This window comes from Bradyrhizobium sp. USDA 3364 (assembly GCF_054056355.1).
Genome location: NZ_JBSRYG010000002.1, coordinates 4,572,747 through 4,684,129, shown reverse-complemented (window position 1 = coordinate 4,684,129; position 111,383 = coordinate 4,572,747). Strand labels below are relative to the sequence as shown.

The window sequence follows — 111,383 nt, the reverse complement described above, 5'->3', positions numbered from 1 at the left end:
GGCGTGCTCTGCGCCTTTGCCAGCATCGCGATGATGCTCGCGATCGCCTTCTCGGAGAAATGTTTCCAGCGCCTCTCGGTCTTTCGCGGCCTGCTGCGTCCGATACTCGGCGGCGCGCTGCTGGGCAGCTTGGCCCTCCTTACCCCGACCGTCCTTGGCGCGGGTCATGGCGCGATGCAGATCCTTCTCGTCAGCAATCCGACCTGGTTGCTGCTGACGACCACGATTCTGTTCAAGATGGCGGCCTCGGCGGTCACACTCGGTTCCGGTTTCCGCGGCGGCCTGTTCTTCGCCTCGCTCCTGCTCGGCGCGCTGCTGGGCCAGCTCTATAGCGTCGTGATGACGGGGCCGCTCGCGGGGATCGCGCTACAGCCTGGCACCGCAGCGATTGCCGCACTCGCCGCGTTCGGAACCGGCGTACTCGGCGCTCCCTTCAGCATGATCTGTCTTGCACTCGAAATCACCGGCGACTTCTCCGTCACCGTGGGCGCGGTTGTCGCCTCCTCCGTATGCGCTCTGATCGTGCGCGAGCTGTTCGGCTACAGCTTCGCGACGTGGCGCTTTCACCTGCGCGGCGAGGTCATTCGCGGGCCGCAAGACGTCGGCTGGGTCCGCCAACTCAGCGCGACGTCGCTGATGCGGACCGAGTTCGAGAGTGCATTGACTACGATGCCGGTCGTGGAGGCCCAGAAGACCTTTTCACCAGCCCTGGTCCGCCAGATCGTGCTGCGCGACCCCAATGGACTCTATGCGGGGATCGTGACCTCGGCCGATCTCCACTCCATCGCGGCCAAGGACGACCAAATACTGAAGACGCTGGCGCGGCAAACCGACGAATTCCTGCTGCCTCACGCGTCGATCCGCGACATCATGAAGAAATTCGAGAGCAGCGAGGCCGATGTTCTGGCCGTGGTCGACCGTAGCAATCATCGCGCCGCCATCGGGATCGTCAGCGAGTCGCACGTCCTGCGAATCTATGGCGAAGAGCTCGAGCGCCGCAACGAAGAGCTGTTCTTCCGCTGAAGCCAGAACGGCCTCTAGGGCCGCAAATCCATGTCGATGCGGACGAAGTCGCCGCGATAGGTTACCTCGCCGAGATAAATCACTGTTCCGTCCGCGCTGGTGAACACGCGGCGGACCTCGGCGACCGGCGAATTGAGCGGCACCTTCAAGAGACGCGCAACCTCGAGGTCGGCAGTGCCGATGGTCATGGTCTGGCGCGCCCGCGCAATCTCGGGATCGCGGAGGTCGTTGAGGATCGGGATCACGGTTTCGTTGCGAAAGCGCTTCGGATGGCGGCGGAAGATCGTCTCGTCGAGATAGATTGAGATCACGCAATACGGCGCTTTCTGACGTGAATGGACGCGGCGCATGAAGACGTATTTCGAGGCGGGTTTGCCGTCGTCGGGGAGTAGCGGCGCGTCGGTGCGGCTTTCGGAAATGTTGATGATTTCCGGCGATGTGTCGCGATACATCTCGGCGAGGTCCGACAACGTCGTCTCTACCTTGAGCCAGCGATCCTGCTTGACCGTTCCGGTCACGAAGGTGCCGCGCCCCTGCTGAGCTTCGATGACACCCTCGCGCGACAGCAGCTCGACGGCCTGTCGAATGGTCACGCGGGAGACGCTGAACTCGGCGGCCAGTTCCTCGTTGGCCGGCAGCCGCAGGCCCTTCGCCCAGATGCCTCGCGCGATGCGCTGCCGGAAGATGTCGGCGATCTGCGCATATTTCGGAACGTGACTATCGGAACTCAGATCCATCGCACGCTCTCCGCATCGGATGTTCAGGACAGGACGAGGGCGGCGCCTCGTTCACCGATCATCAGGCTCGTCGCATTGGTATTGGCAGAGGTAATTTGCGGCATCACCGACGCGTCGATCACGCGCAGCCCCTCGACACCCCTCACCCGCAGCAGCGGGTCGACGACGGACCGCTCGTCGCTGCCCATGCGGCACGTGCCGACGCAATGGAACACGGTGCCGCCGGTGTTGCGGGCGAACTCCCACAGATCATTGTCGCTGCGCGCGACTTCGCCAGGCACCATCTCGACGTCCCACAACGGACGGAAGGCCTTCTGTCGATAGATTTCGCGGAGAATCTTCAGACCGCCGACAATGGTCTTGCGATCGATCTCCTCCGCAAAATAGTTGGGCTCGATGCGCGGCTGGTCGAATGGATCGCTCGAGCGGATCGCCAGCCGTCCGCGCGACTTGCCGTGGCATTGCCACGCCGAGGCGGTAAAGCCGGAATAGCGATGCAGGGGATCGCCGGGCTTGTCGACCGAGAGCGGCATGACATTGAATTGCACATCGGGCCGTCCACCGACCGCATGCTCCGTGCAGGCGGCGCCGCCGACCTGCCCGGCTCCCACCGTGAGCGGACCGCGGCCGCCGAACAGCCATTGCAGGCCCATTCCGGCAAGCGCGACCGGATTGCGGACCTGGTCGTTGAGCGAGATTGGATCCTTCAGGCGAACGATCAGGCGGGCCTGGTAATGGTCCTGCAGGTTGCCGCCCACCTCAGCCAGATCGGCCACGACGGGAATTCCGTGGGCGCGCAGCAGACCGGCCGGTCCGATGCCTGACAATTGCAGCAGCTGCGGCGACTGCAGCGCGCCGGCCGACAGGATGATTTCGCGATCGGCCATTGCAGAGAAGACCTGCCCGTCCTTGACCCACTCGACGCCGCCCGCCTTGCGGCCATTGAACACGACCTTGCCGACCTGCGCACCGGTGACGAGGGTCAGGTTCTTGCGATCCGAGACCGGCCGCAGAAAGGCCGATGCCGAACTGCTGCGCCAGTGCCGGCCGATGCCGAGCTGATAACTGCCGACGCCCAGCGTCGTCTCGCCGTTGAAATCGGGGTTACGTGGCAAGCCATACTCGACGCCGGCCTCGACCCAGGCTGCCGAGGCCGGGTTGTCATTGCGCAACTCGGAGACGTCGAACTCACCGAAGCCACCGTGATACTGGCTTTCACCGCCGCGATAGCGTTCGTAGCGCCGGAAATACGGCAGCAGTTCGCGATAGCTCCATCCGGTGGCGCCGAGGCGCTCCCAGTCGTCGAAATCCTCATGCTGACCGCGGATAAAGATCAGCCCGTTGATCGAGGATGAGCCGCCGACCACGCGACCGCGCGGCCAGACGATCGCCCGGCCGCCGGTGCCGTCGCTCGGCTCGGTATTGAACAGCCGGGAGAAGCGCTCGTTGTAGATGGTCCGGTAGTAACCGACGGGAAGCTTGAGCCAGAAATTCCGATCCGACCCGCCGGCTTCCAGCAGCAGAACGCGACAGGCCGGATCGGCCGAGAGCCGGTTCGCCACCACGCAGCCGGCCGAGCCGGCGCCGACAATGATGTAGTCGTAGCCTTGCGCGGCCATGCTAAGCGGTCCGGTACTGCGCGATGGCGTTCAGGTCGGGCTCGATTCCGAGGCCCGGCTCGTCGCCGAGCGTGATCTTGCCGTCGCGCACGTTGGCAACCGCACCGCAGAAGCGATCGCGCAACGGGTTGTCATTGGCGTCGACCTCGAGCAATCCTTCCCCGCCGACGCCGGCCAAAAGGTGCGCCGATGCCAGCAAGCCGACGCCGCCGCCGAGATAATGCGGGCAGAACGTCTTGCCGGCCTTCATGATGTCGCGAGCTATTCTGCTGCAGACCGAAAGCCCGCCCCATTTCGCAATGTCGGGCTGCACGACGGAAAGCACATCGCCGGTCAGCGCCTGGGCAAATCCGGCGCGGCTCGCGATATTCTCGCCGGCGGCGAGCGGCACGTCGGCCCGGGCGCGAAGCGCCGTCCATTCCGACCAGGGCCGATCCGCGCGGATCGGCTCCTCGAGCCATGCGAGGCCAAATTCCTGCAGTCGCGGTACCATCTCGAGTGACTGCTCGAGCGACCATCCTTGATTGGCGTCCGCGGCCAGCATTCCGCCGCCGACCAGTTGCCGCAACGCGGTCAGGTTAGCGCGATCGGTCTCGGGCGCAAATCCCACCTTCAATTTCAGCGCGCGGTGCCCGCGCGCAAGCGCCGCCTCCGCCATCTCGCGCGAACCAGTCGGATTGATTCCACTCGCATAGACCTTGATCGTATTCCGGGCAGCGCCCAGCAATCGCCAGAGCGACGTCCTGTTACGCCGCGCGAACAGATCCCAGACCGCCAGATCGATGCCGGCGATCGCCTGCGCGAACGGGCCGGCCTCGCCGGATTGCAGCGCGAGGACGGCGGTTCCGCGCGTCAACTTCTCGAACAGCTCCGCCGGCTGATTGATCGCCTGGCCGCAGGCCGCCGGCGCCAGAACCTCATTGACGAGGCGCGCGCGATGCTCTGCACCGGTCGAAGGAAAATTGCACCAGACCTCGCCCCAGCCGACATTTCCATCTTCATCCTCGGCGCGGACAAAGACCGCAGGCCGGTTCAGCATCTTGCCGAATGATGTAACCACCGGCGTTGCCAGCGGATAGCGGTAGCAAAATGCCTGGACGGTTTTGACCGTGAAAGCCTGCATTGTCATGGGATAGACCTGCGCGATGCGCGGCGAAAGCGCCTCTTGTATGGTCATCCTATTTATAATATGACTTTGCATCAACTGAAAATGCAGGGACGGACGCGCTGAATGAATGGACGAGTCGTGAAGCGTTTTCTGCTCGGACTCGCGCCATGGGTCGGCGCCGTGCTGCTGTGGTACGCCGTTCGCTGGACCGGCTTCGTCAAGGCCTCGCTGATCCCCGCGCCGCACCAGGTCGCGGTCAAGTTCTACGACCTGTTGATGCACGAGAACTTGCTGCTTGACATCTACGCGTCGTCGCGCCGCGTGCTGCTTGGCGTCATCCTCGGCATCCTGGTCGCCGTGCCCGTCGGCTTCCTGCTCGGCTGGTATCGTCCGGCACGCACCTTTGCCGATCCGATGATCAACTTCTTCCGCGCGCTGCCGCCGATCGCGCTGATCCCGCTGGTGATCGTCTATTTCGGCGTCGACGAACTCGCCAAGCTCGTCATCCTGTTCTACGCCGCCTTCTTCTCCGGCGTGATCGTAATGTATGAGGGCGTATCGCAGATCACGCCGCTCTATATCCGCGTTGCCAAGACGCTCGGAGCCAACGAGTTCGAGATCTTCCGCAAGGTCATCATTCCGCTGACGGTGCCGCACATCCTGACTGCGTTCCGCGTCGCGCTCGGGGTCGCCTGGGCTACCCTCGTCGCCTCCGAGCTGATCGCCGCCCAGCGCGGGCTCGGCGCGATGATCCAGAACGCCTCGACCTACTTCCTGCTCGACGTCATCTATGTCGGCATCATCTGCATCGGCTTCGTCGCCCTTATCATGGATCTGATCCTGCGCAAGATCAGCGCGCGCCTCCTCGTCTGGCAGGAACGGGCGGTGTCATGAAGAAGCGCGCGCAGTTCGAGCACGTATCGCTGTCGTTCGAGACACCGAAGGGCCGGCTCAACGTCGTCGAGAATGTCAGCTACGACATCAACGATGGTGACTTCATCGCCGTGATCGGCCCGTCCGGCTGCGGCAAGACCACGATGATGAGCATGCTGGCCGGCTTCCAGCAGCCGACCACCGGCAAGGTGCTGTTCGATGGCACGCCGGTCAGCGGTCCCGGCCCCGAGCGTGGCGTGATCTTCCAGGAATACGGCGTATTCCCCTGGCTGACGGTGAAGCAGAACATCGCGTTCGGGCTGAAGCTCAAGGCCAACCGCGAGGCGGATGCCGACCGCGACGCCATCTGCGATCACTATCTCGAGCTGATGGGTCTCGCCGATTTCGCCAGTTCCTACCCGAAGCATCTGTCTGGTGGCATGCGCCAGCGCCTGGCAATCGCCCGCGCTTACGCCGTGAAGCCGCAATTCCTGCTGATGGACGAGCCGTTCGGCGCGCTCGACGCCCAGACCCGCACCAACATGCAGAACTTGCTGCTCAAGGTGCTCGCAGCCGAGGGCAAGACTGTCATGCTGATCACACATTCTGTGGAGGAAGCGATCTATCTCGCCTCACGGATCGTCGTGGTGACGGCGCGGCCTGCGCGGATCAAGGAAATTATCGAGGTTCCATTTCCATATCCGCGCGATGAATCCATCCAGGAGCGCCCTGAATTCAGCGAACTGCGCGGCCATATCAGGCAGCTTGTGATGGACGAGTACCGCGCGCAACAGGCGCAGATGCGTCCGGTTTCATTCTCGGAATAGTCATAACGCGGAGGAGTAACCCGATGGATCGCCGACAATTCCTGACAACGACCGCGGGCCTCGCGCTCGGAACGTTTACCGCGGCAGCACCCGCGATCGCGCAGATGAAGACCAAGGTCCGCGTCGGCTATCTCCACACCGTTGCGGTCGACGGGCAGATCTGGACCGGCATGGATCGCGGCAGTTTCGAAAAGGAAGGTCTCGATCTCGAACTGCGCCAGTTCAACACCGGCCTCGAGATCTTTCAGGCGCTGATCGGCGGCAGCCTCGATGTCCTCGCAACCGGCGCGGTGCTCTCCAACTTCCCCGCCCGCGGCCAGGGCAAGGTGTTCTTGATCAACGATATCGAAGTCGCGACCGCCCAATTGTGGGTGCGGCCGGATCAGGGCATCAAGACTTTCGAGGACTTGAAGGGCAAGCGCATCGCGACCGCGACCGGAACCACCGCGCATGTGTTCCTCGACAAGGCGCTGCGCGCCAACAAGATCGACCCCAAGGAGGTCGAGCTCGTCAACCAGACCATGCCCGCCGCCGTGACCGCCTTCGTCTCCGGCGCCGTTCCCGCCGTCGCGCTCTGGGTGCCCTTCAACGTCACGGTGCGCGACAAGGTTCCGGGTGCGGTCAAGCTTGCCGACGCATCCGCCTATTATCCGCAAGCCGCGATCATCGGCGGCTGGGCGGCGGCCAATGACTTTTACGAGCCGAACAAGGAGACGCTCGCCAAGCTGATCCGTGGCTGGGCCGATGCCAATGACTACATCGTCGCCAACAGCACGGAAGCGATGGAGAAGCTGCAGAAGGGGCACTACAGCCAGACCCCGTTGACAGACATCAACGAGTCCTTCAAGGCCCAAAAGATGTTCACGTCGCGCGAATGGAAGCGCTTCTATTCGGATGGCACCGTGACCAACTGGCTGCAGCAGTCGACCGACTTCTTCATGGCCAATGCCGGGATCAAGGATTTCACGCCGGCGAAGACGTATTTTGATCCGAGCCTGTATCTGAAGACGATCGCCTAGGCACCCGTGCTCCGCCCAGCCGGCGGCTGCTGGAGGATATGATCAAGTTCACGAAGGCGCCGACAGATGCCGGCGGTCGGCGCCTCGCTTGCCTTGTCAATAGGCTCGGGCGAAATCGCCCTCCTGCTTGATGTCGGTAAAAGCCGGGAAACGTGCCTTCCACGGCTTTCCCTTGGCCATGGTCAGCTCGTTCAGGCGCTCCAGCACGCCGAGACCATCCTTGCGCAGGCTGGCCGCAACCGCGGCGCGGTCAGGGAAATTCCTGAGCACGGCATCCAGCCAGATCGTTCGGCCCGCGAGGAATCCGCCGGCGCCCGCGGCATAGGCGAATTCCAGCACGCGCTCGAATTTCTCCGGCGCCGCGCCGCCGGACAGCAACACCCAGGGTACGTTGCGCTCGCGGCAGATGTCGCCGATCGCATCGAACTCGTTCTGCGCCGCCTGCGCGGCCGCGCTGCCATCGCGCGCCGGCAGGCTGTTGGCGGCGAGCGGGCTTTCGAGCTTCATGAGATCGACGCCATATTCCGGCTTGGCGAACTCGCGCACGCTTTCGATCACGAGATCCGGCAGCTTGCCCGGCGACTCCACATAATCGGCGGTGTGGTTGGCGCTGCCGAGGAACGGATAGACCAGGAGTTCGAGAACATAGGGAATGTCGTGCCGCGCGCAGTCTTCCCCGATCTCGCGCACGAAACGCCTCTGATGCGCGTTCACGGCCGGATCGGCATCGGGCCGGTACCAGGCCAGCACCTTGACGGCATCGCCGCCCATGGCGCGGATCTTCTCGACGCTCCAATTGGTGATTGCGCGCGACTTGCGGCCGGCTGCCGTTTCCTCGACGCGGTGCTCCTCCAGCGTCATGATCAGTCCGCAGCGCGGTGGCAACAGATCGATCGCCGCAGGCACCGCAAAATTCGGGTCGAACAGCATCGAGCTGCAATGCGGCGCGAGATTCTCGACCAGGAGGCGCTTCGCCGCCGTCACGTCGGTGTATTCGACCTGATCCCGCGTGATCCCCCTCGCCTGCGCGATGGCATCGAACAGCGGTGGACGCTGGTCCAGCGCCACCATGCGGAAGTGGCCGTCCGCGTCGGCCAGGCGTGCCAGGCCGCGATTCTTTCCAATCGTTCTCATGGATCAGTCCTCATGAATGCAAGGCTATCGTTGATGGAGGGAATTCCGATCCGGCCGCCGGAATGAGTACATTTCAGCGCAGCGGTCGCTGCGGCAAAGGCCATCGCGGCGCGCACATCGAGCCCGGCGCCGAGTGCAAGCGCGTAGGCACCGTGGAAGACATCGCCGGCTCCCGTGGTGTCGACGACATCGACTGGATAGGCCGGTTGCCGATGCAGCCCGCCATCCTGATACCAGCTCACGCCGCTCTCACCGCGCGTGACCGCGATGACGCTGCAGCCAAATCGGGCCAGCGCAGCCAGCGAGTCGTCGCCGGCAGACCCCGCGAGGGACGCAAGTGCGGGCTCGGAGAAAACCGCATGATCGGTGAGCGGTAGCAGCCGCTCGAATACCTCGGCATCGGCGACATCGCCGTCCAACACCGTCGGAATGCCGAACGCGCGGGCCTTGCCGAACAGAACCGCCGCGCCTTCGACCCAGCGCGGATCAGCCAGCACGGCCGAGGCCCGCGGCACCTGGTCCAGCGGCAGCCAGTCGGCGGCTTCCGGATAGAGCCCGCGAAAATTCACAATCTGCCGTTCGCCGGTCCTGTCGACGATGATGCCGGACACCGACGAGCGTCCTTCGGCAAACAATCGAAAATGCTCGACATCAACCCCCGCCGCCACGAAGGCTGCGCGCATTTCATGACCCGCGGCATCCGCGCCACCGCGGCCCCAGAATGAAACCGAGCCACCAAGCCGCGCAACAGTCACTGCGGCGTTCGCGGCCATGCCCCCGCCCAGCGTCGAATAGTCCAGGCTCTTGATCTTCTCGCTCTGTCCGCTGAAGCCCCGATCAACACGCCAGATCTGGTCGAGCGCGGACAGACCCAGGCATATCACCCGCACGCCTCGTGCTCCGGACGCGAAATGCTTCAGGGCATCGGGTTTCGCTGACACGCTCACCGCAGCACCTGCCCGCCGTCGCTGTTGAACAGATGCGTCTTTCCCACTTGCGGGCGGAGGCTCAGCTGGTCACCGACCTTTGGACGCAGTTCCGGATCGACCCGCGCAATGGCGGAGGCGCCCGCGAGATCGAAATGAATCAACGTGTCCGAGCCGAGCGGCTCGACGAGCTTGACATTGATCGCGATGCCGTCCGCCGGGTTGGTGGCGACAGCAAAATGCTCGGGTCGAATGCCGAGCACACCGGCGCCGGCCTCCCGCAAGCGGCTGGTGCCCCTCCCGTCGAGCGGGATGGCCGCTCCGCCCTCGGAAAAGACGACGCGATCGTCGCGCCACTCGACCGGAAAGAAGTTCATCGCGGGCGAGCCGATGAAGCCCGCCACGAACTGGTTCGCCGGCCGTTGGTAGACGGTCTCGGGCGTATCGTATTGCTGCACCACGCCGCTCTGCAGCACTACGATCCGGTCGGCCATCGTCATCGCCTCGATCTGGTCGTGGGTGACGAACACCATGGTGGTCTTGAGCTCCTGCGACAGCGCCTTGATCTCCGCGCGCACCTGCCCGCGCAGCTTGGCGTCGAGGTTCGACAACGGCTCGTCGAACAGGAATGCCTTGGGATTACGTACGATCGCGCGCCCCATCGCCACGCGCTGACGCTGACCGCCGGACAGCTCCTTCGGCTTGCGGTCGAGATAGGGCTCGATGTGCAGCAGCGCCGCCGCACGCTTCACCCGTGCGTCGATCTCCGCCTTCGACACGCCCCGCAACTCCAGCGCAAAGGACATGTTGTCGTAGACGCGCATGTGCGGATAGAGCGCGTAATCCTGAAATACCATGGCAATATCGCGCTGCGCCGCCTGCACGCCGTTGACGCGCCGGTCGCCGATATAGAGTTCGCCGGCCGTGATTGGCTCAAGCCCTGCGATGATCCGAAGCAAGGTCGACTTGCCGCAGCCGGACGGGCCGACGAAGACGACAAACTCGTGATCGGCAATCTCGAGGTTGAGATCCGGGATCACGGTAAAGTTGCCGTAGCGCTTAACGAGGTTGCGGATCGAGATCGAGGCCATGATCGCTAATCCAGCGCCAGCACGGGCTTGATCAGTTCGCCCCGCGCAAAGCGCGCAAAATTCTCCGGTAGCGCCGACAGGCCGAATTCACGGTCAACCAGGACACGGTATTCGTCCTTGTACTGCCGCAGCAGCGCCACGTTCGGCTCGAAGTCGCCGACCGGAAAATAGAAGGTGCGGATCATGTAGAAATCCTTGCGGCGGAATACCTTGCCCTCCTCGATGGTCCAGGGCGCGGCGTTCTCGCCGATCAGCACCAGCGCGCCCCGCGGCAGCACCAGTTCGATTCCAAGATTGCGCGCGGCATGCACCCCGGAGCATTCCATGATCAGCGCAAAGCGCTTCGACGCATCGCCGACCGGATGCGCTTTCGCGCCGAAGGATTGCGCGATCTTCAGGCGCGCTGCGTTCGGGTCCGCGACGTGGATATCGCCATAGCCGAGGCTGCGCAGAGCAAGGACAACGCCAAGCCCGACCGGTCCTGCGCCCATCACCAGCACCGGTCCCACCTCGCCCGGCGGCACGACGCGGCTGACGAACCGCACGGCGTGGCCGGAGGTGCCGATCGTATCCAGCAGCAGCGGCGCGAGGCTGTCCTCGATGTCGTCGGGCACCGGCAGCAGGCAGTTCTCCGGCACCGGAACGTATTCGGCATAGCCGCCCGGCCGGTTCCAGCCGATCAGGCTCGAAACCTCCAGGCACATCTGCGTGTCGCCGCGCCTGCAGGCGGCACAGTGGTCGCAATGCAGGGGAATGTACACCGCGCAGCGCCTGCCGTGCAGACGATGGCCGGGTTGCTCGACGACGCCGAAGATCTCGTGACCGGCAGTGAATTCGGCGCCCTTGTGCCAGAGCTTGAAGTCCGAGCCGCACAGCGCCGTGCGCGACACCCGGACCAGCAGCTCACCGGCCGCAATTTCGGGCATCGCGACGCGCTCGATGGTGATGCGGTCGTTGCCGTGGAACACGGCCGCCTGCATGATCGAATTGGGACGTGGCGATATGTTCATCGAAGACCTAGCCTTTCACCGCACCGAGCGTCAGCCCGGAGACCAGCCAGCGCTGCACCAGCGCGGCGAGAATGAGCGGCGGCAGCGCGATCAATGTCGCGGCCGCCATCAGCGCGCCCCATTGCGTCGAGCCTTCGCCGATGAAATTGAAGGCCGCCGCGATCAGCGTCTTGGTGTCACCGTTCGACAGCACCAGTGCGAACAGGAAATAGTTCCAGGAGAACACGAAGGCGAGGATCGCCGAGACGGCGATGCCGGACGCCACCAGCGGCAACGCGATGCGCCAAAGGATCCGCGTCACGCTGCAGCCGTCGACCTGCGCCGCCTCAAACACGCTGCGCGGGATGCTGTCGAACGACGGCAGCAGCACCCAGATCACGATCGGCAGGGTGATGACCGCGTGGCTGAGAATCAGCGCAGTGTAGGAGCCGATCATTCCGACCTGCCGGAACATCACGTACCAAGGCAACAGGAACAGAGTGCCCGGCGCCATACGCGCGGCAAGCGTCAGGATTGCCGGCCACGAGATCCGCGTCCAGGACACCGCGAAGGCCGCGGGAACGCCGAACAGCAGTCCGAGCGCGGTCGACCCGACGGTCACGATCAGGCTGTTGACAGCGTAGCTCACGAAGGGCGTCGTCTTCGTCAACTGAACGTAATTCTCGATCGTCGGCGTGAACAACACCGTCGGCGGATAGGCGGTCACTTCGAACGACGGCTTGAACGACGAAAGCACCATCCAGACGGTCGGCGTCATGATGATGATGCCGGCCAACACCAGCTGCAGCAGGTTGAGGCGTCGGATCCAACGGTCGGCGGTCGGTGCATCCATCATGAAAATCACCAGGCCACCGCGCCGCGCAGGCGGTTGCAGGCCAGCACCGCGCCGAACACGATCGCGGTCAAGGTCAGCATCAGCGCGCTGGCGTAACCGATGTTGAAGAACTCGAAGCCGACCCGGAAGCCGTAGATATTGAGCGTATTCGATGCGTTGCCCGGCCCGCCCTGGGTGGTGATGTAGATGATGTCGAAGAAACGCAAGAGATCGACGCTGCGCAGGATCGCGGCGGTCACGATGGTCGGCAGCAGCAGCGGCAGCGTGATGCGTTGAAACGTTTTGAATGCCGAGGCGCCGTCGATCTGCGCGGCCTCATAGACGCTCGGCGGAAGCGACTGAAGGCCGCCGAGCACGATCAGCGCGACATAGGGGGTCCACTGCCAGCTGTCGATCAGCGCGACGGTAGGGATGACCCAAGTGGGCGATGCCAGCCAATCCGACGGCGGCAATCCAAGGGATTGCAGGATGTAGTTCGCCGCCCCCAGCGAGGGATCGAGGATCACGAGCCACATCATGCCCGCCACCACGGGCGGCATCATGAAGGGCGAAATGAACAGCGAGCGCACGATGCCGGGCAAGCGCTTGGCATGGAACAGCACCAGCGCCAGCCAGATGCCGAACACGAGCTGCAGCACCAGCGAGAGCACGTAGAGCGCGATCGTCACCCACAGCCCGTGCCAGAACTCGTTGTCGGAGATCAGCTTCGAATAATTCGCGAGGCCGACGAAGGATTGTTTGCCGGTGGTCGAAAAGCTCTGGAAGCCGAGCCAGATCGTATAGACGACCGGAAACGCGATCATGGCGACAGTGAAGATCACCGCCGGCGCAGAGAGTGCCGACAACTCCAGCCTCTGCCGGTCCTGCGTTATGGTCGCAGCCGCGTCCGACATGTCTTCGCTTCCTCTGGATTGAACGATGCGCCGGCCGATCAATCTCGACCAGCGCGCCTTCGCTCTTACTTCTGAGCGATCAACGCATCGAGCGCCTTGTCGGCATCGGCGCAGGCCTGATCGACGGTCTTCTGCTTCAGGATCAGATCCTGCACGGCTTGACCGACGAATTCGCGCGACTCGGGATTGGCGACGATGGGATAGCCCACCTCGGACGAGCCCTTGGTGGCGAGCACGTCGAGCGCGGCCTGCCATTCCTTGCGCACCGGCTCCTCGTCGATCCATTTGCGATACTCGGGATCATTGGCAATCGAGGGCCGCGGCGGCGCGATGCCCTGGAGCGCCATCTTCTTCTGTACCGCCGGGCTCGTCGCCCACTGCACGAAGTACCAGGCCGCATCCGGTTGCTTGCTGTGCGAGGAGACGGCCATGCCCCAGCCGATCACGGTCGGCACCTGCCCGGCCTCGCCGGCCGGGAACGGCAACAGCGCTGTATCCTTGAGGCGCGCGCCACCTTCCATCACGGTGCGCAGCTCGTTGGAGGACTCGAACGACATCGCGGCGCGGCCGCTGCGGTAGAGCGCGGAAATCTGCTGGAAGCTGTAGTTGACGACGCCGGGCGGCCCGAAGTCACGCAGCAGCCGGCTATAGGTGTCGAGCGTTTCCTTGCCCTTGGCCGAGCAGAGGTTCGACTTGCCGTTGGCGATGTAGCTGCCGCCGATATTATGCAGCATGTTGCTGAAGGTATAGGCGACCGCCGGCTTCAGGCCGCGCGACACGAACGGCGTGAGCGAGCTATCGCAGGCCTTGATCTTGGTTGCCGCAGCCTCGACATCCTTGATCGTTGCCGGTTTCTCGATGCCGCATTTCTTGAAGATGTCGGTCCGGTAATAGAAGATCGGACCTTCGATGTTCATGGGCATGCTGGTCAACTTGCCGCCGAAGGTCGCCGCTTTCAGCAGCGCCTGGCTGAGGCCCGCCGGGTCGTACTCCTTCGCAACATCGTCCTTGGCCATCTTGGTGAGATCGGCATACCAGCCGGCCGCCGAGAACTGCTCGCCTTCCCGCGACGGCAACGTCATGAACACGTCGACCTCGTCGCTGTGCGCATTCATCACGGTGACCAGCCGCTGGCGCATCTGCTGCTCCTGGTAGCCGTCGACCTTCAAGGTCATGCCGGTCAGCTTCTCGAAATCGTCCTTGTAGGTGAGCAGCGCCTGCGCGACCGGATTGTTGTTGGCGAGGAAGGTGACGGTCTTGCCCTGAAATCTCTTCCAGTCGAAATCGGCCGCGTGAGCATCGACCGTGATGGCGGCGACCGCGAGAACCGGCAACGCGACGCGAGCCGCAAACATCCTGGCGTTCATTGAAATCCTCCCTAACCCGGCACGGCTCGCCTTCCCGGCGACACCCATTTTTGAAAACGGTTACATCCTATGCCTCAACCATGACCTGTCAAGCGATGGACAATTCGGCTAATATGCGGCAGATAGAGGAAAATACCACTGCACAACCGTCGCGAGCCAATGTAACGTTACATACATGAACCTGTCGCCCGCCCGATCCGCAAAGCAAGGCATCCGCGCCGTCGCCGCACGCGCCGGCGTCTCGACTGCGTCGGTCTCGCGCGCGCTCAACAATCCCGATGCCGTCAGCCCTGCCTTGCGCGAACGCATTACGCAGGCGATCGAGGCCGTCGGATACATCCCGCATGCGCCGGCGCGCATCCTGTCGTCGCGACGGTCGCGCACGCTCGGTGCGATCATCCCGACCATCGACAACACCATGTTCGCGCGGGGTATCGCCTCGCTGCAGAAGTACCTCTCTTCGGTCGGCTACATGCTGTTCCTCACCACGAGCGGCTATGACCTCGAAGTCGAGTTGCAGCAGGCGCGCAACCTGATCAGCCGCGGCGTCGACGGCCTGGTACTGCGCGGCGACTGCCATCACGAAGGACTTCGCAAGCTGCTAACCGACAACGACGTGCCCTTTATCAATGTCGGGATCTATCAGCCGGACAAGCCCTACCCTTGCGTCGGCACCGACAATGAGGCGGCCGCGCATCGCGCGGCCGCGCACGTTATCGAGCTCGGTCATCGCCGGATCGGAATCGTCTCCGCGCTTCAGCGCAACAACGACCGCGCCAGCGCCCGCGTGGCCGGTTTCCGCCGCGCCCTGACCGAGGCCGGCCTCGAACTGCCGACGCCATGGCATGTCGAAGTGCCCTATACGCTCGACGACGCGCGCGAAGCGGCACGTTACCTTCTCAGCCTCGCCGACCGGCCGACGGCCGTGGTCTGCGGCAACGACGTCATTGCCTATGGCGTGCTGCTGGAGGCGGAACGCAGCGGCTTCTCGGTGCCGCGCGACCTCTCGGTCGTCGGGTTCGATGATCTCGACTGGAGCCGCCATCTGCGGCCAAGCCTGACCACGATCTACGTTCCCACCGGCGAGACCTGGCAGCGCGCCGGCGAATATCTGGTCCGCAGCCTTGCCGGCGAGCAGGCCATCATGCACCACGAGGTCGATTATTCGCTGGTGGTTCGGGAATCGACCGCACCCCCGCCCCTCTCCTGAAAGACGATGCCGATGCCTTCCAACTTTTCCCTCGTTCCTGGATTCCACGCCGTCGTGATCGGCGGTGCCGGCGACATCGGCGCAGCGATCAGCAACCAGTTCTACGATCTCGGTGCGACCGTGACTGCGACTGGCGCCAACGACGCCGACCTCGCGCGCACGCTGCTCAAGCCCCGCGACGGCGTTACGCTCGTGACGCTCGACGTGACCGACGATGCGGCAGTGGCGGCCTTTGCGGCACGACACGCGCGCGTCGACGCGCTGGTCAATTGCGCCGGGATCCTCGCACGTGACAAGGAATTCGAGATCGAGACCTTCATGAAGGTGCTCGATGTCAATCTTACCGGCACGTTCCGGACCTGCATGGCGTTCCGACCCCAGCTTGCCGAGAGCAAAGGCTCGATCGTCAACATCGCCTCGATGAACGCGACGCTGGCGCTGCCGCGCATTCCGGCTTATTGCGCCAGCAAGGGCGGCGTCGTGATGCTGACCAAGGCGCTGGCACTTGCCTGGGCCGAACAAGGCATCCGCGTCAACGCCGTGGCACCCGGCTATATCGAAACGACAATCAACGCCGCCGGCCGAACCGACCGCGCGCATTACCAGCGCATCGCCGACCGCACGGCCTTCAAGCGCTGGGGACAGCCTGAGGACATTGCCGGCGCCGTCGCTTTCCTCTGCATGCCAGCCTCGCAATATGCGACAGGAACGGTCGTCGCGGTGGATGGAGGCTTTCTAGCGGGATGATTGGCAACAGGATCTCGCCGTCATTGTCGATCCTTCATACGGTTTGCGCGACGGTGCCCGAGCGGGCCAGCCAAGCGCGTTGAGCCTGGGCGGACGCAGCAACGACGCCGTAGAACGGCCGCGAGCAGGCACGCGAAGGCTGATGATGGCATTTGGCTCGCAAGCTTCATGCACCATGATGTCGGATACTTCGACCCGGAGCAGAAGCCTTGCAACCCCTCGACAACCCGTTCGGCACGAGGCTGTCACCCATGTCTTAGGTACGACCGGTCTTAGGTACGACCTGTGACCTGTATCTCCGGGCCGGATAGGGGAAAGTTGGTAGCGGGAGAGGGACTCGAACCCCCGACCCCAGGATTATGATTCCCGTGCTCTAACCAGCTGAGCTACCCCGCCATAGGTTCGCGATCGGCGGCATGCAGCCGCAGCGGCGAACGCGCGGCATATAAAGAGTGCGATGCGCGCCTGTCAAGCAAAGGCGGACGCAGCTGCAACTTATTGCAGCGAGAGGCTATTTCGGCCTGACCGACGGGTCGCCGCCGGGGCTGCCGGGCGGCGGAATCACCGGTGTGTTGCCGCCCTGCGGGGTCGGCGCCCGCATTTCGGGATCGACGCCCGCCGGCGGGCACAGCACGCCGTCGGATTTGGCGAGCTTGTCGCCCAGCGGCTGGGCGCCTTTCCCAGTGGTGGTTCCCTCCGGCGCCGCAGCACCGGGATGCGAGGGCTGTTGCGGCGCGCAATTCGCGGCGGCGCGCGCCGGAGCCGGCGGCGCGGTCTGTGCCGGCGGCGTGGCGGGCGCCGGCGGCGCCTGCGCCGCTGCAACAGCGGGCGCCAGCATCAGCACACAGGACAAAACGAGTGTTCGATTGATCCTCATGACGGGAAAACCGGAACGGCGCGCCGATGTTCCCGGTCAAAATCGCCACAGCCTCACGATTTGCGGAAACGGATCAGCGAGAAATGCCCCATCGGCGGCATCGGCCGTCGTTCCGCAAGGCTAACGCCGCCATGCTTCGCGGCCCAATTGGTCAGCCGCTCCCATGGAAATTCCGGACGCCAGCCGAGCCGCCGCGCCAGCGGCGCGAAGGCGAGCTCGAAGACGCGGCGCGGGCCGCTCTCGGCACCGATGTGATTGACCAGGATCAACTCGCCGCCGGGCTTCAGCACGCGAATGAAGTCGTCGAGCGTCGCTTCGGGATCGGGCACTGCGGTGATGACGTATTGCGCGACCACCGCATCGAAGAACGAATCCGGAAAGGCGAGATTCTTGGCATCCATCACCGCCAGCGTCTCGACATTGCTGAGGCCCTGCACACGCACGCGCTTGAGTGCCCGCCGCAGCATCGGCTCGGAAATATCGACGCCGCACAGTTTCGTCGTACGCGCATATTCCGACAGCGACAATCCGGTGCCAACGCCGACATCGAGCACGCGGCCGCCGATCCGGTCGGCTTCCGCGATCGTCGACTGCCGGCCCTGATCGAACACCTTGCCGAACACGAGATCGTAGATCGGTGCCCAGCGGCCATACGCCTTTTCGACCCCCTCGCGGTCGATGTCCCCAGCCATCCCCTGCCCCGAACTCACCTTTGTTTGCGCATGATCGCCGCGGAAAACCGGTACCCACTTTTCCGGATCATGCGCTAGCCGCGAACCACTTCCGCGAGCGGCGCCATCGCATCCTGCGTCGCGGCCCGCATGACGCGGCTCGCGCTTGCGCTCCTGATGAAGCCGCCACCAAGCACACGCGCCTGCCCGGACGGCGCATCGTAGAACACGCAGGCCTGGCCGGGCGACACGCCCTCTTCCCCTGCGACGAGCTCGACCTCGTAGCCGCCACCGGCGGCGCGCAACCATGCCGGCTGCGGCGCGCGCGTCGAGCGCACACGCACATAGATCTCGATGCCATCGCCGATCACGCGATCCAGCGCGCCGTCGCCGATCCAGTTGACGTCGCGCAGCGCGATGCGATCCATCCGCAGCGCCTCGCGCGGTCCGACCACGACCCGGCGCGTCGCCGCATCGAGCTTGATCACATAGAGCGGATGGCCGGAGGCGATGCCGAGACCCTTGCGCTGGCCGACGGTGAAATGAACGATGCCCTGATGCTGGCCGATGACGTTGCCTGCGAGATCGACAATGTCGCCCGGCGCGATCGCATTCGGCTTCAGCCGCCCGATGATGTCGGTATAGCGGCCGGTCGGCACGAAGCAGATGTCCTGGCTGTCCTGCTTGTCGGCGACCTCGAGATCGAAGCGCCGCGCCAGCTCGCGGGTCTGCGGCTTGGTCATGTCGCCGAGCGGGAAGCGCAGGAAGTCGAGCTGCTCGCGCGTGGTGGCGAACAGGAAGTAGCTCTGGTCGCGATCGGCATCCGCCGCGCAGACCAGCGAGCGCGATCCGTCGGCAAGCCGGCGCGAGGCGACATAATGTCCGGTGGCCAGCGCCTGCGCGCCGAGCTCGCGCGCGGTCGCGAGCAGATCGCGGAACTTGACCGAACGGTTGCACTCGATGCACGGCACCGGCGTCTCGCCGAGCGCGTAGCTGTCGGCGAAATTGTCGATCACGGACTGCTTGAAGCGGCTTTCGTAATCGAGCACGTAATGCGGGATGCCGATCCGCTCGGCGACATTGCGCGCGTCGTGGATGTCGCGGCCGGCACAGCAGGCGCCCTTGCGATGGGTCGCGGCGCCATGGTCATAGAGCTGCAGCGTGATCCCGACCACGTCATAGCCCTGCGACTTCAACAGCGCAGCCGTCACCGACGAGTCGACGCCGCCGGACATGGCAACGACGATCCGTGTGTCTTCAGGGCGGCCTTCAAGATCCAGACTGTTGAGCATCTCTAAGCGGTCATTGGTCACTGTCGCGGCGAGCTTATGCGCTCCGCGACGAAATTGGAAAAAGTCTTTATCCAGAGAGCCTTAGAACACGTCCAAGGCCGGGTCGGTCGGTTCGGGACGGCTCGAGGCCACCTTTAATATAGGCCGTATTCCGGGGAGGCAATCCGCGCAAGCCGTGCCTTGCGGCGCGTGGAGGGCAATTCTTGCCGCCGGGCAAAAAGGAGACCTGTCGGGAACCGGTTCCTGGTTGCCAGGACAACATGCAACCAATTGAAACAACTAATAATTTTCCATACCGCCTGATTGGCCCGCTCCTTGCTGACAAAACGCCGGAAGTCTCATTTGCGAGGGTTGGCAGTGGTCAGCGTCACGTCGGAAGCATTGGCAGGCCGGTCTTTTCAGGGCGCGACGCAGCGGTCGGCGCGGCCCGATCCCGCCTTGCAGGCGGGGAACGACGGCTTTGCCGCGCTGGTCGACAGCAACGCTGCGTCGAGCAGCGACGGCAGCCGCTACGACTCGCAACCGGCGCCCGCGCGCCGGTCCGACGATTCGCCCTCGACGACCGACGCGCGCTCCCGCGACGACAGCCCGGCCCCCGACCGCACACCGTCGGATGACAAAAAGGTCGATGACGACAGCGACACCGACGCGCCGCGCAAGATCAAGTCGAAATCGAAGTCGGACGACTCGACGTCGAGCACCGATACGCAATCCACCAGCGACAAGTCGGCTACGACGCAAACCGCTGCCCAGACCGACCCGTCCGCTGCGGCAGCAGCCAGTGCGGTGATCGTGCCCCCGGCCGCACCGGCGACTACTCCGGCGCCAACGGCCACCACGCCATCCGATCAACCCGCTGCGCCGCTGGCGATCGCAGCTGCGGCCATCGCGGCAAGCTCGGCCATCGCCGGCACTGCTGCGGCTGCCGGCACCGGTGCGCCGGCCGGCGCCGACACCGCAACCGCCGCGACCACCACGGCGAATGCCGACAAGGTCGCCAAGGCCGCCGGCGTCAAGACCGAGGCGCAGGTCATCACCCCCGATGCAGCAACCGTTTCGGGCGCAGCGACAGCGACCGGCGATGCGACGCTCGCCGCCACGGTTGCCGCCGGAACGCCCGCCACCAAGACGACGCCGCAAACCAAGGCGCAGGTTGCAGCAAAGGACGCGGCTGCGACGGCGCCTGCCGACCAGGACAGCGCCGCCCAGGGCAGCAACAACGCCGCACAGGCTGCCCCGACCAACATCGTTCCCGCGGTCGCGCAATCGGCCGCGGTTGCCGGCAAGGCGAAGGCCGCCGCCGACGGTGCCGCCGATGCCATCAAGTCCGATGCGAAGGGTGACGGCAATGCCGCGCCGACGGTCGGCGGCCAGGCGGCCGCGCAGACCCAGCTCACGGCGCCCGATCCGAGCGCGCAGGCGGCAAATACCTTCCAGGCCCAACTGGCGAGCAGCCAGACGACGCCGTCTGCGACGGCGCAATTGACCGTGACCAACGCTGCGCAAAACGCCGCCGTGCCGCTCAGCGGGCTTGCGATGCAGATCGCAGCTTCCGCCAAGAGCGGCAAGAGCCGCTTCGAGATCCGGCTCGACCCCGCCGAGCTCGGCCGCATCGATGTCCGCATCGATGTCGATCGCAACGGCCAGGTGACCTCGCATCTCACCGTCGAACGCCCCGAGACGCTGTCGATGCTGCGCCAGGACGCCAACCAGCTGCAGCGCGCGCTCGACAACGCGGGCCTGTCGACCGGCAACAGCGGATTGCAGTTCAGCCTGCGCGACCAGTCGCAGTCGGGCCAGAACAACAATGGCCAGTCCAATCCGAACGTCCATCGTTTGATCGTCACCGAGGAAGACAGCGCTTCCGCCGCAGTGGCAGGCCGCTCCTACGGCCGCGCAACCGGCGCCCTCGGCGGCGTCGATATCAGAGTGTAAGGAGTTCACCATGGCAGTCGATGCAACCATGCCGACGCCCGTCGTCTCAGCACCGGGCACCAACAACGGAACGAGCTCCGGAAGCAGCAGCAGCGGCCTGACGACCTCGTCGCAGGGCATTGCCGACAATTTCCAGACCTTCCTGACGCTACTGACCACGCAGTTGCAGAACCAGAACCCGCTCGATCCGCTCGACACCAACCAGTTCACCCAGCAGCTGGTGCAGTTCGCCGGCGTCGAGCAGCAACTGAAATCCAACGACCAGCTGAAGCAGCTGATCGCGATCGAGAAGAGCGCGGAGTCGACCCAGGCGCTGGTCTATGTCGGCAACACGGTGGCCGTCGACGGCAGCAAGACGCAGTTCGACAAATCCGCGACCTGGAATCTGGTGTCCCCGCAAGCCACCAGCGCCACCATCACCATCACGAGCTCGACCGGCCAGACCGCCTATTCCGGCAATTTCAACCTGAAGCAGGGCAACGCCAGCTTCGTCTGGGACGGCAAGGGCAATGACGGCACGCAATGGCCGGCCGGCACCTACACGCTGACCGCCACCGGCAAGGATTCCAAGGGCAACGACCTCGCCATCTCGACCGAGATTCAGGGGGTCGTGGACTCCGTCGACCTCACCGCCTCGCCGCCGCTGCTCTCGATCGGCGGCCAGACCTACACCACCGACAAGATCAAGCGCGTGGTGCGCGGCGCGACGGGCTCGAGCTAAACTCAGGTTTCGCTGCATTCTGCCAATCCGACGTCCGGCTTCGCGGGAATTGCGCGGGCGCTTTGCGCATCGTGGGCATTGGCTGACCAAGAACATGCCGGCCCGAATGCGGCCGGCCCCGATAGGCCCTAAGACCATCCATTCAGAGCGAACAGCGAACGCTCAGATGTCATTCCGTTTCCCTCACTCCGGCAGCCCTGCTTGCCGAAGCGCGCCGTTCATCTTCTCGATGTATTCGGGCGAGAAGCAATACATGCGGTAGAAGCTGTCCGCCTCACGGATGGTAAAGTCGGGCCTAAGCTTTAGCAGCTTTGCTACTTCCGCTTTTGCTTCGTCGATCCGACCGAGAAATGGCAGGGCATACGCCTGATCGAGATGACTGAGCCAAAATCCCTCGAGATAGGCATGCCGAAAATCTTCCACTGATTGTTGGTATTCGCCTCTCCACCAATGGCGCTTGGCCGGCACGTACCACCATGCAAACGAAGCGCCGGGGCCCGTCAAGCGGATGCCCTTTTCGGCCATTGCGGCACCTTCGTCCCAGTCACCCATGAAGGCCAGAGGCATGCCCAGCGTTCCGAGCGACCGAGCGTCGTTCGGATTGAGTGCGAGGGCCTTGCCGGCCTCCTGCCTGAGCAGATCGATTTGACACTTGGTCCCAATCGCGAGGGCGTAGGCTCTCCGCACATATGCATCGTCCGGCGCAAGCTCTGCTGCCCGCGCGGCGGTGCGTACAATCTCCTCATTCAGATAAAGACGCTTCTCGGCGTGAGTGACTTGTTCGGCTGGCAAGCCAGCCGCCAGAAATCTCTGCGTATAAAGAACGTTAGAGCGTGCGGCCCATCCAAGCGCGTTGTTCGGCTGTTGCTCTGTCAGTCGCTTCGAGCATTCCAGCCCCTTGAGAATGTCCGATGACGAGCCGTTCGCGGCTCCCGCGATAGCATAGACGATGCACTCGTATGGGCTGAATTCCGCGACTGCCTTGTTCTGGAGTTTCGTGTAGTCCGCGCTCAGGATTGGCCCAGGGTAGCCCCCGATTTGAGCCGCGGCGGCATCGCCGATCTCGTAGGCATCCGTGTCTGTCTGCACGCCTTCGGAAGTCGCATTGAAAGACTTCGACCACAGTTCGGCGCCTGTGTGCAAATCGGCAACCTGAATGTTGGCGCGGGCGCCATCGCCCATCGGGCGGACCTCACCGGTCACGAGATAGTCGGTCCCGGCCTTGCGAGCCGCCTCGATCGCGTTTCCCTCCTTTGAGAGGTTCGCGGACAGCGCACGAGGGGTAATACGTAGCGTACTGAACTTACCAAGCGACGACGCAACCTGTTGCGTCATGATGTCAGCGAAGGGATCGAGCGGCACCACCTTGGCCGGGTTCGTGAAGGGCAATACCGCAACCGCGGGTCCTTTGGTGACAATCAATGACGGAGACTGTGCAGCTTTCGGCGGCTCTCCGCGTCTATGACTGCTTAGGGCGTCCCATGCGCGCCAATAGCCGGCGAGCCCTCCGACCACGGCACCGACCGCAGCGATTGACGCAATGACTGTCCCGAACTTCTTGAAATAATGTCGAGCACGAGAAACGATTGAGATGATACCCGCGTTCAATTTCGGGGCGTTTGCAGGTTGATCTGCACGGGCCATCGTCCTCCCCCAAATTGCTTGAGGTTACCGACGGCGGATTTAGCTGTCCAGACAGGTGACAATGTAGATCAATGCGCCGCAGTGCAGCACCACCCGTAGGTTTACGGGAAATATTTCAGCCTGAATGCGTTAATGCGCTTCGGCTAACGCTTCTATCACTCTGCTGCGCTTCGGCGCCGCCCTTTGGCGGCGATCGTATTGGTCCCTTGCGTGTGGTCGATATTGGCCATGACGTTGGGGTCCTTCGCAACACTGATGCGTTGCGCACGCAGACGCCGAGATCAAGCTCACTCTGCTTTGCAACCGGCGCACCCGCGACGGCGGCGTGCCCGGGGCCATTTGCAAAGGATGTCTTGCAAGGGAGGTCCTGCCCGAGCGACACTCTCAATACTTCCGCGCGATGAGTACATCGAATGAAGCCGGCTCCGAGCGATCGACGCCCCATCCACCATTCACCGGTTTTCTGGATCGGTATCGCATTGTGCCTCGCAGCGATCGCAATCTACCTGTGGTCCGACGACCTTTCCTGGCGGCCGACACCGGGCCAACGATGAAGAGCGGGCGGCCCGTCGGTCGATAGCGCTCCGCGACCAACGCATCGCCCTTGATGAAAACTTGAATCGTGCCGGACATCGGTCATTTGCCACGATCCGGCGCACGTGCGTCGGCGCGGAAACCATTCCGCGCAAGCTTCGGTTTTTGCTTCCGGTTAGACGCAACACGGAGACAACCACATGAGCGACCCGAATGCGTATGCTGATCAGTATGAAGCCATGGGCGCGCCGCCGTCACAGGCGGCCTCTACCGGAGGCTCCTCGTCCGGATCGGGCGGCTCCGGATCATCTGGACAATCGGCGGGCGGTAGCGGCGCGGATGGCGGTAGCGGTGGCGGCATGACGGGATCATCGGGTTCCGGCGCGTCGGGTAGCGGCTCCGGCGCCTCGGGCGGCGGCAGCTCGGCGGGTGGCGCGGGTGGTGGCACTTCGGGCGGCGGTGGCTCGGGTACCGGCACGTCCGCCGGCGGCGGATCGGATGGCGGCACTTCGGGTGGCGGCTCCTCAGGCGGCGGCACGTCGGGTGGCGGTTCGGGAAACGGCGGATTGCCCGGCCTCGATAACGGCCTGGTGCTCGCCGGACATGACGGGCTGCTCCAGCCCGTGCTCGACCCGGTCAACGCTGTCGCGTCCAACGCGGGCGGTCTTCTCACCACGATCGGACAGCAGGCCGGACTGGACAGCACGGTCCACGACGTCACCGGTCTCGCCGGCACAATCGGGCTCGGACAGCTCGGCGCGACGCCCGCCGCCGACGGACACTCCAATCTCCTGACCGACCTGCTCAACACGCCCGGCGAAGTGCTGGCGGGTCATGCGTCCGACGCTGTGGCTCATCTCGGCGCCGATCTCACCGATACCGTGAATGCGATTGGCGCGGTGCCGGGTAGTCTCGGCCAGGACAGCGGCCTGGTGCTCGCGGGACAGGGCGGACTGCTCCAACCCGTGCTGAACGCGGTCAACGGCGCCGCGTTCGATGCGAGCGGTCTTCTCACCGCGATCGGGCACGAGGCCGGGCTCGACAACGCGGTTCACGACGTCACCAGCCTCGCCGGCGCAATCGGGCTCGGACAACTCGGCGCCGCGCCTGCCGCTGACGGACACTCCAATCTTGTGACCGACCTGCTCAACACGCCTGGAGAAGTCCTCGCAGGTCATACGACCGACGCCGCGACGCATCTCGGCGCCGACCTCACCGATACCGTGCATGCGTTGGATGCCGTGCCGGCGGATCTGTTGACCGGCGTGGTCAACGGCAAGGACGACCCGACCAATCCCGTCGACAATCTGATCAAGGATCTCGGCCACGACCTGCAAAGCCTGCCGCTGGTGACCGCGAATGGCGGCAATAATGCCAGCGATGGCGGATTGCTGGGCGGCATCGTCGGCAGCCTCAGCAACCCGAACAGCGGCCATCTTGTTACTGTCGACGTCGGTCCGACGCAGCCGAACGGCATACCGATCGATATCCTCGCCGCGCCGACCTCGGGCGACCACCACACCGTCGAAGTCAACGCAGTCGATGTCGGTCCGAGCGGTCCGCACCTGCTCGATCTCGGCGTACTGACCGGCACCGGCAGCCCGCTCAGCATTCCATCGCTCGGCGGCATCGGAGCGGATGGGCTGGTCGGCAATCTGCTCGGCGGACTCAATCTCAGTCCTGCGCCGGCCGGCAACATTGCCTCCGGCAATACGACGACTGCGCCGGTCGACGTCGATGCCGTGGTCCATGACCTGATCCCGCTCACGGGCGATCACGGAATACTCAACAGTCACGGCGCGCATATCCTCTGAGAGCATGCGCTAGGCGGCCCCGGGAACGCCTTCACGTTCCCGGGGCCGTTTCGTTATCGACGCATGGGGGAGACGACGCTCACGCCGACCGTCCCGCGGCGTCGAGGATCAGCCGCGCGATCGCGTCGGGCTGCGAGATCAGTGCGAGGTGGCTCGCCTTCACCTCGATCGTGGTGGCGCCCATCCGCTTCGCCATGAAGCGTTCGAGATCGGGATTGATGGTGCGGTCCTCGGTCGAGACGGCGTAGTAGCTCGGCTTGCTGCGCCAGGCCGCGTGGCTGGTCTTGCCCGCCAGCAATTGCTTGTGGAACGGCTGCTGCACCGCATAGAGCACCTTCGCCTTCGCTTCCGGCAGGTCGCCGGCGAAATCGCGCAGGAACGCTTCTTCGCTCAGCCGGCCCTCGTCGCCATCGAACACGATGCCGGCGCTCGCGGGCGGCGTCGGATAGGTTTTTGCAAGCGCCGTGTAGTCCTCGTCGGCATCGGGGGCACGCGCGGCGACATAGACCAGCGCCGAGACATTCGGGTGCACGCCGGCCTCGGTGACGATCATTCCGGAGAAGGAATGGCCGACCAGCACGGTCGGACCATCCTGGCGATCGAGCACCCGCTGCGCCGAGGCGACCGCTTCCGGCAGCGTGGTCAGCGGATTTTGCACCGACGTCACATTGAGCCCGGCCGCCTGCAATCGCGGAATGACCTCGGACCAGCAGGAGCCGTCGGCAAACAGGCCGTGCACCAGCACGACGTTGCGCGCCTTGACCGGTAGCGTGGTCGCGGCCATGCCGCGCGAGGACACCAGTGAAGCAGCGGCGCCGGCAAGCAGGGCGGTCGAGAAAGTGCGTCTGTTCATCATCATGACAAGGGCTCGGATCGGAGGGATTGGACAAGCGCGCCCACCTGCGGTGAGCTGACACCCACTCCTACGCACGCGAGGCCGCGCGGTTACGCGCGGCGCCGAGATCAAGGATAGTTGAACAGACGGGAAGCTCGACGATCGTTCACATTCCGCGGCGTGCAGGCCGTGATGGTGAAAGCGAGCCTCAGATCGATCATCTCGCCCGGGGCTTACCCCTCTCCCCACCCTCCCCCGCAAGGGGGGAGGGAGCCAATCTGCTGTGCTCGCCTCACTCAGGCTGCGCGCAAGAGAACTGCGGGACGCACTGGCCGGAGGGCTCCCTCCCCCCTTGCGGGGGAGGGTTGGGGAGAGGGGTGCCGCTTGCTCAGCGGTCCAACGGAACCTGCGAATACCGCCATCTAGCGAGTCATCGGCCCCCTCGCGCCCCCTGTTCCCGGCCCTTCCAACGAGATTCGTATTGAACGCTTGGGCTTAGGCAAATTTTAAACCGGGAGGCGTAGCTTACCTCTTGCGAGTTCAGTGGTTGAGAGTTTGTGAGTACGCCATGACAGAACCCCATCGCCCGAGGGTGAAATACGTCATCGGGCCTGACGGCAGCCCGTTAACGATTGCGGATTTGCCGGCCCCCGGTACCAAACGGTGGGTCATCCGCCGCAAGGCCGAAGTCGTCGCTGCGGTCCGCGGCGGCCTGCTCTCCCTCGAGGAGGCTTGCAGCCGCTACACGCTGACCGTCGATGAATTCCTTTCCTGGCAGTTCTCGATCGACCAGCATGGTCTGGCCGGACTGCGCACCACCCGTATCCAGCAATATCGGCAGTAAACCCACGCCGATCCTGTGGCATTTGACGAAAACCGGCTTTGCCTTGCGCAGCCGGTTTTTTTCATGTCCGCGTTTTTGCCGCGGTTCTTAACCTTCGTTAACCATATGGAAACCATACCCTAGGCAATATTTGCCCAGTCGGACCCGCTTGGGCCGAATCCCTGGGGGCCGTTGGTGCAAAGTCTGGTTGCTTTCCTGAGAGGTCTAGGTGCGGCCCGCCTCGCGGCCATGGTTGCAGTCACCGCGGCCCTGATCGGCTTCTTCGCCTTCGTCATCATGCGGGTCACCACGCCGCAGATGACCACCCTCTTCACCGACCTTTCGACCGAGGATTCCTCGGCCATCATCAAAGAGCTGGAGCGCCAGACGATCCCGTTCGAGCTGCGCAACGACGGCGCCGCGATCATGGTGCCGAAGGACAAGGTGACGCGGCTGCGGATGAAGCTCGCCGAGGGCGGCATGCCCAAGGGGGGCGGCGTCGGCTACGAGATCTTCGACAAATCGGACGCGCTCGGCACCACGAGCTTCGTCCAGAACATCAATCATCTGCGGGCTCTGGAGGGCGAGCTCGCCCGCACCATCCGTGCCATCGACCGCGTCCAGGCCGCGCGCGTCCACCTCGTGCTGCCGGAAAAGCCGCTGTTCTCGCGCGAGACCCCGGAACCCTCGGCCTCGATCGTGCTGCGGGTCCGCGGCGCGCTGGAGCCGCAGCAGATCCGGGCGATCCGCCACGTCGTCGCCTCCGCCGTCAACGGGCTGAAGCCGCAGCGGGTCTCGATCGTCGACGAGGCCGGCCAGCTGCTCGCCGACGGCGCCCAATCCGATGCCGATGCCCAGGTCGGCGACGAGCGCCGCGCCGCCTTCGAGAAGCGGATGCGCAAGCAGGTCGAGGACATCGTCTCCTCGGTGGTCGGCGCCGGCCGCGCCCGCGTCCAGCTCTCCGCCGACTTCGACTACAACAAGATCACCCAGACCTCGGACAAGTTCGACCCCGAGGGCCGCGTGCTGCGCTCGACCCAGACCCGCGAGGAATCGAGCCTCACCGCCGACAATTCCGGCCAGGTCACCGTCAACAACGAGCTGCCGGGCAACCAGAACCAGGACAACGCCGCTCGCGCCCGCGACCAGAGCAAGAAGAGCGAGGAAACCAACAATTACGAGATTTCCCGCACCACCAAGACCGAGGTGACCGAAGCCGGCCGCGTCAACCGCATCTCGGTCGCGGTGCTGGTCGACGGCAGCTACGCCAAGAACGAGAAGGGCGAACTGGTTTATCAGGACCGCACCAAGGAGCAGCTCGACCGCATCGCCGCTTTGGTCCGTTCGGCGATCGGCTTCGACCAGAAGCGCGGCGACCAGGTCGAGGTCGTCAACCTCCGCTTCGCCGAGCCGCCTGCCGCGCAGCCGATCGCCGAGCCCACCGGCCTGCTCGGCATGCTGCAATTCACCAAGGACGACGTGATGTACGTCATCGAGCTCGGCGTCATGATGATGCTCGGTCTCGTCGTGCTGTTCATGGTGGTCCGCCCGCTGGTCAAGCGCATCGTCGCGGCCGACGTGATTCCGGCGCTGACCGGTGGCGGCGTGCCGGCGCTGGCCGAAGCCCATGCCGAGAGCGCCGGCGCGACCGGCCAGGCGCTGATCCCCGCCGGCGGCGGCGCGGCGCAATTGATCGACGTCGCCCAGATCCAGGGCCAGGTCCATGCCCAGGCCGTGCATCGGGTCGGCGAGCTCGCCGAACGCAATCCGAACGAAACCGTCTCCATCGTCCGTCAATGGCTCAGCGAGCCGGTAGAGAACTGAGATGGCCGCCGTACCGCAGACCACCAACGCCAACGACATCGCCACCGTCCTCTCGACGCTGGCGAGCCGGCAGAGCGGCCGCGCCAAGGGCAAGCCGCTGCCCGGGCCGAAGCGCGCGGCGATCCTGATGCTTGCGCTCGGCGAGCAATATGGCGGCAAGATCTGGTCGATGCTCGACGACGAGGAGGTCCGCGAGCTGTCGGTTCATATGTCGACGCTCGGCACCGTCGAGGCCGACGTGGTCGAGGACCTGATGCTGGAATTCGTCTCGCGGATGTCGGCCTCCGGCGCGCTGATGGGCAATTTCGACGCCACCGAACGGCTGCTGCAGCAATACCTGCCGGCCGAACGCGTCACCGGCATCATGGACGAGATCCGCGGCCCCGCCGGCCGCAACATGTGGGAGAAGCTCTCCAACGTGCAGGAAGAGGTGCTCGCCAACTACCTCAAGAACGAGTACCCGCAGACCATCGCCGTGGTGCTGTCGAAATTGAAGCCGGAGCACGCCGCGCGGGTGCTCGCGATCCTGCCCGAGGACATGGCGCTCGACGTGGTCGGCCGCATGCTGCGGATGGAGGCGGTGCAGAAGGAAGTCATCGAACGCGTCGAGCAGACGCTGCGCAGCGAGTTCATGTCGAACCTGTCGCAGACCCGCCGCCGCGACGCCCATGAGGTGATGGCCGAGATCTTCAACAATTTCGACCGCCAGACCGAGACCCGCTTCATCACCTCGCTGGAAGAGGAGAACCGCGAATCCGCCGAGCGCATCAAGGCGCTGATGTTCACCTTCGACGATCTGATCAAGCTCGATTCCGCCTCGGCCCAGACCCTGATGCGCAACATCGACAAGGACAAGCTCGGCGTCGCGCTGAAGAGCGCCAACGAGGAGGTGCGCGCATTCTTCCTCGGCAACATGTCCTCGCGCGCCGGCAAGATGCTGATGGACGACATGGCCGCGATGGGCCCGGTGCGGCTGCGCGACGTCGACGAGGCGCAGGCGCTCCTGGTCAACCTCGCCAAGGACCTCGCCGCCCGCGGCGAGATCACGCTGACCAAGAACCGCGCCGACGACGAGCTGGTGTACTGATGGCCGCACCCGCAAAATTCCTGTTCGACACCGACTTCTCCGCACCCGACCGCTCGCGCGAGCGCGCGCCGACTCCGGCCGAGGTCGCGCAGAAGGTCGCCGACGCCGAGGCGCGGGCCTATCGCGCCGGCTACGAGGCCGCGCTGCGCGAAGCCAAGGTCGAGAGCGACCGCCGCGCCGCGCAGGCGCTGGAGGAGATCGGCGCCGCGATCAAGGGCATCGCGGCCCGCTTTGCCGGCATCGAGACGCGGATGGAGACCGAGGCGGTCGATGTCGCGGTCGCGGTCGCCCGCAAGCTCTGCGCCGAGCTGATCGCGCGCGAGCCGCTCGGCGAGATCGCCGCGCTGGTCTCCGACTGCTTCTCGCATCTGGTGGCGACGCCGCATCTCGTGGTCCGCATCAACGACGCGCTCTACGAGGCGGCGCATGACGGCATCGAGCGGATGGCGGCGCATTCCGGCTTCCAGGGCCGGCTGGTGATCCTGGCCGAGCCTTCGATCGCGACCGGCGATTGCCGGATCGAATGGGCCGACGGCGGCGTGGTGCTCGAGCGCGCCGCGATCGAAGCGAAGATCAACGAACTCGTCGGGCGCTATCTGGCGTCCCGCGACCAGACCGGTTGAAGGCGATTGAGGGCTGAACCATGAGCGACACCAACGTCCCGCTTCCCGATCTCAAACGCCGCCGACGCGCCCGGGATCGACGAGATCGGCTACAACGAGGACGAACATGCCGCGCGCATCGCGGCCGATCTCGAAGCCGTGTTCGACGTGCCGGTGCAGGTCTCGGCGGTGCTCGGCCGCTCCAAGATGGACGTCGGCGACCTCCTGAAGCTCGGACCGGGCACCGTGCTCGAGCTCGATCGCCGCGTCGGCGAGGCGATCGACATCTACGTCAACAACCGCCTGGTGGCGCGTGGCGAAGTGGTGCTGGTGGAAGACAAGCTCGGCGTGACCATGACCGAAATCATCAAGGCAGAACGCTCTTAACAATCCAGCGGTAGCGCGCGGAATCTGCGCGACCAGACGAACAGGAGATCATCATGCGGCTTCTCATCGTTGGCACCCTGAAGGGGCAGCTCACGACCGCGACCAAGATCGCGATGGACAACGGCGCCTCGGTGACCCACGCCGAGGCCGCCGAACAGGCGATGAACGTGCTGCGCGGCGGCAAGGGCGCCGACCTCCTGCTGGTCGATGTCGGCCTCGACATCCGCGACCTCGTGATGCGGCTCGAAGCCGAGCACATCCACGTGCCGATCGTCGCCTGCGGCATCTCCAACGACGCCCGCGCCGCAGTCGCCGCGATCCATGCCGGCGCCAAGGAATACATCCCGCTGCCGCCCGACCCGGAACTGATCGCAGCCGTGCTCGCCGCTGTCGCCAACGACGCGCGCGACCTGATCTATCGCGACGAGGCGATGGGCCGGGTGATCAAGCTCGCGCAGCAGATCGCGGGCTCCGACGCCTCCGTCATGATCACCGGCGAGTCCGGCACCGGCAAGGAAGTGCTGGCGCGCTACGTGCACTCCCGCTCGGCCCGCGCCAAGCGGCCGTTCATCTCGATCAACTGCGCGGCGATCCCGGAGCACCTGCTGGAATCCGAACTGTTCGGCCATGAGAAGGGCGCCTTCACCGGCGCGGTGGCGCGCCGCATCGGCAAGTTCGAGGAGGCGACCGGCGGCACGCTGCTGCTCGACGAAATCTCCGAGATGGACGTGCGGCTGCAATCAAAATTGTTGCGCGCGATCCAGGAGCGCGTGATCGACCGCGTCGGCGGCACCAGGCCGGTCCCGGTCGACATCCGCATCATCGCGACCTCGAACCGCAACCTCTCGGAAGCGGTGCGCGAGGGGACTTTCCGCGAGGACCTGCTGTTCCGCCTCAACGTGGTCAACCTAAAGATCCCGCCGCTGCGCGATCGTCCGGCCGACATCCTCGAGCTGGCGCAGCATTTCGCCAAGAAATATGCCGAAGCCAACGGCCTGCCGGTCCGCCCGATCTCGACCGATGCCCGCAGGGTCCTGACCGCGAACCGCTGGCAGGGCAACGTCCGCGAGCTCGAGAACACCATCCACCGCTCGGTGCTGATGGCGCAGGGCGACGAGATCGGTTCTGAGGCGATCCTCACCCCCGACGGCGACCGGCTCGACCTCGCCAAGACGGCGCCTGCGGTCGCGCACGCCACCCTCGCCGCCGAGCAGGTCACCCGCGCGCTGGTCGGCCGCACCGTCGCCGACGTCGAACGCGATTTGATCCTGGAAACGCTGAAGCACTGCCTCGGCAACCGCACCCATGCCGCCAACATCCTTGGCATCTCGATCCGCACGCTGCGCAACAAGCTGAACGAATATGCCGACGGCGGCATCCCGATCACCCCGGCCGGCAACGGCGCGCCTGACTATCAGCGCATGGCGAACGCCGGCTGAGATCTGGAAAGCGGCGGAGCAATTCCGCCGCAATGGCCTCGGATCAAGAGTAGCTGGGCGCGTCGGGCTTGCGAAAGATCCGGATCGGATCACCCGGCGTGATGTCGCGGCCGGTGAAGGTCACATAGGCATAGAGCGCAAGGTAAGCGACGGCGATTACGCCGACGATATAGAACAGCCAGGTTCCTACGCGCTTCATCGAACCGTCACGTCTGCGAAATCTCCGGCGCTTTTAATGCGCTTGCCGGGAAAAGCGCCACGGCCAACTTGCCGCGCCAGGCTGCCACAGACCACCCGCCGGCCACATATCGCGACAGGTCCTGGTCAAAGTCTTGGCTGGAAGGTCTTGGCTAAAAGGTCTTGGCTAAAGGTCTTGGCTAAAGGTCTTGTACCGCCGCCGGCCTTTCATCCTTGAATCCTGGCGTCAGTTGCCGTACTCAATCTCTCATTGTTTTCGATTTTTGAACAACTGGAGAGTGATATGGCTCTTTACGCGCAGACCAGCGGCACCATGACCACCAATTCCGCTTCGTTCATCCCGATCAAAGGCCTCTCGATCACCCTCCCTGAGGGCGTCGGCATTACCGCCATCATCATGCTGAACATCCCGTTCCCTTACGCCCAAGGCAACGATACGCCCGGCGGCAGCTTCGGGATCACCGTCAACGGTGTGATGTCCGGGGTGGTCGCAGGCTTCACCTACAACGAGCAGACCCCACAATCCTTCGGTCGTGTCCCGACCACGCTGGTGGCCGGCATCCCGCTCAGCAATACCGCTCAGACCATCCAGGCCGTCTGGTCCAGCGTCCGCGGCAGCACCGTCGTCATCGACACGCCCGCGAGCTTGACCGCAATCATGAGCTAGCGCGGCCCGCGGGCATGGACGTGACGCGACGGCAGGCTGACTTCGGCCAGCCTGACGGCGTCTTCCTCGTGGTCGATCGCGACATATTCGCCGTGCCAATAGGCCAGCGCGGCGGTGCGTTCCGACGCGATCACGTCGAGCACGCGGCCGATGACGATCGCGTGCGAGTGCCGCTCGATGATCTCCTCGACCTCGCAGTCAACCGCGGCAAGCGCGCCGACCAAAAGCGGGACGCCTGACGCGCGCGTCGTCCATTCGGCGCCGGTGAAGCGGTCGGCGCCCTTCAAGCCGCCCTTGCCGGTGAAGCGCTCGGCGATGTCGAGCTGATCGGCGGTCAGGATGTTGACGCCGAAGGCGCCATGGCGCGCGATCAGCGGCCATGAAGAGGCGGCGCGGTTGATGCTGACGATCAGCGACGGCGGATCGACCGAGAGCGACGTCACCGAGGTCACCGTCATTCCCGAAATGCCCTTGCCCCGACCGGCCGTGATCACGCTGACGCCGCCGGTGAGGTGGCGCATCGCACCACGAAACTGCGCGGCGGAGACTGTGGGCTCGATCGAGACATTGCGGACGACGGGGTTCATGGCGACCTCACAGGGTGTCTTCGCTGCCCTCGAGCAGATGCTTCAGGATCTCGCCTTCCAGCGCGGCGAGCTCGGCCGAGCCGCGCCGGCGCGGCCGCGGCAGATCGATCGTGACATCCTCGGCGATCCGGCCGTCCTCGATCACAAGCACGCGGTCGGCGAGCGCGACGGCCTCGGCGACGTCATGCGTCACCAGGATCGCGGTGAAGCCCTGGTCGCGCCAGACCCGTTCCAGCAATTGCTGCATCGAGATCCGCGTCAGCGCGTCGAGCGCGCCCAACGGCTCGTCGAACGCCAACACCCGTGGCTGGCTGACCAGCGCCCGCGCCAGCGCCACGCGCTGCTTCTGGCCGCCCGAGAGCACCGACGGCCACTGGGCGCGCTTGTCGCCGAGGCCGACCTCGACCAGCGCGCGCTCGGCACGCGCCTGCGCGTCGGCGGATGAGCGCTCGCGTCCCAGCCCGACCTCGACATTGGACAGCACCCGCGCCCAGGGCAGCAGGCGCGGCTCCTGGAACATGACGCGGACGTCCTGCGCCCGCGGCTCCTCGCCAAACGCGATGCTGCCCGCGGTCGGCGCGTCGAGACCCGCGATCAGGCGCAGCAGCGTGCTCTTGCCGCAGCCGCTGCGGCCGACGATCGCGACGAACTGGCCGGAGGGAATGTGCAGGTCAATGCCGCGCAGCACCTCATTGTCGCCGAACGTTTTGCGCAAGCCACGGATGGTCAGCGACAGGCCGCGGGCCGCATTTTCCGTCACTCGCCGCAAATGCCGTGGCTTCACGACGATGTCGGCGTCGTCGACCGGTTCGGCGTCAACGGGCTGGAAACGAAGCGCTTCTTGCATTCTCATTCTCACTTCTTCTGGAAGGCGGGGTGCCACGACAGGGTGAGCCGCTCCAGCGCCCGCGAGGCGCTGTCGGCGAGCTTGCCGAGCAGGGCGTAGATCAGGATCGAGAGCACGACGACGTCGATCAGCATGAATTCGCGCGCCTGCATCGCCATGTAGCCGAGGCCCGACGAGGCCGCGATGGTCTCGGCGACGATCAAGGTCAGCCACATGATGCCGAGCGCAAAGCGCAGGCCGACGAAGATCGACGGCAGCGCGCCCGGGAAGATCACCCGGCGGAACAGCTCGCCGTCGGTCATGCCGTAGATGCGGCCCATCTCGATCAGTTGCGGATCGACGGTGCGGATGCCGTGCAGCGTGTTGAGATAGATCGGGAAGAACACGCCGAGCGCGACCAGGAACAGTTTTGCCGACTCGTCGATGCCGAACCACAGGATGACCAGCGGGATCAGCGCCAGATGCGGGATGTTGCGCACCATCTGCAACGTGGTGTCGGTGAGTTTCGCCGACAGCTGCGACAGCCCGTTGGCGAGGCCGAAGGCGAAGCCGATGCCACCACCGATCACAAAGCCGATCGAGGCGCGCCAGAAGCTGACCCAGATGTTGCGGACCAATTCACCCGACAGCAGCAGCTTCCATCCCGCCAGCGCGACATCGGTCGGCGCCGGCAGCACGCGCGAGGGAACAAAGCCGGTGACGCAGGCGAGCTGCCAGATCAGCACGATCGCGAGCGGCACGATCCACGGGATCAGGCCGTCGACCTTGGGGAGTTTTGGCGCACCGACGCGCGGTAGTGAATCGATCAAGCTCATGATTGCGATGCCTGCTTCTGCGGACGGTAATCGTTGCCGATGGTTTCGCCGAACGGCCCGGTGTTGACGCGGATCGGCGTCACGTTGCCGGGCTGCGCCAGCGACAGCAGCGGGAACACCAGCTCGGCGAAGCGATAGGCTTCCTCGAGATGCGGGTAACCCGACATGATGAAGGTATCGACGCCGATGTCCTGATACTCCTTGATCCGTGCCGCGACGGTCTGGGGATCGCCGACCAGCGCGGTGCCGGCGCCGCCGCGTACCAGGCCGACGCCGGCCCAGAGATTCGGACTGATCTCGAGTTGGTCGCGGCGCCCGCCATGCAACTGCGCCATGCGCTGCTGGCCGACCGAGTCCATCCGCGCAAAGATCTTCTGCGCGGCGGCGACGGTGTCGTCCGTGACGTACTGGATCAGCTCGTCGGCGGCGCGCCAGGCCTCGGCATTGGTCTCGCGCACGATGACGTGCAGGCGGATGCCGAACGAGAGCTTGCGGCCGCGTTGCGCCGCCACCGCCTTCACCCTGTCGATCTTCTCGGCGACCTGCGCCGGCGGCTCGCCCCAGGTCAGATATTTGTCGACCGTGTCGACCGCGACGTCGATGCCGGCGTCCGACGAGCCGCCGAAATACAGCGGCGGCCGCGGCGATTGCACCGGATTGAACAGCAGGCGGCCGTCCTCGATCCGGATGTGCTCGCCTTCGACATTGACCGTCTTGCCTGCCAGGAGATCGCTGTAGACGTTCAGGAACTCGCGGGTCACCGCGTAGCGCTGGTCATGGTCGAGGAAGATGCCGTCGCCCTTGTTCTCGACCGGATCGCCGCCGGTGACGACGTTGATCAGCAGACGGCCGTTCGACAGCCGGTCGAGCGTCGCGGTCATGCGGGCGGCGACGCTCGGCGACTGCAAACCGGGCCTGACCGCCACGAGATAGCGCAGGCGCTCGGTCCAGGGCGCGACGGCTGAGGCCACCACCCAGGAGTCTTCGCAGCTTCGGCCGGTCGGCAGCAACACGCCGTAATAGCCGAGCTGGTCGGCGGCCTGCGCGATCTGGCGCAGATAGTTGAAGTTCACCTCGCGGCCGCCGATCGACGTGCCGAGATAGCGGCTGTCGCCGTGGGTCGGCAGAAACCAGAGGATATTGGCGTTGGTTGGGGTGCTCACGTGCCGGGTCTCCATGCGACGTCGGAAATCTTGATTGGTTTGGGGATCAGGCCGAGCGCGAAGAACGTGTCGGCGACCTGCTGCTGATCTGCGATCACCGCATCGGTGACCGGCTTGATGCCGTAGGCCTGCCGCTTCAGCGCGACCTCGACCACCGGCACCGACAGGCCGATGCTCGGCGCGAGCTGTTCGGCGACGGCGTGGATATCGCCCCTGGCCCAATCGTCGACCTCGCTGAGCTGCGCCAGCACGAGCTCGACGATCTTCGGATCGGCCCGCAAAAACTTCTTCGAGGCGAAATAGAACTGATAGTTGGCGACGATGCCGGTGCCATCAGTGACGGTGCGCGCGCCGGTCGCGGCTTCCGCTGCGGCCTGGAACGGATCCCAGATCACCCAGGCATCGACCGCGCCGCGCTCGAACGCCGCGCGCGCGTCGGCCGGCGCCAGGAACACCGGCTCGATCTCGGAATATTTGACGCCGGCTTTCTCCAGCGCCTTCACCAGCAGATAGTGGACGTTGGAGCCTTTGTTCACCGCAACCTTCTTGCCCTTCAGCTCCGCAACCGATCTGATCGGGCTGTCCTTCGGCACCAGGATCGCCTCGCCCTTCGGCGCCGGCGGCTCGTAGGCGACATACTGGATCGGCGCGCCGGCGGCCTGCGCGAAGATCGGCGGCGCCTCGCCGGTGTTGCCGAAATCGATCGCGCCGACGTTCAGCGCTTCGAGCAGCGGCGGCCCGGACGGAAACTCGGTCCACAACACGGTGTAGCCGACCGATTTCAGCTTCTGCTCGAGCGAGCCCTTGCTTTTCAGCAGCACCAGCTTGCCGTATTTCTGGAAGCCGATGCGGACGACTTTCTCCTGGCCGTAGGAGGCGCCGACGGCGGCCGCGACGATGCTGACCGACAGCACCGCGCGGGCAACCCAGCGTCGAAATAAACGCGTCATGGAAATGTCCTCTGCATTGAATTGAGCAAGGCGCGCCGATCAGGTCTGGGTGTTGCGCCAGACGATGTCGCGGATCGCGATCTGCTTCGGAATCAGGCCGAGCTTGAAGAAGCGATCGGCAACGCCCTGCTGGGTCGCGATGATGTCGTCGGTCACGGGCCCGACCGAGAAGCCCGCCCGCTTCGCCGCGATGGTCTGGATATCGAGCGGCACGCCGGTGACCGCGGCCAGTGATTTTGCGACCTCATCGGGATGCGCCTGCGCCCATGCCGCACTCGACGTCGTGACGTCGACGATCTGCTGCAGGAGGGCGCCGTGATTGCGGGCGAAGTCGCGGTTGGCGATGTAGAACGAGTTGGTCTTGGTGATATCGCGGGTCTTGACCAGAATGCGGCCATTCTGCTTGGTCTCGGCGATCGCGAAATACGGATCCCAGATCGCCCAGGCATCGATGCCGCCATTGGCGAAGGCCGGACCGGCGTCCGGCGGCGTCAGATAGACCGGCGTGATGTCGTCGTAGGTGAGCCCCGCCTTCTCCAGCGTCTGGATCACGACGTTATGGGCGCTCGACCCCTTGGTGAAGCCGACGCGTTTGCCCTTGAGATCAGTGATGTCCCTGATTGCGGAATTCTGCGGCACCAGGATGCCCGAGCCGTTGATGATCGGCTGCGCCGCTGCATAGACGATCGCCGCGCCCGCGGCCTGCGCGAAGATCGGCGGGGAATCGCCGACCGCACCGTAATCGACGCTGCCGACATTCATCGCTTCCATCATCGGCGGGCCCGAGGAGAACTCGACCCATTTCACGCTGATGCCCTGCGGCTTGAAATGATTTTCCAGGGCCTCGCGCTGCCGCGTAATGACGAGCACGCCGTTCTTCTGGTAGCCGATACGAATTTCCTTCGCGTCCGCCTGTGCCTCTGCGCGTGGTGACAGCGCAGCGGCTGCGGCTGTGACGAGCGACAGTTGGAGGAACTCACGACGCTTCATTCCAAGACTCTCCTGACGATCAAGTGCGCTACCGCGCTGCACGATCATGCGATGTCAGGATGATGGGGCGCGCGAATGAAGCTGTCGAGCACCGCACAAAAATAGCGATGCCTGCACTTCGGTGCAGGCATCGCGCGTGCCGTTTCTTTTAAAGCGCCGATCGCGTGTAGCGAATTATTTTCCTCACGAGATCGCGAGGTCGCTGCACATCAATTGATCAGCCTGCGGCAGCGGCTTTCGAGCCGACATTGACCGCGAGTTTGCCGTAGCGGTCCGAGAACGCCTGGGTGTCGATCTCCTCGAGCTGGATCGAACCATCGAGCACGCCCTTCTTCCAGGCATCGTGCTCGGGATCGTGCTGGAACTCCGGCATCACTTCCTTGCTGAACAGCTCGAGCGACTCGCAGATGTGCTCATGCGTATTCTTGCCGGCCTGATTGAGCAGGATCACCTGATCGATATGCGAGGAGCGGAAGCGCCGCAGTTTCTTGCGCAACGTCTCCGGCGAGCCGATCAGGCCGCCGCGCAGCGCGGCCTCCTGCGCCTCGGGATTCTCCCGCTTCCACTTGTTGTACTCGTCCCACATGTTGACGGTGCCCGGCGCCGGGCGCTGCCGGTTCTGCGCCTGGCCGTAATAGCGCAGCGCGAACTGGAAGAAGGTCGCGCCGTCTGCACGCTTGCGTGCCTCCTCGTCGGTCTTCGCGCACATGAAGAACGAGACCAGCGCCATGTTGGGATTGATCTCGTAGTCGGCGAGCTTCTTCAGCCGCTTGGTGATCGCGTTGTAATAGGCGTGCACCCAGGCATGCGCCGCCTCGGCGCTGACGAACTGGAAGCCGAGCGCGCCGAAGCCGTTCTGCCCGGCGCGCTCGATCGTCGGCAATTGCGAGCACGCCATCCAGAGCGGCGGATGCGGCTTCTGCACCGGCTTCGGCACGACATTGCGCAAGGGTATGTCGAAATACCTGCCGTGATGCTCGGTGCCGACCTTGGTGAACATCGGGAAGATCGCTTGCACCGCCTCCTCGAACACCTCGCGCTTGGTCTCCATGTCGCGGCCGAACGGCGTCAGCTCGGTGATCGAGGCGCTCTCGCCCATGCCGAACTCGCAGCGGCCGTTAGAGAGCAGGTCGAGCACCGCGACCCGCTCGGCGACGCGCGCGGGATGATTTGTCGTGAGCTGGAAGATGCCATGGCCGAGCCGGATGTTCTTCGTGCGCTGGCTCGCGGCGGCGAGGAAGGATTCCGGCGCCGGCGAGTGCGAATATTCCTCGAGGAAATGGTGCTCGACGACCCAGGCGTAGTCGTACGCGAGCCGGTCGGCCGTCTCCAATTGTGTCAGCGCGTTCTGGTAGAGCCTGAGCTCGTCGCCGTCGTTCCAGGGGCGCGGCAGTTGCAGCTCGTAAAAGATGCCGAACTTCATGGCGTCACTCCCAAGGTCGCGTACCCGACCACTTATTGTGGTCCGACCACATGTTGTGGTCCCGACCGTTTGTTATTGTCGGTCAGTCTAATGGCGTCGCACCCCAAGTCTAGCCTCAGGGGCGAAACCCCAATTCCGCGCAGCGGGAAGCCCGCTTGATCGGAACGCATGAATGGTTAGCTTGTCATGGCCTGAGTCGCGGCGTTATTGATCGCGCGCTCATTCTTCCGAAAGCCTCATGACCACCTTTACGCCGCACCAGGACATTGCGCTGAAAGCCGTTGCCGACTGGCTGAAGGCCAAGCCCGGCCAGAACGGCACGCCGCCGGTGTTCCGCCTGTTCGGGTATGCCGGAACCGGCAAGACCACGCTCGCCCGCCACATCGCCGAAGGCGTCGACGGCGAGGTGAAGTTCGCGGCCTTCACCGGCAAGGCGGCGCTGGTGATGCGCAACAAGGGTTGCGACAGTGCCTCGACGATCCATTCGCTGATCTACCGCGCCCGCGAGTCCGGCGTCGAGCAGCCGAGCTTCGAGCTGTGGGACGACGCGCCGGCATCGAAGGCCAAGCTGATCGTGATCGACGAATGCTCGATGGTCGACGCCGAGCTCGGCCGCGACCTGATGTCGTTCGACTGCCCGCTCTTGGTGCTCGGCGATCCCGCGCAATTGCCGCCGATCCAGGGCGGCGGCTTCTTCACCGACGCCGAACCGGACGCGATGCTGACCGAGGTGCACCGCCAGGCGCAGGACGATCCGATCGTGCGGATGTCGATGGACATCCGCGAGGGCCGCGAGCTCGAGATCGGCCGCCACGGCGAGAGCGAGGTGGTGTCGCGCAAGGAGCTCGATCCGGACCGCGTGATGGGTGCCGACCAGGTGCTGGTCGGCCGCAACAACACCCGCCGCGCCTACAACATGCGGGTGCGGCAGCGGCAGAACATCGAGGATCCCCTGCCGGTCGCCGGCGACAAGCTGGTCTGCCTGCGCAACAACCGCAAGAAGGGCCTGTTCAACGGCGGGCTGTGGCGGGTGAAGGCGCGCGCGCAGTCGAAATCCAAGATCATTACCATGCGCGTGATGCCGGACGAGGATTTCGGCTACAAGGTCACCAAGGTCTCCGTGCGCGGCGAGTGCTTCGACGGCGGCGTCGAGGGCGTGCCGTGGGAGCAGCGCAAGCCCTATGACGAGTTCGACTACGGCTATGTGCTGACCGTGCACAAGTCGCAGGGCTCGCAATGGGACGACGTCGTGCTGTTCGACGAGAGCTTTGCGTTTCAGGACAGCCGCGCAAGGTGGCTGTACACCGGCATCACTCGGGCGGCGAAGCGGCTGAGCGTCGTGGTGTGAGAGTCTCGCGCACTCCATAGACCCGTCATCATAGACCCGTCATCCTGAGGAGCGCGTAGCGCGTCTCGAAGGATGAACGGCCAAGCAGCCGGGCCGTGCATCCTTCGAGACGCCGCTTCGCGGCACCTCAGGATGACGGTGCGAGGCACCTAGCCCCTTGAATGACGGGCATTTTGCTCACGAAACCGTGTGGCCGGCGCCGTAACAAAACGCCCCCTCGCCCGTATTTTGAAGCGTCGGAGCAGCCCGGCCTGATTTGCCAATGCCGGCTCCCGCTCTAGACTGGCCCCAATTGCGATCCCACGAGGAACCCATGTCCAGCCGCTCCCTCAGCCGCCTCCCGCTTTACGCCGCCGCGATCGGCGCGCTGGCCGTCGCCGCGTTTGCAATCGCGCCCTCGCTTGCCGCCGAGGACGCCGTGATCATCCCGCCGCCGGCCGCGAGCTCGCCGGAGAACGGCATCAAGACCGCCGTGCTCGCCGGCGGCTGCTTCTGGGGTGTGCAGGGCGTGTTCCAGCACACCGCCGGCATCGTCAGTGCGGTGTCGGGCTACTCCGGCGGCAGCAAGGCCAATGCCGACTACGAGAAGGTCTCGACCGGCACCACCGGCCACGCGGAATCGGTCGAGATCAAGTACGATCCGCAGAAGATCTCCTACGGCAAGATCCTGCAGATATTCTTCTCGGTCGTGCACGACCCGACCCAGCTGAACCGCCAGGGCCCCGACTCCGGCACGCAATATCGCTCGGCGATCTTCACCACCAGCGATGAGCAGAAGAAGGTCGCGGACGCCTATATCGCCCAGCTCAACGCGGCCAAGGTCTACAAGAAGCCGATCGTCACCAAGGTCGGCGCGCTGGAGGCGTTCTATCCGGCGGAGGGCTACCACCAGGACTATCTGACGCTGCACCCGAACCAACCCTATATTGCGTATAACGACATCCCGAAGGTCGAGAACCTGAAGAAGATCTTCGCGGAGAATTACATCGAGAAGCCGACGCTGGTGAGCAGCACCAAGGTCACCAACTGACGGAACAGTCTCCGTCATTGCGAGGAGCCACCGGGTCCGGCCTTTTGGCCGGCCCGATGATAAACTCCGCGGACGAAGCAATCCATCGCGTGTCCCTCACACTGGATTGCTTCGCTTCGCTCGCAATGACGCCAACAAGGGAGTTTCCATGTCCGATACCAAAACCGACGGCAAGGTCCGCAAGAGCGAGGCCGAGTGGCGCAAGGAATTGACGCCGATGCAGTATGCCGTGCTGCGTGAGAAGGCGACCGAGCGCCCGTTCACCGGCGAATACGAGCATGACCCCCGCAACGGCACCTATGTCTGCGCCGGCTGCGGGCAGACGCTGTTCGAGTCCGACCAGAAGTTCGATTCCGGCTGCGGCTGGCCGAGCTTCTCCAAGCCGGCGGCGGAGAGCCATGTTGACGAGGAGCGCGACATGAGCCACGGCATGATCCGCACCGAGGTGCTGTGCTCGAAATGCGACGGCCACCTCGGCCACGTCTTCAACGACGGTCCCGGCCCGACCGGGCTGCGCTACTGCATCAACTCGGCGGCGCTGAAGCTGAACGAGAAGAAGTAGCGGCAATCTCCCGCTCCCGGCGTCCGACGATGTCCCCGCCCCGCGAGACCGACAACCGGTCGCGCGGGGCTTGGTTTTGGCCGCCGGCGCCCAACAACATCCTCGTGAACGGCCGGCGGCCTTAACGACTCGCGCCCCGGAATGTGCTTTGCTCTGGAATCGCGGGGCCGTCGGCGTCTCGCCGTGCGGCTGCCGCCTCTTCTGAGGAGGGCGCCATGTCGCTCGGATTGATCCTCATCATCGTCCTGCTGATTGTCCTGCTGGGCGGCTATAGCGGCCGGATTCGCGGCTATGGCTATGGCCTCGGCCACTCCGGAATGGGCCTTTTCGGGGTGATTTTGATCGTGGTCGCGATCCTGGCCTGGCTCGACAAGATTTGAGAGACATAAGCCATTGAAATAAATGGACTTATTTAGCGGAACCGCGTGCTATGCGCGGATTCAGCATGTGCCCTGTCGGGGGCGCTTCTGGGGTCGCATTTTTGTCAAAGAGGCCTATATTAGGGGCCGGAAATGACATGTACGGCGTGCCGCCGGTTATAGGCCGCCGTCCCCAAAATCCCTTCGCCACGCTAACTGACAAGAACACAAGAGGTCGTCGACCATGCGTCCCCTGCGTCCGTTCAACTATAACACATCAGCCGAACTGTTCCCCGCCGCGATCCGCAAGAAGAAGCGGGCGGGCTTCGCGTACCGCCGTTTCGGCACTGCTGCCGAGGCCGTGCAGTTCGCGATGGAGCAGCTGCCGGCGGATTCGCTGAACGGCGCCTACCTCCAGGTCGAGGAAGCCCGTTTCGACCAGAACGGCATCCGCTCGCTCTATGAGAGCGAGGCATTCCCGCTGCCGCGCCGTCCGCGCCCCGCCGCTAGCCAGACGGACGCCGACGCCGCATAAGATTTCTGCGTCGCGCTCAACGAAAAGCCCTCGGCGATGTCCGAGGGCTTTTGTTTTTTGGAAGACTCCTTGTTGCGCATGATCTCCGCGCAAGCGCCTTGCGTTTGTCGCGAGGGAAAACCGCTGCACACTTTTCCGGATTATGCGCTAGAGCATGATCCGGAAAAGTGGAAACCGGTTTTCCGAAAGGATCATGCTCAAACAAAGAGATGAGATCGTGATGCGATTCCGTGGAAACGCATCATGATCTAGAGGCGCGGCTGCTTGTCGAGCCAGCGCCGCAGCATCCGCACATTGCGGATGTTGGCGCGGAACATGACGTCGAAGGCATCGCCCGCCACAGGCACCATGCCGATCACGCCGTCGACGGCGACGTTGGCGAGCATCCGCGCGGTGATGTGCCAGGGCGCGCCCAGCAGACGCGCCTCGCGCACCAGCCACAGCGAGATCGCGGTCGTGATGAGATCGCCGACCACGGGAATCAGACCGATCAGCCCGTCGATGCCGTAGCGGACATTGGTGCCCGGCACGATGAAAGCGACGTCGAGCAGCTTTGCGATCGTCTCGAGCCGCGCCAGCCGCTCCTCGCGCGTCAGATTGCCGAACGGATTGGCGGTGGAGTGTCGGAAGTCGAACTGGAAGCCTTCCTGAAAGCCTTGGAACTGCGGATGCAGCGGGCCATCGGCGAGTTCGCGCCCGTCCTGATCGATGACCTTGCCGCGCGCCTGCGCTCCGCCGAAAGGCGGCCGCGATCGCGTGGCATAGGGGGTGAAGATGTCGTCCTCGGGCATGGCCATCACATGGTAACGCAGGCAGGCGGTTCAAGTTGCGTCACATTACCACTGTGTCACGTTCAACGCCGCATCACGCTCAAGCATCAAGTGCCGCGCGCCGCTGTCGGCGTCAAGCCGAAGCGGCGGCGTGCATGTCGGCCTTGGATTAGCTTGGCCTTGGGCCCGAAGATGCGTGATGCGGTCAATCGAGACAGATCGTATCGACAGTCATCGAGAGCCTGTTCGCCTTGCTCAATAGACGCCCTTGTTCATGGTTCTGAGCCGCTGCGCCAGCGTCCTCATCACCTTCAGGGCGAAATGCGGCGTCTGGCTGACCAGGAAGAGAAACTGTTTCTCCGAGACCGGGACAAGCTCGACATCCGTGAGCGCCGTGGCGGTCGCACTCCTCGGCTCGTTGTCGATCAACGCCATCTCGCCAAAGATCGTGTCGGGCGCCAGCTCCGCCATGGTCTTGTTACCGACCTGAATGCGCACGTAACCGCTCTTGATCACGAACAGCTCGTTGGCCTGCTCGCCCTCGCGAAAAATGAGGCCACCGGCCCGGACCAGGCGCGTTTCGATACTGTTGCCCGTCAGAAGGCTAAAGCTTGCATCTGCCACTCGAAATTCCCTTTCTCCGAACCCGACGCAGATCCCGTAAGTCCCGGTCGTCTGCGGCGACGGCTGAAATAAATGCGCGAACACAGAATAGAGCAGGCCCGAGATCAGCATCGCCGCTGCCCCCGGACGGCCGCGGTCGCGAGGACGAACGCGGACATGACATTGGGACTACGTTTGCATGACGATGATATGACAATTGTGTGAAGGCAGCTGGACCTCCGGCGCCTCACGCGCTGATACGATTACTGCAATGGGTGATCTATTCCGAGCCGTGCGTTCAGCGCGGCCCTGTCCTATCGAAACGTACTCATTTCGGTGTGGGTCGAAGTCGCCGAAAGCGATTTCTGCTTTTCCCTTGGTAATGAGCACCTGCCTAATGCTGGGACGCCGGCTGCGCCGGCGCGTGCAGTTCCTCGGCATATTTGTGCGCCAGCCAGGACGTGATCACGCCCGGGATGAAGCCGACCATGCCGTACAGGATGAACTGCACCGCGCCGCTCTCGGAGCCGTGCGAGGCATAGGTCAGCGCCGCGCCGACAAACGCCACCGCTCCGACCAGCAGCATCCGCACCAGCGGCGTAATCCGCTTCACATGCATCAGGATGTCGTCGATCGCGCCGAACATCAGCGACGGCACGATGCCGAACAGATAATTGTATTGCAGCGACTTCACGAACACGACGAGCAGCTTCGTCACCTCGCCGCCATTGGTCTCGGTCCAGTAGCCGGACTGATAGGTGGTCATGAGCAGCAGCAGGAAGCCGCCGATGAACGGCCCGATGGCTGCGAAGATCAGATAGCGTTTCATGACGCACCCTTGCCCGAGGTCAGCCAAGTGTAACGCAGTCACGCGACGGTTCTAGGGAAAATCGAAAGCGCCCGGCAATGTTCCGGACGTCTGCGGATCGAATGCGCTGCAACAATCGCTGCCGTCGCTGCGATACGGAATCGCCCGGACGGAGCCGGGCGATGACGTCTTGAAACACCGAGGTGAGTGCTAGGGCGGTTACTCACCCCACGCCGCGAACGCTTCGTTGAAGGCGCGCTCACCGGGGGCGCCCTTCTCGATCGCGATGATGGCGCGGCGCTGGTTGGTATAGACCAGCGGCACATCGAACCACGAGCGCTCCTTCAGGAGCTGAAGATTGCGCGAGCGGTCGGCGTCGACATTGGAGAGGCCGACCAGGAAGAAGCCGTCGGTGACCTTGACCGCGAGGCCGGCCAGCGGCGTGCCGCGCGCCTGCTCGTTCGACTTCATCAGGATGCCCGGCACATTGCCGACGCCGCCATTGGCGAAGTCCTGCGGCAGGATGAAGGTCAATTCCGCGGTGTGGCTCGCCGGCAGCGATGAGTCGGTGTTGCGGCGGAACGACATCGTCATCTTGAACTTGCGATCCGGGATGTCGATGTCGGCGCGCACGGCGATGTCGGGCTTCTGGTTGCCCGATCCCTTGACCTGCTCGGTGCGCCAGACCACCGAACCGACATATTGCTTGCCCTTCGGATCCGACGGGTCCTCGTCATAGAGCACCACGCGCTGCGCCACCGGGGCGACCGGTTCGCCCGACGAGGGCTGGCCGACGCGGTCGGTGATCTTCTTGCTCGCCGGCGTCGATGCATCCTTCGGCGCCTCGACGGGCGCGGAGGATTTGAACAGGCTGCTGACAAGCGTCATGGCCTGTTGCCGGAACAGGATGCCGGTGCCGACCAGGATCAGCAGGATGCCAATCACGATCGCGGTCTTGTACGGGAACATCGAGCCGATGCGCGGCGGCTTCTTCGGCTCGCGATCGCCATTGCCGACCCGCGACCGCTGCGGCGGCTGCCCGTCCGGCGACCGCGGCATGTAGCGCTCGGCCTCCTCGACCGACTCGTCGTAGGAATACGGCGCCTCGGGATCGCCGCCGCGGTTTTCCAGGCTCGGCTCGAGCCGGTCGAATTCCGGCGAGGGCGACGGCACGTTGGCGTAGGTCTTGCGTGCGTTGCGGCTGGCCTGCGCCGCGGCACGCCCGAGATCGTCGGCATCGGCGGTGATGTCGCGGAAGCCGCGAACGCCCTGCGAGGCCGGCGGCACCTGCGGCTGCGCAGCTTCCGGACCGCGGCGCGGCGGAGCAGCAGGCCGGGCCTGGGTCTCGGGACCCGGCGGAACCTGGTGGGGGTTCTGCGGCCGCGGCGGAGCCTCGGGCCGCAAATTGCGTGGCGGCCGGGGTTCGGCCGGAGCCGGAGGCCGCGGACGGGCGGCAATGTCGGCGGGATTGGCCTCCGGCGGCCTTGTACTTGCCTCCGGCGGCCTTGGATTGGCACGGCGCAGCGGGTCGCTGCTGCGGGCCGCACCGCCGCCGGGGCGCGAGGCCTCGCGGGCGCGCTGCGCGGCCTCGGACTCGACCTTGCGAACCGCCTCTTCCAGCGACAGCCGCTCGCGGGTGATCTCGGATTCGGACAGCGGCGGCTGCACCCCGCGGAGTTGCTGGATCAACGCCGTTCGCGCCCGCGCATACAGCGCGCGGCGGGCTTCGCCGGGAGCGTTGGGGTCCAATCCGGCGATGGCGCGGGCGATCAGCGGGTAGTAGTCAGCCATTTCCACACAATTGGTGGGATATAGGTAATATCCCGTTAAGCCTCGAACGGATTCTGTACCAGAATTGTATCTTCACGTTCCGGACTGGTGGATAGCAGGGCGATCGGACACCCCACCAGTTCCTCGACCCGGCGGACATATTTAATGGCCTGGGCCGGCAGTTCCGCCCAGGACCGCGCATTGGCCGTCGGCTGCTTCCAGCCCTCGATGATCTCGTAGATCGGCTCGACCCGGGCCTGCGCGCCCTCGCCCGCTGGCAGGTGGTCGATTTCCTTGCCGTCGAGCTTGTAGCCGATGCAGACCTTGATGCTGTCGAACCCGTCGAGGATATCGAGCTTGGTCAGCGCCAGCCCGGCAATTCCGCAGGTGCGGACGGTTTGCCGCACCAGCATCGCGTCGAACCAGCCGACCCGGCGCTTGCGCCCGGTGTTGACGCCGAATTCCTTGCCGCGGCGGCCGATTTCCTCGCCGATCTCGTCGTGCAGCTCGGTCGGGAACGGACCCTGGCCGACGCGGGTGGTGTAGGCCTTGCAGATGCCCAAGACATAGCCGACCGCGCCCGGGCCGAGGCCGGTGCCGGTCGCGGCCTGCCCCGCCACCGTGTTGGACGACGTCACATAGGGATAGGTGCCGTGGTCGACGTCGAGCAGCGCACCCTGCGCGCCCTCGAACAGGATCCGCTTGCCCTCGCGACGCTTGAGGTCGAGCAGCCGCCACACCGTCTCGGCATAGGGCAAAAGCTTCGGCGCCATCGCCGACAGCTCGGCCAGGATGTTCTTGCCGTCGATCTCTTCCAGGTTGAGGCCGCGGCGCAGCGCGTTGTGGTGCGCCAGCAGGCGTTCGATCTTGTGCGGCAGGGTGTCGAGGTCGGCGAGGTCCATCAGGCGGATGGCGCGGCGACCGACCTTGTCCTCATAGGCCGGGCCGATGCCGCGGCGGGTGGTGCCGATCGAGGTGATGGCGTTGGAGGATTCGCGCAGGGCGTCGAGTTCGCGATGCAGCGGCAGGATCAGCGTGACGTTCTCGGCGATCCGCAGATTGTCCGGTCCGACCGCGACGCCCTGCCCCTTCAGCTTGGCGACCTCGTCGAGGAAGGCCTGCGGATCGAACACCACGCCGTTGCCGATCACCGCCAGCTTGTTCGGGCGCAGCACGCCGGAGGGCAGCAGCGCCAGCTTGTAGGTCTCGCCGTTGATCACGAGCGTATGGCCGGCATTATGGCCGCCCTGGAAGCGCACGACGATGTCGGCCTGTTCCGACAGCCAGTCGACGATCTTGCCCTTCCCCTCGTCACCCCACTGGGCGCCGACGACGACAACATTGGCCATTGCGAAGATGTTCCCTTCAGGTGTTTCAGAGACCATGATCACGGCGAAAACGCGTCCGCCCACAGCGATCATGCATTGATATGCCCAGCCCAAATCACGGCGCCCGGCCGCGCGCACGCAAGGCGCCTACCGGATAAAGGAAGCGGGTCGGCTGCGCAAGCAAGAACGGGGTCATTTGCGCCTTTTAGACGAGCTACAACCCTTTGATATCCCCTGAAAATTCCATATCGCGCCGGTCGGCGCCGGGCTGGCGAGAATTTAATGTTACGGCCGCGTGACGTCAGGCGTGCTGCGGATTGATCGCAGCTTCCATTGCGGCGATCATTCACCTGGGTTAACCGGCGGAGCCCATGCCCAATTCGACACCAGCAACGATGGCGCTCAGGAAGCTAGGCCTCGCCTTCAAGCTTCACACCTATGTCTACGATTCCAGCGCCGAGAGCATCGGGCTGCAGGCGGCGGAGGCGCTCGGCGTCGACCCCAACCGCATGCTCAAGACGCTGATGGCGGAGGTCGACGGCAAGCCGGTCTGCGCCGTGGTGCCGTCCGACTGCGAGGTCAGCATGAAGAAGCTTGCCGCAGCGCTCGGCGGCAAGTCGGCCAAGATGATGCGCCCGGCCGATGCCGAGCGGCTGACCGGCTACCATGTCGGCGGCATCAGCCCGTTCGGCCAGAAGAAGAAGGTGCCGACCGCGATCGACGAGACTGCCCTCACCCACGTCACCGTCTTCGTCAATGGCGGCCAGCGCGGCCTGCAGATCGAGATCGATCCGAACGACGCTGCGCTCGCCGCCGGCGCCATGATGAAGGCGCTGGTGGCGACGCAGGACTGATCCCAAGACTGATCCCGAGATTGATCCAGAGGCTGATCCTCGGACCGACCGCCGCGATCAATGCGAGGATTTGTCCCTGGCAAACTCCGCGCCGACGAAGTCGGACAGGCCGGTCAATTCCTCCGCCGAAATGTCGTTGACGTTGAGCCGCAGCTGCATGATCGCGAGGTCGAGCAGATGTGCGGCGAAGCTTGCGCCGGCCGCCCTCACGATGCTGCGCTGCTCGATCAAGACAGCGATGACGTCGCGCAGACTGCGCACTTGCACTTGATCCATGGCCCTTTGCCCGATGCTGGCCGTTGTTATCTGAGTTGTCATTGGGATACCGATTGTAGTGTGCTGATGGACGCCGCGCTGGCGGCTGGGATGTAGGGCAGGCGCTCGGCTTCCTCGCCGAGATGCGGGATGCGGGACGGCAGCTCGCGAACCTCGATGTCGATCGTCATCGGCGGCGGAATCAGCGTCACCGAGGCTTTCGGCCACGGCGCCGGATTCGGGCTGACACCGGTGAAGCGATAGGCCGCGGCGATCTCGAGCGCGAGCAGTTGCAGCTCGAGCATCGCAACCCCCATGCCGGCGCAGGCGCGCGGACCGGCGCCGAACGGGATGTAGGCGTCGGTGTTGTAGCGCCGCGTCATCAGGAAGCGGTCCGGATCCGCGAAATGCCTGGGATCGCGCTGCAATTGCCACGGGCAGATCAGCAGCGAGGTGCCGACCTTGAGCTCGCGCCCGCCGATCGTCACCGGCTGCATCACCTCGCGCGAGAACCACCAGGCGCTGGGATAGAGCCGGCAGACCTCCTTGACCAAGGTCGCGCTCAAATTGGCACGCTTGACCGCGTCAAGCCGCAACTCGCCGTCGTCGCCAAGGCACTCCGCCGCCTCATCGGCAATGTCGTCCATCAGCGCCGGATCGGCCGCCATCTGGTAGAACATCCACGCCGCGGTCGAGCCGGTGGTGTGATGGCCGGCCAGCAGCAATGTCAGGATTTCGTCCTCGAGATCGCGATCGCTCAGGCCGAGCGCCTCGAGATCGCGCAGCGCGCTGCTCGAGCCTGCCTTGCGGCGCAGGCGCTGCACCACCGTCGACATGGCGAGCTTGGCACAGACCCGGTTCTTGCGACGCCGGTACCAAGCCACCGGACCGAACGGCAACGCGCGGAACATCTCCTCGGCCAGATCGTCCTCGATCGCGCCCACGGCCTGAACCAGGGCTTCCTCGTCGCCGGACGACATCACTTGGGAGCCGAAGATCGCGACGCAGATCGTCCGCAGCGCCAGCATCGCGGTGACATGGTGCGGATCGAACGATCCGAGCCGCGCCAGGCTGGCGCCGACCGCGCGGATCTCGGCGCACATATGCGGCAGGAATTTCTCGACGCTGCCCTTCGCCATGTGCTTCTGCAGCACGGTGCGCCGCCGCTTGTGCTCCTCGCCGCTCAGCATCAGCGAGCTGCGGCCGAGCACCGGCGTCAGCTTCTTGATCAGCTTGCCCTTGCCGATGTCGGTCTCCGGCGCCTTGAGGATCGGACGCAGCAGATCGGGATCGTTGACCAGGAAGACGGGCGCGGGACCGAGCCGCAACGGCACCAGCCCGAGCGCGGCCTCGTTGCCGCGCGTCAGCAACAGACGCAGCGGATCACGCTGGAATGCTCGAACGTCCGAGAACATATGAGGCATCGTGGATCTCCATTTGCCGTCCAAGGTCGAGGAATTTGGTCAGGCCGGGATTGTCGGCGAGGCCAAGCGGGATTTCTCCGGCGAGCGCCGTCAGCGGGCGGCCGGAGCGGTCATCGCCGATCACCTGCGGCGGGCCGTAGCGGTGGGTGTGGATGCCCATCCGGGCGAGGAAGCGCTCGTAGGTGAGGTCGGCCATCGCCACCAGCGCCGACGCACCGCGCAGCTCGGCAAAACGAAACATCAGCGCATAATTGACCCGCGCGGCGGATGCGGTGGCGGCGCCGGGCAGCACGCCGAAGCGGCTGATTTCCCAGGCGTCACGGCGACTGGGGAAACGGCGCTGCGCCAGCTGCGGGAAGACCGACTTGGTGAGATAGGGATAATCGGTGCGGATCGCCCGGAAGCCGCCGACGAGCTCGACGCCGGAGAACAACAGGCAGTGTTCGGTATACCAACAGTCGAACTGATCGCGTTCGACGTCTCCGATCGTGGTCAGGAGCCAGCCGCAATGATCGACGAACAGGCGCTTGCGCAGCCGCAACATCGCCTCGACATGCGCCGGATCAAGCTCTTCCCGGGTGATGAGTGCATGATAGCCGTCCAATGAATAAAGCATTTGCCCCGTCCTCCAAATGCGGCAACATCTGGGACAAAAGGGGCTAACTGTGGTACCCCCGAAAACCGGGGGTTTTTGCCAATGGGCCTGGTAGACGCGATTTCGACCATCGAAGCGTCAGACAGCATCAACGAGCTCAGCTCGTCACTGCACCGTATTGTCCAGAACTATGGCTTTTCGGGCTTCGCCTTTGTCGATGCCGGCCGGCCTGACCTCGATCTGCCCTACCATATCGGCACTTTTCCCGATGCCTGGAAGCGTGCGTATGTGCAGAATGAATTCGTCCATGCCGACCCGGCGCTGGCGCGGTCGCGACGCACCAACACGCCGTTCAGCTGGAGCAGCCTGAAGCTGCCGGAGCGGAGCGGGCACAAGCGCGCGCCCGAGGTCAAGACGATGGATGCCGCCCGCGAGTTCGGCTTCAGGGACGGCTTCGTCGTGCCGTTCCACTATCGCGACCGGGTCGGCGCCGTGCATTCGAGCTCGACGGTGTTCTTCTGGGAGGACGAGCAGCGCGACTTCGACAAGCTATTCATCTGCCATCGGCATGAACTGCATCTCTTGATGATCTACTGGGTGCAGCGGGCGATGGACATCGTCAACCGCGACCAGCGCAATGCGCCGACCATCCTGAAGCCCGCCGACGCCGCCGAGACCATCAAGCTGACGGGGCGGGAAAAGGAGGTGATCGCCTGGGCGGCGCGCGGCAAGACCGTGGCCGACACCGCGCAGATCCTCGGCATCTCGCCGGAGACGGTGGAGGGCTTCATCAAGCAGGCGCTGCGCAAGCTCGAGGCATCCAACAAGACGCACGGGGTGGCGAAGAGCATCGCGCTCGGGATCATCGACTTGTGAGCGGCACCGCGGAGCCATCGCGGCACGGCCGGGCAGCTTCTGCGCCCACGGCATCGCCGCGCGAAGCGGAAACGCCGTGATATGTGGCGAGGTCACAGATCCGGGTTGGATTCACCCCACCGATCACCCCCTGATTGCATTCGCACACGGTCTTGATAAAAAGGCTAGGGCCTGAACGCACCATGAGCACATCGCAGGACGACCGGATCGATCAACTGGTGCAAGCGCGCTGGCGCGAGATCGGCCTGTCGCAGGCAGATCTCGCCGAGATCCTGTGCGCCGGGGCCGCCCTGCAAAAGAACGGTGTGACCGGCACGGTGAAAATCGATACCGGCCGTCTGGCGACCGTTGCCGAGATGCTCGGGATCGCCGCCGACATGCTCAATCGGCCGCCCGCCACACCCGCGCAGGCGCAAAGCGGCCAGGCGGCGGAATCGCTGCAATCCCTGCTCGAACTGCGCATGCTGCGGGTGTTCCGCGATGTGCAGGATCCCGACACCAAGCGGATCCTGATCGAGCTCGCCGAGCAGATCGTCAAGCGCCAGACCACGCCGCCCGATGCCGGCTAGAGCATGATCCGGACCGGAAGAGCCGCGTCAGCGCACAGTGCGAGGGGGCTCCCGGAAGGGGGCCTTCGCGCATGGTCGCGATGCGTCTATCCCCATTGATGGAATGGCGGAATCCGTGTCTGTGACAGGGGCCGGGGCGATCCATTCCGGCCCGGCGCAGCCTGCCGGGCGGGCCGCGGCGTCGTGAACCCGGGCCTCATCGAATGTCTGCCTCCGATTCCACCACAACGCCTGCGTCCGGCTCCTGGATCGCCAACCAGCCGTATCTCTTGCTGTGCATCACCGCGATGTGCTGGGCCGGCAATGCGATCGTCGGCCGGCTTGCCGCCGGCCACATTCCGCCGGTGACGCTGTCGTTCCTGCGCTGGTCGGCGGCCTTCCTGATCATCCTGCCGTTTGCCTGGAAGCACCTCGTCCGCGACTGGCCCGTGATCCGCAACAATCTCGGCATCATGATGCTGCTGTCGGTCACCGGCATCAGCGCCTTCAACACGCTGCAATACTGGGCGCTCGAGCACACGCAGGCGCTCAACACGCTGCTGCTGCAATCGGCGGCGCCGCTCGTCGTCGCGCTGTGGTCGCTGATCCTGCTCGGCACGCGGCTGACGCTGGCGCAGCTCTGCGGCGTGTTGCTGTCGCTGTGCGGGGTGCTTGTCATCCTGCTGCATGGCGATCTCACCACGCTGTCGAAGATCGACTTCAACAAGGGCGATCTGATCTTCACCGTCGCGCTGGTGATCTTCGCGCTGTATTCGGTGCTGACCTTGAAGCGGCCCAAGATCCACGGCCTGTCGGTCGCGGCCTTCACCTTCGGCTGCGGCGCGCTGTTCCTGATCCCGTTCTTCATCTGGGAACTCGGCGCGCGTCCGGTGATGCAGCTCACCACAAACAACCTGCTGTCGCTGTTCTATGTCGCGGTGTTCCCCTCGACATTGGCCTATCTTTGCTTCAATCGCGGCGTGCAGCTGATCGGCGCCAACCGGGCCGCGCCGTTCTTCCACATGGTTCCGGTGTTCGGCACCGTCATGTCGATCGTGTTCATCGGCGAGCATCCGCAGGCGTTCCATTTCATCGGCTTCGCGCTGGTGCTGGCCGGCGTGTTCGCGGCGTCGCGGAAGCAGTCGGCCTGATCCGGCCGGCCGGAGGTGCGGTGACTATCGGCAGCAAATCCGCTATCTCTCGACGCCTGCTTCGCGGACAGGTCCCAAACGCATGGCGCGCGCCAGCAATCTCTTGATCGGCACCCTGACGCTGGCCCTGATCGCCGGCTCGCTCGGCGGCTGGCTGGGCTATCAGCGCTATGCCGGCATCAAGCGGATGGTGCCGTTCCGCGTCATCTTCGAGGGCTCGGCTTCCGGCTTGCGCCGCGGCGCCAGCGTCAACTTCGCCGGCGTGCGGATCGGCGAGGTGGTCTCGATCAGGCTCGACCGGCACCGCGTGGTGGCGATGACGCGGATCGACGGCACCGTTCCGATCAAGAAGGACACCCAGGCCGGCCTCGAATTCCAGGGTCTCACCGGGATCGCCTCGATCTCCTTCACCGGCGGCGCCGAAACTGCTCCGCCGCCGGCGCTCGGCGCCGACGGCATTCCCGAACTGACCGCCGACGCCGACGGCACGATGGGCATCCAGGAGAAGCTGCGCGTCGCGCTGCGCAATGTCGATCGCGTCATCACCGAGAACGAGGCCGACATCAAGGACTCGCTGCTCGGGCTCGAGAACTTCACCAATTCGCTGTCCGGCAATGGCGAGCTGATCGCCGGCTTCATCGACGCCGCCGACGACGGCATCAGCGCGGTTGACGCCAAGCTGACCTCGGCCGACAAGTTCCTGAAAAGCTTCGGCAGCGACAAATATGGCGGCGAGCTGCTGCCGACCGTGATCTCGCTGCGCGAGCTGATCCAGAGCTTCGACAAGAAATCCGGCGCCATGATCGCCGAGACCCGCAGGACGCTCGGCGACGTCAGCCAGTCCGTCAACAAGTTCAACGAGAAGTTTGTGCCGCCTGCCGGCAGACGCTAACCTCGCGCTCCGGCCAAGAACCAAGAACAACGGAAACGTTCCCTATGCACGACCGCACCGCTGCGCTCTCGCCGCCTCCCGCAACCGTCAGCCGCGCCGCGCCCGCGGTGCCCCGGCATTTGCGGCGCTATCTCACGCTCGACGATTTCGAGCCGCAGGCGCGGCGGCTGCTGCCGAAATTCCTCTACGGCTACATCTCCGGCGGCGCCGAGACCGATATGGCCCGGTCAGACAATCGCAGGGCGTTCGAGGAATACGGCTTCGTGCCGCGCGTGCTGCAGGACGTGTCCGGCCGCGACCAGACCACGACGCTGTTCGGCAAGAGCTACGCCTCGCCGTTCGGAATTCCACCGATGGGCTCCTCGGCGCTGTGCGCTTATCGCGGCGACATCGTGCTGACGCGCGCAGCCGCTGCCGCCAACGTCCCGATGATCCTCTCGGCCTCCTCGCTGATTACGCTGGAGGACGTCCGCGCTGCCAACCCGCGGGCCTGGTACCAGGCCTATCTCGCCGGCCTGCCCGAGCGGATCGAGCCGCTGGTCGATCGCGTCGCGGCGGCCGGCTACGACACCTTCGTCGTCACCGCCGACGTGCCGGTGCCGCCGAACCGCGAGAACAACATCCGCAACGGCTTCCAGGTGCCGCTCGAGATCACCCCGCGGGTTTTCTGGGACACCATCACCCATCCGGACTGGCTGCTGAACACCTGGGCGCGCACCGTATTCAACCACGGCATGCCGCATTTCGAGAACATGGACGCCAAGCAGGGCCCGCCGGTGCTGTCCAAGAATTTGATGCGCAACATCGGCAGCCGCGATCAGCTGGCCTGGAAGCATGTCGAGCTGATCCGCAAGCGCTGGCGCGGCAAGCTCGTGGTCAAGGGGCTGATCTCGCCGGAAGACGCCCGGCTGGCGCGCGAGCACGGCTGCGACGGCGTGATGGTCTCCAACCATGGCGGCCGCCAGCTCGACTACACCGTCTCCGGCCTGCGCACGCTGCCGGAGATCGCGGCACAGAAGGGCGGCATGACCGTGATGGTCGATGGCGGCATCCGCCGCGGCACCGACGTGATCAAGGCGCTGGCGCTCGGAGCGGATTTCGTCTGGGTCGGCCGCCCGTTCCTCTATGCCGCCGTGGTCGCCGGCGAGGCCGGCGTGTCGCGCGCGATCTCGCTCTTGCATGCCGAGATCGACCGCGACCTCGCCCTGCTCGGCATCCGCAGCCTGAACGAGATCACCCCCGACCTGGTGCGGAAGTTCTAGAGCGTGATGAGATCAGGTCGAGCTGGAGCGGCGTCGAAACTTCACTTCTCCCTTGGGAGAGGTGAACCAAGACCTCGCCAAGCCGATTCAACCCAATCTCATCGTGCTCGAGGCTCAGGCATAGCGCGCCGCGCCCATGCAGAGCGCGGTGATCGCGAGCAGCCCCGCCGCGATGCGCTGTGCCACCGCCAGCCGGGACCGCGCCGCTGACGGATCACTCGCGCTGCTGCGGAGCTGCCGGACTGCGCCGCCGCCGACGATGATCTGCACGGCAATCGCGGCAAGCGCCGCGATCGCGCCGCCGGCCAGGATCTGCTCCGACAACGCGAACGAGCCTTCATGGACCAGGCGCCACAGCGTGGCGCCGGTCACGATCGCAACCGTCGCGGCGCCGATTTGCGGCAACAGCAGCTTTTCGCCGCCGAGGCCGCCGGTGCGCGCCAGGGTGAAGCTCGAGCCGGCCCAAAACACCGATGACAGGACGTGAAGAGACAAGGCTATGATGAGGGCGGTCTGCATGATCTCGCTCCGAACGGCATTGGAAATTAGATATACATAATGTATAATCAATCTGACGAAAGCAAGGCAAACCGATGCCGCCGCGCAGCTATGTGAGCCCCGTCCGCAGCGCGGCCGCCGCCGAGACCCGTGAGCGCGTGATCGAGGCTGCCTCGCGGACGCTGCGCGAGGGCGAGAGCATCGCGCGCTTCTCGCTGGATACGGTGGCGAAGGCGGCCGGGGTGACGCGGCTGACCGTCTACAACCAGTTCGGTTCGCGGCGCGGGTTGCTCGAGGCCGTGTTCGACGAAATCGCGCGCCAAGGCGGCCTGCACCAGCTCGCCGACGCCATGACGACGGCCGATCCGCGCGCCGCGCTCGACCGCATGGTCGAGATCTTCTGCGGCTTCTGGAGCCGCGACTCCGCGGTCGGACGCCTGCACGACGCGATGGCGACCGATCCCGAATTCGCCGAGGCCGTGCGCGAGCGCAACGAGCGCCGCCGCCGCGGCCTCACCGGATTGATCGACCGCATCGCGGGCAAGAGCGCGCCGGCGCAGGCCCGCAAGGATGCGGTCGACCTGATCTTCGCGCTGACGAGCTATCCGACCTTCGCGTCGCTGAGCGCCGGGCGGTCGAGGGACGAGGTCTGCCGCGTCGTGCAGGCGGCCTGCCATACGGTGCTGGCACCGCTCACCCTCTCAAACCCGTCATCCTGAGGAGCCGCGAAGCGGCGTCACGAAAGATGAATCGGCCACACTCGGGCCGTCGACCCTTCGAGACGGCCGCGTTGCGGCCTCCTCAGGGTGACGCTGCTATGTAGGCTTGAACTTACTGTAGGCCTCGCGCGTCGCGATGATGACGTGCTCCTCGCAGCCGTTGCGGCGGTGCGGGTCGCAGCGGGTTTCGTAGTCGGCCGAGGTCATCATGTCGATGAAGGCGGCGACGTTCGGGTAGTAGACCAGCGCGAGATAGTCCCAGCGCCCGCCGGCCGGCTCGCCCAGCGCGACCGTCTCGGCATTGCCGGTCCAGAGCAGCGTGCCGCCGCGCGCCTTGATCATGGGGACGGTGAGCGCGCTGTAGCGCAGATAGGCATCCCAGCCCGAGCCGTCGCCGTCGAGCGAGCGCGCGCGAAACCGCATCAGATTGACCATCACCACCGGAGCCTTTTGATCCAGCTCGTTCAGGCCTTCGACGTTCAAGAGATCGACACCCATCACCCGCTCCTGCCAATGGTCGTATCGGTCCGGCCGGATCGACCCGGCCGCAACGATTATGTCACATCGCGGGACTACCCTGAAATGCTGGCAGGCCGTAAGCTCACCACCCGATCTCGGAGGTCAATGCCGTGATGACCCTTCCCGAACTTGCGGCCGACGCACTCGGCAAATTCCTCGGCGAATACATGCAGCGCCGGTTCGGCTCGCAGAACCAGCTGGTGGAAACGGTGCCCTCGATCGCGCGGATCGCGCTCGAATGCATCGGCAACAGCGACGCGCTCTATCACAATGTCGAGCACACCATGCTGGTCACGCTGGCCGGCCACGATATCCTGCGCGGCCGCGCGTTGCACTCGCACATGAGCGCCGAGGACTATGCGCATGTCATCATCGCCTGCCTCACCCACGACATCGGCTATGTGCGCGGGCTGTTCGAGGCCGACGACCAGGACGGCTATCTGGTCGATACCGATGGCCGCAAGGTGATCCTGCCGCGCGGCTCATCGGATGCGGCGCTGATGTCCTATCATGTCGACCGCTCCAAGATCTTCGTGATGGAGCGGATCAAGGGCGTCGCCCAGCTCGACAAGGAACGCATCGCGCGCGCCATCGAGGGCACGCGCTTTCCGCTGACCGCCCCCGACGACGATGAGGACTTCGGCGACGAGGCCACCCTGCTGCGGGCCGCCGACCTGATCGGCCAGCTCGGCGATCCTCATTACATCCGCAAGGCCAACGCGCTGTACATCGAATTCGAGGAGGCCGGACTGAACCGCCAGCTCGGCTACGATTCGCCGGCCGATCTCGTCGATCTCTATCCGCGCTTCTACTGGGACAGCGTCGCGCCGCATATCCAGAAGGCGATCCGCCACCTCAACATCACCTCCAGCGGACGGCAATGGATCGCCAATCTCTACGGCAACGTGTTTCGCGCCGAGCGCGACATCTCGCTGTCGGGGCCGCAGAGATAGGTAGGGCGTGCCGGGCCACGCGCAAGGACTATCCCCGTCATCCTGAGGAGCGCGTGCCGCGCTCCTCAGGATGACGGGATTCAGTTCTGCGTTGTGGGTGACGACACGCGGCGCATGGCTCCAATCCGCGCTTTCGTCTTGTGGCGACGGCGGATTCGGGCACAACATCACCCAATAATGACCGTCTTGCCCGCACCCGCACCCGCAACCACCCCACGCCGCTCGCCGCTGCACTGGCTCAACAACCAGCCCTATCTGCTGCTCAGCCTGACGTCGCTGTTCTGGGCCGCCAACATCGTGCTGGCGCGTCATGTCGGCAGCCATGTGCCGCCGATCACGCTGACCACGATCCGCTGGTTCGGCGTATTCCTGATCCTGCTGCCGTTCGCCTGGCCGCATCTGAAGCGGGACTGGCCGAAGCTGCGCAGCGCGCTGCCGCTGATGCTGCTGTTGTCCGCGGTCGGCTTCGCCTTCAACAACGCGATCTCCTACTGGGCCATGCAATATACCGAGGCGCTGAACGCGCTGCTGATCCAGTCGGCGGGGCCGCTGTTCGTGGCATTGTGGTCGCTGGTCCTGTTCGGCGTGCGGCTGACGCCGGCGCAGCTTGCCGGCATCGCGATCTCGCTGGCCGGCGTGCTGACCATCATCCTGCGCGGCGACTTCTCGGCGCTCGCCAGCATCTCCTTCAACCGGGGCGACATCATGTTCGGCGCCTCGCTGGTGTCGTTCGGGCTTTATTCGGCGCTGATCCCGCGGCGGCCGAAAATCCATCAGCTCTCGCTGATCTCGTTCACCACCTGCTGTGGTGCGATGATGCTGCTGCCGGCAGCCGCCTGGGAATTCGCCAACGGCGTGACGCTGAAGCTCGACCTTCTGACATTTGCCACGCTGGCCTACACGCTGATCTTCCCGTCGACGCTCGCCTATCTGTTCTTCAACCGCGGCGTGGCGCTGATCGGCCCGAACCGCGCCGCGCCGTTCTTCCATCTGGTGCCGGTGTTCGGCTCGGCGATGGCGATCCTGCTGCTCGGCGAGACGCTGGCGCCGTTTCATCTGATCGGCTACGCGCTGGTGCTCGCCGGCGTCATCATCGCCTCGCGGCAAGGGTCGGCTAAGGGGGCGGCGAAGGGGTCGGCGAAGGGCTAACTGCCGCCGAGGATATGGCTAGCCTACCTTGCGCAAGCCAACGGATTTGCGTGGGGAATGGGGCTTTGCCGCCAGCGTTTCCGTGATGAAGTCGATGAACCGCCTCACCTTGGCCGGCACGTGGTTACGCGAGGCGTAGTAGACGTAGAGCGGAAAACGCTCGTCGGGCCAGTCCGGAAACAGCTCGATCAGCGCGCCGCTCTTCAGGTGATCGTCGAGTCCGATATCGATCACCTGCGCGATGCCGAACCCGGCCAGGCAGGCGCCGAGCTTGGTTCCTGAATCGGTCACGGTGAGCCGCCCGTTGACAGCGACCGGCACGACCTCGCCGCCGCGCCAAAACTCCCAGTCGAAGGGACGCCCGGTCGCCGCGTCGATGGCGTGGATGCACTGGTGATCGCGGCTCGCCAGCTCCCGCGGATCAAGCGGCCGGCCGTGTCGTTCGAGATAGATCGGCGAGGCCACGGTGAGCACGCGCGCATCGAGGACGCGGCGCGCAATCAGCGCCGACGGCGCCGGCTCGCCGAAACGCACCGCCAGATCGAAACCGTCGCTGACCAGATCGGCGATCCGGTCGCGGGTCTCGATGCGCAGCTCCATGCCTGGATTCTGCAGCAGGAACTCGCTCAGCTTCGGCGACAGCACCATGCGGGAGAACAGCGGGTCGACATTGACCCGCAGCCTGCCGCGGACCGCATCGCGCGCTTTCGAGGTCTCCGCCGCCGCCTCGCCGATCCCGGCCAGATGCGCCGCAACCCGCTCGACCAGCGCGCGTCCTTCCTCGGTGAGCTCGACGGCGCGGCTCGTGCGGTGAACCAGCCTGGCATCGAGGCGCGCCTCGAGCTTGGCGATCGCCTTGCTGACCCCGGATTGCGTCATACCGAGCCGTTCGGCGGCGCGGCCAAAACTGCGCGCATCCGCCAGCGCGGCGAGCACCACCAGGCCGCCAACCAGCCGACCGTCAACTTCATCCATGCCGATGCCTCTCAGTCATCCAAGAGATGACCGCCCAGTCGTAGCACTCCGCCACCATATCGGCCACTGTCGGGGCAGATCACCGGTTCGATCCGGTGAGGCCACCACCACATCATCGCCTAAGGAGATTTTGCAATGAGCGACATCCGGGCCATCGCATCTGCGATCGATGGATATTTCGACCTGATGTATGACGTCGACGATAGCCGGTTCCGTGACGTCTTCTCGGATGCCTGCATCGTGCACGGCATCCGGGACGGCAAGCACACGGTAAGGTCGGCCGCGGAATTCCGCGACTTCATCCGCAGCCGTCCGTCGCCGGCATCGATGAAAGCGCCGCGCGAGGAGGCCATCATCAGCATCGACCAGACCGCGCCCGATCTGGCCGTCGCCAAGGTGCGCGTCCGGGCCGGCCAGAGCGGCTTCATCGACCATCTCGTGTTTCATCGGATCGACGGCCGCTGGCTTATCACCACCAAGGCCTTCCACGTCGCGCAGGTCTTCCCGGCGGGATCGTAAGGCTCTCACGGCCAAGTTTTCGGAATATTAGAAATATGACACTGATTTGCCCGACGTGTCAAGTCGGGTCGTTCGCCGGCCGTCACCGGCTCCTTTGCATGGGGTTGTTTTCGATATTTTTGGCAGCGCCCCCCGGCGACGGACCGTGAGTGGCAACTGCGGCGAAAGGCTGCTCCCGGCACGGCTTCCGCGGCCATGGCGGCCGGGCTAGCTTCGGCCGCAATGGGCCTGTTCGGGCCCGCGCGGGGGGACGACGACATGGGATTGAGACGATACTGGTGCCTGGCGACCGCGGCCGCCGCCGTGCTCGCGGCGATGTCCGGCGCGGCATTTGCCGAGCCCTATCCGACCCGCAACATCACGCTGGTGCTGCCGTTTGCGGCCGGCAGCGGCACCGACACCACGACGCGGCTGATCTCCAAGGAGCTCGGCGTGGCGCTCGGCGTCGGCATGGTGATCGACAACCGCGCCGGCGCCAACGGCTCGATCGCGGCGAACTATGTCGCCCGCGCCGCGCCCGACGGCTACACGCTGTTCGTCACCACCAACACGACGCACTCGGCCAATCCGTATCTGCTCAAGACCATGAACTACGATCCGATCAGGGATTTCACCCCGATCGCGCGCACCGGCGACCTGCCCTTCATGCTGGTGATCCATCCCGATATCCCGGCGAACTCGGTCGCCGAGCTGATCGCACTCGCCAAGAAGGAGCCGGGCAAATACTCCTATGCCAGCGGCTCGTCGTCGGCGAGCGTCTCCGGCGCGACCTTTGCCCGCCTCGCCGGCATCGACCTGTTGCATGTGCCCTACAAGAGTTCGCCGCCCGCGCTGACCGACGTCATCGCCGGCCGCATTTCGATGATGTTCATCGACGTCCCGACCGGGTTGCCGCACGTCAATGCCAAGGCGCTGAAGCCGCTCGCCGTCACCACCAAGCGGAAGTCGGCGCTCTTGCCGGACCTGCCCACGATGGACGACACCGTGAAGGGCTTCGATATCACCTCCTGGCAGGGCTATCTCGGGCCAGCCAACATGCCGAAGGACGTCGTCGTCAGGCTGAACGCGGAGATCCGCAAGATCATCGAGCGGCCCGACATCAAGAGCCAGCTTGCCGAGCGCGGCATGGAGGCATTCTCCGGCACGCCCGAGGAGTTCGAAGCATTCCTCAAGGAGCAGCTCGTGCTGTGGGAAAAGCTGATCGCCGACGCAGGGATTGAGAAGCAGTAGGCGAATGGCTGTCATTGCGAGCCACCCGGTCGGCGCGAAGCGCCGCCGGATGACAGGCTCCGCGAAGCAATCCATCCGTCCGCTTTGGGAAAGATGGATCGCTTCGTCGCTTCAGCGCAAAATTGCTTTGCAATTTTGTCGCGAGCTCCTCGCAATGACGTACGGTAGAGTCGGCCTTACGCCGCGCGCACCTTCTGCAGGAACTCGTCCACCGCATTGCGCAGCATGCCGGACTGGGCGTCGAGCTCGCGCGCATTCGACAGCACGTCGCCGGCCGCGGTGCCGGTGGCGGCGGCGGCTGACGTGACGCCGCCGATATGGGCGGAAATCTCGCTGGAGCCGGCTGCGACCTGCTGGATGTTGCGCGCGATTTCGCGCGTCGCGTCACCCTGCTGGTCGATCGCGGTCGAAATCGAGGCCGTGATCTCGCTCATCTGCGCGATGGTCGCCGTGATGCCGCCGATCGAGGTCACCGCCTCGCCGGTGGAGGCCTGCATCGCGGCGACCTGCGCCGATATCTCCTCGGTCGCCTTGGCGGTCTGGTTGGCCAGCGCCTTCACCTCGGACGCGACCACCGCAAAGCCGCGGCCGGATTCGCCGGCGCGTGCCGCCTCGATGGTGGCGTTGAGCGCGAGCAGATTGGTTTGCGCAGCGATCGAATGGATCAGCTTGACCACCTCGCCGATCTTCTCGGCGCCGGTGGAGAGCGCCTGCACGGTGGCGTTGGTGCGCTCGGCATCGGCCACGGCCTTGCTTGCGACCTCGCTGGAGCGCGCCACCTGGCGGGAAATTTCAGCGACCGAGCTCGAGAGCTCCTCGGCCGCCGCCGCGACGGTGCCGACATTGTTGGACGCGCTGTCGGAGGCGGCGCCCACCGTCGCGGCGCGCGCACTGGCGTCGCTGGCGGTCGCGGTCATCGACTGCGCCGTGGTCTGCATGCCGGCGGCGGCGGAGGCCACCGTGCGGACGATGCCGTTGACGCTGCGCTCGAAATCGCTCGCAAGGCCCTGCATCGCGCTGCGGCGATCGGCCGTGGCGCGCGCCTAGGTCTCGGCCTCGGCCTGCTCGAGGTCGCGGATACGGATCGCGTTGTCCTTGAAGATCTGCACGGTCGCCGCCATCCCGCCGACCTCGTCGCCGCGGCCGACGCCCGGAATGTCGCCGTCGAGCTTGCCGTCGGCAATGTCGCGCATGCGGCTGCCGAGCAGGTTGAGCGGACGGGAGATGCTGCGGCCGATCAGCCAGGCAACCGAGCTCGAGATGATGCCGATGCCGAGGATCGCGAGGCCGAGCAGCCAGGCGATGGGGCGCATCTTGGCGTCGATGTCGTCGAGATAGGCGCCGGTGCCGAGATACATGTCGAACCCGGGGACCGCGACCGCGTAGCCGAGCTTGCGGATCGGCGTCTCCTGGCCGGGCTTCACGTATTCGTAGAACAGCAGGATGTCGCCCTTCGACTTCACGCCGTCCATCAGTTCCTGCGACAGCTTGCGGCCGTTGGTCACGACGTCCATGCGGTTGGTTCCGACCTGCTTCGGATCGGGCGCCAGCACCGTGATGCCGCTGTAATCGGTGCCGAACAGATAGCCCGAGCCGTTGTCGTAAGTCATGGCGTTGGCGCGCTTGCCGAACTCGGCCAGCGCGGCCTCCTTGGTCATCTTCCCGGCGTCGACCTCCTTCTTCAGGCTCGCCGCCATGTTCTTCGCCATCTCGACGATGGCCTTGGCCTGGTCGATGCGAGCATTTGTCATCTCACGCTGCATCAGCTGACCGGCGAGGATGCCGGCCGTGCACAGACCAAGGAGGGTCACCCCCACCAGAATGCCGAGCTTGGGGGTGATCTTCATATTTGACAGCTTCACGGGGATCTCCAGAAGAGGTGGGGAACGCGACGCGATTGGCGGATTGATTCCGCGCACCGTAATGTGAGACCCTTTACCTGATGGTTACGGAGGTTCCCCGTAGAAGCCCGGAGAATCGGGCCGCGGACCAACCGGCAATTGTGGAGAGAGCAGCGCAGCTCGCGTACAAATACGGGAAGCGGTGATGCAAGCCGCGCTCCAAGAAGCAAGAACATCAAGAAGCAAACCAGCAAGAAGCAAGAACAGAAGACCTCAGATCGGGAGCAGACAATGTCGAAATTCAGGGTGGTCACGCCGAAGGGCGCAAGCTTTACGGTCGCCGGCGGCGGCTATGATTACGAGCGGGAGGCGCTCGATCCGATCGGCGCCGAGATCGTCGAGGCGCCGGCCAACGAAGCCGAGTTCATCGCCGCCGCAAAGACCGCCGACGCGATCTACGCCAAGGGCATGCCGATCACCAAAGCGGTCATCGATGCGCTCGAGAACTGCAAGGTGATCACGCTCGGTAGCGTCGGCGTCGACTCGGTCGACGTCAAGGCTGCGACCGCGCGCGGCATTCCCGTCACCAACATCCCCGATACCTTCATCGAGGAGGTCGCCGACCACGCCATGATGCTGCTGCTCGCCGGCTTCCGTCGCCTGATCGAACAGGACAAGATGGCGCGCAGCGGCCGCTGGGCCGAGGGCCGTCCGGCGCTATTGAAGATTCCGCGGCTGATGGGCCAGACGCTCGGCTTCATTTCGTTCGGCCGGGTCGCCCGCGCGGTGGCCAAGCGCGCCGCGCCGTTCGGCCTCAGGATGGTGGCCTACGATCCCTTCATCCAGGAAACGCTGATGTACGACCACGGCGTAATCCCTTCGACGCTGTCGGAGGTGCTGTCGCAGTCGGATTTCGTCTCGATGCACGCCCCGGCGCGGCCCGAGGTGCACCATATGCTGACCGAGAAGCATTTTCGCCAGATGAAGAAGTCGGCCATCTTCATCAACACCGGCCGCGGCGCCACCGTCGACGAGGAATCCCTGATCAAGGCGCTGCAGGAAGGCTGGATCGCTCATGCCGCGCTCGACGTGCTGGAAAAGGAACCGCCGTCGCACAACAACCCGATGCTCGGGATGGACAATGTTACCTTGACCGCCCACGTCGCCTCGGCATCGGCACGTTTTGACGAGGCGCGCAAGCGCCGCGTGGGCTACGAATTGTCACTAGTGCTCCAAGGCATGTGGCCGGTAAGCTGCGTCAACCCGTCGGTGCTGCAAAACACCGCGCTGCGCCGCTGGCAGCCCGTCAGCATGGATCGCGGTCCGAACAGCTAGACGGAGCGCACTTCTCGCGCGAAGGGCTCGTCTCGCTGGCGACACGAGCCCTTTGCGCGGCGGGCGCGCCGAGACCACAAGACCCTTCACCGACGGCCAACGACGGGAAGGAACGATAAAAACAGGGAGTGCAAACGACATGACGTACGAGGTCACGCGTCGCGACGCGCTGGCGCTGGGGGCTTCCGCGGCGGCACTGGCAATCACCGGCGCCTCGGCGCAGGAAGCGTCGAAGGTCAAGGCTGCCGACGTGGCGGCGCCGTCGCTGCCGATCGAAAAGGGTGCGAGCCTGCGCATGCTGCGGCCGGTACGCTTCGTCCAGGCCGACGAGGACGTGTTCCGCGCCAATGCCAAGACATTCACCGACAAGACCGGCGTCGAGATCAAGGTCGACTTCGTCGGCTGGGAGGACATCAACCAGCAGACCGCGGTGACCTCGAACTCCGGTGCGGGTCCCGACATCATCATCGGCTTCGGCGATGCGCCGCACATCTATATCGACAAGCTGATCGAGCTGACCGATGTCGCCGACTATCTCGACAAGCGCTACGGCGGCTGGCTCGCGCTGGCAAAGCGCTACGGCATGCGCTCGAAGTCGAAGAGCTGGATCGGCCTGCCGTTCGGCGCCTCGGGCGGCCCGCTGGTCTACCGCAAGTCGCTGGTCAATGCGGCCGGCTACGACAAGGTGCCGGAAGACCATGCCGGCATCCTCGAACTCTGCAAGAAATTGAAGGCGGCCGGCAAGCCGGCGGGCTTCGCGCTCGGCAACGCCGTCGGCGACGGCAACGGCTTCGCCAACTGGCTGCTGTGGTCGCACAACGCCGCGCTGCTCGATGAGGAAGGCAATATCATCATCAACAGCAAGGAAACGGTTGCCGCGCTGAAATACCTCAAGGAGCTCTATCCGACCTTCATCGCCGGCACGCCATCCTGGAACGACGTCTCCAACAACCGCGCCTACTCGTCGCAGGAGATCGGTCTGACCGCCAACGGCGTCTCGCTGTACTTCTCGCTGAAGAACGATCCCGCGACCAAGGCGATCGCCGAAGATACCGCGCATCAGTTCCTGCCCAAGGGACTGGCATCGACCTCGCCGATGTCGGGCCTGACCTTGAATGCGATGGTGTTCAAGCACAGCCCCTACCCCAATGCGGCGAAGGCGTTCCTGCAATTCATGCTGGAGAAGGAGCAGTACGAGCCCTGGCTCAACGCCAACTCCGGATACTGGTCGCAGCCGCTCGCAGCCTACGCGGACGCTGCGGTGTGGTCGGGCGATCCCAAGGTCTCGATCTTCAAGGAGACGATGAAGAGCGCCTACTACAACGGCTACAAGGGACCGATCTCGACCGCGACCGGCGCCGTCACCGCCGACTACGTGCTGGTGCAGATGTGCGCCTCGGTCGCGACCGACGCGGCAACGCCCGAGGCCGCCGCCGCGGAAGCCGAGCAGCGCGCCAAGCGCTACTTCCGGCGGCAGAACCGGTAACGGCGGTCATTGAACTGCGAAACTTAAATCAACCGTCATTGCGAGCGAAGCGAAGCAATCCATAGCGCCCCAGACGAGAAATGGATTGCTTCGTCGCTTCGCTCCTCGCAATGACGAGGAGACGAGCATTCAATGTCTGTCACCACCCTCCCATCACGCGGCGTAGCGCTCCGGCAGCCCGGCTGGCTCGCGCGCCTGTTCGACTACAAGCCGTTCCTGATCGTGATGTGCCTGGCGCCCGCGATCGGCCTGCTCACGGTGTTCCTCACCTATCCGCTCGGCCTCGGCATCTGGCTCGCCTTCACCGACACCACGATCGGCCAGCGCGGCATCTATATCGGACTGGAGAACTTCCAGTACCTGCTGAAGGATCCCTTGTGGTGGAACGCGGTGTTCTACTCGATCTTCTACACCGCGGTCGCAACCTTCGGAAAATTCGCGCTCGGCTTCTGGCTGGCACTGCTGCTCAACAACCATTTCCCGCTCAAGAGCCTGATCCGCGCCATCGTGCTGCTGCCGTGGATCGTGCCGACGGTGCTCTCGGCATTGGCGTTCTGGTGGATCTACGATCCGCAGTTCTCGATCATCTCCTATCTGCTGGTCGAGGTGCTGCATTTGCGCGACAGCAATGTCGATTTCCTCGGCTCGCCCTGGCCGGCGCGGTTCTCGCTGATCGCGGCCAATATCTGGCGCGGCATCCCGTTTGTCGCGATCTCGCTGCTGGCAGGATTGCAGACCATCTCGCCCTCGCTCTATGAGGCGGCGATGCTCGACGGCGCCACCTCCTGGCAGCGCTTCCGCTACATCACCTTCCCGATGATGATGCCGATCCTGGCGATCGTGATGACGTTCTCGATCATCTTCACTTTCACCGATTTCCAGCTCGTCTACGCCATCACCCGCGGCGGCCCGGTCAACTCGACCCATCTGCTCGCGACCTTGGCGTTCCAGCGCGGCATCGCCGGCGGCGAGCTCGGCGAGGGTGCGGCGATCGCGGTCTCGATGATCCCATTCCTGGTGTTCGCGACCCTGTTCAGCTACTTCGGCCTCGCGCGGCGCAAATGGCAGCAGGGAGAAGCCAATGACTGACGTTGCCGCCCAGCCCACCAACGTCGCCAGCGCCACGCCCGACACGATGGCGTGGGACTCCCGCACCCGGCGCGTGGTGATGATCTATCTGCCGCTCGCCTGCTTCGTCCTGATCCTGCTGTTTCCGTTCTACTGGATGGCGATCACCTCGTTCAAGCCGAACGCGGAGCTTCTGAACTATAAGGAACACAACCCGTTCTGGATCACCTCGCCGACGCTCGCGCATGTCAAGCACCTGCTGTTCGACACCTCCTATCCGCGCTGGCTGAAGACCACCATGATGGTCGCGATCGGCTCGACTTTCCTGTCGCTGTTCGCCTCGACGCTCGCCGCCTACGCGATCGAGCGGCTGCGCTTCCGCGGCAGCCCCTATGTCGGCCTCGGCATCTACCTCGCCTATCTGGTGCCGCCGTCGATCCTGTTCATTCCGCTCGCCACCGTGATTGTGCAGTTCGGCCTGTTCGATTCGCCGCTGGCGCTGATCCTGGTCTACCCGACATTCCTGGTGCCGTTCTGCACCTGGCTCCTGATCGGCTATTTCAAGTCGATCCCCTACGAGCTCGAGGAATGCGCGCTGGTCGACGGTGCGACGCGGCTGCAGATCCTGTGGCGGATCACGCTGCCGCTCGCGGTGCCCGGCCTGATCTCTGCCGGCATCTTTTCCTTCACGCTGTCCTGGAACGAGTTCATCTACGCGCTCGCCTTCATCCAGAGCGGCGCCAACAAGACGGTGCCGGTCGCGATCCTGACCGAGCTCGTCACCGGCGACGTCTACCAATGGGGCGCGCTGATGGCAGGCTCCCTGCTCGGCTCGCTGCCGGTTGCGCTGTTCTACTCGCTGTTCGTCGACTACTACGTGTCGTCGCTGACGGGGGCAGTGAAAGAGTAGCGGGCGGCTCTATCCCCGTCATTGCGAGCGAAGCGAAGCAATCCATCCGGCTGGATGCGCGGAGCCGTGGATTGCTTCGTCGCGTTGCTCCTCGCAATGACGGCGTGTCCTACCGCGGCACGAACGCGACCGGCACGGAAAAACCCATCGAGCCCTGCGTGATCTCAGGCGGAAACGCCGGAAACGGCTGGGCCTGGCGCACCATCGCCAGCGCTCGCGCGTCGAAGGTCGGATTGCCTGATGAGCCGCCGAGATGGCTCGACAGCACCTGCCCGCCGCGGCCGAGCGTGAACACCAGCCGGACCACGCCGCGCTGGCCGTTGCCGCCGGCCGGATAGGAGTGGAAGCGCAACAGATGCGCGCGGACGCGTGCGTTGTAGGCCGCGATTGCCGACGCCGCCGCTCCCGCGCTGATGGCGGACGCTGTCGGCGCCTGGCGTTCGGCCCGGCTCGGCGCGGTGGTGCGCGGCGCCGGCGTCGCTTCAGTCGGCTTCTTGGCCTCCCGGCGGACCACCTTCGGCTTGACTGGCTCGGGCTTTCGCTCCGGAACGACTTTCGCGGGCTCCGGCTTAGGCGGCGTGACCTGCTGCTTCTGCTCCGGTGGCGCGGCGACCTCGGGCTTCTCCTGCAGCGGCGTCGGCGCGATCTCTTCTTGCACCGGCTGTGCGGCAGCAGGCTCCGGCGGCGCGGCGTCGGCCTCCTGCATCGCCGGGCCCGGCGGCAACTCGGTTTCCGAAATCTCCGGCGCCGAGGTGATCGGCGTCAGGTCGACCAGCACCGCCGGCACCGCGACACCCGGCGGCGGTGCCGAGACCCACGTCATCCCAAGCGCGAGCAGCGCCGCGTGCGCCGCCAGGATCGCCGCCGCCGACAGGCCCCAGCGCCTCAGCCGGATATCGCCGCCCGCATCATGAAGCGCGTAGGCGTTCATGGATCAGCTTCTTCCGTCAAGGCCGACCAGCGCGATCTTGAGATAGCCGGCATTGCGCAGCAGGTTCATCACCTCCATCAGGTCGCCATAGCTGACCGCCTTGTCGGCGCGCAGAAAGATGCGTTCGTCCTTCCTGCCCTGCGTGGCGCCATCCAGCGCCGACGTCAGCGCATCGCGCGCAATCACATCCTCACCGACCGCGACCGAGAGGTCGGGCTTCACCGTGACGAACACCGGCTGGTCCGGCCGCGGCTGCGGCTCGGCGGTCGAGGCCGGCAGATCGACGCCGAGATCGACGGTCGCGAGCGGTGCCGCCACCATGAAGATGATCAGCAACACAAGCATCACGTCGATGAACGGCGTGACGTTAATCTCATGCGCCTCGGCGAGGTCATCGTCGCCGCGACGCCGGCCGCCGAACGCACCGCTGGAGCCGAGCTTGACGGCCATCTCTCACTCCGCGGCGCGGGCCAGCCGGAACAGGCTGCGGTCACCCTCGCGGCTCACCAGCAGCATCACCATGGCGGAGGCGTCGCCGAGCAGCGCGCGGTACGCCGCAATCGACCGCGTCAGATGATTGTAGATCACGACCGCCGGGATCGCCGCGACGAGGCCGAGCGCGGTCGCGAGCAGCGCCTCGGCAATGCCCGGCGCGACCACCGCAAGGTTGGTGGTGTGCGCCTCGGAGATGCCGATGAAGGCATTCATGATGCCCCACACCGTGCCGAACAGGCCGACGAACGGTGCCGTGGCGCCGATGGTGGCGAGCACGCCGGTGCCGCGCGCGACCTGCCGCGACATCGCCGCCTCGACCCGCTCCAGCCGCAGCGCGATCCGCTCCTTGAAGCCGTCGTCGAACATGCCGCCGGAGAGCGCAGCCTCGCGCGACGCCGACTGCACGATCTGCGCCACCGCATCACGACCGTCGCGGCTCGCCTGCTCGACCTCGGCAAGCTGCGTGTCCCGCTCCAACAGGCCGATCCGTTGCTTCGCGAGCGCAGTCTTGCGCCGGAGCTCGACAGTCTTGGCGAGCCACACTGTCCAGGTGACGAGCGAGGCGAATGCGAGCCCGATCATGACCGCCTTCACGACGATGTCGGCGCTCTCGAACATGCCCCAGGGCGAGAGGTTGCGCGGCAGCAGCGCGGCGTCGGTTGCGGCGAGCCCCGCGCCCGGCAGCATGCCGAGCATCGCGCCTGCCGCCGTCCAGATGCGTCGCCCAAGCCACCGATACGCCATGGTCGCCTCCGTTTCCGTTCGCCTCAGCCCGCCTTCGGTGCGAGGCGGTCCGCCAGCGCGTGGAAGCGCACCAGCTGATCGCCGCGCAGCGCGCGCGTCTCGTCGCGGCCGACGAACACCTTGAACATGATGCCGCCGTCGCGATTGATGAAGGCGATGAAGGCCGACACCTTGCCCATGAAGGGCCGCTCGACGAAGGCGATCGCCGCGCAACGTTCATGCCTGAGGTGGCCATGCAGGCCCTTCGGCTGCATCAGGTTGAAATAGCCGCGGCCAATCTCGCCGTTCGGAATGGCGCCGGTGAATTCGAAGATCGCGTCATCGGTGTGCACGATCAGCGTCACCTCGTCCCATTCCGCGATGTCCTGCATCGCGGCGGCGAATTCGCCGGCACCGATCCGCACCATGCTCTCGGGCAGCGCCTCGAGCACGGCGCGCGGCGTCACCCTGCGCTCGCGCGCGACGTCTTCGATCACAGCGCCGGGATTGTCGGCCATGTAGGCCTGTAGCGCGGCGCGCTCCGCATCGGCCACGACCGCCTCCGTCACGCCGGGCTCTTCGCGCGCTCGGTGATCAGCACCTCAAAGCCCTCGAACCTGGGGTGGCCGAGATAGAGGCTGCCGCCGGTCTCGTTGCCGGCGCGCGAATGGGCGCGGCGGAACGCATCCGACTTGGTCCAGTCCTCGAACGCCGCCTTGCTGGCCCACACGGTGTGGGTGGCATAGAGCGTGTGGTCCTCGGCCTCGGGACCCTTCACGAGGTGGAACTCGATGAAGCCCGGCAGATCGCCGAGATAGGATTCGCGGGTCTTCCAGACCGTCTCGAACGCCTGTTCCTTGCCCTTGATCACCTGAAACCGGTTCATTGCGATGAACATGAAAGCTCTCTCCTGTTTGACGGCGGACGCCTTGGACGATGCCTTGGATGACGCCTTGGATCCTGCCGCTTGATCTCGTTAATAACATGAACGCGCCAAGGAATACGCCAAGGCCGCGCTGGGGGCACCAGCGCGGCCGGAGCAACCTGGATGGAATGATCGGCGTCTCGCGTTACGCTCCACCTAGGTGAATCCTGAGCCCGGCCTTGTAGACGGTGCCCGGACCGGGGCTCGAAAACAGCACGTCGTTCTGGGTCGTGCCGTCGGTCGAGGAGCCCGGGATCGCATAGGGCCGGTAATACTGGTTCAAGAGATTGTCGACCGACGCCGTGAAGGTGATGTCCTTGGTGGCGTTCCAGGTCAGGTAAAGGTTGACCAGCTCGTAGCCGGTCGAGGGCAGATAACCCGCCGGCAGGTCGTTGTTGGCGCCGAACGAGGACCATTGCGCGGCAATGATCAGCGAGCGGTCGAGCAGCCGCACGCCGCCCGTCGTCGTCACCTTGCGCGGCGTGATGGTGGCGAGCCCGACATTGGTCTCGGTGTTGCGGCCACGCATCAGATGCCCGGCGACGCCCACGAACCAGTCGCCGGCGTCATACATCGTCTCGAGCTCGAAGCCTTCGATGCGGGCATGGGCGAGGTTCTGGTACTGGTAGAACTGGCTGAAGCGTCCGAACGGCGTTGCGGTCGGCGTCGAGGCGACGAGGTCGATATAGCCGTCGACGTCGTTCTGGAACACGTTGATCTTGCCGCGGAACGAGTCGTTCGCGGTGAAGATACCATCATACTTCAGGTTGATGCCGGCTTCCTTGTTCTTGCCGACCTCGGGCCGCAGCGCCGCGTTGGGCAGGAAGCAGAACAGGCCGCTGGTGCCGTCGGGGCAGTTGAACAGCGCCGGCCCGCCGCCGGTGGCGTGGCCGCCCGCGATCAGGGTCTCGGTGATCGACGGCGCGCGATAGCCTTCGGCATAGCTCACATAGGGTGTGAAGCCCGCGACCGGGGTGACGCCGACCGTGATCTTCGGCGACAGCCGGTCGCCGCTGGTCGTGGTGCCGATCGAATTGAGCTCGTAATGGTCGTAGCGCACGGCGCTGACCAGCTCGAGCCAGGTCGAATAGTTCTGCTTCAGTTGCACGAAGCCGCCAGACACCGTGCGCTGGCCGCTCGGCGTCGTGATGTTGGAGTTGCCGCGGGCATCGAAGGTCTCGACATCGTCGCGGAAGGCGTCGAAGCCGTAGGTCACGGCATTGCGCCAGTCGCCGAAATTGAAGCGCGAGGTGTTGTTGACGTCGAGGCCGACGGTGTCGAGCGAATAGCCTCGCTTGTCGCCGACGCAACCCGAGATGTTGTTGCCCGGATTGGCCAGCGTGCAGACGCCGCCGCCTGACGTGATGCGGTTGTTGTAGGTCTTGACCTGGTCGTTGTCGGTGCGGTTGCCGTAGACCGAGATGTTCCAGTCGAACAGCATGTCGTCGGGCTTGGAATATCGCCAGCTCAGCGTGCCTGTGTAGTTCCTCGCGTCGGAGGCGTAAACCGAGGAGCCCGCGATCGCCGCCAGCGGCGCCGCCGTCGTGGTCGGGCCGCGGTTCATTTGGCCGATATTGTACTGGTAGTCCTGGAAGACGCCGCCGATCTTGAACTCGTGGCCTTCGGCCGGACGGATCGTCACCTTCATCAGCCCGGCCGCGATATCATTACCGGTGTTGCCGATCTCGGTGCCGGCACCGTCCTTGTAATTGCTCTGGGTGCGGTAGACCGCGCCGCCGAACACATCGACATTCGGATCGGCGCGCACGCCGCCGAACACCGAGCCCATGCCGCGGTCCGTGTTGGAGCCGTAGGAGCCCGACATGTCGACGCCCCAGCGCTCGCCGGGACGCACCACATCGTCGATATCCTTCGTGCGGAACGAGACCACGCCGCCGATCGCGCCGGAGCCGTAGATGTTCGCGGTCGGGCCGCGCACCACGTCGACGCCGCCGATCAGTTCGGGATCGAGGAAGAACGAGCCGTTGGCGTTGTGGCCGGTGCGCTGATAGTTCTGCCGCGCGCCGTCGACGACAACCGCGACACGGCCGAAATCCTGCAGGCCGCGGATATTGATCACGGTCGCCGGATCGTCGCCGCGCTCCTGGACCGAAACGCCCGGCACATTGTAGAAAATGTCCGACAGCCTGTTCGGCTGCAGGCCCTGGATCTTTTCCAGCGTGACGGAGCTGACCGGCGCCAGCGCGTCGATCGCGCGCTCTTCGGTCTTGGACGCCACCGCCGTGATGGTGTCGAGCGACTGCACCGGCACCGCGCCGATCTGCGCACGCGCCGTCATTGCCGGCGATGTCGCCTGCTGTTCGGCCGCAGGCTTCGGCTTGCGCTTGGCCTGCTTCGGCCGCTCAGTCGCCGGACGCGCAGCCGACGCATCGGGCGTTTGCGCGAAACCGCTGTCCGGCAGCGCCGCCGCAAATGAAAACACCGACGCGCCCAAAATCAAGGCGCGCGAAACCCTAGCCCCGTCAGCCATTCTAGCCCCAGCCCGATCATCGCTTTCCTGGTTTGGCTGGCGTGCGCTCTGGTAAGCGGCTTGCTGGCTACGTTGCGATGCAAGCCACCCGCCTGCACCGCGTGATGATTGGTTACGAGCCGGCAACAAAGCGGTCAAGAATGCGGCGGCGCTGTTTACATCGATTGTAAAGTGCAGCCGTTGGAATGCGCCTTCGCCCGCTTATACAAGCAGACACCATTGAAGTTTCGAAGGCGCAGCACCACGACAATGTCGGCAACTTCCGGAGACCCTATCGGCGCGGCAGGAAAGCAGGCCGAGTCCGCACCGAACGCGGCCAGAACGCTCATCATGCGCGGAAATCGTCTCGACAGCCGCGAGCTGTTCGCGGCCGAGCGCGAGATCATCATCGTGCATGGCGAAGAGCACTACCGGCTGCGGCTGACCTCGCAGAACAAGCTGATCCTGACCAAGTGACGGCCCCGATGACAATTTGTCGCACGCTCGCTTTGCTCGCATTCTCGTGCCTGCTGCCGATCGGCGTGGCGACCGCCGAAGGCATCACCGTGCATGACGCCCGCGACCGCGACGTCGTGATCGACGATCCCACACGGATCGTCTCGATCGGCGGCGCGATCACCGAGATCCTTTACGCGCTCGGCTTCGAGGACCGCATCGCCGGCGTCGATGCGACCAGCCTTTACCCGCCGGCGGCGCTGCGCGAAAAGCCAGACGTCGGCTATATGCGTCAGCTCTCGCCGGAAGGCGTGCTCGGCCTGCACCCGTCGCTGGTGCTCGCGATGCAGGGCTCCGGACCGAAGGAGACCATGGACGTGCTCGAGGCGGCCAAGGTACCGCTGGTGCTGGTCCCCGAGACGTTCTCGGAGGCCGGGCTGATCGAGAAGATCCGGCTGGTGGGTCATGCCATGGGCGCCGATCCGCGCGCGGCCTGCCTGACCACCGCGGTGGAAAGCGATCTCGCGCAACTGCGCGCGCTGCGCGCCAAGGTGACGAAGCCGGTGCGCGTGATGTTCGTGATGTCGCTCCTGAACGGCCGGGCGTTGGCCGCGGGCCACAAGACCGCCGCGGATGAAATCATCCAGCTCGCCGGCGGCGTCAACGCGATCGACGGCTACGACGGCTACAAGCCGGTCAATGACGAGGCCATCGTGGCGGCGAAGCCGGACATCGTGCTGTCGATCGACCGCGGCAAGGACTCGCTGACATCGGAGGCCGTGCTCACGCACCCGGCCTTCGCGCTGACGCCGGTCGCCGCCAACAAGGCCTTCGTCTCGATGGAAGGACTTTATCTGCTCGGCTTCGGACCGCGCACCGCGGCCGCCGCGCGCGACCTCTCGGTCAAGCTCTATCCGGCGCTGGCGGCAGAGGCCGACAGCTTCAAGCCGTCGGCGCTGACGGCGAATTGCCGGCAATGAGCGTGCTGGCCGAGCGCCGCGCACGTGCAGGACGACGGCGCGGCGCCATATCGCTCCGGCCGGCGACGACACTCACCCTGCTCTGCCTGCTTGCGGCGCTCGCGGGGACGGCGTTGATTGCTCTGACGGTCGGCGCCGCCGGCATTCCACTAGCGCGGCTTCCGGCCGCGCTCGGCCTTTGGGCCGACGGCACGGCCGATCCGTTGCTCGCGCGCGACCGGCTCGTGGTGTGGTCGATCCGGATTCCGCGGATCGCGGCGGCCGCGATGGTCGGCGGACTCCTTGCCGTATCAGGAACAGTCATGCAGGGCCTGTTCCGCAACCCCCTCGCCGACCCCGCGCTGGTCGGCGTCTCCTCCGGCGGCGCGTTTGCCGCAGCGGCGGCGATCGTGTTCACCGACAGCCATCTCGGCGAGAGCCTGCGCTTCCTGCAACATCAGTTGCTTCCGATCGCGGCCTTTGCCGGCTCGCTGCTCACGACCATCGTGCTCTATGCCATCGCCAGTCGCGGCGGCCGGACCTCGATTGCGATCTTCTTGCTGGCCGGGCTCGCGATTGCCGCGATCGCCAATGCCGGCATCGGCCTTTTGGTGTTCGTCGCCGACGACCGCCAGCTGCGCGACATCACCTTCTGGATGCTGGGCTCGCTCAGCGGCGCGACCTGGAGCAAGCTCACGGCGCTCGTGCCCGTGCTGGCCGCGGCCCTGATCGCCTGTCTCTCGATCGCGCGCGGGCTCGACGTGCTGGTGCTCGGCGAGGCCGAGGCGTTCCATAGCGGCGTCGATGTCGAGCGGCTGAAGCGGATCTCGATCGTGCTGGTCTCGGCGATGACCGGGGTTGCGGTCTCGGTCTGCGGCGTGGTCGGTTTCGTCGGCATCGTGGTGCCGCATCTGCTGCGGCTGGTGATCGGCCCCGCGCATCGGCTGCTGTTGCCGGCGTCGGGGTTGCTGGGCGCCATCCTGCTGGTCGGCGCCGATACGGTGGCGCGCACCATCGTGGCGCCGGCGGAAATGCCGATCGGCATCCTGACCGCTGCGATCGGCGCGCCGTTCTTCCTCGCCATGCTGCTGCGCCAGCGCGGGCTGGTGTCGCTATGACCGCCCTGCTCGAGGCCCAGTCGGTCTCGATGACGGTCGGCGGCGCGACGCTGGTCGACGCGGTGTCGCTGCAGATCGGCGCCGGCGAGATGGTCGCGATCGTCGGGCCCAACGGCGCCGGCAAATCGACCCTGCTGCGGTTGCTGTCCGGCGACCTCCGTCCCTCGCACGGCACGATCACGCTGAAGCAGCGCGACCTCAATACCTACGGGCCCCGCGCGCTGGCGCAGCACCGCGCGATGCTGTCGCAGCATGTCAACGTCAGCTTTCCGTTCACGGTCGAGGAAATCGTCAGCATGGGCGCCGGCGAGAGCCCGCGCGCCATGGCGCGCGCCCTGGTTGCAGCAGCGTTGGACGAGGTCGGGCTCGAACATTTCCGTTTCCGGCAACTGCCGACGCTGTCCGGCGGCGAGCAGCAGCGCGCGCATTTCGCCCGCGTGCTGGTGCAGCTCGCCTGCGGCGAGGCGCTGCACGGGTCCGGGCTGCTGCTACTGGACGAGCCGACGTCGAGCCTCGATCTGCGGCACCAGATCGACCTGGTCGAAACGGCACGGCGCCGGGCCGCGCGCGGCACCGCCGTGATCGCGATCCTGCACGACCTCAACCTCGCGATGCGGTTCGCCGACCGCATCCTGCTGCTGCATCACGGCCGGCTTGCCGTCGACGGCGACCGCACCGCCGCCATGCAGGCCGACACGCTCCGGCGGATCTTCGAGATCGACGCCGCGATCGACTACACCGGGGATGGCGTGCCGTTCCTGCTGCCGCAGACGATGCGGCCAGTTTAGACCCTCATGGTGAGGAGCGCGGCACGCGCGTCTCGAACCATGAGGCCCGGCTGTCGCCTGCGGCCCATCCTTCGAGACGGCCGCTGCGCGGCCTCCTCAGGATGAGGACAGCAGGAGAGAGGCGACCTAACGCCGCAAGCCTTACCCCGTCGCAACATCAGCGATTCACAAAACTGTCAGGCGGCTGTAACAGGCGGCTCGGAGAACACCGCATCGTTTATCCGTTGGGAGATCAACCATGCGCCTGTCACTGCTCTGTTCCGTCGCCTCGCTCCTGTTCGCCACAACGGCGTTCGCGCAGGGCGAAGGCGAATTTCCGGCGACGCTGGCAGGACACGCCGTGATGCCGGCCGAGAGCTTTATCGACGCCCCGTCAGACGCGCCCGACGATCTGAAGACCTCGGGCAAATACACCACCGGCAAGCGCGTCGATGCGATCGGCACCGTGATGGGCAAATCCTACGAGCGGCCGACCGGCGTGTCGCTGCCGTTCAAGGGCCAGCCGCTGCAGGGCCATTCCGGCATCAAGATGATGCCGGACGGCTCGTTCTGGGTGATCACCGACAACGGCATGGGCTCGCGCTACAACTCGGCGGATTCGATGCTGTACCTGAACCGGTACAAGATGGACTGGGCCGGCGGCAAGATCGAACGCCAGGAGACCGTGTTCCTGCACGATCCCGACAAGAAGGTGCCGTTCCGCATCGTGCATGAGGACACCGCCAAGCGTTACCTCACCGGCGCCGACTTCGACACCGAGGGCTTCCAGATCATCAACGACACGTTCTGGATCGGCGACGAGTTCGGGCCCTATATCCTGAAGGCCGACAAGACCGGCAAGGTCCTCGCCGTGTTCGAGACGGTTGCCGACGGCAAGCCGGTGCGTTCGCCGGATCACTGGGCGGTGCAGTCGCCCGGCGCGCCGGGGGCCTCCTACACCAACGTCAATCTGCGCCGCTCCAAGGGCTATGAGGGCTTTGCCTCCTCCAAGGATGGCAAGTTCCTCTACGGCCTGCTCGAAGGGCCGCTGTGGGATGCCGACAAGAAGGATTGGGAGAAGGTCGACGGCAAGGAAGCCTCGCGCATCCTCGAATTCGACGTCGCGGCGGAGAAGTTCACCGGACGCACCTGGCAGTATGTGTTCGAGCAGAACGGCAATGCGATCGGCGATTTCAACATGATCGATCCGACCCAGGGCCTCGTGATCGAGCGCGACAATGGCGAAGGCACCGCCGACAAGGCCTGCCCGCAAGGCCAGCGCGGCGAGAACTGTTTTCCCGACATCGCCAAGTTCAAGCGCGTCTACAAGATCGAGCTGTCCGACGCCAATGTCGGCAAGCCCGTGCGCAAGATCGCCTATATCGACCTCCTGAAGATCCGCGATCCGGACAAGAAGGCGCGCAAGCCGCTCAACGACGGCGTCTACACCTTCCCGTTCTTCACCATCGAGAATGTCGACCGGGTCGACGAGACCCACATCATCGTCGGCAACGACAACAATCTGCCGTTCTCCTCGAGCCGCGACCCGAACAAGGCCGATGACGACGAGTTCATGCTGCTCGAAGTCGGCGACTTCCTGAAGGCGAAGTGAGCCTTTACCATCGCCAAACACACGCCTGTCGTCGCCCGGCTTGACCAGGCGACGACAGTATTCCAGAGACGTTTGATTTCAACGGAGAGGCCGCGGCGTAATGGATGCCCCGCTCGAGGCGGGACATGACAGCGGATATTTGACGAGCCGCCGTCAGGCCAAGCCATTCCATCGGTTGTCTTCCGATTGCCCTTCTACCGATGCGCTAGATGATGCTAGCCTCGGCTGATACTTGAGTCGCCTTGGGGCAAAATCATGCGAGAGAAATCCACTCTGACCTACATCGAGGCGCTCATCGCCGCGGTCTTTATTGTCTACCTGGCCTGGGACCAAAGCTGGGGGCTTCCGCCGGGATGCATTGCCTTGATGCTCGGCGTGATCGCCTACTTTGCCTATGTGTGCCTGATGCGACGATTGGTGAGACTGCATCAGAACAGCTACGCGGCAGTGGCAACGATCCTGGCCCTCGCATGGGCCATATTGGCTTACTTCGCAATGAGCGCGCTGCAGGCGGGGTTCGCCGATCAAATACCCGCCTCCCTGCTCGCGCATCTATGGCCCTGGATCGCGGCAGCGGCCGCCTTCGTCGGGGCACTCGCCAGCAAGGTGCGCTTCATGGATGATGCGCGCGAATATATCGTCGGCCGGCGCGCGCGCTGGGACAACCGGCAATGGCTGGAGCAGGACGCCGGCTTCTAGCGCCGTTTCTCGCGGCAAGCCACGTCACTCCTTCTTCGTCCGGTAATCCCCGAACGTGGTGTCGCGCTCGTCGAGCTGGACCTTCATGCTGCCGCCGTCGCGGCGGAAGCCCGCCATGTAGGCCTTGCTCGCCTCGGTGGTGAAGGCCAACGCCTGGATCTCGGTGCCGGCACGCATCGCGGCGCGGGCACCCATGATCTCCATCGCGCGATGCACTGAGCGCTTGTTGAGCTGCTGCAATTCGATCGGCACCTTTGCCGCGCGCTCGGCGAAGTCCAGCGTCTTCCCCTCGAGCTCGGCGAGCGGAAACGACCGGGTCGCATAGCCCCATTCGGCGGCCTCGCGGCCGGACATCGCATCGCCCGTCAGCATCAATTCCATGGCGCGGCGCATGCCGACCAGCCAGGGGTGATACTGCATGTCGGGCGGGCTCATCAGCCGCACCGGCGGATAACCGATCTGGGCATCGTCGGCGACATAGACCACGTCGCAGGCGGTCGCGAGCTCGGTGCCGCCGGCGAGGCAATAGCCGTGCACCTGCGCGATCACGGGCTTTGCGAGATCCCAGATCGAGAACCAGCCCTCGACGACGTGGCGCGACCATTGACCCGGGCCGGATGCCGAATGATAGGGCTGGTCGACGCGGTTGTCGGCGGAGAGATCGTAACCCGCCGAGAAGCAGGGTCCCGCGCCGCGCAGGATCGAGATCGAAATATCGGGATCGCGATCGGCTTGTTCCAGCACCTCGAAAATCTCGCCGCGCAGGCGGTTGTTGAGCGCGTTGCGCTTCTCGGGGCGATTCAGCGTGATGCGGCGGACGCGCGGACGCGGATCATCGACGATGATGTGCTGATAGGTCATGGTTCCTCCCAATCTCAGGCTTTTTGCCTTTGGCAAAGTGATGCCCGAGATCGGGAGGGATGTCATCGGCCTAAGATGCAGATCACCCCGCCGGCACCATCACGACGCCCTTGTCCTTGGGCCAGCGCATCCGCCAGGCGAAATTGATGTCGCGGACCTCGGTCGGTTTGGCCTCGAACGCCCACTCCAGCACACCGCGCTTGTCGCGCAGATTGGTTGTGGTCGCAGGTGTCGACGACGGCAGCATCTCGACCACGATATCGTCGTGCTCGCTGACCGGGAGCTGATCCTGGATCGCGACCTTGATCGGGAAGTCGTGGCCGTTGCGCACCGTGGTCTTGAACGCGCGCTCGTCGGTCTTCGACGTCGTCACGATCAGGCCGGCGGAGCCTTCGTTGCGCTTCACCACCGTGCGCTCGATCTTGACCTTGTCGTCGGCGCCGAAGCCGAGCCGCACGGTCTCGTCCTTGGCGGTTGCGGTCATCCGGCCGCGGCCGACAAAGATGCCGTCGCGGTAGATCGACACCTGCCCCGGCAGCAGCGGCGCGTCGTCGGCCTGCACGAAGCTCGCCTCCAGGAACGCGGTCGGATCGATCACCGGGACCGCGCGGACCGCGAGGTCGGGCGTGATCGTCGCCGTTGCAATGCGCAGGCTCTTGGCGCCTTCATTGGCGCCAACGCTGACGCGGCCGGGGATCTTGAAGCTGGCCTGGAACGCGCCGGCTTGGGCGGTCGCCTCTCGCTCGGCTGCGATGTCGAAGGAGGCGCCGCCCCCAAAGCGAAATTCCTGGATCGCATCGGCCGGCGCCGCCGGCGCGGGCGCAAGGGCCTCACGTGATTTCATGGCGCGGTCTGCCTGCGACGTCGCCATCGGTCGCGGCGGCTGCGGATATCTCACGACCAGCGAATTGAGGTCGGGCGCATTGCCGCCGCGCGCGACGCGCACGGTGGAGACCGCGAGCGCCACGTTCGACCAGTCCTCGCCGGTCGACTGGGTGATCTCGGCGCGGCGCACCAGCTCGATCGCGGGCTTGCGGTCCTTGGCGCCGGTATCGAGACGGGCATCGTAGAGCGGCATCCAGCGCGCGTTGGAAACCGCATAGGTGACCCGCAAGGTCGCTTTGGTCGCCGCCTGGGAGGCCAAGTCGATCCGCACCTCGACCTTGCTCGGCGGCTTGCTGGTGCGATCGGCAGCGAGCTGCGCAAGGTCGCGGTCGATCACGCGAATCTTTCGCTCGGCGTCACGGATCGCGCTGTCGGCGGTTGCGACCTCGTCGGCCACCGCCGAGAACGCCGCGCGCCACTCGCTGAGCGGACGCGCCTCGCCCTTCTCGCCGAGGCCCGCGGGCGACGCCTCGGCAAAGCGCTCGGCGAACTTGCGCCGCGCCTCTGCTGCGCTGATCAGTCCCTGCAAATCGGCGCGCTGATCGTTGAGCGCCTCGATGCGCTTGTCGATCTCGGAGAGATTTTGCGGCAGCAACGGCCCAGGCAGCTTGGTATCGATCGCACCGATCGTGAGCTTCGCTCCGCCCTCGCCCTCGACCCGCAGCGAGGACGGATCGAGCCCGATCGGGAAATCCTTCGCGATGAGCGTGTTGTCGCCGGCGGGCAGATCCAGCGTGATGACGCGGGTGACGCTCGCGCCATCGGGATAGACGGTGACCGCGTCGACCTGCGACGCCGCGTCGAGATTGGCTGCATAGAGCGGCCGGGCAACCAGCGCACCTACCAGCACCAGGCCGGTGGTAACAAGACAGTTCGCAATTGTTCGCATGACATCCCTCCGGAAAAACGCATCGCGCGCGAGACGAACAGCGCGCCAAACGCGGGCGCGCGCCGTTTCTGGTGGTGAGACGCAGCGAGGAAGGGACTGGTTCGATTGAGGTTTCCTTGAGGTTTCCCTGCGGCGCGACCATGGCGTCGCCAAGGCTGCCGCATGGCGCGGCGGTGTCTTTCGCGCGTTAGCGCCCGGCCCGGCGCCGGATGAACAGATAATTCGGCACGAAGCCGGCAACCGTGATCGCGATCATGATCCACCAGCCGCGCTGAAACGCCGCGATCCGCTCAGTCATCGAGACCGGCGTTGCCAGGATCGCAACGAAGATCGCGACGCCGATCGCCAGCGCCGCCTGCCGGATCATGTTGATGACGCCGGAGCCGGTGGCAAACGACGATGGCGGCAGTGCGCCGGCACCGACCCCCATCAGGGTCGGAAAGGTCAGTCCGACGCCGATACCGGTGAACATCATACCGACCACAAAAGCAGGCATGTTGGGCTCCGCACCAAGCAACGTTGCCCAGATCGTGAGGCCGCTCGCGAACGACACGATGCCGGCGGATACAACGGCCGCAGCACCAAATCGCGCGATCAGGCGGCCGGCGAACAACAGCGAGGTGAACGGGACAAGCAGCGGACCCGGCGCGATCGCAACGCCGGACTTCAGCGCTGACCAGCCCCACACGGTTTGCTCCCACAGCGCCACCGACAGCAGCATCGCGCCGAAAGCCGCCGAGTAAGGCGCCATGACCAAGGTGGCCCCGGTGAACGGCCGCACCTTGAACAGGGCGGGATCGACGAAGGGGTTTCGCGATCTGAGACAGTGCAAGGCAAAGGCTGCGAGGCAGATTGCCGCGGCGGCAAGGCTGTAGACGATGCCGCGTGAGCTCCAGCCCCAATCGTTCGCCTTCACGATCGCGAAGGTCAACGCGCCGATTCCGCAGGTCACCAGCAGCGCCGCCCATGGACTGGGGCGAGGTGCGTCATGGCCCGGCACTTCGGGCAATTTCCGCCAACCTATTACAATGGCGACGAGACCGATCGGAACGTTGACAATGAAGATCCAGCGCCAGTCGAAGGTCACCAGCACGCCACCGACCAGCGGCCCAAGCGCTGCCGCAAGGCCGCCTACCGCCGTCCAGGTGCGCACCGCACCGGCACGCTGCTCCGGCGGAAAGGATGCCAGCAGCAGACCAATCGACGTCGGCGTCATCAAGGCTGCCCCGGCGGCTTGCGCGATGCGTGCGACCACCAGGAATTCGACATTTGACGCCAGAGCACAGGCCGCCGACGCGGCCGTAAACAGCGCGACGCCAAGCAGGAAGCTGAGATTGCGGCTGTGGCGTTCGGCGAGCCGGCCGAAGAACACCAACAGCGCCGCATAGGAAATCGCATAGGCATTCAGGATCCAGGACAGATCCTCGAGCGAAGCGCCGCGGAATTCCTGCGCGATGTTCGGCAGCCCGACATTGACGATGAACAGGTCGAGGTTTGCGAGGCAGATTCCGACCGAGACGATCGCGAGCACCTGGCGCGGCGTTGCGGCGCGGGACCGCGGCCGCACATCCGTCCCGACAGCGAGCCCAATGGATTCCGCCTCGACGTCAGACATCACACCCCTCCAGATATACGTGTATATGCACCTATTGTCATTAGGTGCATATACATATATTTGTCAAGGTCACGGGAGGCGGCGATGGCGAAGATCGAAACCAGCCGGTGCAATCTCACGGCGTTGCGCAAGGCGACGCGGCGGGTGTCGCAGCTCTATGATCAGGTCCTTGCGAGGTCCGGGCTGCGCGGCACGCAGCGGGCCATTCTGGTCTATGTCAAAAGGTCCGGTGCGCCGACGATGGGCGAACTTGCCGCAGCCCTGGTGCTCGACCGTACGGCCCTCAACCACAACCTCAAGCCGCTCGAGCGCGACGGCCTCCTGACCATCACCGTCGACAAGAACGACCGCCGCAGCAGGCTGGTGCGGCTCACCAAACGCGGCGAAGCCAGGCTCGCGGAATCACAGGCCGCATGGCTTGAGGCGCAGGACCGTTTCGAGACGGCGTTTGGCGCGAAGCAGGCTGCCGATCTCAGGCAGACGCTCGAACTGATCGCCGCGCTCGAATTCGGCGACCGGGCGGCGGATTTGCCGGCGGCATAGCCGGCTTCAAATGAAAAGCGGCCCGGCGTTGGCGCCGGACCGCTCGTTCGTGCACGATCAGGGTTGATCGCGCTCAGCTGTAGATCTCGAACAGGCCGGCGCCGCCCTGACCACCGCCGATGCACATGGTCACGACGCCCCACTTGGCCTTGCGGCGACGGCCTTCCTGCAGCAGGTGGCCGGTGAGCCGGGCGCCGGTCATGCCGAACGGATGGCCGATCGCGATCGAGCCGCCATTGACGTTGTACTTCTCGGGATCGATGCCGAGCTGGTCGCGCGAATAGAGGCACTGGCTGGCGAACGCCTCGTTGAGCTCCCAGAGATCGATGTCGTCGACCTTCAGGCCGTGCCGCTTCAACAGCTTCGGCACAGCAAACACCGGCCCGATGCCCATCTCGTCAGGCTCGCAGCCGGCCGAGGCCCAGGCCACGAAGCGGCCGAGCGGGTTGAGGCCGCGCTTCTCGGCATCCTTGGCTTCCATCAGCACCACGGCGGCGGCGCCGTCGGAGAGCTGGCTGGCATTGCCGGCGGTGACGAACTTGCCCGGGCCCTTGACCGGCTCGAGCTTGGCAAGGCCTTCCAGCGTGGTCTCAGGACGATTGCACTCGTCGCGGTCGACCACGTAGTCGACGATCGACTCGGCCTTGGTCGCCTTGTCGACCACCTTCATCTTGGTCTTCATGGGGACGATTTCGTCCTTGAACTTGTTGGCCTGCTGGGCGGCCGCCATGCGGCGCTGCGACTCCAGCGAATACTCGTCCTGGTATTCGCGGCTGAGCTTGTAGCGCTCGGCGACGATGTCGGCGGTATCGATCATCGCCATGAAGATGTCGGGCGCGGTCTTGAGCAGCTCCGGATCGATCGATTCCTTCGGCGAGCCGCCGCCGGGAATCGAGATGCTCTCGACACCGCCGGCGACGATGCAGTCGGAACCATCCGAACGGATCGAGTTGGCGGCCATCGCGATGGTCTGCAGGCCCGACGAGCAAAAGCGGTTCACCGAGACGCCGGCGGTGGTCTTCGGCAGGCCGGCGAGCAGCGCCGCCTGGCGGCCGATGTTCGGCGCACCATGCGCGCAATTGCCGAGATAGCAGTCCTCGACATAGTCCTTGGCGACGCCGGCGCGCTCGACGGCATGCTGGATGGCGTGCGCGGCAAGCGACATCGGCGGGGTGATGTTGAATCCGCCACGGCCGGACTTTGCCAGGCCGGTGCGCGCGTAGGAAACGATTACGGCTTCACGCATTGTTTTCTCCCTTCGAGATGACGGTCATTGTGGCGTGTCGTGGCCCGTTCGTACACATTTTTCGGCGGGCGCAACAGGGATACCAGAGGCCCCAGAACGGCAAACGCCGCCTCCGGGACCGGAGGCGGCGTCATGTTCCGCAGATCGGAATATCGATGCGCTTGAGCGGTATCTTTGTTCGTCGCGCCGGACGACAACGAGAACCGCTCAAACAGCGTTTAAGACGTCGGCATCCTAGAACGTCAGCGCCTCTAAAACGTCAGCGCCTTGGCCTGCTTCACCTGCGGCAACGTCTGCACCTTGCCGAGCAGCTCCGCCGGCACCGGGCCGTCGACCTCGACCAGCGCGATGGCGTCGCCGCCCTGCTTGACGCGGCCGAGATGGAAGGTCGCGATATTGATTTTCGCATCACCCAAGAGGCTAGCGAACGCGCCGATGAAGCCCGGCGTGTCCTCGTTGGTCACGTAGATCATCGACTTGCCGAATTCGGCGTCGACGCGGATACCCTTGATGTCGACCAGGCGCGGCTTGCCGTCGGCGTAGACGGTGCCGGACACCGAACGCTCCTGGCGCTCGGTCGCGACGGTGACCGTGATCAGGCTTTCATAGTCGCTCTGCGCGGCGCGGACCACCTCGTCCACCACCATGCCGCGCTCCTTGGCGACGACCGGCGCCGACACCACGTTGACCTCGCCCAGCATCGGGCGCAGCAGGCCGGACAGCACAGCCGAAGTGATCGCCTTGATCTTCATCTCGGCGACATGGCCTTCATAGGTGATCGTGGTCTTGAGGATGCCGCTCTCGGTGAGCTGGCCCGCGAACGAGCCGAGCTTTTCGGCGAGCTCGATGAACGGCTTCAGCTTCGGCGCCTCTTCGGCCGTGATCGAGGGGAAGTTGACCGCGTTGGAAATCGCGCCCGACAGCAGATAGTCCGACATCTGCTCGGCGACCTGCAACGCAACGTTCTCCTGCGCTTCCGTGGTGGACGCGCCGAGATGCGGGGTGCAAATCACGTTGGGATGGCCGAACAGCACGTTCGTCGTCGCCGGCTCCTCGACGAAGACGTCGAAGGCGGCGCCCGCGACATGCTTGGAATTCAGCGCATCGACCAGCGCCTGCTCGTCGACCAGGCCGCCGCGGGCGCAGTTGATGATGCGGACGCCCTTCTTCATCTTGGCGATCGCGGCCGCGTCGATGACGTTGCGGGTCTTCTCGGTCAGCGGCGTATGCAGCGTGATGAAATCGGCGCGCTTGAGCAGGTCGTCGAGCTCGACCTTCTCGACGCCGATGTCCTTGGCGCGCTCCGGCGACAGGAACGGATCGAACGCGATCACCTTCATGCGCAGGCCGAGCGCGCGGTCGGCGACGATCGAGCCGATATTGCCGCAGCCGATCACGCCCAGCGTCTTGGCGGTGATCTCGACGCCCATGAAGCGGTTCTTCTCCCACTTGCCGGCCTGGGTCGAGGCGTCGGCCTGCGGGATCTCGCGCGCCAGCGCCAGCATCAGGGTGATGGCGTGCTCGGCGGTCGTGATCGAATTGCCGAACGGCGTATTCATCACGATGATGCCCTTGGCGGTCGCAGCCGGGATCTCGACATTGTCGACGCCGATGCCGGCGCGGCCGATCACCTTCAGCTTCGTCGCCTTCTCGATGATCTTGGCGGTCGCCTTGGTGGCCGAGCGGATCGCAAGGCCATCATAATTGCCGATGATCTCGGCGAGCTTGTCCTTGTCCTTGCCGAGGTTGGGCTGGAAGTCGACCTCGACGCCGCGATCCTTGAAGATCTGCACGGCGGCCGGGGACAGCGCGTCGGAAATGAGAACCTTGGGTTTTGTCATGGGTGTGATCCGTCAATGACGATTGATCTGCAGTCGTCACCCGCGGGCTTTACCCGGGGGTCCATCTTTCTTGATGGATGGCCGGGTCAGGCCCGGCCATGACGAGATGAGCTAGAAAGTTCGCTTAAGCCGCTTTCGGCAGCGCGGCCTTGGTCTCCGCAAAAGCCCAGTCAATCCACTGCGTCAGCAGCTCGACGTCCTTTGCCTCGACAGTGGCGCCGCACCAGATCCGCAGGCCCGCCGGCGCATCGCGGTAATACGCGAAGTCGAAACCGGCGTTCTCCTTCTCCACCAGCGCGACCAGCTTCTTGCAGAAGTCGGCCTGCGCATCAGCGGGAAGCGAGGTGATCGCGGGATCGGTGAACTTCAGGCACACCGAGGTGTTGGAGCGGATCGCGGGATCCTTGGCCAGGAAGTCGATCCAGGGCGTCTTCGCCTTCCAGTCGGCGAGCGCCTTGGTGTTGGCGTCGGCGCGGGCGATCAGCGCCTTCAGGCCGCCGATCGACTTCGCCCAGTTCAGCGCGTCGAGATAGTCCTCGACGCAGAGCATCGACGGCGTGTTGATGGTCTCGCCTTCGAAGATGCCCTGGTTGAGCTTGCCGCCCTTGGTGAGGCGGAAGATCTTCGGCAGCGGCCAGGCCGGCTTGTAGGTCTCGAGCCGTTCCACCGCACGCGGCGACAGGATCAGCATGCCGTGGGCGGCTTCACCGCCGAGCGCCTTTTGCCAGGAGAAGGTGACGACGTCGAGCTTGGCGAAATCGAGCGGCTGCGCGAAGGCGGCCGAGGTCGCGTCGCAGATCGTCAGACCTTCACGGCTTGCGCTGATCCAGTCGGCGTTCGGCACGCGCACGCCCGAGGTGGTGCCGTTCCAGGTGAAGACGACGTCCGACGCAGGATCGACCTTGGAGAGATCGGGGATTTCACCGTAAGCCGCGTTCAGCTTGGTGACGTCCTTCAGCTTCAATTCCTTGACGATGTCGCTGACCCAACCCTCGCCGAAGGATTCCCAGGCGAGCGTGGTGACGGGCCGCGCACCGAGCAGCGACCACAGCGCCATCTCGACCGCGCCGGTGTCCGACGCCGGCACGATGCCGATCTTGTAATCGGCGGGCACTTCAAGCACTTCGCGCGTCAGTTCGATCGCGAGCTTCAGCTTGGCCTTACCGACCTTCGCGCGATGCGAGCGGCCGAGGGCGGCGTCCTTGAGATTTTCGGGGTTCCAGCCGGGGCGCTTGGCGCAGGGGCCGGAGGAAAAATGCGGCACATTGGGCCGCGAAGCGGGCTTCGCTGCAGTCATAAATCTACCCTTCCAGATAGCTGCCTCTCGGTGGGGAGAGGTTTCCCGCGGTCGGAGATAGTGGAAAGGCCCTCAAACGTCAAGGAAGCTAGGGCTCTTCCGCACCAATCGGCGGATCACGGCTGATTGAAGGAGCGTCCTCGACCTGCTGCTGATCGAGCAAATCTGCCGCGAGAGTCATGATCTTAACCGCCCTGCGCCGGCTCGAAATCTTCAAAATGCTCTTGTCGCCGGCCTGCACGATGTACTCGTTGCCGACCCGCACAATCGAATAGTCCGACATTCCAATCCCCAGTTGCCGCCGCCCCGTGGGAGACGTCCGACATACCGGACTCGTTCCGCCCCGTAAAATCACGGAGGCCGGCTTAGTTTATTGGCTGTTAACCGGATAGAGCAGCTACGGCTACCGCAGGCATTGCCTGCTCGATGGCACAACTTCTTGCGCGTTCAGAATCGCAGCGTCATCCCGACATGGCTGCGCGCGAATCCAAGCCGTTCGTAGAAGCGCTGTGCATCGACGCGCGTGTGATGCGTCAGGAGCTCGACGAGCATGCAGCCTTTCGCGCGCGCTTCTCCGACCGCCCACTGCACCAGTTTCTCACCGATTCCGAGGCTGCGGCAATGTTTTGCAACACGGACGTCCTCCAGCAGGCCGCGCCAGCCGCCCTGCGAGCTGATGCCCGGCAGAACCGCAAGCTGCAGGCAGCCGACCACGGCGCCCTCCCCGTCGACGGCGACGACGAGTTGCAGATTGGGATCGCGCTCGACCCGCGCGAAAGCCTCGTAATAGCTTTGCGGCAGCGGATCCTCGATCCGCTCGCGCGCGCTGCCGAGCGGATCGTCCGCCAGCATGCCGACGATGGCGGCAACGTCCTCGCGGTGCGCGCGGCGGATCGTGATCGATGAAGCGTCAGTCATGGCGGTGTTCACACGAGGTCAGCGAACGGGCGGCAGCGCGAGCTCATGCTCGGCATCGGCGATCCAGCGGCGGATCATGGGATAGCGTTCGAGCGCGAGGCCGCCATCCTCGGCCATGCGCGTGTAGGCGAGCAGCGACACGTCGGCCAGCGAGAATTGATCTCCGACCAGGAATTGCGCGCCCGCAAGATGCCGCTCCAGATGATCGAGCGCGACATAGCCGCGCTTCAGGAGATTCGGATCGATCTCCGACACCGCCTTGCCGAGATACACGACCTGAAAACGGCAGACGGCGACATAGGGCTCGTGGCTGTTCTGCTCCCAGAACATCCACGCATCCATCTGCGCCGCGCGATAGGGATCGTTTGGGATCAGATCGCTGCCGCGCGCGAGGTAGCGGATGATGGCGTTGGATTGCGCGAGCGTGCGGCCGTCATCGAGCTCGACCGTCGGCACCTGGCCCCAGCCGTTCAGCTTGAGGAATTCCGCCGTCCGGCTGCCGCCCTTCATGGTGTCGATCTCGACCCATGTGTAGGGCAGCGCCAGCCTGTCGCACACCCATTTCACCTTCAGGCAATTGCCTGAATTGGCGTCGCCGTGGATTTTCATGCGAGGTCGCTCCGCTTGCGGAGCAATATCCGATCAGTCACGCCATGCGCTGTCAAGCTGCGCGGCTTTGCCTCAGAACTTGTAACCGAGACCGGCGCGCACGGTGTTGATGCTGGTATCGACGGTGGAGGTGAAGCGTACGTATTCCCACTCGGCGCGCATGAACAGCCCACCGGTGATATTGACATCGAAGCCGAGACCACCGGTGTAGCCGTAGACCAGGTGATTGTGCTGGACGTCCGATGCGGTCAGTGGCGCGAGCTGCGTGAATGGCCCCAATTGGCTGGTGCTGACTGCGTCGTTCACTGTGACGGAGCGCGAGATATCGGCATTGCCGAACGCGACACCGCCGAAGATGTAAGGCAGGAAGCAGCCCCAGGCATAGGCGGCGCGGCCGCGAATCGTGGCCATGTCGTTGATCCGGATCGACGCAGTCGAATCGACCCGCACGTCATGGAAGTTGCCGTCGGTGAGCGCATTGCCGCTCACCAGTTCCTTGCTCGCGAGGGAAGCACCGCCGAACTTTCCGTGCATGTAGCTCGCGTCGATACCGACGACGACGTCGTCGTATTGCCAGTTGTAGCCGGCGAAGCCACCCCAGGCCGAGGATCGCTGGGATGCCTTGCCGAGACCGAGATTCCAGTTCGAGACGTCCATCTGCTGGATGACATTGTGATCCAGCAACCCCGCCAGCAGGTTGGCGTTCGTGCCGATGAAATTCTCATCTGATGAACCGTAGCCACCCTGCCCACCGATGTAGAAGCCGCGCCAGTTGACGGGTGCGCTGGGCGCATCGCTGAAACCGCCGCGCAGAATCGGGAAGTCCGGCATATCGGCCGCGTGCGCAACCGTCACAGCGCTCATCATCATCGCCGCCAGCAAGAACCTACGCATCGCAACGCTCCATCCCACTCATCGAATGCGCGTTGATCATCGCCTGTTAACCTTAACCAATCGTTGTTGCCGCCCGATTTCGACCATGGAAGTTGCAGAAGCTCGCCACATGACAGGCAAAGAAAAACGGCGCGGGATGATTCCGCGCCGTTTCAATCGTTAACCGTGAAGGGACGAAATTAACCCTTATCAGCCCTTGCGGATCAGCGGGGGCGGCGGGGGCGGCGGCGGCACGTCGCAGCAGGGCAAGGCCATGCGCACGCCGAGCTTGACGTCCTGCGAGGTGATGTCGCGGAACTGGAAGCTCGAAGGACCGGTCGGCGTGCCGTCGAAGAAGTGCCCCTGGCCCTGGCCGGCGGTGCCCATGTCGAGGTAGCGATAGGCCAGCTCGACCGTGAAGTTGTTGGTGACCTTGTAGGCGACACCGGCGTGCAGCGCCCAGGCGAAGTTGGTCTTGGTGGCGCCATCGGCGATGAAGGAGCTGGTCAGGCCCGACCCGCTCGGGAACGTCGCGACGTCGGAGAACGCCGACGTCTTGAGCACTGCGGCACCGACACCCGCACCGATGAACGGCGTCAGGCAGCCCCAGGTGCCGAGATCGGCGTAGACGTTGACGAGGCCGACCCAGCTCTGGATGCCGCCATGATAGGTGTCGCCCAGCGAGCTCGGCCCGGGGAACGTGAAGAAATCGGTGCCGTTGAAGCTCACCTTCGAGCGATACTCACCGGTGATGTCGGCGCGGAACCAGCTGTTGAACTGGTAGCCGACGCCGAGGCCGAAGAGCATGCCGCCATCGAAACCGTGACCGTACTGGTTGAAGGCGGTGCCGGCCGGCAGCGTGTCGTAGGCGTTGACGTGCAGCCTAGCCCGGGTGTTGGTCACGCCGACATCGCCGCGCAGATACCAGCCGCCGAAATCCTGGACCGGCGGAGGCGCATACGCCATCGGGGGCGGCGGCATGATGGGCATGTCGGCGGCGAACGCCGCCGAGGACAACAGAGATGCCGCGCCTGCGGCAATCAGGGTCTTTACGCTACGCATTGGCTTCGTCCTTTTGGGCCAAGTGAGGCGACACACGAAAGCCCCACGTCTGAAACTCACGGGTGGACGATGGCAGGAAATGTTTAAGCGGCACTTAACCCTAATTTTTAAGGTTGATTTTCTCTCACCTATTTGTGTGGCTGTCGCTTATAGGTCCATCAATGCGCGCATGCGGCCGCGAAAGATGGCGATCTCGCCACAAGTGCTAATGAAGCGTTGACGCATGCGCGCCGTCTGCAGCGCACGCGGGCCGCGAATGTTAGCGAATGCTTAACGCGGACGAAGCGCCTGCGTCCCTCGCCGGCGGGAGTTCAGCGAACAGTCTTCGGCATCTTCGGCAGGAACACCGCGAGCAGGCCGATCGCCGGCAGGAATGCGCACAGCTGATAGACGAACGCGATCGAGGTGTGGTCGGCGAGCTTGCCGAGCACCGCGGCGCCGAGGCCGCCGATGCCGAAGGCGGCACCGAAGAACACGCCGGAGATCATGCCGAAGCGATGCGGCATCAATTCCTGCGCGAACACGATGATCGCCGACGTCGCCGACGAGATGATCAAGCCGATCACAACCGTCAGCACAGCGCTGGCGAACAGCCCGGCATAGGGCAGCGCCAGCGTGAACGGCAGCGCGCCGAGGATCGAGAACCAGATCACGTATTTGCGGCCGAAGCGGTCGCCGAGCGGCCCGCCGATGAACGCACCCACGGCGTTGGCGGCGAGGAAGACGAACAGATAGAGCTGCGCCGCCTGCGTCGAGACACCGAACCTGTCGATCAGATAGAAGATGTAATAGCTCGACAGGCTCGAGACATAGAGCTGTTTGGAGAACAGCAGCGCGACCAGCACGACGAGCGCGATCCTCACGCGCCGCTGGTCCGGATGGTCGGGATGCCGCGCGATGACGGCCGCCTTCTTGCCTGCGATCTGCGGCTTGTACCAGCCGCCGATGCGCCAGAGGATCACGATGGCAAGAAACGCGATCGAGGAGAACCAGGCGATCGAGGGCTGGCCGAACGGCACCACGATCAAGGCGGCGAGCACCGGCCCCATCGAGGTGCCGAAACTGCCGCCGAGCTGGAACACCGATTGCGCGAAACCGTAACGTCCGCCTGAAGCCAGCCGCGCGATGCGCGACGATTCCGGGTGGAACACTGCGGACCCAAGGCCGACCAGCGAAGCCGCGATCAGGATGATCCCGTAAGAGTGCGCGACGCTGAGCAGCAACAGCCCGAAGAAGGTGAAGCCCATGCCGATCGAAAGCGAAAACGGCTGCGCCTTCTTGTCGGTGAAATGCCCGACCAGCGGCTGCAGCAGCGACGCCGTGAACTGGAACGCCAGCGTGATCATGCCGATCTGCGCGAAGTCGAGCGCGTAATTGTCCTTAAGGATCGGATAGACCGAGGCGATCAGCGACTGCATCGTGTCGTTGAGGAAGTGCGAGAAGCTGATGCCGGCGAGCACGACATAGGCCGGCCCCGCAGCGGCGGCCGCCTTCGCGGCCGTCAACTCCGGCACCGGCACCGGCTCACCCAGCGCCTGTTCGCTCACGACGGGCTTGTTCAATGCAGGATTCCCCGGACGAGTCGCAAATGCACCGGTGTCGTACGACGCGGAGGTAGCCGGGACCAGTTGCGCCAGCCGATGGCAGCGATGCGCTGTGTGGCGGAGGCGTCCGCTCAGTCCGAAGCTCTTTCACCGTCACTCTGAGGAGCGCCTAGCGCGTCTCGAAGGGTCGACGGCCCGGCTGGCGGCCGTGCATCCTTCGAGACGCGCGCTAAAGCGCGCTCCTCGGGATGACGGGATCAACAGCCTGCGACTGGAAACAGCAGCCTTTAAGCCGCGGCGGCGTGGCCGAGTGCGCTGACGATGTTGTCGACGACCTCTTCCACCAGGATGCGGTCGTCGCCCTCGCCCATCACGCGGATCACCGGCTCGGTGCCGGAGGGACGGATCAGCAGGCGGCCATGGCCGTTGAGGCGGTTCTCGCCGTCGGTGATCGCGGACTTGACCTCGGCATTGTCGAGCGGCTTGCCGCTGCGATAGCGCACGTTCTTCAGAATCTGCGGCAACGGATCAAAACGCCGGCAGATCTCCGACACCGGACGACGCAGCTTCTGCACCACGGCCAGCACCTGCAACGCCGCGACGAAGCCGTCGCCGGTCGTCGAATAGTCCGACATGATGATGTGGCCCGACGGCTCGCCGCCGAGATTGTAGCCGCCGCTCAGCATCTGCTCGAGCACATAGCGGTCGCCGACAGGGGTGCGGACCATCGAGAGCCCGTGGCCCTGCAGGAAGCGCTCCAACCCGAGATTGGACATCACGGTCGTGACGATGCCTGGCTTGGCGAGGCGTCCCTCTTCCTTCCAGCTCTGCGCGATCACCGCGAGCAGTTGGTCGCCGTCGACGATGTGGCCGCGCTCGTCGACCAAGATGACGCGATCGGCATCGCCGTCGAGCGCGATGCCGATGTCGGCGCGCATCTCGCGCACCTTCCTCGACAGCGCCTCCGGCGAGGTGGAGCCGCATTCCTTGTTGATGTTGAAGCCGTCGGGTTCGACGCCGATCGGCACCACGTCGGCGCCGAGCTCCCACAGCGCTTCCGGCACCACCTTGTAGGCGGCGCCGTTGGCGCAATCGACCACCACGCGCAGGCCGTCGAGCGAGAGGTCGCGCGGCAGCGTGCGCTTGGCGAATTCGATGTAGCGGTCATGGACGCCGTCGATGCGGCGGGCACGGCCGAGGCTCGCGCTCTGCGCCAGGCGGCGGTCGAGCGATTCGTCGAGCAGCTGCTCGATCTGCTTCTCGACGTCGTCGGACAGCTTGAAGCCCTGCGGGCCGAACAGCTTTATGCCGTTGTCCTCGAAAAGATTATGCGACGCCGAGATCATCACCCCGAGATCGGCGCGCATCGACTTGGTCAGCATCGCGATCGCCGGCGTCGGCATCGGGCCGACCAGCAGCACGTCCATGCCGACCGAGGTGAAGCCCGCGACCATGGCGTATTCGATCATGTAGCCGGACAGCCGCGTGTCCTTGCCGATCACGACGCGATGGCGATGGTCGCCCCGCTGAAACACCAAGCCTGCGGCCTGCCCCACCTTGAGCGCGAGCTCCGGCGTGATCAGCCCATTGGCGCGGCCCCGAATCCCATCGGTCCCGAAATATTTGCGGCTCATGGTACCCCCAACACGGACCTCTCGAACCACCCGGCGAGAGAGTCCCGAACGCCCACCAGTCTAGCGTGCATCGGCCTTATAGACTGCCAGGCGCTAAAATGACTTCAAAAAATATGATGAATCATTACCGCGGCCAAACCGCGTTCCTTGAGCTTAAGACACTGAATAATATAACATTATTTCCATCTCGGCAACCCTCGGGAACGAGCGCTGTCCCCTATCCTTTGCCGTTGCGCTTGACGTGCTGGTCACCCTTGGTGGGGGCCGGCTGGGTAACATTGACGGGGTCGGAACCGGGAAACGTCTCCTTCAGCCCCTCTTCCAGGGCCTCGTCGAGCCGACGCTTTTCGGCGCTGTCGTCTGCTTTCGGCTTGGAGCCTGATTGGGTCATCGTGACCTCCCATCCGTCTTCGATTTGGCAGCCCCTTCAACCATGCTAGATGACGGCAAGAGCGAACACCCGCAAGCCTCGCTTCAATAGACTTGCGACGACATAGAAGAAGAAGGGCCGGGACCGTCCATGAAGCACATTACCTGCATCGAAGATCTGCGCCAGCTGCACAAGCGCCGGGTGCCGAAGGCGTTTTTCGATTATGCGGACCGCGGCTCCTATACGGAGGACACGCTGCGCGCCAACTCCGAGGACCTGCAGCAGATCAAGTTCCGCCAGCGCATCCTAGTCGACGTGTCCAAGCGCAGCCTGGCGACCACGATCCTCGGCGAGCAGGCCTCGATGCCGCTGATCCTGGCGCCGGTCGGCCTGCTCGGCATGCAGCATGGCGACGGCGAGATCTACGCCTGCCGCGCCGCCCAGGCCGCCGGCATTCCCTTCACGCAGAGCACGATGTCGATCTGCTCGATCGAGGACATCGCCGCCGCGGTCGACAAGCCGTTCTGGTTCCAGCTCTACGTCATGAAGGACCGCGGCTTCATCAAGGCGCTGATCGAGCGCGCGATCGCCGCAAAATGCTCGGCGCTGGTGCTGACCGTCGACCTGCAGGTGATCGGCCAGCGCCACCAGGACATCAAGAACGGCATGACGGTGCCGCCGGAATGGTCGCTGTCGAAGCTGGTCGACTTCGCGACCAAGCCCGCCTGGGTATCCGGCGTGCTGCGCGGCAAGCGCCGGACCTTCGGCAACATTGCCGGTCACGTCAAAGGCATGGACGACATCGTCAAGCTGTCAGAATGGACCGCGTCCCAGTTCGACACCACGCTGAACTGGAAAGACATCGACTGGATCCGCTCGATCTGGCCGGGCAAGCTGATCCTGAAAGGCATTCTCGACGTCGAGGACGCCGAGCTCGCCGCCAAGAGCGGCGCGCAGGCGATCGTGGTCTCCAACCATGGCGGCCGCCAGCTCGACGGCGCACCGTCCTCGATCGAGGTGCTGCCTGAAATCGTCGACGAGGTCGGATCACAGCTCGAGATCATGTTCGACGGCGGCATCCGCACCGGCATGGACATCATGCGCGCGCTCGCGCTCGGCGCGAAGTCCTGCATGATCGGCCGCGCCTATGCCTACGGCCTCGGCGCCGGCGGCGAGGCCGGCGTCGCCAAGGCGCTCGACATCCTGGGCAAGGAGCTCACCACCACGATGGGTCTGTGCGGCGTCAACACCATCGCCGAGATCGACGACAAGGTGCTGGCGGTCTAGATCACGCTGCAACACTCATCGTCGTGCCGGCTTTCGCCGGGACGACAGCGGAGCTTGTGGCTCGAGATCCCGGGCTTGATGCTACGCTTCGCCCCGGGATGACGCTTCGCGTCACATCGGCGGCGTAACACCGTCGCGGCCGACATTGACGCGGTTGGCCTCCAGCGTGCCGTCTTCCTTCTTCACCGCGGCGAAGATGATGATCTTGGCGCCCGGCTTGAGTTCCGACTTGTCGCCGGAGACGAAGGTGACGACCGGGGTGCCCGGCGGCACCACAACCTTCTTCTCGCCGTCCTTGTATTTCACCGTGATGTTCTGGCCGTCAGTGCCCTTCACGGTCTCGGCGACGGTGGCGTTGGTCATGGTCGAGTTGGCGCGCAGGTCCCAGGGACGGAAGCCTTCGGCGGCGCCGCGCTGGTTCTCCGGGAAGATGTGAACCGCAATTGCCTTTTGTGTTCCGTCAGGCTCGGGCATCGCGGTAACGCCGATGTAGGAACCGGGCTTGATCTCCGACAAATCGGTCTTGGCGACGCCGAACACCGCGACGTTGTCGGTGGTCCGTACCTTCATGTCGGCGCCGTCGCGTGACTTGATCGACAGCGTAGCGCCATCGACGGCCTCGATGGTGCCGCGAATGCGCAGCGCCGGCGGCTGCTGTGCGGATGCGGCCGAGGCAAAGGCAACGAGAAGCAATGCAGCAAAGAGCGGCGATTTCGGCATGGTGTCCCTCATGGGTTTGGCTGGCGAATCAGGGAACACCGGGGGATTGGTGGTATTCCGTGCAAGCCACAACTCCTCGCTGGAGTGGCGGCTCGCACGACAATTGCGCACCGGATGAGGGGCCGTTACTGCGGTCACGGACAGGTGATGCGCTTGAGCGCAGCAAGCCGTAGCCCGGATGGAGCGAAGCGAAATCCGGGGGACCGCCCTTGAAGGATTCCCGGATTTCGCTTCGCTCCATCCGGGCTACACGCTGCGCGTTACATCGGCGGCATCAGGCCGTCGCGGCCGACGCTGACGCGGTCGGTCTCGAACGAGCCGTCGGGCAGCTTCTTCATGAAGGCGATCACCTTGGCGCCGGCCTTCAGGTCCGCCTTCTCGCCGGGAACATAGGTCACGACCGGCGTATCCGGCGCGACCTGCACCTTCTTCTCGCCGTCCTTGTACTTGACCAGCAGCGTGTGACCGTCATTGCTGACGACGGATTGCGCGACCGTCGCGTTGGTCATGCTGCTGTTCGGCTTCAGATCGTACGGCCGCGACCCCTCGCCGGTACCGCGCATGTTCTCGGGGAACACATGCACCTCGACCGCCTTCGGCGTGCCGTCGGGGCCGGGCACCGTGGTCGTGCCGATGAAGGAACCGACCTTGATGTCGGCCAGGGCGATCTTGGTGAGACCGAGCACCACCATGTTGCCGGCCATGTGCAGCTTGACGTCTTCGCCGCTGCGCGACTTCACCGCGAGCGTATCGCCGTCGACACTCTCGACGGTTCCACGCACCCGCGTCGGCGTCGGCGGCTGCTGCGCAAGCGCATAAAGCGTGGACGCCGTCACCATCGCAAGCGCAATGAACGGACGAATGAGATGGGAACGGCTGGCAGGCATCAGTGATCTCCGGGAGGAAACGCGGGGCGACTAACACCAGACCCCGTTCCGGAGACGCTATTCCAGCCCTCAAGTCTTTGTGAGATCGGCTTCCACGATCGCGCGCAGCTCCGGCGTGACGTGCGGACGCTGCCCGAACCACAATTCGAAACCGCGCACGGCCTGGTGCAGCAGCATGCCGAGCCCGTCGGCGGTTTTCAGATTGCGCGCCTGTGCTGCTGCAAGCAACGGCGTCAGCAGCGGCACATAGACAATATCTGAAACGACCGCGTCCTGCGGCAACAGCCCGACATCGATCTCCAACGGAGGCTGGCCGTCCTGTCCGAGCGACGTCGTGTTCACGAGCAGGCCGGCGCGCGGCAACAGCTCGCCGACCGTGTCCCATGTCGCCGGATGTACCCGATCGCCGAACTGCCCGGCCAACGCGCGGGCGCGATCAATGGTGCGGTTGACCAGATGCACACGCGCGATGCCGCGCTCGATCAGGCCGAACACCACCGCGCGCGACGCGCCGCCGGCGCCGAGCACCAGCACGTCTTCGGTCTTGTCCCAGCCCGGCGCGCAGGCGTCGAGATTGTTGATGAAGCCTTCGACGTCGGTGTTGGTCGAGCGCAGCTCGCCGTCCGCAAACCACAGCGTGTTGGCGGCGCCGACGGCGCGGGCGCGTTCATCCGGCTTGGACAGCGCCAGCGCGTTCTCCTTGTGCGGACGGGTGACGTTGGCGCCGACAAAGCCGCGCAGCGACAGGCGGAACAGGAAATCCTTGAACTCCTCCGGCGGCACCGCCTCGATCACATAGCCGCCCTCGATGCCGAGGGTGCGCAGCCAGTAATGATGGATCAGCGGCGAGCGGGAATGCGCCGCCGGCCAGCCGATCAGGCACGCGGCGCGGGTTTTGCCCTGTGATTTGCCTTGGGACTTGCCTTGGGATGTCATGGCCGTGACATCGGCCAAGGCAGGCGCGCTGTCAATCCATCCGCTTCGCGGTTGCGGCAACCAGCGCGCTGAGGGCGAAGGCGGCGCCTGCGGCAAACCAGATCGCGGTGAGATTGATCCAGCCGTAGGCAAATGCGCCGGCGAGCGCGCCCGCAACCAGCGCCGCCCACAGCAGGATGTTGGGCAGCCAGGCCCAGCCTGCACCGCCGGTCAGCGTGGCGGCGATCAGCTGGCCGGCCTTGACCAGCGCGCCGGTGACATAGGTCAGGCCGAGCCCGGCCCCGCCTGCCAGCTGGAACACGGCGTTCTCGAGCCCCATCGCCAGCACGATGGCGACGACCGCGGCATTCGGCAGGCCATAGGCATAGGCCAATGCCGCTGCCGCGAGCAGCAATGCCTCGACGAGCAGGATCAGGGGCTGGCGATGCGCCAGCGGGCTCAGCACGATCAGGCTGCCGGCCGCAGCCCCCGCGACGAACAGCACGATCAGCGCCAGTGCTTCCAGCGCGTGCTGCCAATGCCCCTCGGCCAGCGTCACGCCGAGCCGCGTCGAGTTGCCACTCATGAAGGAGACGAACAGCCCGCCGAGATGCAGATAGCCGATGCCGTCGACATAGCCGGCCAGCGCGCTGAGCGCGCAGGCCAGCGCCAGGTTACGACGGGATTCAAGCATGACGGTGGAAACAGTTGGCAGGGAATCTCATTGGTCATTCCGGGATGGTCCGAAGGACCAAACCCGGAATCTCGAGATTCCGGATTCGCTCGCTAGCGCGAGCGCTCCGGAATGACATCGCACCATCACGCCGCGTCGCGATGCGCAGCGATGATCTGGTCGGCGGCGCGGCCCGTCACTTCGGCCATGCGGTCGAACTGGCGGGTGAAGGTGCCGGCGCCGGCGGTGGCCGAACGCAGCTCGACGATGAGGTCGCCGATCTCGGATTCCGGCATCGTGGCACGAACGCAGTCCCAGCCACTCCAGCCCTCGCGGGTGTCGAAGCCTAGGATCTGACCGCGGCGCGCCGACAGGATCGCGTTGATCTTGGCGGTGGCGTCGGTCGGACAGACGATCTCGACCATGTGGATCGGCTCCAGCAGCACCGGTTGGCACTGCGGCAACCCTTCGCTGACCCCGATCCGCGCCGCGGTGCGGAACGCGAGGTCGGAGGAATCGACGCTGTGATAGGAGCCGTCGGTCAGCGTGACGTCGACGTCGATCACGGGGAAGCCGAGCGGCCCGCGCGCCAGCGCGTCGACGACGCCCTCTTCCACCGCGCCGATATAGTTGCGCGGCACCGCGCCGCCGACCACCTTCTCGTGGAATTCGAAACCGGAGCCGCGCGGCTTCGGCTTGATGTCGAGCACGACGTCGCCGAACTGGCCGTGGCCGCCGGACTGCTTCTTGTGCCGGCCGCGCTGGGTGATCGGCTTGCGGATGGTCTCCTGGTAGCCGATCGCCGGCGGATGCGATTTGACGTTGACGCCGTAGCGGTCCTTGAGCCGCTCCTGCGCGACGCGCAGATGCATCTCGCCCTGCCCCCACAGCACGGTGTCGTGGGTGCGCGGGTTCTGGATCATTGTCAGCGAAGGATCCTCCTCATTCAGCCGCAGCAGCGCCTGGCCGAGCTTGACGTCGTCCTTGCGGTCGATCGCGGCAATCGAGATCGACAGCACCGCAGCGGACGGTTCGACCTTGGCCAGCGAGGCCGGAGCCGTCTTGCCGCTCGAGACGGTATCGCCGGTCTTGATCGCATCGAGCTTGCCGAGCGCGACCGTGTCGCCCGCCTCCGCCGACGGCCGCTTGCTGTCATGCGCACCCGAGACGGCAAGGATGCCGGACACGCGCCCGCTCTCGCCGGACGAGGATTGCAGCGTCGCGCCGTCGTCGAGCCGACCCGCAAGGACGCGCCCCAGTGACAGCTTGCCGCCGTGCTGCAGATGGACGGTCTTGAACACATAGGCCAGCGCGTCCTTCTGATCCTTGATGCCGAGCCGCCTGGCAGTGTCGGCAACGCCGGGCGCCTCATGGCGCAGCGCCTTCATCAACCGGAGCACGCCATGCTCGCGGCTCGCTGCACCAAGCAGCACCGGACAGATCAGCCCTTCGCGCAGTTCACGCGCGAGATCGTCGAACACGGCGTCGCGCGGCGGCTGGATGTCCTCCAGCAACTGCTCCATCAGCGCGTCGTCGTGATCGGCGAGCTTCTCCAGCATCGAGAAGCGCGCTTCCTTCTCGCGGTCGAGATTGCCGCCCTCGAGCGCCATCACCTCCGACGGCTTGTGCTCGCGATAGACGAAGGCGCGCTCCAGCGCGAGATCGACGAAGCCTTCGATCAGATCGCCGTTCCAGATCGGGATCTGGCGCAGCACCAGCGGCACGCGCGAAGCCGGCTGCAGCGTCAAGAGCGTCTCGCGGACACGCTTGTTGGCGCGGTCGATCTTGTTCAAAAACAGAAAACGGGGAATTCCGAGCTCCTCGAGCTCGCGCAGGATGATCTGCAACTGCGGCAGCTTCTTCTCGTCGGCCTCGCAGACCACGACCGCGGCATCGACCGCCGGCAACGCGGCACGCATATCGTGCGCGAATTCGACCGAGCCGGGGCAATCGATAAAGGTGTAAGTGTCGCCCATAAAGCTGGTGGTGGCGGCGGTCAGGCCTACGCCCATCTTGTGCTGACGCGCCTCGGGGCTGGCATCGCCGACGGAAGTTCCGGCGTCGACGCTGCCGGCACTCTTGATGGCGCCCGTGCGCGCCAGGATCGCTTCCAGAAGTGTGGTTTTACCGCTTTGGAAAGGGCCCACCAGCGCGATGCACCGTGGACCTCGGGGACTTCTGACGTCTTGTCCCATTGCCGCCTCCTCGTGTTGGAGCTCGGCCCATGATTGGGTCGGCGACCTTTGATCGTCCGCCCGTCCCGGGATTTTGGCAAGCCGGAAAACTCGCTGCGGTGCGGCGGCGCACGGCGCGGCGTATGGCCGCGCGCCGATCGCTGAGGCGATAAGGCCGTTAGCGTCCCGGACGCAGCTCCAGGCTCTCGAGGCCGGCGGCGATGTTGACGCCGACCTGGCCCTGCACGCTGAGCGGCTGCAGGGCGATCGTGTTGTCGGAGCCGCCGACCAGAACATTGCCGCCGACGCCGACGCCGAGCGTCGCGCTGCCCTGCGCGCCGGCGTAATTGCCGGAGAGCGCACCCGGTCCGAGCCGTTCCACCGGTGCGTAGACGCCCCAGGTCAGCGCCGACTCCTGGGTGATGCCGAGATCGATGCCGACCTTGTGAATGGTCGCGATGTAGCGATCCTCAGGCAGGCCATTGGCGCGCAGCACGCAACCGAGATTGGTCACGGAACCGACGATGAAGCCGACGCTCGCGCCACCGCGGCATTCCAGCACGCCGACCTGCACGCGCCGGGTCGGCTGTTGGGCGTTGGCGCCAACGATTGCAGTTAGCGCGGCAATGGCAGCACCGGCGAGGAGAGTGAAGCGACGCATGTTGGGGAGTCTCCGGCTGAGAGGCATGACGCGAGCAGAGAAACAGAACGGCGCCGTGTCTGCGGCGCCGTTCGCATCCTATGCCATGGCATCGCATCAACGGCCAGAATTTGCGGTGCTCGGCCACCGATTGTTGGCACATGTTGCGGCGTTGCTATGTTCCTCCGAGTCCGCCGCTTTGATCAGCAACAGACAGCAAAAAAAGAGGCCCGCTTTCGCGGGCCTCTTTGATCAGGCATCGACCAGCCTAGAGCGTTTTCGAGCGAAGTGGATACCGGTTCGCGTGAAGAAAACGCGTCAAGACCAATTCTAGTGGTGGTGATGATGACGGTGGTGACGATGATGGCGGCGCGGACCGTAGGCGACCGGCTCGAGATCGATCCCGGCAATGCCGGCCGCAACGTTGAGACCAGTCTGGCCCTGCACGCTGATCGGCTGCAGCGCGTAGGCGTTGTTCGGACCGCCGAACAGGAAGTTACCGCCGGCACCAAGGCCTACCGAGGCGTTGACACCGAGACCGCCGTAGCTGCCGGCAAGCGCACCGCGCGGAAGCTGCATGGTCGGCGCGCTGACCGCCCAGGCGAGCTGCGTCGTCGCGGTGACGCCGAGGTCGACGCCGATCCGCTTCACGGTCGCGATATAGGGCTCGGGCCGACGGCCGCCGCTCTGGTACACGCATTCGAGGCGCGCCACAGAGCCGACAACGAAGCCGACATTCTCGCCGCCCTGGCATTGCAGAACCCCGGCTTGAACCTGCTGGGGCACCGCGTTGGCAGTGGCGAACGGCGCCAGCAACGCGAGCGTGGCAAGGGTGAGGGTGGGAAGTCGCATGGTTGTCTCCGCAAGGTGAACTGAGATTGCAATTTGCGCGGCGGACACAAAGGAAGGCTCATGTCCAAAACAAGGCAGCGCGCAAAGCGGCCGTAAAAACTTCCCGCGTGTGGCATTGATGTTCGCGCACACACGCGTGATTGAGCATGATGTGATTTGACTCCACGATTTTACCGACGCGCGATGTGAACGCACAAACAGAAACGCTCCCGCATCTGATGCGGGAGCGTCTTCCTGTTCGACGTTATCTGGTTCGAAACCGAGCTACCTCAGATTGCCGCAGAAGCGCTGGATGCGCTTGCAGGCATCCTCGAGATCCGAGGTCTTGGTGGCGTAGGAGATGCGGAATGCAGGTCCGAGACCGAATGCCGAACCCTGCACGACAGCGACGCCTTCGCTCTCGAGCAGTTCGGTGACGAAGGCCTCGTCGTTGTCGATCACCTTGCCCGACGGCGCCTTCTTGCCGATCGTGCCGGCGCAGGACGGATAGACGTAGAACGCGCCTTCCGGCCGCGGGCACTCGATGCCGCTCGCCTGGTTGAGCATCGACACCACGAGGTCGCGACGCTCCTTGAACACCTTGTTGTTCGCGGCGATGAAGTCCTGCGGACCGTTGAGCGCTTCGACCGACGCCCATTGCGCGATCGACGACGGGTTCGAGGTCGACTGCGACTGGATCGTCGCCATCGCCTTGATCAGATGCGCCGGGCCGCCGGCATAGCCAATGCGCCAGCCGGTCATGCAGTAGGCCTTCGACACGCCGTTCACGGTCAGCGTGCGCTCGTACAGGCTCGGTTCGACCTGCGCCGCCGTGGTGAAGACGAAGTCGTCATAGACGAGGTGCTCGTACATGTCGTCGGTCATCACCCAGACATGCGGATGCTTGACCAGCACATCGGTGATCGCCTTGAGCTCGCTCCTGGTATAGGCCGAGCCCGTCGGGTTCGACGGCGAGCACAGGATCACCCACTTGGTCTTCGGCGTGATCGCCTTCTCGAGATCTTCCGGGCGCAGCTTGAAGCCGGTCGACGCCGGGCAGACCACCGGCACCGACTCGCCGCCGGCGAGCGCCACCATCTCGGGATAGCTGACCCAGTACGGCGCCGGGATGATCACCTCGTCACCCGGATTGATGGTCGCCATCAGCGCGTTGTAGAGCACCTGCTTGCCGCCGGTGCCGACGATGATCTGGTTCGGCTTGTAGGTCAGGCCGTTCTCGCGCGAGAACTTGTTGATGATGGCTTCCTTGAGCTCCGGAATGCCGCCGACATCAGTGTACTTGGTCTTGCCGGCCTCGATCGCGCGGATCGCGGCCAGCTTGATGTTGGCGGGCGTGTCGAAGTCAGGCTCGCCGGCGCCGAGGCCGATGACGTTGCGGCCCGCGGCTTTCAGCGCGCGTGCTTTGTCCGTGACCGCGATCGTCGCGGACGGCTTCACACGGTCGAGCGCAGCGGACAGGAAGGCCATTATCATCTCCTGGCAAACGTCGTGAGCGGTTGCGCCACGACTTGATTTGAATGGGATCGCGGCACCCTAGGCCTGTCGCCGCTGCACCGCAAGAAGCTTGGCGGTAGACTATGAAAACTTTCGCGCATGGCTCGCAACACGCGCAACATTCCGCAAGTTCCGGCCCCAAATCACGCATATCCGGCAAGCCTCCCGGCGGCCGCTCCGGCATCGCCGGCAAGGCCTGTCGCCGCCTGCACCAGCGCGGATTGCTCCGAGGACAATGTGCCGCGGTGCTTGCCTGAAAGGTGCCTGCGGCCCGCCGCCAGGCGCAGCCCGAGCGGCACATCTCGCGAGAAGGATGGCGCGTTAGGGATTGTGGATTGGCGGCACGCCGGCCAGGCGCCGACCGGCACCGTGCAGTCCGTCGCAGAGGCGTGATCCGAGTTGTCCCGCCGTGTTGATGGAATCGTTCTGAACGCGTGCAGTGCGGTAGACGTTTCGACTTTTTCCACGCTCCAGGGCTTGCGACGCACCCCTGTCGGCATCATTGTTTAGCGGCGTTGCGGTGTGACAGGCCGCGCAATTTTGAGCGTACCGTCTCCCTGCAGCCCGTCTTCCCGATCGTGTGAACCCCGAACGCAATGTACAAGCTCTATTCGATGCAGCGCTCCGGCAACAGCTACAAGGTCCGGCTGGCGCTCGCCGTGCTGAACACGCCATACGAGGCGATCGAGATCGACATCCTGCGCGGCGAGAGCCGCACCCCCGAATTCCTGGCCAAGAATCCAAGCGGCCAGGTGCCGTTGCTCGAGGTCGACGACGGCCGCTATCTCGCCGAGTCCAACGCCATCCTCTGGTACGTTGCGGTCGGCACGCCGTTGGCGCCGGAGGCGCGGATCGACCGCGCCGATGCGCTGCAGTGGATGTTCTTCGAGCAGCACGCGCTGGAGCCGAATATCGGCGCCGCCTATTTCTGGCTGTCGCTGGTCAAGGGCGGGCGCGATCTGCAGACCCACGCGCTGGAGGACTGGATGGAGCGCGGCTATGCGGCGCTGCAGGTGATGGAAAACCACCTGAAGGGGCATGCCTATTTCGCCGCCGGGCAGTTCACCGTCGCCGACATCGCCCTCTACGGCTATACCCACGTCGCCGACCGCTGCGACTTCGACCTGGCGACCTTTCCGTCGATCCGCGCCTGGCTGAAGCGGGTCGAGCAGACCCCCGGATTTGTCTCGATGGATTGGCAACCCGGTCCCGAGGCCGAGCCGGAGCCGCGCCTCGTGGCGGGGCTCTGAATTCAGGGAATAGCGGGGAAACTGCCTAAACAACGGGCAAAACCGTCCCCGCGGCCGCATTTTCGCCATTTTCCGAGGACTCCGCCGCCGCAATATTGCCGGTGACGATGGGCAGATTTGCTCGGATGTCGCGAGTGATTCGCTCGCGGCCTGAGGGATTTAGACCATGAAACGGTGGTCCGGCACGGCAGGCTTCCATGGCCTCCCTGCCCCAGTGGCATCATCCCGGCTGACGAACGCGATCGCCGCGTCGCTTGCGCTTGGCGCGCTGACGCTGTGCCTGGTCGTCGCCGTGACGGTGCTCTCGAGCAACATCACCATGGCAACATCGATCCCGGCGTAATCAAGCAATTCCGGTTTGGCACCTTATCCGCGGCACGGCGCGGGAGAGACAGCGGCGCGACATGATGAAGACCCCCGTCGGACTTGTGACCGTGACGCTGTCGGCGGCGATCCTGCTGGCGGCATCGCTGTTGATCGTGACCGGCACGCAGGGCGAGGACCGCGCCCACCCCGCGCACGCGACGGCGCCCGCCGCCAAGCAGGCCCCGCGCCACTAGAGCGCTTCGGCTCTAGCTCCATTTGTGGAAGATGAAGAACGCGCCGGCGGCGATGAAGGCAAATCCGAGCGCGTGATTCCAGCCCAGCGGCTCCTTCAGGTACAGCACCGAGAAACCGGCGAATACGACCAGCGTGATGACCTCCTGCATGGTCTTGAGCTGCGCCGCGCTATAGACCTCGCTGCCCCAACGATTGGCCGGCACCGCCAGCCAGTATTCGAAGAAGGCGATGCCCCAGCTCACCATGATGACGATGGGAAGCGAGTGATCCTTGAACTTGAGGTGGCCGTACCAAGCGAAAGTCATGAAGACGTTCGAGGCAAACAGCATCAGGATCGGCAGCAGCGAAGGCGAAATGGCGGGCATCGATGTCCTCATGAAGGCAAAGCAGGCGGTAACCCGCAGACGCGAAACCGGGTTCCATCCCGATCTGCATATCATTTGATTTGAAAGCAGCGAAAGCTCGTTCGGCCCCGGCAAGGCCGGCTTAACGGTCGGGACGGAAATGCCGGCACGGTCGCAGGCCTGTCGGCAAACTGAGTGCCGTATCGTTTGTTTGGCGAACAGCGAGAACGAGCATGCGGTTCGACTGGCGTGCAATTTCAGGTCCGGCCTTGACGGCGATCACGGCGCTCGCCGCCTTCCTGATCGATCGCCTCGTCGTTGCCGTCCCCAATCCCGCGCCGCTATTCGTCTGCATCGTGGCGCTTGCGAGCTCGATCAGCGGCATCGCCTCCGGGCTGATCTCCGCCGCGATCGCGGTGGCTGCCTCGGCGCTGTTCTTCCTCGATCATCGCGCGTTGCCCGGTTATGACGCAGCCGACGTCGCGCGGATGCTGATGCTGGCGGCGACCGCGGCCGGCACCGCCCTGATCACGGGAATGCTGCGGCAGAAATGGATCGACGCCTTTGCCGCGGACCAGCAGCATCACGCCACCGCGGAGCGGCTCGCCGCCGCGCTCGACCAGGTCGACATCGGCATCGTGCTGCTCGACGCCGACACCCGCGCCGAGTTCATCAATCGTGCGTTCCGCGACTATTTCGCGCTGTCGGACGCGCAGGCCGAGAGCAAGCCGCCCTTCGTGGCGCTGATGTATCACGGCCGCGACACCGGGGCCTATGAACTGCGGGAAGACGAGCTGAGCGCGTTCGTCAGCAAGCGGATCGAGATGATGCGTTCAGGCGATTCAACGCCGATCAATCTCAATCTCGCCGACGGGCGGGTGCTGCGCTTCAGCTGCACGGCGCTGCCCGACGGCGGCCGCATGCTGAGCTATACGCCGGTGACGGATCTCGTGCGGCATACCGACGATCCGGCCCGCGCCGACGAATATCGGGCGCAGCGCGCCGGGCGCGGAGGCCATCCGGCAAGGCTGTTGCGCGCCGCAGAATGAGGCGCGATCTCGTTCGCAATTGATCCCCCACGGCTGCGACGTCACTTTTGAGCATGATCTTTTCGGAAAACCGCTTCACACTTTTCCGGATCATGCTCTAGAACCTTGCGAGGCGATGCGCAGACATCGCGTAACGCGAGATCATCCAGGGATCATTCATGTCCGACGACGTCACCATCCGCTTCGTCACGCGCGACGACTACGCCCAATGGCTTGCTCTGTGGGACGGCTACAACGCGTTCTATGAACGATCCGGACCGACTGCGCTCGCGCCCGAGATCACCGCGATGACGTGGGAGCGCTTCTTCGACGCCTATGAACCGGTGCATGCGCTGGTCGCCGACGCCGGCGGCACGCTGCTCGGACTGACGCACTATCTGTTCCACCGCTCGACCACCGCGATCGCGCCGACCTGCTATTTGCAGGATCTCTTCACCAGCGAGGCCGCGCGCGGCAAGGGCGTCGGCCGCGCATTGATC

At 65.0% G+C, this 111,383-nt stretch carries 112 protein-coding genes, 1 tRNA gene and 2 pseudogenes (2 of these 115 cut by a window edge); 49 read left to right on the top strand and 66 right to left on the bottom strand.

Features of this window, described 5'->3' with window-relative positions:
* Positions 1–1,023, top strand: partial view of a chloride channel protein gene (locus ACVILL_RS22225; protein ID WP_456730988.1) — the 3' portion only. Its footprint begins 765 nt before the window's first position; only the last 1,023 of its 1,788 coding nucleotides appear in the window; its start codon lies off the left edge, out of view; it ends in the stop codon at positions 1,021–1,023.
* Between the two features lie 14 nt (positions 1,024–1,037).
* Here ACVILL_RS22225 and ACVILL_RS22220 read toward each other — a convergent pair whose 3' ends face one another.
* The 3 genes from ACVILL_RS22220 to ACVILL_RS22210 are packed head-to-tail and all read right to left on the bottom strand — an operon-like array spanning position 1,038 to position 4,508.
* On the bottom strand, positions 1,038–1,760 hold the full coding sequence (locus ACVILL_RS22220; protein WP_456730987.1) for a GntR family transcriptional regulator: 723 nt from the start codon (positions 1,758–1,760) through the stop codon (positions 1,038–1,040).
* A gap of 23 nt (positions 1,761–1,783) precedes the next feature.
* A complete protein-coding gene (locus ACVILL_RS22215; RefSeq protein WP_456730986.1) occupies positions 1,784–3,379 on the bottom strand; it encodes a GMC family oxidoreductase in 1,596 nt (531 codons plus the stop codon).
* 1 nt (position 3,380) lies between these two features.
* Positions 3,381–4,508: a mandelate racemase/muconate lactonizing enzyme family protein gene (locus ACVILL_RS22210; protein WP_456734332.1), complete on the bottom strand. Its 1,128-nt coding sequence runs from the start codon at positions 4,506–4,508 to the stop codon at positions 3,381–3,383.
* Between the two features lie 129 nt (positions 4,509–4,637).
* Between ACVILL_RS22210 and ACVILL_RS22205 the strand changes: the two genes are divergently transcribed.
* The 3 genes from ACVILL_RS22205 to ACVILL_RS22195 are packed head-to-tail and all read left to right on the top strand — an operon-like array spanning position 4,638 to position 7,206.
* Positions 4,638–5,381 (top strand): ABC transporter permease, encoded by a 744-nt coding sequence (locus tag ACVILL_RS22205; protein WP_456734331.1) that lies wholly within the window; start codon positions 4,638–4,640, stop codon positions 5,379–5,381.
* The gene (locus ACVILL_RS22200; RefSeq protein WP_456730985.1) at positions 5,378–6,187 is read left to right on the top strand and encodes an ABC transporter ATP-binding protein; all 810 of its coding nucleotides are present in this window, start codon (positions 5,378–5,380) and stop codon (positions 6,185–6,187) included. The genes ACVILL_RS22205 and ACVILL_RS22200 overlap by 4 nt, the downstream gene beginning before the upstream one ends.
* Before the next feature lie 23 nt (positions 6,188–6,210).
* The gene (locus tag ACVILL_RS22195; RefSeq protein WP_456730984.1) at positions 6,211–7,206 is read left to right on the top strand and encodes an ABC transporter substrate-binding protein; all 996 of its coding nucleotides are present in this window, start codon (positions 6,211–6,213) and stop codon (positions 7,204–7,206) included.
* 96 nt (positions 7,207–7,302) lie between these two features.
* On the opposite strand, the gene ACVILL_RS22190 is transcribed toward ACVILL_RS22195, so the two are convergent.
* From ACVILL_RS22190 to ACVILL_RS22160, 7 genes are all read right to left on the bottom strand, one after another.
* Positions 7,303–8,340 (bottom strand): tagatose 1,6-diphosphate aldolase, encoded by a 1,038-nt coding sequence (locus ACVILL_RS22190; protein WP_456730983.1) that lies wholly within the window; start codon positions 8,338–8,340, stop codon positions 7,303–7,305.
* Entirely contained in the window at positions 8,337–9,230 is an 894-nt protein-coding gene (locus tag ACVILL_RS22185; protein ID WP_456730982.1) for a sugar kinase, read from the bottom strand. The genes ACVILL_RS22190 and ACVILL_RS22185 overlap by 4 nt, the downstream gene beginning before the upstream one ends.
* Positions 9,231–9,283: 53 nt before the next feature.
* Complete coding sequence (locus ACVILL_RS22180; RefSeq protein ID WP_456730981.1) at positions 9,284–10,357, bottom strand: ABC transporter ATP-binding protein; 1,074 nt, start codon at positions 10,355–10,357, stop codon at positions 9,284–9,286.
* A gap of 5 nt (positions 10,358–10,362) precedes the next feature.
* Entirely contained in the window at positions 10,363–11,367 is a 1,005-nt protein-coding gene (locus tag ACVILL_RS22175; protein WP_456730980.1) for a zinc-dependent alcohol dehydrogenase family protein, read from the bottom strand.
* Between the two features lie 7 nt (positions 11,368–11,374).
* Positions 11,375–12,202, bottom strand: a complete 828-nt coding sequence (locus ACVILL_RS22170; protein WP_456730979.1) for a carbohydrate ABC transporter permease — start codon at positions 12,200–12,202, stop codon at positions 11,375–11,377.
* A gap of 5 nt (positions 12,203–12,207) precedes the next feature.
* The gene (locus tag ACVILL_RS22165; protein WP_456730978.1) at positions 12,208–13,095 is read right to left on the bottom strand and encodes a carbohydrate ABC transporter permease; all 888 of its coding nucleotides are present in this window, start codon (positions 13,093–13,095) and stop codon (positions 12,208–12,210) included.
* A gap of 65 nt (positions 13,096–13,160) precedes the next feature.
* Positions 13,161–14,462, bottom strand: a complete 1,302-nt coding sequence (locus ACVILL_RS22160; RefSeq protein WP_456730977.1) for an ABC transporter substrate-binding protein — start codon at positions 14,460–14,462, stop codon at positions 13,161–13,163.
* A gap of 175 nt (positions 14,463–14,637) precedes the next feature.
* On the opposite strand from ACVILL_RS22160, the gene ACVILL_RS22155 reads away from it, so the two are divergent.
* Together ACVILL_RS22155 and ACVILL_RS22150 are read left to right on the top strand one after the other, a co-directional pair.
* Positions 14,638–15,672: a LacI family DNA-binding transcriptional regulator gene (locus ACVILL_RS22155; protein ID WP_456730976.1), complete on the top strand. Its 1,035-nt coding sequence runs from the start codon at positions 14,638–14,640 to the stop codon at positions 15,670–15,672.
* A gap of 12 nt (positions 15,673–15,684) precedes the next feature.
* On the top strand, positions 15,685–16,419 hold the full coding sequence (locus tag ACVILL_RS22150) for an SDR family NAD(P)-dependent oxidoreductase (RefSeq protein ID WP_456734330.1): 735 nt from the start codon (positions 15,685–15,687) through the stop codon (positions 16,417–16,419).
* 319 nt (positions 16,420–16,738) lie between these two features.
* On the opposite strand, the gene ACVILL_RS22145 is transcribed toward ACVILL_RS22150, so the two are convergent.
* The 4 genes from ACVILL_RS22145 to mnmA all read right to left on the bottom strand — a co-directional run bounded on the left by ACVILL_RS22145 (position 16,739) and on the right by mnmA (position 19,259).
* A tRNA-Met gene (locus ACVILL_RS22145) sits at positions 16,739–16,815 on the bottom strand.
* 115 nt (positions 16,816–16,930) lie between these two features.
* On the bottom strand, positions 16,931–17,296 hold the full coding sequence (locus ACVILL_RS22140) for a hypothetical protein (RefSeq protein ID WP_456730975.1): 366 nt from the start codon (positions 17,294–17,296) through the stop codon (positions 16,931–16,933).
* A 53-nt stretch (positions 17,297–17,349) separates the two neighbouring features.
* Complete coding sequence (locus ACVILL_RS22135; protein WP_456730974.1) at positions 17,350–17,988, bottom strand: class I SAM-dependent methyltransferase; 639 nt, start codon at positions 17,986–17,988, stop codon at positions 17,350–17,352.
* A gap of 74 nt (positions 17,989–18,062) precedes the next feature.
* A complete protein-coding gene (mnmA, locus tag ACVILL_RS22130; RefSeq protein ID WP_456730973.1) occupies positions 18,063–19,259 on the bottom strand; it encodes a tRNA 2-thiouridine(34) synthase MnmA in 1,197 nt (398 codons plus the stop codon).
* A 357-nt stretch (positions 19,260–19,616) separates the two neighbouring features.
* Between mnmA and ACVILL_RS22125 the strand changes: the two genes are divergently transcribed.
* Together ACVILL_RS22125 and ACVILL_RS22120 are read left to right on the top strand one after the other, a co-directional pair.
* Positions 19,617–21,194 carry a flagellar hook-length control protein FliK gene (locus tag ACVILL_RS22125; RefSeq protein WP_456730972.1) on the top strand — a complete coding sequence of 526 codons (1,578 nt, stop codon included), beginning with the start codon at positions 19,617–19,619 and terminating at the stop codon, positions 21,192–21,194.
* 10 nt (positions 21,195–21,204) lie between these two features.
* Entirely contained in the window at positions 21,205–21,915 is a 711-nt protein-coding gene (locus ACVILL_RS22120; protein ID WP_456730971.1) for a flagellar hook assembly protein FlgD, read from the top strand.
* 183 nt (positions 21,916–22,098) lie between these two features.
* Here ACVILL_RS22120 and ACVILL_RS22115 read toward each other — a convergent pair whose 3' ends face one another.
* The gene (locus ACVILL_RS22115) at positions 22,099–23,559 is read right to left on the bottom strand and encodes a tetratricopeptide repeat protein (RefSeq protein WP_456730970.1); all 1,461 of its coding nucleotides are present in this window, start codon (positions 23,557–23,559) and stop codon (positions 22,099–22,101) included.
* A 734-nt stretch (positions 23,560–24,293) separates the two neighbouring features.
* Here ACVILL_RS22115 and ACVILL_RS22110 point away from each other — a divergent pair.
* Positions 24,294–25,907, top strand: a complete 1,614-nt coding sequence (locus ACVILL_RS22110) for a hypothetical protein (protein ID WP_456730969.1) — start codon at positions 24,294–24,296, stop codon at positions 25,905–25,907.
* A 79-nt stretch (positions 25,908–25,986) separates the two neighbouring features.
* Here the strand turns inward: ACVILL_RS22110 and ACVILL_RS22105 are convergent, their stop codons facing one another.
* Entirely contained in the window at positions 25,987–26,766 is a 780-nt protein-coding gene (locus ACVILL_RS22105; RefSeq protein ID WP_456730968.1) for an alpha/beta fold hydrolase, read from the bottom strand.
* Between the two features lie 544 nt (positions 26,767–27,310).
* On the opposite strand from ACVILL_RS22105, the gene sciP reads away from it, so the two are divergent.
* From sciP to flbD, 6 genes and pseudogenes are all read left to right on the top strand, one after another.
* On the top strand, positions 27,311–27,586 hold the full coding sequence (gene sciP / locus ACVILL_RS22100) for a CtrA inhibitor SciP (protein WP_002714638.1): 276 nt from the start codon (positions 27,311–27,313) through the stop codon (positions 27,584–27,586).
* A 174-nt stretch (positions 27,587–27,760) separates the two neighbouring features.
* Positions 27,761–29,389: a flagellar basal-body MS-ring/collar protein FliF gene (fliF, locus tag ACVILL_RS22095; protein ID WP_456730967.1), complete on the top strand. Its 1,629-nt coding sequence runs from the start codon at positions 27,761–27,763 to the stop codon at positions 29,387–29,389.
* 1 nt (position 29,390) lies between these two features.
* A complete protein-coding gene (gene fliG, locus ACVILL_RS22090) occupies positions 29,391–30,476 on the top strand; it encodes a flagellar motor switch protein FliG (RefSeq protein WP_456730966.1) in 1,086 nt (361 codons plus the stop codon).
* Positions 30,476–31,099: a FliH/SctL family protein gene (locus ACVILL_RS22085; RefSeq protein ID WP_456730965.1), complete on the top strand. Its 624-nt coding sequence runs from the start codon at positions 30,476–30,478 to the stop codon at positions 31,097–31,099. The genes fliG and ACVILL_RS22085 overlap by 1 nt, the downstream gene beginning before the upstream one ends.
* Before the next feature lie 20 nt (positions 31,100–31,119).
* A pseudogene (gene fliN / locus ACVILL_RS22080) lies at positions 31,120–31,465 on the top strand (flagellar motor switch protein FliN).
* Positions 31,466–31,518: 53 nt separating this feature from the next.
* Positions 31,519–32,904, top strand: a complete 1,386-nt coding sequence (gene flbD / locus ACVILL_RS22075; RefSeq protein ID WP_456730964.1) for a sigma-54-dependent transcriptional regulator FlbD — start codon at positions 31,519–31,521, stop codon at positions 32,902–32,904.
* Between the two features lie 43 nt (positions 32,905–32,947).
* On the opposite strand, the gene ACVILL_RS22070 is transcribed toward flbD, so the two are convergent.
* A complete protein-coding gene (locus ACVILL_RS22070) occupies positions 32,948–33,103 on the bottom strand; it encodes a hypothetical protein (protein ID WP_456730963.1) in 156 nt (51 codons plus the stop codon).
* Positions 33,104–33,385: 282 nt separating this feature from the next.
* Between ACVILL_RS22070 and ACVILL_RS22065 the strand changes: the two genes are divergently transcribed.
* Complete coding sequence (locus ACVILL_RS22065) at positions 33,386–33,769, top strand: hypothetical protein (protein WP_456730962.1); 384 nt, start codon at positions 33,386–33,388, stop codon at positions 33,767–33,769.
* On the opposite strand, the gene ACVILL_RS22060 is transcribed toward ACVILL_RS22065, so the two are convergent.
* The 7 genes from ACVILL_RS22060 to ACVILL_RS22030 all read right to left on the bottom strand — a co-directional run bounded on the left by ACVILL_RS22060 (position 33,766) and on the right by ACVILL_RS22030 (position 40,544).
* On the bottom strand, positions 33,766–34,356 hold the full coding sequence (locus tag ACVILL_RS22060) for a flavin reductase family protein (protein ID WP_456730961.1): 591 nt from the start codon (positions 34,354–34,356) through the stop codon (positions 33,766–33,768). The genes ACVILL_RS22065 and ACVILL_RS22060 overlap by 4 nt on opposite strands.
* Positions 34,357–34,363: 7 nt before the next feature.
* Positions 34,364–35,203 carry an ATP-binding cassette domain-containing protein gene (locus ACVILL_RS22055; protein ID WP_456734329.1) on the bottom strand — a complete coding sequence of 280 codons (840 nt, stop codon included), beginning with the start codon at positions 35,201–35,203 and terminating at the stop codon, positions 34,364–34,366.
* Between the two features lie 8 nt (positions 35,204–35,211).
* On the bottom strand, positions 35,212–36,018 hold the full coding sequence (locus ACVILL_RS22050; RefSeq protein ID WP_050402878.1) for an ABC transporter permease subunit: 807 nt from the start codon (positions 36,016–36,018) through the stop codon (positions 35,212–35,214).
* Complete coding sequence (gene ssuD, locus ACVILL_RS22045; protein ID WP_456730960.1) at positions 36,015–37,196, bottom strand: FMNH2-dependent alkanesulfonate monooxygenase; 1,182 nt, start codon at positions 37,194–37,196, stop codon at positions 36,015–36,017. The genes ACVILL_RS22050 and ssuD overlap by 4 nt, the downstream gene beginning before the upstream one ends.
* Positions 37,178–38,131: a sulfonate ABC transporter substrate-binding protein gene (locus ACVILL_RS22040; protein WP_456730959.1), complete on the bottom strand. Its 954-nt coding sequence runs from the start codon at positions 38,129–38,131 to the stop codon at positions 37,178–37,180. The genes ssuD and ACVILL_RS22040 overlap by 19 nt, the downstream gene beginning before the upstream one ends.
* A gap of 39 nt (positions 38,132–38,170) precedes the next feature.
* On the bottom strand, positions 38,171–39,121 hold the full coding sequence (locus tag ACVILL_RS22035; RefSeq protein WP_456730958.1) for a sulfonate ABC transporter substrate-binding protein: 951 nt from the start codon (positions 39,119–39,121) through the stop codon (positions 38,171–38,173).
* Between the two features lie 217 nt (positions 39,122–39,338).
* Positions 39,339–40,544, bottom strand: a complete 1,206-nt coding sequence (locus ACVILL_RS22030) for an LLM class flavin-dependent oxidoreductase (protein ID WP_456730957.1) — start codon at positions 40,542–40,544, stop codon at positions 39,339–39,341.
* A 238-nt stretch (positions 40,545–40,782) separates the two neighbouring features.
* On the opposite strand from ACVILL_RS22030, the gene ACVILL_RS22025 reads away from it, so the two are divergent.
* The 5 genes from ACVILL_RS22025 (at position 40,783) to ACVILL_RS22005 (ending at position 44,378) form a co-directional block, all read left to right on the top strand.
* A complete protein-coding gene (locus ACVILL_RS22025; protein ID WP_456730956.1) occupies positions 40,783–41,892 on the top strand; it encodes an ATP-dependent DNA helicase in 1,110 nt (369 codons plus the stop codon).
* 313 nt (positions 41,893–42,205) lie between these two features.
* A complete protein-coding gene (msrA, locus tag ACVILL_RS22020) occupies positions 42,206–42,922 on the top strand; it encodes a peptide-methionine (S)-S-oxide reductase MsrA (protein WP_456730955.1) in 717 nt (238 codons plus the stop codon).
* A gap of 148 nt (positions 42,923–43,070) precedes the next feature.
* Positions 43,071–43,484 carry a peptide-methionine (R)-S-oxide reductase MsrB gene (gene msrB, locus ACVILL_RS22015; RefSeq protein ID WP_050631827.1) on the top strand — a complete coding sequence of 138 codons (414 nt, stop codon included), beginning with the start codon at positions 43,071–43,073 and terminating at the stop codon, positions 43,482–43,484.
* Positions 43,485–43,699: 215 nt separating this feature from the next.
* Positions 43,700–43,864 carry a DUF3309 family protein gene (locus ACVILL_RS22010; protein ID WP_244067234.1) on the top strand — a complete coding sequence of 55 codons (165 nt, stop codon included), beginning with the start codon at positions 43,700–43,702 and terminating at the stop codon, positions 43,862–43,864.
* A gap of 223 nt (positions 43,865–44,087) precedes the next feature.
* Positions 44,088–44,378: a hypothetical protein gene (locus ACVILL_RS22005; RefSeq protein WP_016844322.1), complete on the top strand. Its 291-nt coding sequence runs from the start codon at positions 44,088–44,090 to the stop codon at positions 44,376–44,378.
* Between the two features lie 248 nt (positions 44,379–44,626).
* Here ACVILL_RS22005 and ACVILL_RS22000 read toward each other — a convergent pair whose 3' ends face one another.
* The 5 genes from ACVILL_RS22000 to ACVILL_RS21980 form a co-directional block, all read right to left on the bottom strand.
* The gene (locus ACVILL_RS22000) at positions 44,627–45,175 is read right to left on the bottom strand and encodes a DUF4112 domain-containing protein (RefSeq protein ID WP_456730954.1); all 549 of its coding nucleotides are present in this window, start codon (positions 45,173–45,175) and stop codon (positions 44,627–44,629) included.
* A gap of 228 nt (positions 45,176–45,403) precedes the next feature.
* Complete coding sequence (locus ACVILL_RS21995) at positions 45,404–45,883, bottom strand: Crp/Fnr family transcriptional regulator (protein ID WP_456730953.1); 480 nt, start codon at positions 45,881–45,883, stop codon at positions 45,404–45,406.
* 262 nt (positions 45,884–46,145) lie between these two features.
* A complete protein-coding gene (locus tag ACVILL_RS21990; RefSeq protein WP_456730952.1) occupies positions 46,146–46,580 on the bottom strand; it encodes a DUF5413 family protein in 435 nt (144 codons plus the stop codon).
* Positions 46,581–46,778: 198 nt separating this feature from the next.
* On the bottom strand, positions 46,779–48,350 hold the full coding sequence (locus ACVILL_RS21985; RefSeq protein ID WP_456730951.1) for a hypothetical protein: 1,572 nt from the start codon (positions 48,348–48,350) through the stop codon (positions 46,779–46,781).
* Between the two features lie 35 nt (positions 48,351–48,385).
* Positions 48,386–49,678, bottom strand: a complete 1,293-nt coding sequence (locus ACVILL_RS21980) for an adenylosuccinate synthase (RefSeq protein ID WP_456730950.1) — start codon at positions 49,676–49,678, stop codon at positions 48,386–48,388.
* Positions 49,679–50,028: 350 nt separating this feature from the next.
* Between ACVILL_RS21980 and ybaK the strand changes: the two genes are divergently transcribed.
* The gene (gene ybaK / locus ACVILL_RS21975) at positions 50,029–50,511 is read left to right on the top strand and encodes a Cys-tRNA(Pro) deacylase (protein WP_456730949.1); all 483 of its coding nucleotides are present in this window, start codon (positions 50,029–50,031) and stop codon (positions 50,509–50,511) included.
* Positions 50,512–50,568: 57 nt separating this feature from the next.
* Here the strand turns inward: ybaK and ACVILL_RS21970 are convergent, their stop codons facing one another.
* Genes ACVILL_RS21970 through ACVILL_RS21960 form a run of 3 tightly spaced genes read right to left on the bottom strand, consistent with a single transcriptional unit; the run spans position 50,569 to position 52,806 of the window.
* Positions 50,569–50,787: a hypothetical protein gene (locus tag ACVILL_RS21970; RefSeq protein ID WP_456730948.1), complete on the bottom strand. Its 219-nt coding sequence runs from the start codon at positions 50,785–50,787 to the stop codon at positions 50,569–50,571.
* A 38-nt stretch (positions 50,788–50,825) separates the two neighbouring features.
* Positions 50,826–52,190, bottom strand: coding sequence for a cytochrome P450 (locus tag ACVILL_RS21965; RefSeq protein ID WP_456730947.1), 1,365 nt, complete (start codon positions 52,188–52,190; stop codon positions 50,826–50,828).
* Positions 52,150–52,806 (bottom strand): acyl-homoserine-lactone synthase, encoded by a 657-nt coding sequence (locus ACVILL_RS21960; protein WP_456730946.1) that lies wholly within the window; start codon positions 52,804–52,806, stop codon positions 52,150–52,152. The genes ACVILL_RS21965 and ACVILL_RS21960 overlap by 41 nt, the downstream gene beginning before the upstream one ends.
* Before the next feature lie 81 nt (positions 52,807–52,887).
* Here ACVILL_RS21960 and ACVILL_RS21955 point away from each other — a divergent pair, with 81 nt between their 5' ends.
* From ACVILL_RS21955 to ACVILL_RS21935, 5 genes are all read left to right on the top strand, one after another.
* Complete coding sequence (locus tag ACVILL_RS21955; protein ID WP_456730945.1) at positions 52,888–53,661, top strand: helix-turn-helix transcriptional regulator; 774 nt, start codon at positions 52,888–52,890, stop codon at positions 53,659–53,661.
* 182 nt (positions 53,662–53,843) lie between these two features.
* Positions 53,844–54,230: a hypothetical protein gene (locus ACVILL_RS21950; protein ID WP_456730944.1), complete on the top strand. Its 387-nt coding sequence runs from the start codon at positions 53,844–53,846 to the stop codon at positions 54,228–54,230.
* A gap of 203 nt (positions 54,231–54,433) precedes the next feature.
* Entirely contained in the window at positions 54,434–55,360 is a 927-nt protein-coding gene (locus ACVILL_RS21945) for a DMT family transporter (protein WP_456730943.1), read from the top strand.
* 82 nt (positions 55,361–55,442) lie between these two features.
* Positions 55,443–56,252, top strand: coding sequence for an MlaD family protein (locus tag ACVILL_RS21940; protein ID WP_456730942.1), 810 nt, complete (start codon positions 55,443–55,445; stop codon positions 56,250–56,252).
* A gap of 107 nt (positions 56,253–56,359) precedes the next feature.
* The gene (locus ACVILL_RS21935) at positions 56,360–57,514 is read left to right on the top strand and encodes an alpha-hydroxy acid oxidase (RefSeq protein ID WP_456734328.1); all 1,155 of its coding nucleotides are present in this window, start codon (positions 56,360–56,362) and stop codon (positions 57,512–57,514) included.
* Positions 57,515–57,628: 114 nt separating this feature from the next.
* Here the strand turns inward: ACVILL_RS21935 and ACVILL_RS21930 are convergent, their stop codons facing one another.
* Entirely contained in the window at positions 57,629–58,033 is a 405-nt protein-coding gene (locus ACVILL_RS21930; protein ID WP_456730941.1) for a hypothetical protein, read from the bottom strand.
* 74 nt (positions 58,034–58,107) lie between these two features.
* On the opposite strand from ACVILL_RS21930, the gene ACVILL_RS21925 reads away from it, so the two are divergent.
* A complete protein-coding gene (locus ACVILL_RS21925; RefSeq protein ID WP_456730940.1) occupies positions 58,108–58,731 on the top strand; it encodes a TetR/AcrR family transcriptional regulator in 624 nt (207 codons plus the stop codon).
* A 96-nt stretch (positions 58,732–58,827) separates the two neighbouring features.
* Here the strand turns inward: ACVILL_RS21925 and ACVILL_RS21920 are convergent, their stop codons facing one another.
* Positions 58,828–59,229: a DUF1330 domain-containing protein gene (locus tag ACVILL_RS21920; protein ID WP_456730939.1), complete on the bottom strand. Its 402-nt coding sequence runs from the start codon at positions 59,227–59,229 to the stop codon at positions 58,828–58,830.
* A 131-nt stretch (positions 59,230–59,360) separates the two neighbouring features.
* Between ACVILL_RS21920 and ACVILL_RS21915 the strand changes: the two genes are divergently transcribed.
* Both ACVILL_RS21915 and ACVILL_RS21910 read left to right on the top strand, forming a co-directional pair.
* Positions 59,361–60,203: a metal-dependent phosphohydrolase gene (locus tag ACVILL_RS21915; RefSeq protein WP_456730938.1), complete on the top strand. Its 843-nt coding sequence runs from the start codon at positions 59,361–59,363 to the stop codon at positions 60,201–60,203.
* A 177-nt stretch (positions 60,204–60,380) separates the two neighbouring features.
* On the top strand, positions 60,381–61,352 hold the full coding sequence (locus ACVILL_RS21910) for a DMT family transporter (protein WP_456730937.1): 972 nt from the start codon (positions 60,381–60,383) through the stop codon (positions 61,350–61,352).
* Positions 61,353–61,370: 18 nt separating this feature from the next.
* Here ACVILL_RS21910 and ACVILL_RS21905 read toward each other — a convergent pair whose 3' ends face one another.
* Entirely contained in the window at positions 61,371–62,327 is a 957-nt protein-coding gene (locus tag ACVILL_RS21905; protein ID WP_456730936.1) for a LysR family transcriptional regulator, read from the bottom strand.
* Between the two features lie 135 nt (positions 62,328–62,462).
* Here ACVILL_RS21905 and ACVILL_RS21900 point away from each other — a divergent pair, with 135 nt between their 5' ends.
* Together ACVILL_RS21900 and ACVILL_RS21895 are read left to right on the top strand one after the other, a co-directional pair.
* Positions 62,463–62,846: a nuclear transport factor 2 family protein gene (locus ACVILL_RS21900; RefSeq protein ID WP_456730935.1), complete on the top strand. Its 384-nt coding sequence runs from the start codon at positions 62,463–62,465 to the stop codon at positions 62,844–62,846.
* Between the two features lie 258 nt (positions 62,847–63,104).
* Positions 63,105–64,076 carry a Bug family tripartite tricarboxylate transporter substrate binding protein gene (locus ACVILL_RS21895; RefSeq protein WP_456730934.1) on the top strand — a complete coding sequence of 324 codons (972 nt, stop codon included), beginning with the start codon at positions 63,105–63,107 and terminating at the stop codon, positions 64,074–64,076.
* A 176-nt stretch (positions 64,077–64,252) separates the two neighbouring features.
* Here ACVILL_RS21895 and ACVILL_RS21890 read toward each other — a convergent pair.
* Positions 64,253–65,938, bottom strand: a pseudogene (locus ACVILL_RS21890) (methyl-accepting chemotaxis protein).
* Between the two features lie 270 nt (positions 65,939–66,208).
* On the opposite strand from ACVILL_RS21890, the gene ACVILL_RS21885 reads away from it, so the two are divergent.
* The 4 genes from ACVILL_RS21885 to ACVILL_RS21870 all read left to right on the top strand — a co-directional run bounded on the left by ACVILL_RS21885 (position 66,209) and on the right by ACVILL_RS21870 (position 70,716).
* Positions 66,209–67,252: a C-terminal binding protein gene (locus tag ACVILL_RS21885; RefSeq protein ID WP_456730933.1), complete on the top strand. Its 1,044-nt coding sequence runs from the start codon at positions 66,209–66,211 to the stop codon at positions 67,250–67,252.
* 139 nt (positions 67,253–67,391) lie between these two features.
* On the top strand, positions 67,392–68,738 hold the full coding sequence (locus tag ACVILL_RS21880) for an ABC transporter substrate-binding protein (protein ID WP_456730932.1): 1,347 nt from the start codon (positions 67,392–67,394) through the stop codon (positions 68,736–68,738).
* A gap of 132 nt (positions 68,739–68,870) precedes the next feature.
* Positions 68,871–69,827, top strand: a complete 957-nt coding sequence (locus tag ACVILL_RS21875) for a carbohydrate ABC transporter permease (RefSeq protein ID WP_456730931.1) — start codon at positions 68,871–68,873, stop codon at positions 69,825–69,827.
* Entirely contained in the window at positions 69,820–70,716 is an 897-nt protein-coding gene (locus tag ACVILL_RS21870) for a carbohydrate ABC transporter permease (protein ID WP_456730930.1), read from the top strand. Before ACVILL_RS21875 ends, ACVILL_RS21870 begins: the two co-directional genes overlap by 8 nt.
* A gap of 109 nt (positions 70,717–70,825) precedes the next feature.
* On the opposite strand, the gene ACVILL_RS21865 is transcribed toward ACVILL_RS21870, so the two are convergent.
* From ACVILL_RS21865 to ACVILL_RS21835, 7 genes are all read right to left on the bottom strand, one after another.
* Positions 70,826–71,647, bottom strand: a complete 822-nt coding sequence (locus ACVILL_RS21865) for a TonB family protein (RefSeq protein WP_456730929.1) — start codon at positions 71,645–71,647, stop codon at positions 70,826–70,828.
* A gap of 3 nt (positions 71,648–71,650) precedes the next feature.
* Positions 71,651–72,097 (bottom strand): TonB system transport protein ExbD, encoded by a 447-nt coding sequence (exbD, locus tag ACVILL_RS21860; protein WP_456730928.1) that lies wholly within the window; start codon positions 72,095–72,097, stop codon positions 71,651–71,653.
* Positions 72,098–72,100: 3 nt separating this feature from the next.
* Positions 72,101–72,838, bottom strand: a complete 738-nt coding sequence (gene exbB / locus ACVILL_RS21855) for a tonB-system energizer ExbB (RefSeq protein WP_456734327.1) — start codon at positions 72,836–72,838, stop codon at positions 72,101–72,103.
* Positions 72,839–72,909: 71 nt separating this feature from the next.
* The gene (gene hutX / locus ACVILL_RS21850; protein ID WP_456734326.1) at positions 72,910–73,383 is read right to left on the bottom strand and encodes a heme utilization cystosolic carrier protein HutX; all 474 of its coding nucleotides are present in this window, start codon (positions 73,381–73,383) and stop codon (positions 72,910–72,912) included.
* A 47-nt stretch (positions 73,384–73,430) separates the two neighbouring features.
* Positions 73,431–73,763: an antibiotic biosynthesis monooxygenase family protein gene (locus ACVILL_RS21845; protein ID WP_097673166.1), complete on the bottom strand. Its 333-nt coding sequence runs from the start codon at positions 73,761–73,763 to the stop codon at positions 73,431–73,433.
* Positions 73,764–73,935: 172 nt separating this feature from the next.
* Entirely contained in the window at positions 73,936–76,281 is a 2,346-nt protein-coding gene (locus ACVILL_RS21840; RefSeq protein WP_456730927.1) for a TonB-dependent hemoglobin/transferrin/lactoferrin family receptor, read from the bottom strand.
* 155 nt (positions 76,282–76,436) lie between these two features.
* Complete coding sequence (locus tag ACVILL_RS21835) at positions 76,437–76,613, bottom strand: hypothetical protein (protein ID WP_456734478.1); 177 nt, start codon at positions 76,611–76,613, stop codon at positions 76,437–76,439.
* Here ACVILL_RS21835 and ACVILL_RS21830 point away from each other — a divergent pair.
* The 6 genes from ACVILL_RS21830 (at position 76,531) to ACVILL_RS21805 (ending at position 81,871) form a co-directional block, all read left to right on the top strand.
* Positions 76,531–76,737 carry a hemin uptake protein HemP gene (locus tag ACVILL_RS21830; RefSeq protein WP_456734325.1) on the top strand — a complete coding sequence of 69 codons (207 nt, stop codon included), beginning with the start codon at positions 76,531–76,533 and terminating at the stop codon, positions 76,735–76,737. The two genes, ACVILL_RS21835 and ACVILL_RS21830, sit on opposite strands and share 83 nt — an antisense overlap.
* Positions 76,738–76,745: 8 nt before the next feature.
* Positions 76,746–77,696 carry a heme/hemin ABC transporter substrate-binding protein gene (locus ACVILL_RS21825; protein WP_456730926.1) on the top strand — a complete coding sequence of 317 codons (951 nt, stop codon included), beginning with the start codon at positions 76,746–76,748 and terminating at the stop codon, positions 77,694–77,696.
* Positions 77,693–78,793 (top strand): FecCD family ABC transporter permease, encoded by a 1,101-nt coding sequence (locus ACVILL_RS21820; RefSeq protein ID WP_456730925.1) that lies wholly within the window; start codon positions 77,693–77,695, stop codon positions 78,791–78,793. Before ACVILL_RS21825 ends, ACVILL_RS21820 begins: the two co-directional genes overlap by 4 nt.
* Complete coding sequence (locus tag ACVILL_RS21815) at positions 78,790–79,581, top strand: heme ABC transporter ATP-binding protein (protein ID WP_456730924.1); 792 nt, start codon at positions 78,790–78,792, stop codon at positions 79,579–79,581. The genes ACVILL_RS21820 and ACVILL_RS21815 overlap by 4 nt, the downstream gene beginning before the upstream one ends.
* Before the next feature lie 238 nt (positions 79,582–79,819).
* Positions 79,820–81,172 carry an esterase-like activity of phytase family protein gene (locus ACVILL_RS21810; RefSeq protein ID WP_456730923.1) on the top strand — a complete coding sequence of 451 codons (1,353 nt, stop codon included), beginning with the start codon at positions 79,820–79,822 and terminating at the stop codon, positions 81,170–81,172.
* Positions 81,173–81,427: 255 nt separating this feature from the next.
* The gene (locus ACVILL_RS21805) at positions 81,428–81,871 is read left to right on the top strand and encodes a hypothetical protein (protein WP_456730922.1); all 444 of its coding nucleotides are present in this window, start codon (positions 81,428–81,430) and stop codon (positions 81,869–81,871) included.
* A 24-nt stretch (positions 81,872–81,895) separates the two neighbouring features.
* Here ACVILL_RS21805 and ACVILL_RS21800 read toward each other — a convergent pair whose 3' ends face one another.
* The 3 genes from ACVILL_RS21800 to ACVILL_RS21790 all read right to left on the bottom strand — a co-directional run bounded on the left by ACVILL_RS21800 (position 81,896) and on the right by ACVILL_RS21790 (position 86,121).
* Positions 81,896–82,732 (bottom strand): enoyl-CoA hydratase-related protein, encoded by an 837-nt coding sequence (locus ACVILL_RS21800; RefSeq protein WP_456730921.1) that lies wholly within the window; start codon positions 82,730–82,732, stop codon positions 81,896–81,898.
* 82 nt (positions 82,733–82,814) lie between these two features.
* The gene (locus ACVILL_RS21795; protein WP_456730920.1) at positions 82,815–84,506 is read right to left on the bottom strand and encodes a mucoidy inhibitor MuiA family protein; all 1,692 of its coding nucleotides are present in this window, start codon (positions 84,504–84,506) and stop codon (positions 82,815–82,817) included.
* Between the two features lie 187 nt (positions 84,507–84,693).
* Positions 84,694–86,121, bottom strand: a complete 1,428-nt coding sequence (locus ACVILL_RS21790) for an MFS transporter (protein ID WP_456730919.1) — start codon at positions 86,119–86,121, stop codon at positions 84,694–84,696.
* Positions 86,122–86,205: 84 nt separating this feature from the next.
* Between ACVILL_RS21790 and ACVILL_RS21785 the strand changes: the two genes are divergently transcribed.
* A complete protein-coding gene (locus ACVILL_RS21785) occupies positions 86,206–86,664 on the top strand; it encodes a MarR family winged helix-turn-helix transcriptional regulator (protein WP_456730918.1) in 459 nt (152 codons plus the stop codon).
* Positions 86,665–86,737: 73 nt separating this feature from the next.
* On the opposite strand, the gene ACVILL_RS21780 is transcribed toward ACVILL_RS21785, so the two are convergent.
* From ACVILL_RS21780 to ACVILL_RS21730, 11 genes are all read right to left on the bottom strand, one after another.
* Positions 86,738–87,910, bottom strand: a complete 1,173-nt coding sequence (locus ACVILL_RS21780) for a thiolase family protein (RefSeq protein WP_456730917.1) — start codon at positions 87,908–87,910, stop codon at positions 86,738–86,740.
* Between the two features lie 251 nt (positions 87,911–88,161).
* Complete coding sequence (gene serA / locus ACVILL_RS21775; protein WP_456730916.1) at positions 88,162–89,751, bottom strand: phosphoglycerate dehydrogenase; 1,590 nt, start codon at positions 89,749–89,751, stop codon at positions 88,162–88,164.
* Between the two features lie 124 nt (positions 89,752–89,875).
* The gene (locus ACVILL_RS21770; RefSeq protein WP_456730915.1) at positions 89,876–91,048 is read right to left on the bottom strand and encodes a phosphoserine transaminase; all 1,173 of its coding nucleotides are present in this window, start codon (positions 91,046–91,048) and stop codon (positions 89,876–89,878) included.
* Positions 91,049–91,136: 88 nt separating this feature from the next.
* Complete coding sequence (locus tag ACVILL_RS21765) at positions 91,137–91,331, bottom strand: hypothetical protein (protein ID WP_456730914.1); 195 nt, start codon at positions 91,329–91,331, stop codon at positions 91,137–91,139.
* Between the two features lie 164 nt (positions 91,332–91,495).
* The gene (locus ACVILL_RS21760; RefSeq protein WP_456730913.1) at positions 91,496–91,966 is read right to left on the bottom strand and encodes a GNAT family N-acetyltransferase; all 471 of its coding nucleotides are present in this window, start codon (positions 91,964–91,966) and stop codon (positions 91,496–91,498) included.
* A gap of 18 nt (positions 91,967–91,984) precedes the next feature.
* On the bottom strand, positions 91,985–92,575 hold the full coding sequence (locus tag ACVILL_RS21755) for a glutathione S-transferase family protein (protein ID WP_456730912.1): 591 nt from the start codon (positions 92,573–92,575) through the stop codon (positions 91,985–91,987).
* Positions 92,576–92,647: 72 nt separating this feature from the next.
* Entirely contained in the window at positions 92,648–93,469 is an 822-nt protein-coding gene (locus tag ACVILL_RS21750) for an outer membrane beta-barrel protein (RefSeq protein WP_181196143.1), read from the bottom strand.
* Positions 93,470–93,658: 189 nt separating this feature from the next.
* Positions 93,659–94,510 (bottom strand): outer membrane protein, encoded by an 852-nt coding sequence (locus tag ACVILL_RS21745; protein WP_456730911.1) that lies wholly within the window; start codon positions 94,508–94,510, stop codon positions 93,659–93,661.
* 311 nt (positions 94,511–94,821) lie between these two features.
* Entirely contained in the window at positions 94,822–96,072 is a 1,251-nt protein-coding gene (locus ACVILL_RS21740) for an MFS transporter (protein ID WP_456730910.1), read from the bottom strand.
* A gap of 269 nt (positions 96,073–96,341) precedes the next feature.
* Positions 96,342–97,688 carry a phosphoglucosamine mutase gene (gene glmM / locus ACVILL_RS21735; protein WP_456730909.1) on the bottom strand — a complete coding sequence of 449 codons (1,347 nt, stop codon included), beginning with the start codon at positions 97,686–97,688 and terminating at the stop codon, positions 96,342–96,344.
* Positions 97,689–97,905: 217 nt separating this feature from the next.
* Positions 97,906–98,079 carry a hypothetical protein gene (locus ACVILL_RS21730; protein WP_456730908.1) on the bottom strand — a complete coding sequence of 58 codons (174 nt, stop codon included), beginning with the start codon at positions 98,077–98,079 and terminating at the stop codon, positions 97,906–97,908.
* 129 nt (positions 98,080–98,208) lie between these two features.
* Here ACVILL_RS21730 and ACVILL_RS21725 point away from each other — a divergent pair, with 129 nt between their 5' ends.
* Positions 98,209–99,345: an alpha-hydroxy acid oxidase gene (locus ACVILL_RS21725; RefSeq protein ID WP_456730907.1), complete on the top strand. Its 1,137-nt coding sequence runs from the start codon at positions 98,209–98,211 to the stop codon at positions 99,343–99,345.
* Positions 99,346–99,456: 111 nt separating this feature from the next.
* Here ACVILL_RS21725 and ACVILL_RS21720 read toward each other — a convergent pair whose 3' ends face one another.
* The 8 genes from ACVILL_RS21720 to ACVILL_RS21685 all read right to left on the bottom strand — a co-directional run bounded on the left by ACVILL_RS21720 (position 99,457) and on the right by ACVILL_RS21685 (position 107,673).
* Positions 99,457–100,065, bottom strand: a complete 609-nt coding sequence (locus ACVILL_RS21720) for a hypothetical protein (RefSeq protein ID WP_456730906.1) — start codon at positions 100,063–100,065, stop codon at positions 99,457–99,459.
* Positions 100,066–100,325: 260 nt separating this feature from the next.
* Complete coding sequence (locus tag ACVILL_RS21715) at positions 100,326–100,904, bottom strand: hypothetical protein (protein ID WP_456734324.1); 579 nt, start codon at positions 100,902–100,904, stop codon at positions 100,326–100,328.
* A 117-nt stretch (positions 100,905–101,021) separates the two neighbouring features.
* Complete coding sequence (locus tag ACVILL_RS21710; protein ID WP_456730905.1) at positions 101,022–101,888, bottom strand: shikimate dehydrogenase; 867 nt, start codon at positions 101,886–101,888, stop codon at positions 101,022–101,024.
* Positions 101,889–101,919: 31 nt separating this feature from the next.
* Positions 101,920–102,561 carry a YoaK family protein gene (locus tag ACVILL_RS21705; RefSeq protein WP_456730904.1) on the bottom strand — a complete coding sequence of 214 codons (642 nt, stop codon included), beginning with the start codon at positions 102,559–102,561 and terminating at the stop codon, positions 101,920–101,922.
* Positions 102,562–102,686: 125 nt separating this feature from the next.
* Positions 102,687–104,735: an elongation factor G gene (locus ACVILL_RS21700; protein ID WP_456730903.1), complete on the bottom strand. Its 2,049-nt coding sequence runs from the start codon at positions 104,733–104,735 to the stop codon at positions 102,687–102,689.
* Positions 104,736–104,892: 157 nt separating this feature from the next.
* Positions 104,893–105,375 (bottom strand): DUF992 domain-containing protein, encoded by a 483-nt coding sequence (locus ACVILL_RS21695; RefSeq protein ID WP_456730902.1) that lies wholly within the window; start codon positions 105,373–105,375, stop codon positions 104,893–104,895.
* 309 nt (positions 105,376–105,684) lie between these two features.
* The gene (locus tag ACVILL_RS21690; protein WP_456730901.1) at positions 105,685–106,206 is read right to left on the bottom strand and encodes a DUF992 domain-containing protein; all 522 of its coding nucleotides are present in this window, start codon (positions 106,204–106,206) and stop codon (positions 105,685–105,687) included.
* Positions 106,207–106,470: 264 nt separating this feature from the next.
* Positions 106,471–107,673 carry a pyridoxal phosphate-dependent aminotransferase gene (locus ACVILL_RS21685; RefSeq protein WP_456730900.1) on the bottom strand — a complete coding sequence of 401 codons (1,203 nt, stop codon included), beginning with the start codon at positions 107,671–107,673 and terminating at the stop codon, positions 106,471–106,473.
* 623 nt (positions 107,674–108,296) lie between these two features.
* Between ACVILL_RS21685 and ACVILL_RS21680 the strand changes: the two genes are divergently transcribed.
* The 3 genes from ACVILL_RS21680 to ACVILL_RS21670 all read left to right on the top strand — a co-directional run bounded on the left by ACVILL_RS21680 (position 108,297) and on the right by ACVILL_RS21670 (position 109,510).
* The gene (locus ACVILL_RS21680) at positions 108,297–108,950 is read left to right on the top strand and encodes a glutathione S-transferase family protein (RefSeq protein WP_456730899.1); all 654 of its coding nucleotides are present in this window, start codon (positions 108,297–108,299) and stop codon (positions 108,948–108,950) included.
* Between the two features lie 166 nt (positions 108,951–109,116).
* Positions 109,117–109,293: a hypothetical protein gene (locus ACVILL_RS21675; protein WP_456730898.1), complete on the top strand. Its 177-nt coding sequence runs from the start codon at positions 109,117–109,119 to the stop codon at positions 109,291–109,293.
* A 61-nt stretch (positions 109,294–109,354) separates the two neighbouring features.
* Positions 109,355–109,510: a hypothetical protein gene (locus ACVILL_RS21670; protein ID WP_456730897.1), complete on the top strand. Its 156-nt coding sequence runs from the start codon at positions 109,355–109,357 to the stop codon at positions 109,508–109,510.
* Between the two features lie 12 nt (positions 109,511–109,522).
* On the opposite strand, the gene ACVILL_RS21665 is transcribed toward ACVILL_RS21670, so the two are convergent.
* A complete protein-coding gene (locus ACVILL_RS21665; protein ID WP_097673131.1) occupies positions 109,523–109,876 on the bottom strand; it encodes a DMT family protein in 354 nt (117 codons plus the stop codon).
* A gap of 212 nt (positions 109,877–110,088) precedes the next feature.
* Here ACVILL_RS21665 and ACVILL_RS21660 point away from each other — a divergent pair, with 212 nt between their 5' ends.
* Together ACVILL_RS21660 and ACVILL_RS21655 are read left to right on the top strand one after the other, a co-directional pair.
* A complete protein-coding gene (locus ACVILL_RS21660; RefSeq protein WP_456730896.1) occupies positions 110,089–110,904 on the top strand; it encodes a PAS domain-containing protein in 816 nt (271 codons plus the stop codon).
* 158 nt (positions 110,905–111,062) lie between these two features.
* A protein-coding gene (locus tag ACVILL_RS21655; protein WP_456730895.1) for an N-acetyltransferase family protein crosses the window boundary here: on the top strand, positions 111,063–111,383 show its 5' portion. It continues 141 nt past the right edge of the window; only the first 321 of its 462 coding nucleotides appear in the window; its start codon is at positions 111,063–111,065; the stop codon falls past the right edge of the window.

Bases quoted from the DNA above. Each gene is read 5' to 3' on its own strand.
- ACVILL_RS22220 (WP_456730987.1), bottom strand. From the start codon at position 1,760: ATGGATCTGAGTTCCGATAGTCACGTTCCGAAATATGCGCAGATCGCC.
- ACVILL_RS22215 (WP_456730986.1), bottom strand. From the start codon at position 3,379: ATGGCCGCGCAAGGCTACGACTACATCATTGTCGGCGCCGGCTCGGCC.
- ACVILL_RS22210 (WP_456734332.1), bottom strand. From the start codon at position 4,508: ATGACAATGCAGGCTTTCACGGTCAAAACCGTCCAGGCATTTTGCTAC.
- ACVILL_RS22200 (WP_456730985.1), top strand. From the start codon at position 5,378: ATGAAGAAGCGCGCGCAGTTCGAGCACGTATCGCTGTCGTTCGAGACA.
- ACVILL_RS22195 (WP_456730984.1), top strand. From the start codon at position 6,211: ATGGATCGCCGACAATTCCTGACAACGACCGCGGGCCTCGCGCTCGGA.
- ACVILL_RS22190 (WP_456730983.1), bottom strand. From the start codon at position 8,340: ATGAGAACGATTGGAAAGAATCGCGGCCTGGCACGCCTGGCCGACGCG.
- ACVILL_RS22180 (WP_456730981.1), bottom strand. From the start codon at position 10,357: ATGGCCTCGATCTCGATCCGCAACCTCGTTAAGCGCTACGGCAACTTT.
- ACVILL_RS22175 (WP_456730980.1), bottom strand. From the start codon at position 11,367: ATGAACATATCGCCACGTCCCAATTCGATCATGCAGGCGGCCGTGTTC.
- ACVILL_RS22170 (WP_456730979.1), bottom strand. From the start codon at position 12,202: ATGATGGATGCACCGACCGCCGACCGTTGGATCCGACGCCTCAACCTG.
- ACVILL_RS22165 (WP_456730978.1), bottom strand. From the start codon at position 13,095: ATGTCGGACGCGGCTGCGACCATAACGCAGGACCGGCAGAGGCTGGAG.
- ACVILL_RS22160 (WP_456730977.1), bottom strand. From the start codon at position 14,462: ATGAACGCCAGGATGTTTGCGGCTCGCGTCGCGTTGCCGGTTCTCGCG.
- ACVILL_RS22155 (WP_456730976.1), top strand. From the start codon at position 14,638: ATGAACCTGTCGCCCGCCCGATCCGCAAAGCAAGGCATCCGCGCCGTC.
- ACVILL_RS22150 (WP_456734330.1), top strand. From the start codon at position 15,685: ATGCCTTCCAACTTTTCCCTCGTTCCTGGATTCCACGCCGTCGTGATC.
- ACVILL_RS22140 (WP_456730975.1), bottom strand. From the start codon at position 17,296: ATGAGGATCAATCGAACACTCGTTTTGTCCTGTGTGCTGATGCTGGCG.
- ACVILL_RS22135 (WP_456730974.1), bottom strand. From the start codon at position 17,988: ATGGCTGGGGACATCGACCGCGAGGGGGTCGAAAAGGCGTATGGCCGC.
- mnmA (WP_456730973.1), bottom strand. From the start codon at position 19,259: ATGCTCAACAGTCTGGATCTTGAAGGCCGCCCTGAAGACACACGGATC.
- ACVILL_RS22120 (WP_456730971.1), top strand. From the start codon at position 21,205: ATGGCAGTCGATGCAACCATGCCGACGCCCGTCGTCTCAGCACCGGGC.
- ACVILL_RS22115 (WP_456730970.1), bottom strand. From the start codon at position 23,559: ATGGCCCGTGCAGATCAACCTGCAAACGCCCCGAAATTGAACGCGGGT.
- ACVILL_RS22110 (WP_456730969.1), top strand. From the start codon at position 24,294: ATGAGCGACCCGAATGCGTATGCTGATCAGTATGAAGCCATGGGCGCG.
- ACVILL_RS22105 (WP_456730968.1), bottom strand. From the start codon at position 26,766: ATGATGATGAACAGACGCACTTTCTCGACCGCCCTGCTTGCCGGCGCC.
- sciP (WP_002714638.1), top strand. From the start codon at position 27,311: ATGACAGAACCCCATCGCCCGAGGGTGAAATACGTCATCGGGCCTGAC.
- fliG (WP_456730966.1), top strand. From the start codon at position 29,391: ATGGCCGCCGTACCGCAGACCACCAACGCCAACGACATCGCCACCGTC.
- ACVILL_RS22085 (WP_456730965.1), top strand. From the start codon at position 30,476: ATGGCCGCACCCGCAAAATTCCTGTTCGACACCGACTTCTCCGCACCC.
- flbD (WP_456730964.1), top strand. From the start codon at position 31,519: ATGCGGCTTCTCATCGTTGGCACCCTGAAGGGGCAGCTCACGACCGCG.
- ACVILL_RS22070 (WP_456730963.1), bottom strand. From the start codon at position 33,103: ATGAAGCGCGTAGGAACCTGGCTGTTCTATATCGTCGGCGTAATCGCC.
- ACVILL_RS22065 (WP_456730962.1), top strand. From the start codon at position 33,386: ATGGCTCTTTACGCGCAGACCAGCGGCACCATGACCACCAATTCCGCT.
- ACVILL_RS22060 (WP_456730961.1), bottom strand. From the start codon at position 34,356: ATGAACCCCGTCGTCCGCAATGTCTCGATCGAGCCCACAGTCTCCGCC.
- ACVILL_RS22055 (WP_456734329.1), bottom strand. From the start codon at position 35,203: ATGCAAGAAGCGCTTCGTTTCCAGCCCGTTGACGCCGAACCGGTCGAC.
- ACVILL_RS22050 (WP_050402878.1), bottom strand. From the start codon at position 36,018: ATGAGCTTGATCGATTCACTACCGCGCGTCGGTGCGCCAAAACTCCCC.
- ssuD (WP_456730960.1), bottom strand. From the start codon at position 37,196: ATGGAGACCCGGCACGTGAGCACCCCAACCAACGCCAATATCCTCTGG.
- ACVILL_RS22040 (WP_456730959.1), bottom strand. From the start codon at position 38,131: ATGACGCGTTTATTTCGACGCTGGGTTGCCCGCGCGGTGCTGTCGGTC.
- ACVILL_RS22035 (WP_456730958.1), bottom strand. From the start codon at position 39,121: ATGAAGCGTCGTGAGTTCCTCCAACTGTCGCTCGTCACAGCCGCAGCC.
- ACVILL_RS22030 (WP_456730957.1), bottom strand. From the start codon at position 40,544: ATGAAGTTCGGCATCTTTTACGAGCTGCAACTGCCGCGCCCCTGGAAC.
- ACVILL_RS22025 (WP_456730956.1), top strand. From the start codon at position 40,783: ATGACCACCTTTACGCCGCACCAGGACATTGCGCTGAAAGCCGTTGCC.
- msrA (WP_456730955.1), top strand. From the start codon at position 42,206: ATGTCCAGCCGCTCCCTCAGCCGCCTCCCGCTTTACGCCGCCGCGATC.
- msrB (WP_050631827.1), top strand. From the start codon at position 43,071: ATGTCCGATACCAAAACCGACGGCAAGGTCCGCAAGAGCGAGGCCGAG.
- ACVILL_RS22010 (WP_244067234.1), top strand. From the start codon at position 43,700: ATGTCGCTCGGATTGATCCTCATCATCGTCCTGCTGATTGTCCTGCTG.
- ACVILL_RS22005 (WP_016844322.1), top strand. From the start codon at position 44,088: ATGCGTCCCCTGCGTCCGTTCAACTATAACACATCAGCCGAACTGTTC.
- ACVILL_RS22000 (WP_456730954.1), bottom strand. From the start codon at position 45,175: ATGGCCATGCCCGAGGACGACATCTTCACCCCCTATGCCACGCGATCG.
- ACVILL_RS21995 (WP_456730953.1), bottom strand. From the start codon at position 45,883: ATGCTGATCTCGGGCCTGCTCTATTCTGTGTTCGCGCATTTATTTCAG.
- ACVILL_RS21990 (WP_456730952.1), bottom strand. From the start codon at position 46,580: ATGAAACGCTATCTGATCTTCGCAGCCATCGGGCCGTTCATCGGCGGC.
- ACVILL_RS21985 (WP_456730951.1), bottom strand. From the start codon at position 48,350: ATGGCTGACTACTACCCGCTGATCGCCCGCGCCATCGCCGGATTGGAC.
- ACVILL_RS21980 (WP_456730950.1), bottom strand. From the start codon at position 49,678: ATGGCCAATGTTGTCGTCGTCGGCGCCCAGTGGGGTGACGAGGGGAAG.
- ybaK (WP_456730949.1), top strand. From the start codon at position 50,029: ATGCCCAATTCGACACCAGCAACGATGGCGCTCAGGAAGCTAGGCCTC.
- ACVILL_RS21970 (WP_456730948.1), bottom strand. From the start codon at position 50,787: ATGGATCAAGTGCAAGTGCGCAGTCTGCGCGACGTCATCGCTGTCTTG.
- ACVILL_RS21965 (WP_456730947.1), bottom strand. From the start codon at position 52,190: ATGCCTCATATGTTCTCGGACGTTCGAGCATTCCAGCGTGATCCGCTG.
- ACVILL_RS21960 (WP_456730946.1), bottom strand. From the start codon at position 52,806: ATGCTTTATTCATTGGACGGCTATCATGCACTCATCACCCGGGAAGAG.
- ACVILL_RS21955 (WP_456730945.1), top strand. From the start codon at position 52,888: ATGGGCCTGGTAGACGCGATTTCGACCATCGAAGCGTCAGACAGCATC.
- ACVILL_RS21950 (WP_456730944.1), top strand. From the start codon at position 53,844: ATGAGCACATCGCAGGACGACCGGATCGATCAACTGGTGCAAGCGCGC.
- ACVILL_RS21945 (WP_456730943.1), top strand. From the start codon at position 54,434: ATGTCTGCCTCCGATTCCACCACAACGCCTGCGTCCGGCTCCTGGATC.
- ACVILL_RS21940 (WP_456730942.1), top strand. From the start codon at position 55,443: ATGGCGCGCGCCAGCAATCTCTTGATCGGCACCCTGACGCTGGCCCTG.
- ACVILL_RS21930 (WP_456730941.1), bottom strand. From the start codon at position 58,033: ATGCAGACCGCCCTCATCATAGCCTTGTCTCTTCACGTCCTGTCATCG.
- ACVILL_RS21925 (WP_456730940.1), top strand. From the start codon at position 58,108: ATGCCGCCGCGCAGCTATGTGAGCCCCGTCCGCAGCGCGGCCGCCGCC.
- ACVILL_RS21920 (WP_456730939.1), bottom strand. From the start codon at position 59,229: ATGGGTGTCGATCTCTTGAACGTCGAAGGCCTGAACGAGCTGGATCAA.
- ACVILL_RS21910 (WP_456730937.1), top strand. From the start codon at position 60,381: ATGACCGTCTTGCCCGCACCCGCACCCGCAACCACCCCACGCCGCTCG.
- ACVILL_RS21905 (WP_456730936.1), bottom strand. From the start codon at position 62,327: ATGGATGAAGTTGACGGTCGGCTGGTTGGCGGCCTGGTGGTGCTCGCC.
- ACVILL_RS21900 (WP_456730935.1), top strand. From the start codon at position 62,463: ATGAGCGACATCCGGGCCATCGCATCTGCGATCGATGGATATTTCGAC.
- ACVILL_RS21895 (WP_456730934.1), top strand. From the start codon at position 63,105: ATGGGATTGAGACGATACTGGTGCCTGGCGACCGCGGCCGCCGCCGTG.
- ACVILL_RS21885 (WP_456730933.1), top strand. From the start codon at position 66,209: ATGTCGAAATTCAGGGTGGTCACGCCGAAGGGCGCAAGCTTTACGGTC.
- ACVILL_RS21880 (WP_456730932.1), top strand. From the start codon at position 67,392: ATGACGTACGAGGTCACGCGTCGCGACGCGCTGGCGCTGGGGGCTTCC.
- ACVILL_RS21875 (WP_456730931.1), top strand. From the start codon at position 68,871: ATGTCTGTCACCACCCTCCCATCACGCGGCGTAGCGCTCCGGCAGCCC.
- ACVILL_RS21870 (WP_456730930.1), top strand. From the start codon at position 69,820: ATGACTGACGTTGCCGCCCAGCCCACCAACGTCGCCAGCGCCACGCCC.
- ACVILL_RS21865 (WP_456730929.1), bottom strand. From the start codon at position 71,647: ATGAACGCCTACGCGCTTCATGATGCGGGCGGCGATATCCGGCTGAGG.
- exbD (WP_456730928.1), bottom strand. From the start codon at position 72,097: ATGGCCGTCAAGCTCGGCTCCAGCGGTGCGTTCGGCGGCCGGCGTCGC.
- exbB (WP_456734327.1), bottom strand. From the start codon at position 72,838: ATGCTCGGCATGCTGCCGGGCGCGGGGCTCGCCGCAACCGACGCCGCG.
- hutX (WP_456734326.1), bottom strand. From the start codon at position 73,383: ATGGCCGACAATCCCGGCGCTGTGATCGAAGACGTCGCGCGCGAGCGC.
- ACVILL_RS21845 (WP_097673166.1), bottom strand. From the start codon at position 73,763: ATGTTCATCGCAATGAACCGGTTTCAGGTGATCAAGGGCAAGGAACAG.
- ACVILL_RS21840 (WP_456730927.1), bottom strand. From the start codon at position 76,281: ATGGCTGACGGGGCTAGGGTTTCGCGCGCCTTGATTTTGGGCGCGTCG.
- ACVILL_RS21830 (WP_456734325.1), top strand. From the start codon at position 76,531: ATGTCGGCAACTTCCGGAGACCCTATCGGCGCGGCAGGAAAGCAGGCC.
- ACVILL_RS21835 (WP_456734478.1), bottom strand. From the start codon at position 76,613: ATGATGAGCGTTCTGGCCGCGTTCGGTGCGGACTCGGCCTGCTTTCCT.
- ACVILL_RS21825 (WP_456730926.1), top strand. From the start codon at position 76,746: ATGACAATTTGTCGCACGCTCGCTTTGCTCGCATTCTCGTGCCTGCTG.
- ACVILL_RS21820 (WP_456730925.1), top strand. From the start codon at position 77,693: ATGAGCGTGCTGGCCGAGCGCCGCGCACGTGCAGGACGACGGCGCGGC.
- ACVILL_RS21815 (WP_456730924.1), top strand. From the start codon at position 78,790: ATGACCGCCCTGCTCGAGGCCCAGTCGGTCTCGATGACGGTCGGCGGC.
- ACVILL_RS21810 (WP_456730923.1), top strand. From the start codon at position 79,820: ATGCGCCTGTCACTGCTCTGTTCCGTCGCCTCGCTCCTGTTCGCCACA.
- ACVILL_RS21805 (WP_456730922.1), top strand. From the start codon at position 81,428: ATGCGAGAGAAATCCACTCTGACCTACATCGAGGCGCTCATCGCCGCG.
- ACVILL_RS21800 (WP_456730921.1), bottom strand. From the start codon at position 82,732: ATGACCTATCAGCACATCATCGTCGATGATCCGCGTCCGCGCGTCCGC.
- ACVILL_RS21795 (WP_456730920.1), bottom strand. From the start codon at position 84,506: ATGCGAACAATTGCGAACTGTCTTGTTACCACCGGCCTGGTGCTGGTA.
- ACVILL_RS21790 (WP_456730919.1), bottom strand. From the start codon at position 86,121: ATGTCTGACGTCGAGGCGGAATCCATTGGGCTCGCTGTCGGGACGGAT.
- ACVILL_RS21785 (WP_456730918.1), top strand. From the start codon at position 86,206: ATGGCGAAGATCGAAACCAGCCGGTGCAATCTCACGGCGTTGCGCAAG.
- ACVILL_RS21780 (WP_456730917.1), bottom strand. From the start codon at position 87,910: ATGCGTGAAGCCGTAATCGTTTCCTACGCGCGCACCGGCCTGGCAAAG.
- serA (WP_456730916.1), bottom strand. From the start codon at position 89,751: ATGACAAAACCCAAGGTTCTCATTTCCGACGCGCTGTCCCCGGCCGCC.
- ACVILL_RS21770 (WP_456730915.1), bottom strand. From the start codon at position 91,048: ATGACTGCAGCGAAGCCCGCTTCGCGGCCCAATGTGCCGCATTTTTCC.
- ACVILL_RS21765 (WP_456730914.1), bottom strand. From the start codon at position 91,331: ATGTCGGACTATTCGATTGTGCGGGTCGGCAACGAGTACATCGTGCAG.
- ACVILL_RS21760 (WP_456730913.1), bottom strand. From the start codon at position 91,966: ATGACTGACGCTTCATCGATCACGATCCGCCGCGCGCACCGCGAGGAC.
- ACVILL_RS21755 (WP_456730912.1), bottom strand. From the start codon at position 92,575: ATGAAAATCCACGGCGACGCCAATTCAGGCAATTGCCTGAAGGTGAAA.
- ACVILL_RS21750 (WP_181196143.1), bottom strand. From the start codon at position 93,469: ATGCGTAGGTTCTTGCTGGCGGCGATGATGATGAGCGCTGTGACGGTT.
- ACVILL_RS21745 (WP_456730911.1), bottom strand. From the start codon at position 94,510: ATGCGTAGCGTAAAGACCCTGATTGCCGCAGGCGCGGCATCTCTGTTG.
- glmM (WP_456730909.1), bottom strand. From the start codon at position 97,688: ATGAGCCGCAAATATTTCGGGACCGATGGGATTCGGGGCCGCGCCAAT.
- ACVILL_RS21730 (WP_456730908.1), bottom strand. From the start codon at position 98,079: ATGACCCAATCAGGCTCCAAGCCGAAAGCAGACGACAGCGCCGAAAAG.
- ACVILL_RS21725 (WP_456730907.1), top strand. From the start codon at position 98,209: ATGAAGCACATTACCTGCATCGAAGATCTGCGCCAGCTGCACAAGCGC.
- ACVILL_RS21720 (WP_456730906.1), bottom strand. From the start codon at position 100,065: ATGCCGAAATCGCCGCTCTTTGCTGCATTGCTTCTCGTTGCCTTTGCC.
- ACVILL_RS21715 (WP_456734324.1), bottom strand. From the start codon at position 100,904: ATGGTGACGGCGTCCACGCTTTATGCGCTTGCGCAGCAGCCGCCGACG.
- ACVILL_RS21710 (WP_456730905.1), bottom strand. From the start codon at position 101,888: ATGACATCCCAAGGCAAGTCCCAAGGCAAATCACAGGGCAAAACCCGC.
- ACVILL_RS21705 (WP_456730904.1), bottom strand. From the start codon at position 102,561: ATGCTTGAATCCCGTCGTAACCTGGCGCTGGCCTGCGCGCTCAGCGCG.
- ACVILL_RS21700 (WP_456730903.1), bottom strand. From the start codon at position 104,735: ATGGGACAAGACGTCAGAAGTCCCCGAGGTCCACGGTGCATCGCGCTG.
- ACVILL_RS21695 (WP_456730902.1), bottom strand. From the start codon at position 105,375: ATGCGTCGCTTCACTCTCCTCGCCGGTGCTGCCATTGCCGCGCTAACT.
- ACVILL_RS21690 (WP_456730901.1), bottom strand. From the start codon at position 106,206: ATGCGACTTCCCACCCTCACCCTTGCCACGCTCGCGTTGCTGGCGCCG.
- ACVILL_RS21685 (WP_456730900.1), bottom strand. From the start codon at position 107,673: ATGGCCTTCCTGTCCGCTGCGCTCGACCGTGTGAAGCCGTCCGCGACG.
- ACVILL_RS21680 (WP_456730899.1), top strand. From the start codon at position 108,297: ATGTACAAGCTCTATTCGATGCAGCGCTCCGGCAACAGCTACAAGGTC.
- ACVILL_RS21675 (WP_456730898.1), top strand. From the start codon at position 109,117: ATGAAACGGTGGTCCGGCACGGCAGGCTTCCATGGCCTCCCTGCCCCA.
- ACVILL_RS21670 (WP_456730897.1), top strand. From the start codon at position 109,355: ATGATGAAGACCCCCGTCGGACTTGTGACCGTGACGCTGTCGGCGGCG.
- ACVILL_RS21665 (WP_097673131.1), bottom strand. From the start codon at position 109,876: ATGCCCGCCATTTCGCCTTCGCTGCTGCCGATCCTGATGCTGTTTGCC.
- ACVILL_RS21660 (WP_456730896.1), top strand. From the start codon at position 110,089: ATGCGGTTCGACTGGCGTGCAATTTCAGGTCCGGCCTTGACGGCGATC.